Raw genomic sequence first — 107322 nt, forward strand, 5'->3', positions numbered from 1 at the left:
CCGGTTGGGTGGTGGTGGGAGACGGGCGGGCGCAGGCATGGTGGCCTTCACTGCGGTCAGCGGGGAGGTGCCTGGAGGCGGACGAGCATCTTGCCCGTGTTGGCCCCGGCGAGCAGGTCGAGGAACGCCTGCGGGGCGTTGCGGATGCCGTCCACGACGGTCTCGGAGTACTTGAGCCTGCCGTCCGTGACCATCGGGGCGACCTCGGCGAGGAACTCCGGACGCAGGTGCTGGTGATCGCCCACCAGCATGCCGCGCATGGTGAACCGCTTCGCGATGATCTGGGAAAGGTTGCGCGGCGCCGGGGTCGGCTCGGTGGCGTTGTACTGCGAGATCATGCCGCACACCACGATCCGGCCGTGCAGGTTCAGCGAGTCGATCGCGGCTTCCAGGTGCTCGCCGCCGACGTTGTCGAAGTACACGTCGATGCCGTCGGGAGCCGCCTTGGCGAGCTGGTCCGTCACCGGCGCGTCCTTGTAGTTGAACGCCGCGTCGAAGCCCAGCTCCTCGGTCAGCCAGCGCACCTTCTCCGCCGAGCCCGCGCTGCCGATCACGCGCTTCGCGCCCCTGGCCCTCGCGAGCTGTCCCGCCACGGAACCCACCGCGCCGGCGGCACCGGACACGAACACGGTGTCGCCCTCGCGCAGCCCAGCCACGTCGAACAGGCCCGCGTAGGCCGTGAGCCCGGTCAGCCCGAGCACGCCGAGGTACGCCGTGACGGGTGCGGCGTCCGGGTCGACCTTGGCCGCGTGCTTCGGCTCGAGCACGGCGTGGGTGCGCCAACCGAGGCCGTGCAGCACCGTGTCGCCGGGCGCGAACCCGTCCACATCGGACTCCACGACCTCGCCGAGCGCGCCGCCGTGCATGACCTTGCCGACCTCGTACGGCGGCGCGTAGGACTTGGCCGAGCTCATCCGCCCGCGCATGTACGGGTCGACCGACAGCCACGTGTTACGCACCAGCAGCTGCCCCGGTCCCGGCGCGGGCACGTCGACCTCGGCGAGGTCGAAGTTCTCGAGCGTCGGCGCGCCGTGCGGGCGCGACGCCAGCCGGATCTCGATCGCACTCATGAGCTCTGCCGCACCTCCCGGTCGAGGTTGGCGAGCACCGAGTCGTAGATGCGCTTGAGGCCGCCGGGCGCGAAGGTCTTCTCGAAGAAGCCACCGATCCCGCCCGCGCCCTCCCACGTGGTCTCGATGCGCACGAGACTGCGCGGGCCCGCCTCCCGCACCGTCCACGTCGTGACCATGCTCGAGTTGGCGTCGGTCTCGACGAGCGTGCCCGGCTCCGGCTCGCTGACGGTGGCCGCGACGTCGCGCACCCTCTTGGACGTGGCCTGCAGCTTCCACTTCGCGGTGGTGCCCTCGCCCGTGCCGCCCTCGGTGACCTCGTAGTCGCGGTACTGCTCGGGGAGGATCTTCGGCCTGGTGTCGGAGTAGTCGGCGACGAGCTGGCGCACCTTGTCGGCGGGCGCGTCGATCGTGCGCTCAGCGGTGGCCGTGACCTTGCCCATGGGAATCCCTTCTCGGATCAGTTGGCGAGTCCCTCGATCACCTCGGCGCCGGGCAGCGAGGCCAGCAGCGTGCCGGTGACCAGGAGCTTGCTTCCTCGGATGCCGCTGCCGATCACCAGCTCCGGTGAGTCGGCAACGGCCTTGTCCACCAGGATCGGCCAGCCCTCGGGCAGCCCGATCGGGGTGATGCCGCCGTACTCCATCCCGGTGAGCTCGGTGGCCTCGGCCATCGGCGCGAACGAGGCCTTGCGGACGTCGAGCCTGCGCCGGATGACGTTGTTGACGTCGGCGCGGGTGGTGGCCAGCACCATGGCGGCGGCGTAGCGGGCCTCCCCGCCCCGCTTGCCCGCCACGACGACGCAGTTGGCCGAGGCCGACAGCGGGGAGGAGTAGGCGGCGCAGAACTCGGCGGTGTCGGCGAGGCCGGGGTCGATCTCGGCGAGCCCCACCGGCTCGGAGATCGCGGTGAGTGCCTTGGCGACCGGCTCCGCGACGAGGTCGGTGCGCTGCGCGGCAGGCACCACGGTCAGTGTTCCAGCGATGCTCCAGTTGCTCACGAGAGCAACGGTACTCAGCGTCCCGGCGTCACCAGCTCTGGCCGCCCCGCTGCACCTCGATCAGCTTGGGGCGGACGTCGACGAGGTAGACGAGCGAGGCGACGATTCCCGCCAGCCAGAAGATCATGCCGGCACCGTAGAAGCCGAACAGCAGCATGGCGGCGGTCGACCCGCCGGTGATGGCGAGCCAGACAGGCTTGGTCATGCGGTCGGCCGCGGTGTAGGCGTCCGATCTCTGCAGGAGGGCGTGGGCGAACGCGACCAGGCCAGCCAAGGTCCCGGCCCAGTCGATGACCCAGACGATCCATAGCGCGAGGAGCGGCACCCCACCAGACTACGTCAGCGGCTCAACCCGGCCAGGGCGTGTCCGGTGACCCACGCCTCTCGAGCGGGGACCGGCGTGGTGCCCGGCGAGGCGGAGGGCAGGCGGCACCGGGCGTCCCCGGCCTGCCCGGCAACGCGGCCGGCCCCCACGTCGGGCCTCGCGCGCCAGGCAACGGGCGTTGCCGGAAACGCCAGTGCCCCGGCACCCGCCTGGCGGGTACCGGGGCCCTGCGACGTGCGGTTACTTGGTGTTGTTCTTCGGCGCGGTGCTGCCGCCCGCCGGCTTCTTCGCGGCCGTGCTGGTGGTGCGCCGGGTGGTCGCGGTGCGCGGCGTCGCCTTGGTGGTGGTCTTCGGCGACGCGGGCGAGGCCTCCTCGATCTTGTCGGCCACGTCACTGCTCACCTGCTCGACCTTGGCGGCGGCGTCCTCGACCTTGATCGCGGCCTCCTCACCGGCTTCGCGAGTGCGGCCGGTCACGCGGGAGAGGACCTCGTCGACGCGCTCCCGCACGTCGTGGGAGAGCTCGTCGACCCGGCCCTGCGCGGTCTGCAGAGCCTCCTCCAGCTGCTCCACGTTCTTCTTGACCTGCGGCTGGGCGAGGAACTTCTCCCACGTCTGCTCACCGGACTCGGCGAGCTTGTGGTACAGCTTCAGCGCGGCCTCGGTGTACTCGTCGAGCAGCTTGCGCAGCTCGGCCGGGTCGAGGCGCTCGCGCAGCGTGTCCACGTCGGAGGGCAGCTCCTCGATGTTGCGACGGGCGACCTCGCTGCTCTCGTTCACGCGCTCCTTGGCCTTGCCCACCGCGTCGGTGACGGCCTGGCTGGCGAGCTGGCCCGCGCCCAGCGCGGCCAGCAGGGAGGTCTTGACCTGCTCGAAAGCGGTGTTGAGGATCTTGCGGACGTCCTCGGAACTGGCATTCGCCATCGTGCTCACTCCTTGAGTTCGGGTTCGTTCTCGGTCTCGGCTTGCTCGGCTGCGCTCTGGCTGTTCTGGCTGTTCTGCCTTCGGAACGACTCGTACACGTCCAGCAGCACCTGCTTCTGGCGCTCGGACAGCTCGGCGTCGGCGCGGATCGCGTCCGGCACCGGCCCCCCTGCCGGCAGGTCGAGAATCCCCGCCTGCACGTAGAGCGCCTCCGCCGAGATTCGCAACCCCTTGGCGATCTGCTGCAGGATCTCCGCACTCGGTTTGCGGACCCCGCGTTCGATCTGGCTCAGGTACGGGTTGGAAACGCCCGCCAGCTTCGACAGCTGTCGCAGGGAGATCTTGGCGGTGTTGCGCTGCTGGCGGATGTAGGCGCCGATGTCGCGGCCCAGGTCGGCCACCTTGTCGATCGGCCCTGTCGCACCGTTGCCATCCACCGGTGGTTCTTCGGTCAAGCTCCGTGCCACCTCCTTGCGACACCACCAACGGTACGCGCGAGTGCTAGCTATTGCAAGCACTCTGCTTGCAGCCACTCGATCGTCGCAAGCACTACTCTTACGAGATGAGCTCCGCGGCTCGAGAGCGAAGACGCCTCGCGGAACGGCTCCGCCGCGATGGCGCACTGACCGATCCCTGGTGGATCGACGCTTTCCGCCGGGTGCCCCGGCACGTCTTCCTCCCCCGGTACTTCGTCCCGAAGGGGCCGCTCTGGGCCGCGCTCGACCGCGACGACCCCGGCTGGCTCACCACCGTCTACTCCGACAGCGTGCTCGTGACCCAGCTCGACGACGACCCCGAGCGCTGGACTGTCGCCCGCCGCGAGGGCCCGGTGACCGGCACGCCGACGTCGTCGTCGAGCATGCCCGCGATCATGGCCGTGATGCTGGAGGAGCTGCGGGTACGCGACGGCGACCGCGTGCTCGAGATCGGCACCGGCACCGGGTACAACGCCGCACTGCTGTGCCACCGCCTCGGAGACGCGAATGTGTCCACAGTGGACATCGACCCGGCACTGTCGCTCGCCGCGAAGGCCGCGCTCGCCGCGATCGGCTACGCACCGGAGTGCGAGGTCGCCGACGGTGAGAAGGGGTTCGAACCGGGCGCGCCCTACGACCGCGTGCTCTGCACGTGCTCGGTCTCGCACATCCCGCCCGCGTGGCTTGAGCAGACGCGACCGGGCGGGCTGGTGCTGACCACGCTCAACCGCCCGATCGGCGCGGGGCTGATCCGCCTCGTCGCCGGCGAGGGCGCGACGGGCGAGGGCGAGGTGCTCGCCCGCGACGGCCGCTTCATGCCCATGCGCGCGCACCGGCTCGCCGACAGCACCGCGGTACTGCGCCATCGCGGGCCGCCCTCCGCGAAGGGTGTGACCACGCTGTCGCTGGACACGGTCCTGGACCCGGCGAGCCCGTTCGAGTTCTTCGTGAGCCTCGAACTGCCCGGCGTCACGGCGGCGTTCGACCCGGACGGCGGGGCCACGTGCTTCCTCGTGCACCCCGACGGCTCGTGGGCAGGCCACCGCACGGTCAACGACGAGTTCCTGGTGGAGCAGGGCGGCAGGCGCAGGCTGTGGGACCTCGTCGAGCACGCCTACGAGCGCTGGCGGTCGCTCGGCCGCCCGGCGCGCGAGGAGTTCCGGGTCAGCGTTTCAGGGCAGCGCCAGGAGATCCGCTTCGGCGAGCAGCGCTGGCCACTCGCCTGACCCACGCGGCGACGTGGTCCACGGCGGCTTCCAGCGGGGCGTCGGTGGTGTCGAAGAGTGCCACCGGAGGGGACATCGTCGCCGCCTCGGCGCGCAGCCAGTCGTTGAACTCCAGCATCTCGGCGATGCGCGGCTCGTCCCATTCGCGCCACGCCGGCCTCGCCCGCAGCCGCGCGGTGAGCACCTCGGGCTCGGCCACGAGCGCGAGGTAGTGGATGCCGGAGAAGAACACCCGCTCCGGCAACGGTTCGAACTCGGGCGGCACCACCGTGCCGCACAGCACGACGGGCCGCCCGTTCTGGTGGATCATCGCGGCCATCCGCAGCCACGTGGAGCGGAACAGGGGATGCCCGTCAACGTCGTCGCGGAGGCCGCCGGTCCACAGCACGTCCTGCTCCAGCACAACGGCCTCGCCCGCGAGGCGCCGCGCGAGCGCGGGCCCCACGGTCGACTTGCCGCCGCCACTCGGGCCGGTCAGCGCGAAGAGGGGCAGCCGATGGAACGCCCAGCGGTGCTCGCACCGCAGGCACACCAGCCGCCCCTGCTCCACGGTCGGAACGTCGGCACGGTCGCCGCACCCCGGGCAGATCTTCAGGTCGAGCAAGGTCGTTCGATCAGCCGAAGAGGTTCTCGATGAAGCTGCGCTTGCGGTGGCCCTTCCCGTGGCCGTAACCGTGCCCGCCGTAGGGACGCGGCGAGTCGCGGTAGCCGCCGTGCCCGCCATGACCCCCGTACGGGCGCGGGGAGTCCCGGTAGTGGCCACCGCCGTGGCCGCGGTAACCACGGGGCGAGTCGGCGTAGTGCTTCGTCGGCCCGTGGCCGCCGGAGCCCTGGTACGGCGGCGGCGCACCAGCGGGACCTCCGTAGTAGGCGTTCTCCGCGCTGACGATCTGCTCCAGCTCACCGCGATCGAGGAAGATGCCGCGGCAGCCGTTGCACTGCTCGATGTGGATGCCGCTCTTGTCGACCGTCGTCATGTGGTTCTGGCACTTGGGACAAATCACGGATGACAGATTACGCATATCCGCCTGCCTCGGCGGCGATCCGGCGCAACGCCGCGAGCACGGCCGCGACGGGCGGTTGTCGCGCGCTGCCCGCCCTGACCGCCACGGACACCGTCCGCTCCACGCTCGGCTCGCTGACCTCGCGCAACACGACGTCGGCCGACAGCGACTCGAAGGCCAGCCTCGGCACGAGCGACACCCCGAGCCCGGCCTCCACGAGCGCGAAGATCACGGTGTAGTCGGAGCTGGTGAAGTCGAGCCTCGGCACGAACCCCGCCACGCCGCACGCCCGGCGCAACAGCTCGTGCAGGTCGTCGTCCCGGTCGGCTGCGATCCACGGCTCGTCGGCGAGCCGGGCCAGCGGGAGCGGGCCCTCGCCGTCGTCAAGGCCCGCGGGCAGCGCCGCGAGCAGCGGCTCCCGCAGCAGCGGCACCGTCTCAACGCCCGGGTCGCGCAGCTTCGGCAGGAGGCTGTAGCCGTAGACGAGCGCGAGGTCGACGTGGCCCGCCTTGACGGCGGCGACGGCCTCCGGCATCGGCAGCTCGGTGAGCCGGACCCGGAGGTCGGGGTGCTCGGCGCGGCAGCGCGCGATCGCTCCGGGCACGAGCGCCCTGGCCGCGGTGGGAAACGCCGCCAGCCGCAGCACCCCGCTGACGCTGGAGGCCAGTTCGGCGACGCCAGCCCTCGCCGCCTCCAGCCCGGCGAGGATGCCCTCGGTGTGCTCGACGAGCACGCGCGCGGCCTCGGTGAGCACGAGCGTCCGCCCGTCGCGGACGAGCAGCCTGCTGCCGACCTCGCGTTCCAGCAGGGAGAGCTGCTGGGACACCGCCGACGGCGTCAGCGAGCAGGCGCGGGCGGTCGCGGCGATCGTGCCGTGCTGTGAGAGCTCCCTCAGCAGCCGGAGCCTGCGCACGTCGTACAACTCGGCGGGCATGTAGAAAAACTAACTCCGACCCTGAGGAATCGTCACTGGTTCTTACGCCGCGGCGCTCGCATCCTGACGTCGTGATCCCCGAATCCCGAGTCGCCTCACTGCGGGCGCGGATGGCGGAGCACGGCCTCGACGCCGTCGCGCTCGCCAGCCCCGAGCTGATCTACTACCTGACCGGCCTCGACCACCACGGCTACTTCGCGTTCACGCTGCTTGTGGTGCCGAGGGACGGCGATCTCGCGCTCGTGACGCGCGAGATGGAGCGGCCGACCGTGCGCGCCCAGGTGCCGCAGTGCCGCCACGTGACCTTCGGCGACGGCACCGACCCCGCGACCGCGGTGGCGGGCGCGCTCGCGGACGTGCCTGCGGGTGGCCGCATCGCCACCGAGGACGCGGCGATCTTCTTCCCGCCCGCCATCCACGCTCGCGCCCGGCTCGCGCTGCCGGGACGGCGGTGGACCGACGCCACGCCGCTGCTCACGGGCACGATGGCGGTGAAGACGGCCGACGAGGTGGAGCTGGTGCGCGCGGCCGCCGCGATCTCCGACGCCGCGATGGCGGCCGGGACGGCGCGCGCCCGCGAGGGCACCGCCGAGCACGACGTGGCCGCGGCCGTGCACCACGCGCTCTACTCCACCGGAGGGCAGCAGCCTGGCTTCGTCCCCATGATCCGTCCACTGTGGATGCTGGAGCAGGAGCACGTGTCGTGGGGGCCGCGCACGCTCACCCGCGGGACGGGCCTGTTCCTCGAACTGTCGGGGTGCGTCCGGCGTTACCACGCGCCGCTGAGCCGCACGGTCTACGTCGGCGACCCACCCGAGGGCGCGGCCGAGGCGCACGCGGCCGCGCTCGCGGGACTGGAGGCCGCGCGCGCGACGCTCCGGCCGGGAGTGCGCACGGGCGACGTGTACGCGGCCTGGCACGCGGCGGCGGGGGTGACCGTGCCCCGGCACCACTGCGGCTACCTCGTCGGCATCGGGTTCCCGCCGAGCTGGGTCGGTGGTGGCGAGGTGCTCGGCATCCGACCCGGCGGCGACACCCGTGTGCGGGCGGGCATGACGTTCCACCTCATGTCGTGGGTGCCTGGCCATGTCGTCTCCGACACCGCGCTCGTCACGAGCGAGCGCACCGAGTTCCTGACCCGTACCTCCCGCGACCTCACGGTGGTGAGCTGACGATGCGTATCACGGCGATCCGCGCGACCCCGGTGGCCGTGCCGTACCGCGCCGAGGAGATCTGGGCGTTCGGCAGGCGGCGTGGCCAGGTGAGCGTGCTCGTCGAGGTGGAAACCGACGAGGGCGTCACGGGGCTCGGCGAGGCGGCCGCGTACCCGTCGGCGGACATCGTGCTCGCGGTGCTGCGCGGCATCGAGCCGCTCGTGCTCGGCGAGGACCCGTTCGCGGTGGAACGGCTGGTGCGCCGGATCGAACTGGTGGGCACGTGGCACCACGTGAAGGCGACGAGTCCGGCGATCGCGGCGGTGGAGATGGCGTGCTGGGACCTCGCGGGCAAGGTGTGCGGGCAGCCGCTGGTGAACCTGCTGGGCGGACGGTTCCGCGACCGCGTCGAGTGCTTCTACTACGTCGCGCGCCGGGAACCGGAGCAGGTGGCCGCCGAGGCGCGGCTCGCGGTGAAGTCCGGTTTCTCCACCTGCTACCTGAAGGTGGGCTCCGACGACCCGCATGCCGATGTCGAGCGCGTGGAAGCGTTGCGCGACGGCGCGGGACCCGAGGCACGGCTGCGCGTGGACGCCAACGAGGCGTGGGCGCCGGGCACGGCGGTGCGCGTGATCGGCGAGCTGGCGCGGTTCGGGCTCGAGCTCGTGGAGCAGCCCGTGTCGGGACGGAACCTGGCGGAAATGGCCTACGTGCGTAGCCGGATCGACGTGCCGCTGCTCGCGAACGAGGCGAGCTGGACGCGTTTCGACCAGCTCGCGGTGATCAGAGCGGGGGCGGCCGACGCGCTGTCCGTGGACAACCAGCTGGACGGCGGGCTGCTGAACCTCAAACGATCGGCCGGTATCGCGGAGGCCGCCGGGCTGCCGGTGGTCAAGCACAGCCTCGGCGAGCTGGGCGTGGCGCTGGCGGCGGCCGTTCACGCGATCGCGGCGACGCCGAACTTCACCTACGCCAACCAGGCGTACGGGGCGCTGCTGGCCGACGACGTGACGGTGGGCTTCGGCGGCGGGATCGACGGATACGAAGGGGGCCGCGTCCCGGTGCCGACGGCGCCCGGCCTGGGCGTGACCCTCGACGCGGATCGGGTCGCCCGCTACGCGGAGCTGTACCGCGCGGAAGGCGCGAGCTTCGCCTTCACCGACCCCTTGGCGCTGACGCGCTCGCACGCCCTCCCCAAGTTCTGAGAACGCTCCCCAAGGCCACCTTTGTTGCGCCCGCCCGTCTCCCCCCACCGCCCAGACGGAGACGCTGACGCGCCACTGTGTCGATTCCACGCACCAAAGGTGGCCTTGGGCGCAGTGAGGGTCAGCAGGCGCAGAGGCAGAAGGGGTGGCCTGCCGGGTCGGCGTAGACGCGGAACGTCTTCGGCTCGTCGTCGAGCAGCCGGGCGCCGAGGTCCAGCACGCGCTGGTGCTCGGCGTCGATGTCGGGCACGTCGAAGTCGAGGTGCAGCATCTGCGCGCGCTCATTGGACGGCCACGTCGGCGGCCGGTACGCGGGGTCCTCCTGGAAACAGATGTCAGCGCCGCCGTCGGGGTTGACGAGCGTGACCCATCGGTCGCCCGGTTTGTTCTCGTCGTGGATCTTCCAGCCGAGCAGCTCACCGTAGAACCCCGCCAGCCCGTAAGGGTCCGGGCAGTCGAGTGCCACGCAACCGAACTTGACACCTGCACTCATCACTACCTCCTCATAACTTGTCAACGCAGTATGGTGGTTACTTCCCGTCCTGGGCAACCACCGTCGGCAATACACTGGTGACGTGTCCCCTGATGTTTCCCTCGTTCTCGGCTTCCTGAACACCGTTGACGTCGAGCAGGACACCGACGTGCTGCGGACGGAGCCGGACTGGCACGCGTGGGCACGTGAACGGGACCTCCGCCCCGACGCGCTCGCCGACGCGGTGCGTGCCCGGGGCGCCCTCCGCGCCGCGCTCGGCGACCCGGACGCCATGCCCGCGGAGGTCGGCGCACCGGTCGAGGTCACGCTGTCGGCGGCGGGGCCGGAACTGGCAGCCGCCTCGGCCGTGGGCGCGGTGTTCGCCGCCGCGGCGCGCCTTGCCGTTCGAGGCGAGTGGGACCGCCTGAAGATCTGCCCCGCCGATGATTGCCGGTGGGCGTTCTACGACCAGTCGCGCAACCGCTCACGCACGTGGTGCTCGATGAAGGTGTGCGGCAACCGGCAGAAGGCGCGGGCCTTCCGCGAACGCTCCACAGAGCGAGGACCCTGTGGATAACTCGGTGGATAACTTCCCCAACTGTGGATAACCTCCCCCAGCCGGGTGTCCTCGGCCGGGGGATCCCTCTACGGTCGGCGGGCCGCCAGCGCGGGAATCTCCGCGATCTTCTCCTCGGGCAGGTGATCCCACAGGATCCCCGTGCTCCGCTTCCTGCGCGGCGCCCGGATCACCTCGTCCGGCGTCACCACCACGTCCACGCGGAAATCGTGGTCGGTCTCCGGCAGCGGCTCGTCGAGCACCTGCCGCGAGTGCACCGTCGTGGCGATCACCGTGTCGTCGCCGACCAGCCCGGCCTCGACGAGCAGACCGAACTCGATGTCGGAGAACCCGCCGCCCTTGCCGACGCGCACACCCTCGCGGTTCACGGCGACCGTCCCGCACACCACGAGATCCACCCGCCGCATCTCGGGCACCGACACCGGGGAGCCCATCCGCAGCGCACGGTCCTTCGCCGCCGCCCTTCGGGACGACTCGCTCACCTTCGCCGGGTCCAGCAGCACGAACGGGCGCGCGTCCGTCAGCTTCGGCACCGCCATGTAGAGCAGCTTGCCTGCCGCGAGCGCCCGTGAGCGCACCGGCAGCTGCGGGCTGTCCGGGTTGGCCTTCACGACCGAGGCCGTCGCCCACTCGCGCAGCCCCGCCAGCGCGGCGGCCGCCTCGTCGGCGCCCACGAAGTTCGGGATCCGGCCCCGCGCGCCGGGGAACCGCGCGAGCTTCTCGCGTTCCAGCAGCTCCCACACCCGCTGCCGGACCTCCTGCTTCGCGGACTCGACGTCGCCCATGGCGTCAGAACAACATCTGGGCGACCGTGTAGATCAGCAGCCCGGCCAGCGCGCCGACCACCGTGCCGTTGATGCGGATGAACTGCAGGTCGCGCCCCACCTGGAGCTCGACCTTGCGCGACGTCTCGTCGGCGTCCCAGCGCTCGACGGTGTCGGTGATGATCGTGGTGATCTCCTTGGAGTAGTGGGTCACCACGTAAGCCGCGGCGCTCTCCACCCAGCCGTCGACCTTGCCCGCGAGCGCGGGGTCGGACTGCAGCCGCGTACCCAGCGTGAGCAGCCCTTCCCGTACGCGCCTTCGCAGCTCGCTCGACGGGTCCTCGGCCGCGGTGAGCAGCATGTCCTTGGCCGTCGACCACGCGGAGCCGATCAGCTTCTGCACCTCGGGGTGCTGGATCAGCTGCTGCTTCACCTGCTCGGCACGCGCCATCGTCTCGGCGTCCTTCTGCAGGTCCTGCGCGAACTCGCCGAGGAACTTGTCGAGCGCCAGCCGCATCGGGTGGTTGACGTCGGTCTTGACGGCCCACGCGAACGCCAGCACCTCGCCGTAGACCTTGTCGGCGAGCATCTCGTCGACGAACCTCGGCGACCACGACGGCGCGCGGTCGGACACCACGCGCAGCACCGTGGTGTGGTTGGTGCGCACCCACTCGTACGCGCGGTCGCACATGAGGTCGACGAGCCGGTAGTGGGCGCCATCGGTGAGCACCTGCTCCAGCAGCTTGCCCAGCGGCGGGCCCCAGTCACGCTCGACCACCCTGCGCACCACCGCCTGCTCCAGCACGGCCTGCACGTCGTCGTCGCGCAGGATCGTCACCGCGCCGCGCACGATGTTGGACAGCTCGGCGGTGGCGCGCTCGGCGTTCTCCGGCTTGGCGAGCCACTCTCCCGTCCTGCTCGCGATCTCGACCCGGCGCAGCTTGTCGCGAACCACGGTCTCGGAGAGGAAGTTCGAGCCGACGAAATCGCCGAGGCTGTCGCCGAGCACGTCCTTCTTGTTCGGGATGATCGCCGTGTGCGGGATCTTGATCCCCAGCGGATGCCGGAACAGCGCCGTGACGGCGAACCAGTCGGCCAGCGCACCCACCATGCCGGCCTCGGCGGCCGCCCGCACGTAGCCGACCCACGGACCCCAGCCCGCCGACTGCGCCCAGCTCGTGAGCAGGAAGATCACCGTCGCGCCGAGCAGGAACGACAGTGCGACCAGCTTCATCCTGCGCAGACCGCGCCGCTTGCTCTCCTCGCGCGCGAGCCCACCTGGCGGTTGGGCCGGCGCGGTGACGGACCTCGGTTGCTCCACACCCTCATTGTCCGTGAGGATGGGCGATCGTGCGTGAACCGATACTCGTCCCCCGCCTGCAGCCCTTCACCTCGACCATCTTCGCCGAGATGACGGCGCTGGCCGTGCGGACGGGAGCCGTCAACCTCGGCCAGGGCTTCCCCGACACCGACGGCCCCTCGGGCATGCTCGACGCGGCGAGGGACGCGCTGTTCGGCGGCGCCAACCAGTACCCGCCCGGCCCGGGCAGGCCGGAGCTGCGCGCGGCCATCGCGGCGCACCGGACCCGCTACGGCACCCACTACGACCCGGACACCGAGATCCTCGTCACGGCTGGCGCGACCGAGGCCATCGCGGCGAGCCTGCTCGCGCTGACCGAGCCGGGTGACGAGGTGATCGTCATCGAGCCGTACTACGACTCCTACGCCGCCTCGGTCGCCATGGCGGGCGCCACCAGGCGCGTCGTCTCGCTGGTGTCGGCGCAAGGCCGGTTCGCACTCGACACCGACGCGCTGCGCGCCGCCGTCACGCCCGCGACCCGCGCGATACTGGTCAACTCGCCGCACAACCCCACCGGCACCGTGTTCACGCGCGCGGAGCTGTCCGCCATCGCCGAGGTGTGCGTCGAGCACGACCTCGTGGCCATCACCGACGAGGTCTACGAACACCTCGTCTTCGACGACAACGAGCACGTGCCGCTGGCGACCCTGCCGGGCATGCGCGAGCGCACGGTGTCGATCTCCAGCGCGGGCAAGACCTTCAACTGCACGGGCTGGAAGATCGGCTGGGTGTGCGCGACCCCGGAGCTGGTCGCCGCGGTGAAGGCCACCAAGCAGTTCCTCACGTTCGTCTCCGGCGGCCCGCTGCAGCCCGCCGTCGCGTACGCGCTCGAACACGAGCTGGACTGGGTCGAGCAGCTGCGCACGGCACTCGCCGCGAAGCGCGACCGGCTCACGAAGGGCCTGGCCGAGGCCGGTTTCGCGGTGTGGCCGAGCGCGGGCACATACTTCGTGTGCGCCGACGTCCGGCCGCTCGGGTTCACCGACGCCGCCGAGCTGGCCTGGCAACTCCCGGAGCGAGTCGGGGTCGCCGCGGTGCCCGTCAAGGTTTTCACCGACCACCCGGAAGGGTGGAATCACGTGCTCCGCTTCGCGTTCTGTAAGCGCGACGAGGTGCTCGACGAAGCGATCGAACGACTCCATGGGCTCGCGACGATTGGGCCGTCCGGGGTGGATCGAACGCGCACGAGGTGAAACACTCCCCACCGGTGCTAGAAATAGCAGTCCCGGCCTAGGCACGGCCTGGTCAGAGGGGCGCAGGAAGATCAACTGGCAGACGGCGGTGGTTCCGGTGAGGAGATTGGGTGGCGTGCGCGCATCCGAACTCCTTTCGGCTGCCCTGCCGCGCTTCCTGATCGTCGTGGGCGTCGCCGCGGGAGGCTGGCTGCTGACGGCCTTGCTTTCCTCCGCCGCGCTGGCGAGCACCGACGAGCCCTGTGCCCACGGCACCGGCGTGACCAGCGCGGTTTCCGAGGACGAGCCTGCGGAGCCCCGCGAGGAAGCCGAACCGGTGCTGCCGGAGGAGGCGGCCGAGCACGCCGCCACCGCGGACGGGCCGGTGGAACAGGCTCCCGTGCCTGGGCCCGTCGATGGCCCTCCGCCCGCACCGGAGCCTGAGCCCGAGCAGACTTCGCCCCTGGACGCTCAAGTCGAGCCTCCCGCTTCGGTGGCTCCCGAGCCGCGGCAGACCTACACCCCGCAGAACCCGGTCGGCGGGCTACTCGGCACGGTCAACAAGACCGTCAACAACCTCGTCGGCACCGTCACCACCACGGTGCACAACACGGTCGGCACCGTGCCCCAGACGGTGCAGACCACCGTCAACGGCGTCACCGGCGCCCTCAACGGCACGATCGAGGGCATCGCCCCGATCGTCGACGTGCCCGGCACGCTGCCCGAGCTGGGCATCACGCTGCCCGAGGTCGACCTCACGCTGCCCTCGGTGCCCGAGGCCGGCAGCGGCGACGGCGCGGTCATCGCGGTGCCCGCCGATCCGGTTCCCGCGACCGTGCCCGACAGGCCTACCCCGGTGCGTGCGCCCGCGCAGGACCGGCCAGCGACCGCGGCCCCGCAGGCGACCGCGCAGTCCGACGCCACGCTTCTGGCGACCACGCCGGTGCCGTCGTCGGCCGAGTCGAACGCCACCGACGCCCCCGAGGCCGGTGGCGGCGGGGCGCCCGGCGGAGGCGGTCCCCTGAACCCGCTGCCCGCGGGCCCTGTCAGCTTCGCCACCGGCTCCTGCAGCATCGCCGCCCCTCAGGACAACGCCGCGGGCCGGTCGGTCCACGGCATCCTGAGCTGGGCGCCCACCCTGACCCAGCTCCGGCTCATCGGAGCCAGCCGCGATCACGACGCCGACGGCGCTGGCAGGGAAGCCGCCCTGCCCACCACCACCCCGGACTGACCCGGCCCGGTAAACCGGGAGCAGTGCGTCCAAACCAAGATCAACTTCTGGTTGTTCGCCGTTCACCGGTCATGACGACGTTCAGGTAGCAGTCGTTTGCCTAGGGGTTCTTCCGTGCATTCAAGTCTTCCCGCTCGACCGACCGCGCCCGGTCGTGACGGGGCCTGGTCCCGGCGTCGCCCTGCCCCTGCGGCGTCGGGACCCGATCGGGAGCAGCGTCGGGTGTTCCTGTTCACCGCGCCGAACAGGAACAGCCACCCGATGCGCTCCTGAGCCGAGCGGCCCACCCGGCATGGCGAGGGGCGATGCCGGGCAGGGCCCTCGGCACCCGTGCCCGAACAGGGCACGGCCGGAGCCGGTGCGCTGGATGATCGACCGTCCCGTATCCCTGGAGTGACGGCACCCCCGCATCCAGCGCACCGGCTCTCTCTATGTCACCCCGACACTGCAGTGAAGGCCACCTTGACTGCGTTGAACGCAGTGAAGGTGGCCTTCACTGCAGTTGGTGCCACCGCGGCAGGCACCACCGGGGTCAGGTCACCGCACCGGCCGAAGTCTCGATCGCCGGCGCCGCCGAGAGCACCGAGGCCGCCGCGACGCCGAGCCTGCGCACCGCCTCGCGCAGTCGTCCAGGCGGCAGCGAGAACGGCAGCCGCAGCCAGCGTTCGAGTCCGCCGTGCACACCGAATCGGGCGCCCTCCGCAACGAGCACCCCGTGGTTGGCGGCAGCCACGCTCAGCCGCGTGCTCATCGGCTCCGGCAGCCTGCACCACAGCGACAGCCCACCGTCCGGCACGCGGAACGTCCATTCCGGACAGTGCTCCCGCATCGCCGCCACGAGGGCGTCGCGCATCCCGCGGATCTCGGTCCGGCGCGCACGGAGCGCGGGTTCCGGATCGGCGAGCAGCTCCGCGAGCGCCAGCTGTTCCAGCACCGGCGAACCGAGGTCGAGCGTGCACCTGGCGGCGGCCAGGCGGTCGATCAGGTCCTCCTGCGCCCTGATCCAGCCCAGCCGCAGCCCGCCCCAGTACGACTTCGCCGCCGACCCGACGGTGATCGCCCAGTCGCGCGCGAACGCGGCGAGCGGCGGCACCGGTTCCGCGCCGTCGCGCAGGTCGAGTTCGGCCAGGGTCTCGTCGACGACGGCGGGCGTCCTCGCCCTGGCCAGAGCGGCGCCGAGGCGTTCGCGATCCTCGGCGCCGAGCAGGTGACCCGTGGGGTTCTGGAAGTCGACGGCGAGGCAGGCGAGCCGGGGCGCGGCCTGGCGCAGGGCGGCGTCGATGCCGGGCACGTCCCAGCCGTCATGCGGGTCGACGGCCACGGGAACCGACAGCGCGTGCGCGGCGCGGATGGCCCCCGCCGTGTTCGGGTAGCAGGGCTGCTCGAGGAGCACGCGGTCGCCGGGGCCGACCAGCGCGCGCAGCACGAGCGCGAGCGCGTGCTGGGCGCCGTTGGTGATCAGCACCTGCTCCGGGCTCGTCGGCAGGCCGCGCGCGGTGTAACGGTCCGCGATCCGCTCGCGCAGCACCGGCAGGCCACGCACGTGGTAACCGTGGTCGAGCAGCTCCGCCGCGAATACCCCGCGCACGGCGTCGAAGGCCGGCAGAAGCGCGGGCACCGCGGGCGGCGAGGCGTGCGAGAGATCGATGAGGTCGAGCCGGTCGGTGGGGGCGAGCCGCAGGCCACGGCCACCCTGCGGGAACGTGATCCACGAGCCCGCGCCCTGTCTGCTCGCGACGAGCCCGTGCTCGCGGAGCCGATCGAGCGCGGCGCCGACGAGGGTCCTGCTGACGCCGAGCGCGTCGGCCAGCTCCCGCTCCGCGGGCAGCCGGGTGCCCACCGGGAGCCGGCCGTCGAGGACCTGCAGCTCGATCGCGGAGGCCAGGTCGGCGGCGCCGCGCCGGGAGCCGCTCTGCCGCCAATCGCCGAGCGTCGTGGCCAACCGGCCGCCCGATATCCGTCCACCTAGTGGGAACTGACCGTTCATCAGTCCAATTGTTGCCGATTGGCTATGGTCATACCAGCCATTGGTCACAGATATTGGATTGTGTGGCTCAGCTAGAACAGATCGACCTCCGTCCCGTCCCCGTCACCGCCAGCCCCACCCGCAGGCTCACGCAGCTGCTGCTCGGCCTCGCGCTGTACGGCACGAGCATGGCGCTGATGACCAGGGCCGGACTCGGCCTGAACCCTTGGGACGTGCTGCACGAGGGCGTGGTGAACCGGACCGGCCTGACGTTCGGCACGGTCACCGCGCTCGCCTCGGGGGTCGTGCTGCTGCTGTGGATCCCGCTGAAGCAGCGGCCCGGAATCGGCACCGTCGCGAACGTGGTCGTCATCGCCATCACGGTCGACCTGGCCCGGCTGGTGCTGCCCGACCAGCACGCGCTGGGCTGGCAGGTCACGTTCCTGCTGAGCGGCATCGTCCTCAACGGACTCGCGACGGCGGTCTACGTCGGCGCCCGGCTCGGCCCCGGGCCGCGCGACGGGCTCATGACCGGCCTCGCGGCGCGAACGGGCCGCTCGGTGCGCCTCGTCCGCACCCTGATCGAGCTCACGGTTCTCGGCGTCGGCTGGCTGCTCGGCGGCACGGTCGGCCTCGGCACGGTGCTCTATGCGCTGGCCATCGGCCCGCTGGCGCAGCTGTTCCTGCCCTACGTCGTGTGGCGACAGCGCTCAGCGCGGTCATGAGGCCGCGCGCAGCGCGTTCCTGATCGCCTCCGGCGAGAGTCCCTGCCCGGCGAGCACGTCCGCCGCCGGGCCGGGCACCGCGGCCAGCGCCAGCAGGATGTGCTCGCCGCCGATCGCGTTGCCCCGCAACATGATCACCTCACGCAGGGTCCGTTCGAGGACCCGCTTGCCGCTGTCGGAGAACGGGATGTGCCCGCCCGCGCGCCGCCAGCCGCCCGCGAGCGCACCGGGGCCGTGCTCCTGCTCCACTCGCGACACGATCGCGTCGATGTCGATGCCGAGCCCGCCGAGTGCGGCGGCGTCGGACTCGGTCACCCCGCCCCGGCGGCGGACCTCCTGCGCCTGGGCGGCCAGGTCGTCGAGCGCGACGCCGAGCGTGGCGAGCAGCCGGCCGGCCCCGCCGTCGGGGAACCGGGTGAGCGCCACGAGCACGTGCAGCGGGTCGAGCTCCGGCGAACGCAGCGTCTGCGCCTCGCACACGGCCATCTTGACCGCGGCGCGGGCGTCTTTCGTGAACCGCTCGAACATCAGCGTCTCCCGTACTTCTTGTGAACGGCCTGCCTGCTGACCCCCAGCTCGTCGGCGATGTCCTGCCACGACCAGCCGTGCACGCGCGCGCTGCGCACCTGCACGGCCTCGAGCTGCTCCAGCAGCCTTCGCAGCGCGGCCACGGCACGCAGGCCGACCCTGGGGTCGCGGTCACCCGCTCTCGCGGCCAGATCGGTTGCTTCGGTCATATCGTCAATCTAGGTTGACATGCTCGCCGATGTCAACTCTAGTTGACGATTGGCTAGTGTCGATCCCGTGCCCGAGATCGATATCGCCGAGCGGCCGGGCGTCGGCCTCGACGGCAGGCCGAGACCGACCGAGGACCACGTGGTGACCACCGCCAACGCGGTGGTGCTGCTGGACGGCGCCACCGAGTTCCGCGTCGAGCTGCCCAGCGGTGGCTGGTACGCGTCCCGGCTCGCCGAACACCTCCACGCCGGCCTGACGGACGCGCCCGAGGCCGACCTCGGTGACCTGCTCGCCGCCGCGATCTCCGGCGTCGCGAGCGAACACGGGCTGCGGCCGGGTCACTCACCCTCGAGCACGGTCGCCATGCTGCGCTGGACCGCCGAGCGTGTGGACGCGCTCGTGCTCGCCGACAGCCCGATCGTCGCGTTCGGACGGACGGGCACCAGTGTGCTCGCCGACCAGCGCCTCAGCCGCCTGCGCGACGGCGGGCAACTGCGCACCCGCGCCGACGTCAACCGGCTGCGCAACGCGGAGAACGGCTTCTGGGTCGCCGAAGCGGACCCGGCCGCCGCCGAGCACGCGCTCCGCGCGAGCTGGGCGCTCGCCGATGTCGAGACGGTACTGCTCGCCACGGACGGCGTCTCGGTGGGAATCGACGACTACGGTCTCTTCGACTGGCCCGCAGTGCTCCACCTCGCCCGCGAACACGGCGCGCAGGCGGTGCTCGACGCCGTACGCGAGGCCGAGGAGGCTGACCCCGACGGCACCCGCTGGCCGCGCACGAAACGCCACGACGACCAGGCGTTCGCCGTGATCGACTTCACCCCCGATTAGGGGGTGACTCAGGGTCTTCCCCGGATCCGAAGTCGACCAAGTAGGGCCAAGCTTTAGTCATGGCCAACCTGGGGACCAAAACAGCCACCAATGCGGTCGCTCGCACTCGTGTGTGGGCGATCGCGGCCTGGGCGTCCCTCGGCTGGGCGCTGTTCACGCTGACGATCCTGCACCTGGTCAGCTCTTTCGACCCGCTCGCCGACCCGCTGAGCCGCTACGCCTTCAGCGACCACGGCGGCGGCATGCTCGAGGCGAGCCTGCTGTCGTTCGCGGTCGGGGTGATCGCCGTGCGCGGGGCCCTGCTCGCCTCGGGCATCACGTTCCCCCGCACGACGTCTGTGCTCATCTACGCCACGGCGACCGGCCTCGTCGGCGCCGCGCTCTTCCCGGCCACGTTCACGCCCGAGATCGATCCGGTCAGCGGCCGGATTCACCAGTACGCGAGCCTCATCGCGTTCCTGTGCCTGCCCGCGATCGCCTTCTCGCTGCTCGACCGGTTCAAGGAGGTGCCCGGGCTCACCCCCAGCCGAGTGATGCTGGTGCGGTTGCTCTGGATCGGCCTCGCGAGCCTCGGGCTGTTCGGCGTCAGCTACGTCGCGGACGCACTGCCGACCACTCCGGCGATCACCACGATCATGACCCTCCTGCCGGTGGGATTCACCCAGCGGATCGTGTTCGTCGTGGACTTCCTACTGCTCGCGGCCCTGCTCGTGACCGCCATCCGCACCGCGCGACTACAGCAGACGGACGGTCGGTGATATCCTCGTTCGTTCGAACGAACAACGTGGAGCCGCCATGCGACACACCGAGCAGGACATCGCATTCGCGGGCCTCACCGGGCAGGCCACGCTGCTGGCCGAAGGCCGCGTCAGCGCGGTAGAGCTCACCTCGGCGGTGCTCGGTCGCATCGCCGAGACGCAGCCGACGCTCAACGCCTTCCGCCACGTCCGCGCGGCCGAGGCGGGCCGGGAGGCCGAGGCCGCCGACCGCCGCCTCGCCGATGGCGAGCGGGCCCCGCTGCTCGGCGTCCCCGTGGCGATCAAGGACGACACCGACATCGCGGGCCTCCCCACGGCCTTCGGCTGCCGCGGCGACTTCCCCGTTCGCGACGCCGACGCGGAGATCGTCACGCGCCTGCGCCGGGCGGGCGCCGTGATCGTGGGCAAGACCAACACGCCGGAGATCGGCCAGTGGCCGTTCACCGAGGGCGCGGGGTTCGGCGTGACACGCAACCCCTGGGACACCGCCCACACGCCCGGCGGGTCCTCCGGCGGCTCGGCCTCGGCCGTCGCCGCGGGGATCGTCGCGGGTGCGGTCGGCTCGGACGGCGCCGGATCGATCCGCATCCCGGCGGCGTGGACCAACCTCGTCGGCATCAAGGCCACCCGCGGTCTGGTGCCCACCGCACCCGAACCGGAGCTGTTCCACGGCCTGACCGGGCACGGCCCACTGGCGAGGACCGTGGGCGACGCGGCGCTGTTGCTCGATGTCCTCGCCGGCACAGCGAACCGGTTCCGCACCGCGGCGGCGCGCGAACCACGCCCGCTGCGCATCGGTCTCGCGTTGAACGTTCCGTTCACGGCGCTCTACACGCGGCTCGACGAACGCGTCCGCGCCGCGGTCGTCCGGCTCGCGGGCGTGCTCACCGACCTCGGCCACGAGGTGGTCGAAACCGAACCGCGCTACGGGCTGATCGGGCTGGACTTCCTCCCGCGCTCACTCGCGGGCGTCGCCGACTGGGCCGACCGCGTGCCGGATCCCGCACTGCTCGACCCGCGCACGCTCGCCAACCGGCGCACGGGCACCCGTCTGCGGCCGCTGCTCGCCCTCTCGCGGCGGCTGGAACCGCTGTGGAGCAGGCGGGTCGGCAAGGTGTTCTCCGACAGCGAAGGCGTCGACGTGCTGCTCACGCCCACCACCGCCACCCCACCGCCCCGGGCCGACGTGTTCGCCGACCTGCCGAACTGGCGCACCGACCGCGCGATCGTCGCCGCCTGCCCGTTCGCGTGGCCGTGGAACGTGCTCGGCTGGCCCTCTGTGAACGTCCCCGCCGGTCTCACGGCCGGTGGGCTGCCGATGGGCGCCCAGCTCGCCGGGCCTGCCGGCTCGGAGGACCTGCTGATCTCACTGGCCGCGCAGCTGGAAGGCGTCGAGCGCTGGCACGATCGGACACCGTGAACACCAGGGACGCGATCCTGCGCGCCGCACTGCGCGTGATCGGCGAGCAGGGCGTGGCCGGGCTGACCAACCGCCGGATCGTCGCGGAGGCCGGGGTCTCGCTCGGCTCGCTGACCTACCACTTCCCCAGCCAGACCGAACTGCTGCGCGAGGCACTGCTGCTCTTCGTCGAGGACGAGACGGGCAGGCTCGCCGGGCTGGCCGAGGCGCAGCGCGCCGAGGACCTGAGCCTCGCCGACGCCGCCGCGACGGTCGAGCGGGTGCTCGAGGCGATGCCGATGAGCATCGACGAGATCGCGTCGCTGGAGCTGTACCTGCAGGCGGGACGGGATCCGGAGTTGCGCGACGCGACCCGGCGCTGTTTCGCCGCCTACGACGACCTCGCTGTGACGATCCTGCGAGCACTCGGGGTGCCCGGCCCGGAGCGCCTCGCCGGGCCGGTGGTCGCGCTGATCGCAGGCCTGCAGCTGCGCAGGCTCGCCACGGGTGCTCCTCCGGCGACGCCGGCGGGCGATGCGCTGCTGATGCTCATCGGCGGCGATCAGCGCTGACGCCTGGCGTAGTGCGCGCGGGCCTTCGCGCGGTTGCCACAGCGGGCCATCGAGCACCACTGCCGGTTGCGCTTCGGCGACGAGTCGGCGAACCGGCGCCCGCAGTCGGCAGCCGCGCAGACGCGCACGCACGGCGAGCTCGTGACCAGTTCGATCGCGTCGACGGCGAGCGCGGCGAGCGACGCCGCGACCCGCCCGGCGCCGCCCTGAGCGGTGCGGTGAGGCGTTCCGTCGGCGTCGACGCGCAGCGCCGGCGCGGGCGCCGAGGCGGCCACGGAGTTGAGCACGGCCACGTCCGCCCGACCGGGCCGCTCTCCCGCCGATACCGCGCGGGTGACGCGATCGACGGCCTCGCGCAGCTGTCGCGCGGTCGCCAGGTCCGCCGCCGTGGCCCTGCCGCCGTAACCGGCTAGGCCCAGCCATTCGGTGAGCGCGGAGGGCGTGGTGAGCAGTTCCCTGCCGCCCCTGTGCCGATCGCGCAGCGTGTTGACCAGGTGGAGGCAGGGCCTGCCGCCGTCGAACACCCATTCGGCCGTGGTCATCTAACCACCTTAACTGGTTAGAATCAGGCATGGACACCGGGATGGAGCAGGTCAACGGCATCCGAATGCACTACCGACGTGCGGGCTCCGGCCCGCCCGTCGTGCTGCTGCACGGCTGGCCGCAGACGGGTCACTGCTGGCGCAAGGTGGTCGAGCCGCTGGCGCGGGAGCACACGGTGCTGGTGCCGGACCTGCGCGGCTACGGGCTCACCGACAAGCCGCGCGAGGGCTACGACAAACGCACGATGGCCGCCGACGTCGCGGCGCTCATCGATGCGCTGGGCTTCGACCGGGTGAGCGTCGTCGGGCACGACCGGGGCGGCCGGGTCGGTCATCGCTGGGCGCTCGACCGGCCGGAGCAGGTCGAGCGGCTCGCGGTGCTGGACATCATCCCCACCAGGGAGATGTGGCGACGGCTGGACGGCGGAGTCGCGCGCGGTTACTGGCACTGGTTGTTCCACCTGCAACCGGATCTCCCGGAGCGGCTGGCGGGCCAGGACGTCGCCGGGTACCTCGGCTACTTCTTCGAGCGCTGGACCCACCGGCGGGACCGGCTGGAACCGGAGGCGATCGCCGAGTACGTCCGCGCTTTCTCGGCACCGGGCGCGCTGCGGGCGGGTTTCGACGACTACCGGGCCTCGTTTCCCACCGACGCCGAGCACGACGACGCCGACGCGGACGCGGGACGCAGGCTCAGGCTGCCGGTGCTCGCACTGTGGGGAGAGAAGGGCCTGCTCGGCACGTTGCCGAGCGCGGAGATCTGGCGGGAGTACGCCGACAACGTGACCGCCGCGGCCATCGCCGACTGCGGGCACTTCCTGCCCGAGGAGCAGCCCGAGGCGGTGGTGGACCACCTGCGGAAGTTCCTCGCGGCTGAGTGACCCCGATCGTTGTCACCCACTGGCAGGTACCAGTAGCGATCAATCGCTCGCTGTGTGCATCATCAGGTGTGGGCTGGTTGGACTCGGCGACGGACCGTTCTGCGCGCCGCTGGCTGGGCCGGATGGGCGAGGAACTCCAGTCCGGCTGGCAGGCGCTCGCGCAGCCGGCCCTGCGGCGACTGTTCGACCAGCATCTCGACGCGGTCGCCGACACGCTGCGTGATGAGGAGCAGCTGATCGAGCGCGCCGTCCCCACCACGCAGCTGGTGCTGATCGCCGGCCACGCCTACGACATCCGCAGACAGGCCCTTCGTGAAGGTTGGCAGCCCCCGAGTACGGAGGCCGACTGGACCAGCGACGAATGGTACGGCCTGCGCCTGCTCGCCTGCTACGAACTCGCGTCACGCGAGCCGCGCGGGCCGAGACCGGCTCGCCGTCACAGCGACTGGTTCTCGATCGTCGGGCTCATCCGTGGGTCGCGTCCCGGCTGACCCGGCACGGGAGCCACCACCGGGCCGCGTTGGAGCTCGCCGTTCGTGGTCCGTGCTGTCGGTACGCCGGACGCCGGAGCGGACTTGTTGATGCTCTCCTCGACCATCTTGCTGTCGTGCATGTTCGACAACACGGCCATGGTGACCGCGTGCACGAGCCCGAGAACGAGCAGCAGTACACCGAGGTTGCCGACGACCGCACGGATCGTCCCGCCGCCGAAGTCGAAGTTGAACACCGACAGCAGCATCATGAAGCCCAGCATCACGATGTGGAAGAGCACCGCGATGAGCCGGGTCTGAGAGCCCGCCGTCGACATGTCGGTGTCCACATCGGACAAATACCGCTTACCGCTGTGGTAGAGGATCTGCCCATCGGCGACGATCATGACGAGGCCCAGGCCGAGGAACGCGAGATAAGCGTCGGTTGGCACCTCAGACTCCTTTCTGCGTGACACGGTTCGCTGCGTGACACGGGGCCACGTCCGGTGGGATACCCGAGCGCCGATCACCGGAAACCGAACGTGTAAGGGCCGTGCCTATGGGGTAACTGCGGGATCCAAGTGATCTCGACCTCGGGAGTAGCCGTGAACGCATACAGCCCGACCGCTCCGAGTCAGAACCCACAACCCGCTCTGCCTCGGACGGAGGAACCGACAGCGGAGCAGCGCCGCAGGGCGGTCCGCGCCATCGCCTCCGCCGCCTCCGACGCCACCGAGTGCGCCGAACTGCTGGAGGCGCTCGGGTTGAGCCCGGAAGAGGGCAGGCGGATCCCCACTCAGCGCGACCGATGACGCGGCAGGCCACCATTCCCGACACCGCCAGGGTGGCGGGTGGGGTAGTGCTGCCCACGCTCGCGGGTGGCGTCCTCAAGCGCCGCCCGCGAGTCATGGCGCTCGCGGAGCTGCTTCAGCTCGACCGCCCCGCCGTCGGCCTGCTGCGCAGGCTCCACGCGCGTCACGGGCCTGGCCCGCTGCTGCTGCGCGTGCCGGGCAGGTCCATCGCGCTCGTGCTCGACGCCGAGGACGTCGAGCGGGTACTGGCCAACACTCCGTCCCCCTTCCATCCAGCGAGCCTCGAGAAGCGGGCCGCGCTCAACCACTTCCAGCCCCACGCCGTGCTCGCCACGAAGAGCACGGAGCGTGAGCCGAGGCGTCGGTACAACGAGGCCGTGCTCGAGACCGGTCACGAGCTGCACTCGCTGGCCGGGCAGACCCGCACAGTGGTCCGCGAGGAGACCGAGCGGCTCCTGGCGAACACGACCGAGCTGGACTGGGCCACCTTCAACACCGCGTGGTGGCGGATCGTCCGGCGCATCGTCTTCGGCGACGGCGCACGCGACGAGCACGCCGTCACCGACGAGCTCGCCCGCCTCCGCCTGCGCGCCAACTGGGCCTACCTGTTGCCGAAGTCCAAGCGCGCGCGGCAGTCACTGCACCAACGGATCGGCGACCTGCTCGCCCGCGCCGAGAGCGGCAGCCTCGCGGCGAAGATCGCCGAGTTGCCCACCGAGAGCGGGATCGACCCGGCAGGCCAGGTGCCGCACTGGCTGTTCGCCTTCGACGCCGCTGGCATGGCCACCCTCCGCACGCTCGCGCTGCTGGCCACCCATCCGCGCCAGAACACCGACGCACACGCGGACCTCGACGACCCGGCGCTCTCCTACCTGCGCGGCTGCGTGCTGGACACCGTGCGCCTGTGGCCCACCACTCCGGTGCTGCTCAGGGAGAGCACCACGGCGACGTCCTGGCACGGCACCCAGCTACCGCCCGGCACGACCTTCTTCGTCTTCACGCCGTACTTCCACCGCGATCCCGAGGCGATCCCCTTCGCCGACGAGTTCGAGCCTCAGGCGTGGCTCGACGGGCGCGCCGAGCAGCATCCCGCCCTCGTGCCGTTCAGCGACGGCCCGGGCAGATGCCCAGGGGAAAACCTGGTGCTGTTCGTGACCAGCACGATGCTCGCAGAACTGTTGCGCCGTGGCGACTACCGCCTGCTGTCGCCGAGGACATTGAGCCCGCAGCGCCCGCTGCCCGCGACGCTCGACAACTTCGGCCTTCGTTTCGCCGTGGACCCGAAGGTCATAGCCCCGAAATAGGCGCGGCATGCCCGCCTAGGCGCGGCGTGCCCTCCGAGGAGTGACCGGGCTCCTACGAGGCCCGGAGCAGCTCCTCGTAGTACACGGGCTCGGTGCACGCACAGCCGCCGTCGACCGACTCGCACTCGATGACCAGGGTGTGGCGCACCAGCTCGAAGTCGGTGCAGCCCTGGTCGGTGCACTCAGCACCACCGGCAACGTGCTGCACCAGCGTGCCGTGGCAGTGGTCGAGTCCGCTCTGGCAGTGTGTGCACGTCATAGCCTGTTGGTACCACCACGCCCCGACAATGCCGGGAGCGACACGCCCTCAGGCTTCCTTGGCCGGCTTCCTCGGCGCCCGCTTGGCTGCGGGCGTCTTGCGTGACTTGGCCGTCTTGGCTGGTTGCCGCGACTTCTTGGCCGCGCTGACGCTTGCCTGCAACGCCGCCATGAGGTCAGTCACCTCGGCCTCAGCCGTCGCCGCCTTCGGTTTGGTGGTCTCCTCGCCCGCGATCTTCGACTCGATCAGCGCCAGCAACGCCTCCCGGTAGCTGTCCTCGTACTTCGACGGCTCGAAGACGCTGTCGGACAACGAGTCGATGAGCGAGGCCGCCATCGTCATCTCCTGCGAGCGGACCTGAGGGGCGTCCTCCTTGAGGAACGGGAAGTCCGGCTCCCGCACCTCGTCCGGCCACAGCATCGTGGTGAGCACCATGACGTCGGAGAGCACACGCAGCACCGCGAGCGCCTCGCGCTGGCGGATCGCGACCTTGGCGATGGCGACCTGCCCGGACTTCTGCAACGCGTCCCGAAGCAGCACGTACGGCTTGAGCGCGGCCTTCTGCGGCTCGAGGTAGTAGCTCTTGTCGTAGTAGATCGGGTCGATGGCTTCGAGCGGCACGAACTCCTGCACGTCGATGGTGCGCGACGTCGACAGCGGAAGTTCGGCCAACTCCTTGTCGGTGAGCACGACCATGCCACCGTCCGAGAGCTCGTAGCCCTTCGCGATATCGGCGTACGGCACCTCCTGGCCGTCGACCGTGCAGAACCGCTTGTACTGGATCCGCCCGCCATCGGCCTCGTGGACCTGACGCATCGAGACGTTCTTGCTCTCGGTGGCCGCGTAGAGGTGGATCGGGATCGTGACGAGCCCGAACGACACCGCACCCTTCCACATAACCCGCATGAGAGTGAAGGTACGCGTTTGCGCAGCTCATCGACAGTTACCGTTTTCCCTCTCTGCGGCCGACCGTCTCCCTGCGCACCTGCTCGGAACGCGCGGTGATGTCGTCGACCTGCTGGGCGAGCGCCGGATGGGTGTCCCTCAGATGCGGACTCACCCCCGCGAGCGGCTGTAGCAGGATCACCGGTTCGCTCTCCCCGAGCGCCTTCTCCACGCGATCGACGTACCCCCGCGCGGGTGCCCCGAGCCCTTCCGCCGCGCTGACCATGGCCGCGAGCCTGCGCAGCGTCGCCGAGTTGTCCCTCGCCCATTCGGCCACCGCCCGATCGCCCGCGCGCCGGTCGCGTTCCGCACGCACGCGCCCGTCGGCGGTCGGCTCCCCCGAGTCGGACTGCCGCAGCCGCAGGTACCGGCGTTCGGCGGCCTGCCTGCTCGCGACCCCGAGGGCGGGCGCGAGTTCCGCCCAGCTGGTGCCCAGCTCTCTCGCGGCGGCGATGAGCTGCGGCTCCCAGTCCGCGAGGTCGTCCCTCAGCTCCCGCAGGAGCACGAGGGCGGCCAGCACCTGGTTGCCGTCGAGCTCGTCGCCGTTGGCCGCTCCCTCGACGGCCGCCCGCAGTCGTTCGTATCTGTTCACGCTTGTCATCTTGCCGACGACACCACCTCTTGTCAACGGAACGACGACGCGCTATAAATGAAGTGCGCGTCGGCATGAGGACCGCAACGACAAGCAGGAGGTGGAAGAACGATGTTGATGCGCACCGACCCCTTCCGAGAGCTGGACCGGCTCACCCAGCAGATGTTCGGCCACACCCAGGGCACGTGGTCCCGCCCGACCCCGATGCCCATGGACGCGTACCGCTCAGGCGACGAGTTCGTCGTGTGCTTCGACCTGCCCGGCGTCTCCGCCGACGCGATCGAGCTCGACGTGGAGCGCAACGTGCTCACGGTAAAGGCCGAACGGCGCCCGCTGCCCCACGACGAGGATGTCGAGATGCAGGTGTCCGAGCGCCCGCTCGGCGCCTTCTCCCGGCAGTTGTTCCTCGGTGACACCCTCGACGCCGACAACATCAAGGCGTCGTACGACTCGGGCGTGCTGACCCTGCGCATCCCGGTCGCCGAGAAGGCGAAGCCGCGCAAGATCGCCATCGAGAGTGGCGACAGCGGGCACAAGGAGATCAGCGCCTGAGCCAGCGCGCAAGCGGTTCGCGTTCGGTTCCTCGCCCGAAGGTGGCTCCGGCCCGGGCGCCCGACCGGAGCCATCACCTGACCGGCGGGACAGGGAAGGGTTGCCTTGGTCCCGCAGGACAGTTGTACCGTTTTCCTCGAGACGGTATTCGGATTCCGTAAAGCGAAAAGGTGGGCAAGGATGCTCAACGCGGCCGTGCGTGATGTGCTGGCCAGCGCGGTCGGAGCGCGCAACGTGCTCTCCGATCCCGTCCAGCTCCGCAGTTACGAGTGTGACGGACTGACCGGTTTCCGGCAGATACCCGCGCTCGTCGTGCTGCCGCTGGACACCGAGAGCGTGGCCGCTGCGGTGCGGGTCTGCCACGAGCACGGCGTCCCCTTCGTCGCGCGCGGAGCGGGCACCGGGCTCTCCGGTGGGGCCATGCCGGTCGCGGACGGCGTGGTGATCTCACTGCAGCGGCTGCGGCAGGTGCTGGAGGTGGATCCCGTCGACAGGCGCGCGGTGGTGCAGCCTGGCGTCACTAACCTCGACATCACGAAGGCGGCAGCGCCGCAGGGCCTCTACTACGCGCCGGATCCCTCGAGTCAGCAGGTCTGCACGATCGGAGGGAACGTCGCCGAGAACTCCGGTGGCGCGCACTGTCTCAAGTACGGCTTCACGACCAACCACGTGCTGTCGATGACCGTCGTGCTCCCCGACGGCGAGGTGGTGACGCTCGGCGGCGACACCGGCGACCAGCTCGGGCCCGACCTACGCGGGGTGTTCATCGGCTCCGAGGGCACGCTCGGCATCGTCTGCGAGATCACCGTGCGGCTGCTGCGGGTGCCCGAGACCGTGCGGACGCTGCTCGCCGACTTCCCGTCGGTGCGCGCGGCGGGCGAGGTGGTCAGCGACATCGTCGCCGCGGGGATCGTCCCGGCCGCGGTGGAGATGATGGACAACCTCGCCATCCAGGCCGCGGAGAAGGCGGTCGGCGCCGGTTACACGCTCGACACCCCCGCGGCGCTCGTCGTCGAGCTGGACGGGCCCGCCGCCGAGTGCGGCAGCCAGTTCGAACAGGTCAAGGCCATCTGCGACCGGCACGGCTGCACGCGGCTGCACATCGCGGGCGACGCGGGCGAACGGGCCAAGATCTGGATGGGGCGCAAGGCCGCTTTCGCGGCCGTCGGCCGGATCAGCCCCGACTACATCGTGCAGGACGGCGTGGTGCCGAGGACCCGGCTCGCGGAGGTGCTCGGGCGCATCGAGGAGATGGGACAGGCGGCCGGGCTGCGGGTCGCGAACGTCTTCCACGCGGGCGACGGCAACCTGCATCCCCTGGTGCTCTTCGACGAGGACGCCGGCGAGCTGGAGCGAGCCGAGGAACTGTCGAAGGACATCGCCGAGCTGTGCGTAGAGCTGGGCGGTTCGCTGTCGGGCGAGCACGGGATCGGTACCGACAAGGCGTGCTCGATGCCGCGCATGTTCGGCGTCGACGACCTCGCCACGATGGACCGGGTGCGCTCGGCCTTCGACCCGGGCAAGCTGTGCAACCCCGGCAAGCTGCTGCCCACCCCACGCCTGTGCGGTGAGCGTCCCGGCCGGTACCGGCCGCATCCGCTGGAGGAGGCGGGAGTGATCGAACGGCTATGACCGCCACCATGCTGGCGCCCACGAATCTGCGGGGCGCGCACGAAGCACTCGCCGACACCGAGGGCACCGTCCAGCTCCAGGGCGCCGGGACAGCGGCCGGGTGGGCGGGCGCAGCGCTCCCCACCGACACGGTGCTCGACACCACGCGGATGACCGGCGTACTCGCCTACAACCCCTCCGACATGACGGTCGCCGTGCGGGCCGGTACCCCACTCTCGGAGTTGCAGGCCGAGCTCGCCGCCAACGGCCAGCGTGTCGCGTTCGACGCCGCTCGCGTCGCCCGGGGTGCGACGGTCGGCGGGCTCGTCGCCACGGCCGACTCGGGCCCGCTCGCGCTCGCGTACGGATCGTTGCGAGACCTGGTGATCGGCGCGACCGTGGTGCTCGCCGACGGCACGGTCGCCCGCACAGGCGGGCACGTGATCAAGAACGTCGCGGGCTACGACCTCGCGAAGCTGCTGCACGGCTCCTACGGCGGGTTCGCGCTGCTGGCCGAGGTCGTGCTGCGGCTGCACCCCGTTCCCGCGTCCGCGCGCACGGTGTCGCTCGAGTGCCCGCTGGACGTCGGCGCGGAACGGGCCGCACTGGTGCTCGGCAGCGCGCTCGAACCGGTGTGCCTGGAGTGGGCCGAGGGCACGTTGCTCGCGCGGCTCGAAGGGACACCCGATGGCACCGAGGCCAGGGCGAGGGAGCTCGCCGGACTGATCGGTGGCTCGGTGCTCACCGAGGACGACGCCGACGCCGCGTGGGCCAGGCACGCGGAGCTGACCGGCGCGGCAGTGGTCCGTGTCGGCTGCAGGCCCAGCAGGCTCGCGGGGTTGATCGGCGCACCCGGTGGGCCCGCGGTGGCAGGGCTGGGCACGGGCATCGGCACGGTGGGGCTGCCGTTCGCGGAGGTCAACGGGATGCACGACGCCGTGACGGCGATCGGCGGGACGTCGGTGACGCACCAGCGACCGCCGAGCGGGGTGCGCGCGTGGGGCCGGATGCCCTCGGCGATTCGGGTGCTGCGAGCGCTGAAGAACGAGCTGGATCCGCACGGGCGGCTGAGCCCGGGCCGGTTCGAGTCGTGGTTCGGGGAGTTCGGCAACAGGGAGGAGAACCCGTGACGGAGCGGACGGAGCCGGGGTTCGACGCACTGCACCCACCATCGCGGGAGCTGCTCGACGACTGCGTGCACTGCGGGTTCTGCCTGCCCACGTGCCCGACCTACCAGCTGTGGGGCGAGGAAATGGACTCCCCGCGTGGCCGGATCTACCTGATGGACCTGGCCGAGCGTGGCGAGATCGAGCTCCAGGGCGCCTTCACGGAGCACATCGACGCGTGCCTTGGCTGCATGGCGTGCGTGACGGCGTGCCCGTCCGGGGTGCAGTACAACCGTCTGCTGGAGGCCACGCGCCCGCAGATCGAGCGCAACGTCGAGCGATCGCGCTCCGACCGGCTCTTCCGGGGCGGCATCTTCGCGTTGTTCCCCTACCGGCGGCGGTTGCGGGCGGCGGCGATCTTCGGGCTCGTCTACCAGAAACTGCGGCTGGACCGCGTGGCCGAGCGGGTGCTACCGCCCCGGCTGCGCGCGACACAGGCGCTCATGCCGCCGGTGAAGCTGCGGGACGCGTTCGCGTCGCTGCCTCGGCGAGTGAAGCCGGACGGTCCCGTTCGCCGACGGGTCGCGATGCTCTCGGGCTGTGTGCAGGACGTGTTCTTCCACGAGGTCAACGTCGCGACCCAGCGGGTGCTCGCGGCCGAGGGCTGCGAGGTGCTGACGCCGAGAGACCAGGGCTGCTGCGGCGCGCTCGGGCTGCACGCTGGGCGAGAGGACCACGCCACCAAGCACGCGAAGCGCACCATCGAGACGTTCGAGAAGCTGCCGGTGGACAACATCGTAGTGAACGTCGCAGGCTGCGGCTCGTCGATGAAGGAGTACGCCGACCTCCTGGCCGACGATCCGGAGTGGGCGGAGCGGGCGAAATCGTTCAGCGCCAAGGTGCGGGACGTCACCGAGCTGCTGGCTGAGCTGGAGCCCCGGGCGAAGCGGCATCCGATGAAGGCGAAGGTCGCCTACCACGATGCCTGCCACCTCGGGCATGCCCAGGGTGTGCGGGCCCAGCCGAGGGCCGTGCTGCGGACGATCCCCGGGCTCGACGTCGTCGACCTGCCGGAAGCGGAATTGTGCTGCGGCTCGGCCGGCATCTACAACATGGTGCAGCCGGAACCCGCGGCGGAGCTGGGCGAGCGCAAGGCGGGCAACATCCGCGCCGTGAACCCGGACCTGCTCGTGACCGCGAACCCTGGCTGCCTGTTGCAGATCGGCCGGTACCTGGACGGCGACGTCCCCATGTTCCACCCGGTGCAGGTGCTCGACGCCTCGTTGCGGGGTCGCCCTTTGCCCTGAGGGACCGGCGCCCTCAGGGCGCCCGGGGTCACCGGGCGAGATCGACCGGGTCCTCGCAGGCGGGCGCGCCCACTCCGGACTCGGGTCGGAGGTAGTGGGCCGAGACGAACCCGGTGCGGCCGTCGACGGTGCCGCTGACCCACATCGTGTTGCTGGCAACCGCCGTGCCCGGCTCCCAGCAGGTGCCGACGAAGGGCGCGCCCTCGTCGAGCCAGCCGACTTTGACGCAGTCGGCGTCCGGACATGCCCGCACGTTCAGGCCTGCCCCATCGGTTCCGGAAACGCGGTAGCGAGTCTCCGCCGCCTCGCTCGCCTGGATCTGCTCGGTCCCGGCTCGGCGGTCACCGCCCTGCGGGGCACCCTGCTCCGCTCGGGAACTGAGGACGAGCATCAGCCCCGCGGCCACCATCGCTGCCACCACAAGGACACGGACGAACAAGCCCACTCGCAACGACACGAACATTGTCGACCTCCCTCTGCTCGACGGGTTTGCCGCGTCCCCTCCTCGATCGCTCCGACGTTCGTGCTGACGGTCTCCTTCCTGTGCGACGTGGTGGGATCTTCTGGGAACTACGTGTTGAGTGTCCCGTGATGGGCAACCGTGATGCAATTCCCATTTTTGCGATCCCACCCAGTCCACTCTTGTGGCCTAGTGAACCGCGGCGCGGCAGCCCTCCGAAGCCGCTCCAGGGGGCCTCGCTATCACCCGTTCAGCGCAATACGCCTGCATGGTTGAAGCCGCTCCGAGAAGGACTTGCGGCCATGGCCTACAATCTGCGGTCTGGGATTCCCACGAAGACATCCCGTACTGGAACACCCGTGGTTCTAAGCACCCGGATCGAGGTCCGATGGCTGATCCAGGCCCCGTGGTACCGCGGCGCCGCATCGCCGAGGAGCTGCGCAGGCTCCGCGGCGAGGCAGGCCGTACCCTCGAAGAGGTCGCCGAAGCTCTCCTGATCTCCACCTCGAAGCTGTCCCGCCTCGAGAACGCGCAGGGCCGTCCCCAGCTTCGCGACATCCGGGACCTCGTCCGCTTCTACGGGATCGAGGGCACGCAGGTCGCCAGCCGCCTCGAACGCTGGACGAAGGCGTCCCAGTCACAGGGCTGGTGGACCGACTACAGCGGGCAGATCTCGGACGAGCTCGGCGCGCACGTCGCCTACGAGACCGAGGCGTCGGTCGCCAGGGTCTACACCATCCCCGCGATCCCGGTCCTGTTGCAGACGGCCGACTACGCGCGCGCCTACTACCGCAGTACCGAGCCGTGGCGCACGTCCGACGACATCGAGCAGCTCGTCGAGCTGCGCATGAAACGCCAGCGAGCCCTGCGCCAGCGTGAGGGGCAACCCCCGCTCACGCTGGTCGCCGTGACCCACGAGTCCAGCATCCGCCAACTGGTCGGCAGCCCCGAGATCATGCGCGCCCAGCTGGACCACCTCATCGAGAGCTCGACCGCCCCCAACATCGAGCTGCGCGTATTCCCCTTCGCCACGCAGCCGCTGTTCACGAGCACGTGCATGTACGCCTACTTCGAGTTCAGCGAGGACATCGATCGCGACGTCGTGCACATCGAGACCCACGCCGGCATCCGGCACATCGAGCGGACGAAGGCAGTCGAGAAGTACCGCGAGTACCACGACGCCCTCTACCGCAGTTCCCTGACACCCGAGGAGACGAGGGCGCTCATCCGGACTGTCAGGAACGAGCAGTTCTCCTAGCCATTTCCCAAACCCCGCATTGGACTCTTTGAATGGCATCCGAAGCTGTGAAGTTGAGTCACAAGAAACTCAGCACCGACGGCTATGTCGTCCTCAGCGAATCCGAGTTCGGCTTCTCCGCCGAAGATCGCGCACACCTTCACCGTGCGTTCTTCCACAGTGGAGTGCTGCGCCGATACGAGAAGGACCTCCCCGTGGACAGGGAGCGGGCGCGTGACGTCGTCCGCTTCGAGTGGGAAGGAACCGAGCTCCGACTGTCCGAACACGACACCATCACCATCGAGAATCGCGGTGAGCGGCCGGAAGCCCGCGAGTACGGGCGCGTCGAGGTACTCGCCGACGGGTTGTTCGAAACGTGGATCCGCAAGGCGCTGGCACTGCTGCCGGAGCACTGGCGGGACCCTAGGGGCACGTTCGGCGTGAACCTCTTCCGCACGTTCACCAACGTCGTCACCAAGCCGCACCAGGATGGTGAGCGGTTCATCTTCATCTACGTCGTCGACAAGGTCGGGCACGGCGCCGAGACCTGGCTCTACGGACCCGGCGAGGACGATCACGAACCGATCTTCCGGGGCACGCTCAGCCCCGGTGACCTGATGGTGTTCGAGGACGCCCGGTTCCGGCACACCGTGACACCGCTGGAGAACCCTCCGGGCGGCGCGGCGCGACGCGACGCGCTCGTGTGCACGGTCAACTACGCCCACACCTACGCGCTCGACTGGTGACCGCCGTGCCCGGGGCTCACCGAGCCCCGGGCACGCTCGGTTAAATTGGTGCCATGCTCCGGCGGGAGATGGGACCGTTGCCGAGGTGGGCGCTGCTGTGCGCGCTCGCGCTCGCCGTGGTCGCCATGCACCACGTGGGTTCCGCCCCGCCCGCGCACGGGCCGGAGAGCATGCCGGCCGTGGCCGCTGCCACCGTCGCAGACGGCCATCCGGCACCGGACCACGGCTCCCACGACCTCTTCCACCTTTGCCTCGCCGTACTGGCCGCGGTGGGCGGGTTGCTGCTCGCGGCGTGGTTCCTCGGCCGCGTGGCCCGCTCCGTGCCGCCCGTCCGCCGCGCGATCCCGCTGCGGGCCGGGGCCCGTGCCCCGCCGCGCGGCGGGCGCGACATCCTGCACCTCGCCTGCGTGATCCGGGTGTGATGAGGCGCTTTCTCCCGAGCGTCCACCCATCCGATTTCTCAGGCCAGGAAAGACGAACCATGTTCAAGAACGTGAGGCGATTCGTGCTGCCCGCGATCGCCGCCATCGTGCTGCTCGCGGGCTGCGGCACCGCAACCGAGCAAGCGGACCACAACGACGCGGACGTGACGTTCGCGAGCGAGATGATTCCCCACCACCGCCAGGCGATCGAGATGGCGGGGCTGGTGACCGAACGCACCGGGAACCAACGGCTGCGCGGGCTGGCCGACGACATCCGCCAGGCGCAGCAGCCGGAGATCGAACAGCTCTCCGAGTGGCTACAGCAGTGGGGCGAGGCGGTTCCCGGTGAGCACGAGGGACACGGCGGCGGCCACGCCATGCCGGGCATGATGACCGAGGAGCACCTGGCCGAGCTGGGCAGGATGAGCGGCGCCACGTTCGACCGGCGCTGGCTCGAGCTGATGATCGAGCATCACGCGGGCGCGATCGAGATGGCCCGCGCACAGCTGGCACATGGCGTGCACTCCGAGCTCAAGCGGCTCGCACAGCAGGTCATCAACACCCAGCAGGCCGAGATCGACACCATGCAGGGCCTGCTCGGCAACGGCTGATCAGCGGCCCGTTCCACAAGACCCGCGTGCGGCCCGCACCAGCGCGCGAGCCCTGACGAACTCCGCCAGGGAGAACGCGAACGTCGGCCGCTCCACCACGAGCGACCGGCCACCGGCATCGGCGAGGGCATCGTGCGACCCACGATGCCCTCGCCGTCCGAGCCGTCCGAACCGTCCGAGCTGTCGGCCAGTTCCCGGCTCGCGGACCTCCGCTGAGGGTCTGTCGCTCTCCACAACGTCCTCAGCTGCTGGCCGGAACGAGGTCGGCGTTGCGCATGACGTGCTGGATGAGGGTCACCAGCACCTGCTTGGTCGACTCCCGGTCGCGAGCGTCGCACAGCAGCAGCGGAACAGTCGGGTCCACGTCCAGCGCGGCGCGCACCTCCTCGGTGCCGTAGCGGTGGGCTCCGTCGAAGCAGTTGACCCCCACGACGAACGGAAGCCCGCGTCGCTCGAAGAAGTCCACCGCGGGGAAACAACTCTCGAGCCTGCGGGTGTCGGCCAGCACAACGGCGCCGAGCGCGCCCGTCGCCAGCTCGTCCCACATGAACCAGAACCGGTCCTGGCCGGGAGTGCCGAACAGGTACAGGATCAGGTCCTGGTTGATCGTGATGCGCCCGAAGTCCAGCGCCACGGTGGTTGTGGTCTTGCGCTCGACGCCGGCGAGGTCGTCGACGCCTTCCGACGCGGACGTCAGCACTTCCTCCGTGCGCAGCGGCGGGACCTCGCTGACCGAGCCGACCATCGTGGTCTTGCCGACCCCGAAGCCACCGGCGATCAACAGCTTCACCGCCGTCGCGGTGAGCCGACGCCGCGGGTCAGAGTTTCCGGATGCCATCGAGAACCGCCTGCAGTACGTGTTGGTTTGGGGCTTCACTCATGGGCGCAGCTCTACGGAAGATCACGTAGTTCTGCTCGATCAAATCACTGAGCAGTACCTTGATCACCGGCAGGGGTAGGTCGATCAGCGCGGCGACCTCCGCCACGGACATCGGCCGCTGGCACAACCGCACGATCTTCGCGTACTCAGGCGGGAGCGAGGCCGCCTCGGCGACCGAGGGAAGCGCCACGACGAGTGTGATCAGTTCGAGGCCGAACTGGTCCGAGCGCGTGCGGCCGCCCGTGACGGCGTAGGGACGGACCAGAGGCCCCGCCGCCTCGTCGAACCACGCCTCGTCCTGGCCGCTCATGGCGCACTGTGCTGCTCAACCCTGGGAGCCGCGCTGAGTACCGCGCCGACCCGCTTCACCATCATGTTCATCGCGTACGCGACGAGGCCCATGTCCGCGTCCTCCGACGTGAGCAGGGCGAGGCACGCTCCCCTGCCCGCAGCCGTGACGAACAGGAACGCGTGGTCCATCTCGACGACGGTCTGGCGCACCTGGCCCCCGCCGAAGTGCCGTCCGGTTCCTCGCGCGAGGCTCTGGAACGCCGACGCCACCGCGGAAAGGTGCTCACCGTCCTCTTCGGACAGGTTGCTCGACCTGCCGATGAGCAGGCCGTCCGCGGACAGCACGACGGCGCGATCGGCTCCGGCCACCTGCTGCACCAAGTCGTCCAGCAGCCAGTCCAGTTCGTTGACTCCCGTGTTCACCATGGCGTCTCAGTCTCCAGAATGCTCGTCGAGGCTCGGGTCGTGCGCGCGTGCCTGCCGGGTCCCGCGCTGGAAGGCGGAAAGCCGGCTCCTGGCCTGCTCCGGCTCGGTGACCACCTCCGTCTGCTCGGTGGATGGACCCGTTTCCATCAACTGCGGCACCAGGTTCTGCTGCCTGCGGCGCCGCGGCAGCGGCGGCCTTCCCGGTGACATCGTCCCGCCGGGCTGCTGCGGGCGGGCGTCCTGCGCGGGGCGTTGCCGCTGCGGCAGTTCCCGCGGTGCGGACTCCCGTGGAGCGTTCTCCCTCACGCCGTTCTCCAGAACCCCGTTCTCGCGGAACACACTCTCCCGTTGTGGCAGCTCCCGCGGCGGCGCCGCCTCGGCCGGGGGCGTCTCGCGCCTGCGCTTGGGCAGTTCCCTCGGGCCCGAACCGTTCTGCGCGGGTGGCTCGGTCTTCGGCGTGGCCCTCGGCCTGCGCCGCAGCACCGGCGTCTGCTGGGCGGGCACGGCCTCCTCGACGGCGGTCCGCGTGCCGTCCTCGGGCTCCGGCACGGGACCGAGGAGGTCCGAGAGCACCAGCACGATCGCACGCGTGCCGCCGTAGGCCGACTCGCGCAGGGTCACCACGATGCCGTGCTTGGCCGCAAGCCGCGCCACCACGAACAGGCCGAGCCGCGGCTCCTCCGACAGCGCCATGAAGCTGAAGTCGGGCGGGTTGCGCAGCATTTCGTTGAGCTCGTCGCAGCGTTCCGGCTCGATGCCGAGGCCCTGGTCCTCCACCTCGATCACCACACCGCGGCCGACGATCTCGCCCCGTATCTCCACCCGCGACGACGGCGGCGAGAACGACGTGGCGTTGTCGATGAGCTCGGCGAGCAGGTGCACGAGGTCACCGACCACCGGGCCCGCGACGGCGATCGCCGGTAGCTTGCCCACCTTGACGCGCTTGTAGTCCTCGGTCTCGGCCGTGGAGCCGCGCACGAGGTCGGCGAGCGCGACCGGGTTCCGCCACTGCCTGCCGGGCTGCTCGCCGCCGAGGATGATCAGGTTCTCGGCGTTTCGCCGCGCGCGGGTGGACAGGTGGTCGAGCCGGAACAGCATGTCGAGCTGGTCCGGGTCCTCCTGCTTGCGCTCCGCGGCGTCGAGCGCCTGTAGCTGCCTGTGCACGATCACCTGGCTGCGGTGGGCGATGTTGAGGAACACCTTCTTGGTGCCCTCACGGGTCTTGGCCTCCTCGACGGCGGCGGCGACGGCGGTCTGCTGCGCCTTGTTGAACGCGTCGGCCACCTGGCCGATCTCGTCCTGGCCGTGGTCGAGGAACGCCATCTCGGCGTCGAGGTCCACCGCCTCGCCCGCCCTGACCCGAGCGACCAGCTCGGGCATCTGGTTGTCGGCGATGTCGAGCGTGTCCTCCCTCAGCCTGGCGAGCCGCTGCACGAGGCGGTTGGACAGCCGCCACGCGATGAGGAACAGCGCGATGGCGACGACGAGCACGGCGATACCGGCGATGATCGACGTGATCAGCGTCCGGTCGGCGTCGTCGAGCGCGATGTTCGTGGCGTTGGAGCTCTGTGCGATGTAGATGCCCATGAGCGCCGCGCCGACGTCCCGCGCCGCGGCGCGCCACTCGGCCTCCGGCACCGGCAGCTGGGTCTGGTTGCCACGCAGGAAGGCGTTCTCGACGGTGGTGAGCCGCTGCCAGGCCTCGCTCTGCACGAGCTGCTCGTACTGTGCCCTGACCTCGGGGATCATCTCGGGCACCGCCGACTGGAGGCCTGCGTGGTAGGCGCCGATCTGGCCGATGTAGGTGCGGAACTCCTCTTCGGTGAGGCCGCCACCGACGAAGCCGGCCGCCGCGAGCGCGTCACCACGCGACATGCCGTCCGCGCTGGTGAACAGCGGCATCGCGGTGACGCGCAGGTACGCGGTCTCGGCGTCGGGCGCCTGCTGGGCGACGCCGTTCAGGCCGATCGCGAACTCGTCGATCAGCCGGTTGTAGAAGTCGTAGGCCTGCTGCAGCGAGGGGCCGCCCGCGTCGATCTGCTGGCGGAACTGCGGCAGCTGCGCGAACTGCTGCGCGGTGATGGCGATGCTGCGCTGCACGTTCTGCGGCGCGTCGCCAACCATGGCCTGCAGCTCGGCGTTGATGGCCGCGGCCGAGGCGTCGGTCTCGGCGCGCACCTGCTGGAGCTCGGCCCTGTTGGCGCCGTTGCTGGCGAGGTCCTGGAGGGTCAGCCTTCGTTCCTCGCGCACGGCGGCGAAGAACCGGGCGCCGGGTTCGGCCGCGTCGTGGACCTTGGTGGCGAAGTCGCGGACCTGGATGGCGTCGTACACGAGATAGCCGGCGAGCGCCACACCCGCCAGCAGCAGGGCGACGCTGGGGACGAACGCGATGGCCAGAACCCTGGACCGGATCGACGAACGTCGGGTACGTGCCCCGAACTTCTTCTTAACCAACGCGCTCAAAGGCCCTTTCAGCGGCTTTTCCAGATCGTTTGGGCCCCCGCACCCCTGGGCTGCCGGCCTCGCGCTCCCCGCGGGTAAGCCAGCGCTCAGCGGAGATTATGCAGCCGGACAAACGTGAGTCAACTTCACTACTCCGTCCGGCCGAACAGCGTCTTTGCTCGGCGCTACCACGCCGAGCAGTGGGTTTGCGGCCGTTTCGGCCAACGGTGACATAGCGCACGGTGAGGAACCTCTCCCGCCCGCACGTCTCGTCATGCGAACACCCCGAACGGAACCGGTAACTCCGCGACCTTGTACGGCGATACCAGTGCAAACCCCCGCACCAGGACACCAAGGAGGCCGGTGTCGATGCTGAAGCGCGCCGGCAGGTACCCGTTCTCGCAACGCCTGCTGCTGATCGTCCTCGCGCTCGCGTTCGCCGCGACCGCGGTGCTGCAGGCGTTCCTCGCCAGCTCGATGTCCGAATGGTGGCCTGCCGTGCTCGCGGCCGCGCTCGCGCTGGCAGCGCTGTGGTGCCTGATCGCCGCCGCCCGCGCCTGGGACGGAACGGAGAAGCGGCGCCTGTGAAACGCGTCGCTCATTGTCATTCTGCGTAGCTGTCCGTCACGGAAAGAAATGTCCTCATCGATGTCGATCCAGCCGCGAGGCGTTCGACGCCTTTGCAGAGCCGGATCACAGACCGATGGAGGGACACCCCATGACGAACGCCACGCTCGACCGCCCGACCACCACCGACCGCACGGACGAGAACCCGCGCCGTACGCCCCGCAGGCTGCACGGCCCGGTGCTCGCCGCCACCAGGATCGTGGTGGCCTTCCTCTTCCTCTGCCACGGCCTGCAGGGATTCGGCGCACTTGGGGGCATCGACGGCGCCGGCACGGCGCTGCCCGTGGGCTCGTGGCCCGCGTACTACGCCAGCGTGCTCGAAGTGGTCACCGCCGTACTGGTCGGTCTCGGCCTCTTCACGCGGCCGGCCGCGGTGCTGGCGTCGGGCGCGATGGCCTACGCGTACTTCACCGTGCACCAGCCGATGGCGCTGTTGCCGCTGCACAACATGGGCGAGCAGGCCGCGCTGTTCAGCTGGATCTTCCTGCTGATCGCGGTGCTCGGTCCCGGCTCGCTCGCGCTGGACAACCTGCGGCGGGCACGCGCCAAGAGCCTCGAAAACCACTGAGCCATCTCGTTTTCCCAGGAACCCCCGGCATCGCCCGGCCGTCCTATTCGGTCGAGGGGTGCCGGGGGTTCGTCACAACTGGACATGGAGGAGGTCCGCCGTGCGCGGATCGGTTCGCGCGTTCTTCGCGGTGCTGTTGTTGGCCCTGTTCCCGTTCTTCGTCCTCGCACTCGGCGTCGGCGGGGTGGTCGCGGGCCTGACGATCGGGCACCGCGCGGGCATGTACGTCGCGATTCTCGCCGCGGGCATGATGCTTGCGCTCGGCCTCGCGCTCGCGCAGGCGCTGCGCACTCGGCTGGAGCCGCCGAGCGGCCCGGTGCTGACGCGGCAGGAGCAGCCAGGGCTATGGCGGCTCGTCGACGAGCACGCCGCACAGGCACAGACCAGGTCGCCGGACGAGATCGTGCTCGTGGGCGAGATCAACGCGGCGGTGCGCGAGGACGCGCGGGCGCTCGGCCTCAAGGAAGGCAAGCGGTACATGATGATCGGCCTGCCGTTGCTGGCCGGACTCAACGTCACGGAGCTGCGCTCCGTGCTCGCACACGAGCTGGGCCACTACGGCGGCGGCCACACGCGACTGCTCGCCGTGAGCTACCGCGGTGCCGAGACACTCGGGCTCACAGTGTCCCGTTTGGACTCGGGACCGGCCCGCTGGATCCTTGGCGCATACGCCTGGCTCTACGCCGTCGTATCCCGTTCCGCGAACCGGGCACAGGAGTTGCAGGCCGCCGCCTACTCCGTCGCGGCGGCGGGCAGTGAGGCCGCGGCGAGCGCGTTGCGCAAGATCGCGACGATGGACCTGCTGTGGGAGGCCTACGGAGAACGGTTCCTCGGCCTGCCGAGCCTGGCCGGGCGCACGCCGGACATCCTGCTCGGCTTCCGCAACTTCCTCGACCACCCGCAGCAGCGCCGGATCGTCGCCGAGATCGAGCCGAAGGTGCTCGACAACCAGCCCAGTTCGCTGTTCGACAGCCATCCGACGATCCGCCGCCGCATCGAGAAGATCGGCGCCATGCCGGCGCCACCCGCGCGCCCCGACCAACGTCCAGCGTGGACAGTGCTCGCCGACCCCGCGCGCGTCGTTCCGGCCGCCGAGGCTCGGCTCTACATCAAGGGCGAGCTGGGACCGCGCGCGAGCTGGAGCGAGATCGTCCGGATCGCGGGGGCCGCGAGCGCCGCGAGGGGCGCCGAACTGCTGGCGGGCGCTGGCCGCGAGTCCCGCGCGGCTCCCGGCGGAACGCTCGGCGAGCTGCTCGCCGCCATCCAGCACGGCCGGATCGACCAGCTCATGAGCCCGTTGCTCGAGGACGGCGGCAACCCTGAGCAGGCCCGCGAGGGACTTGTAGAGCTGCTCGGCGACGTGATCGTGTGCGCGCTGATCGCGCAGCGGCGCGCGCACCACGAGCTGAGCTGGGGCGGCGGCCGGCTGATCACCGGGCCGCAGGGCGAGCTGAAGGTCACCGAGCTCGTGGCTCCGGCCGTGCGGAACCCCGCGCTGGTGCCCCAGTTCGCGCAGCGGCTCACGGCGCTCGGCGTGCGGATGGACTTCGTCCGCAGGCCCACCGCCGCGCCACCGAGGCCCGCGCATCCGGCAGGCGGCGCGGAGCCGCAGCTGGTGGGTGTGGCCCCCGAGGTCATGGCGTTCAAGAAGAACTGGGACGTGCTCGTGTTCGACGCAGGGCTGCTGCTGGTGCCGCTCAAGGCGGGCAAGCTGGCCGGGCAGAGCCTCGCCGGGGCCGTGGGCCAGGGCGGGCACGCCCAGCGCAAGCGCGTCACCGGGCTGCTGGAGCTGGGGCAGGCCGAGCTGTTCGGTCAGCCGGGGGTGCGCTGGCTGCCCACGGGCACCGTCCTCGGCGGCGACCGCAAGAAGTTCCTCACCGGCGGCGGCAAGATCGCGCTGCGCTTCGCGGGCGGGGAGACGGCGACGCTGCGCACCCAGCACGACGGCGGGTACGAGTCGCTGACCCGGTTCCTCGACACCGTGCCCCGGGGGCAGCCCGTCGGTTCGCGGTGACGGGCCGTCAGCAGAGACAGAACTCGTTGCCCTCCGGGTCGCGCATCACCGCGAAGTAGTCCTGCGCGTCCTCGACCGTGCGCACGTGGGTGGCGCCGAGGGAGACCAGCCGCACGGCCTCGGTGTCGACGTGCTGCCTGCCGATCTTCACGTCGAGGTGCAGGCGGTTCTTGCCCGCCTTGGGCTCGGGCACGCTGTGGAACAGCACGCGTGGCCCGGTGCCGTGCGGGTCGACCACGGCGCACCACGCCTCCCCCGGCCCGCCCTCGGCGCGCGAGAACTCCGCCCAGCTCGCGTGGCCGTCGGGAGGGTCCTGCACGACGTAGCCCAGCACCTCGGCCCAGAAGCGGGCGAGCCGGTGCGGGTCGGCACAGTCCACGGCGACCTGCATGCGTCTCTCCATGGGGCCATCATGCCCGGCCGCGGACCTGGGAAGGCCCGCCGCCGACCCACCGGGGCAGCGGTGCCGGCGTCGCGGGGTCTACGACGGCCAGCCGAGCTCGGGCGGATCGGCGACGGACGGGTGCGGCGCTACCTGTGGTACGGCAGCGAGATCTTCTCGATCGTGCCCGCGCCTGCGCAGACACTGCAGTTGGACACGTACGCCGAGCCGTGCTTGAGCGCGAGGCCGCCCGGCATCGTCAGTCCCTGGCTGTACACGATCTTCGACTTGCCATGGCTCACCCGCAGCAGCGCACCGGTCGGGTCACCGGAGAGCAGGCCGTTGTGGGCGATCTCGAGCACGTACAGCTTGCCGTGGCGGTCGAACCCGATGTCGATGATGTTGGTGAAGCCCGTGGCCACCACCTGCGGCGCCTTGCCCGGCACGATCCGGTGCACCCTGGCGGAGCCCACCTGGAACGGGAATCCGGTCAGCTCACCGACGTACAGCGCGCCGTCGGGACCCTGCACGACCGAGGTCGGCACGGACTGCATCGGGATCTTCGTTCCCGGGGGCAGGCCGAGTTGCGGTGGCGCGGGGACCATCCGGTCGGGGAAGACCGCGACCGTCGACACGTTGCCGTTGGGCGCGACGAACATCAGCGAGTTGCCGCCGGCGTCCACGACGTACTGTCCGCGTTTGGTCGCGAGCACCGAGTTCGGGTTGCTGTCGGGAAGGCCGCCATCGGGGTTGGCCGCCGCCTCGAAGCCCGCGATGTCGGCGATCTGCCGCCACTTGTTCCAGCCCTTGGCGCGCAACAGCCAGCCCATCGCCCGCTGGCCGAGCTCGGGCAGGTCCGCCCGCACCGCGGGGTCGGCGCCGAGCCCGACGGTGAAGTACAGCTGCCCGTGCCTGTTGAACGACACGTCTGAGGGGCCGATCGCGGAACCACCCTCGGGTTCCGCGAGTGAGGGAAGCCCGGAGATGACCGGGTGCTGCTTTCCCTTGTGGATCTTGGTGATCGCACCGCTGGCGCCGAAGCAGACTTCGCCGCCTTCCGGGCCGGTCATGCATGGACCCGCGCCACCACGTCCGGCCTCGGCCACGTAGAGGTGGCCGTCGGGTCCGAACGTGAGCCCACGGGGATTGTCGAGGCCACTGGCGATCGTCGTCGCTGTCGCGCCGCCCTGCGAATGGGCCAGCCCGATCCCGGGTACGACGGCGGTCACGGCCAGTGCGGTTCCCATGGCCACACCGGCCATGAGTAATCGGGAACGCCTCACACGCATGTTGTCCCTCCTCCACTCCAGTCCCCTGATGCGGCAGATGCTCCCCCCGCGCGAACCGCAGTTTCAAAGACGGGGAAGGGGGTGGAGTCGTTACAACCGTCCCAAGTGGATCAAGCGGCGCCGGTTCGCCCTGCCAGCCATGGATAACGTGTCGTGTCTTTACCCGCATAGTCGGGATCCAGGTAAATGAACACCCGTTGGATCAACCAGTCCCGGATCTCGAAGACGTCGCACCACCGTCCCGCGCCCCAGTCCGGAACCCCTGCGCGCCAGGGCCCGTCCCGGTGCTCGCCGTAGCTCGTCCCCTCGGCGACGATCGTGTCACCGCCGGAGAAGACCCAGTTGAACGTGGCGTAGTCGTGCCGGATCGACTTGATGGTGCCCCCGACGTCGGTGAACAGCCTGCCGATCTGGTCCCGGCCGGTGGCCAGGCCCCACTTCGGGAAGTAGACCTGCGCGTCCTCGGCGAACAGGTCGAGGATGCTCGCCCCCGTGCTGGTGGTCCCGCCGTTGTCGAACGCCTTGAGGTACTCCAGCGCCACGGACTTGCGCTGCTCGTCGGTCATCACCTGCGTGGTCAGTGCCATGGTCGCTGCTCCTTTGCAGCTACTCCGCACCGCGCGCCTGCTCGCGCAGCACGTACTTCTGGATCTTGCCGGTGGAGGTCTTTGGCAGTTCGGTGAACGTCACCGACTTCGGCGCCTTGAACCGGGCGAGTCGCGCCCGCACGTGTTCGATGATCTCCGCCTCGGTCGCCGAAGCACCGTCGTGCAGGGTCACGTAGGCGGCCGGCACCTCGCCCCAGTGCTCGTCGGGCACCGCGATGACGGCGGCCTCCAGCACGGCGGGATGCTCGGCGATGGCCTGCTCCACCTCCACCGAGGCGATGTTCTCGCCGCCCGAGATGATCACGTCCTTGCTGCGGTCCCGCAGCTCCACGTACCCGTCGGGGTGCAGGACGCCCAGGTCGCCGGTGCGGAACCAGCCGTCGGGGGCCGCGCGCTCGGTCGCCTCGGCGTCCTTGAAATAGCCGAGCATGACGTTGTTGCCGCGCAGCGCGATCTCCCCGACGGACGCGCCGTCGGCGGGCACGTCGGCGCCGTCGGCGTCGACCACCCGCACCCGGCAGGAGATCATGTTGCCGACGCCCTGCCGCGCCTTGAGCCTGGCCTGCTCCTCGACCGCGAGCCCGTTCCACTCCGGCCGCCAGTCGCAGATCATCGCGGGCCCGAACGTCTCGGTGAGCCCGTAGAGGTGGGTGACCTCGAAGCCCAGCTCACCCATGCGCCGCAGGATCGCGGGGGACGGCGGAGCGCCACCCGTCGCCACGTGCACCGTCCGCTCCAGCGGAGCCGCGTCCGCGGCGTACGCCAGCATCGACAGCACGGTCGGCGCGCCGTTGAGGTGTGTCACGCCCTCGTCGCGCAGCAGCCGCCAGACGAGCACTGGGTCCACCTTCTCCAGGCACACATGCGTGGCCGCGGCGGCCGTCACCGCCCACGGGAAGCACCAGCCGTTGCAGTGGAACATCGGCAGCGTCCACAGATGCACGGCCGACGGCGACAGACCCGTGTGGCCGACCATCGCGAGTGCCTGCAGGTAGGCGCCCCGATGGTGGTACATGACGCCCTTCGGCCTGCCCGTGGTGCCCGACGTGTAGTTGATCGAAAGCAGCGCCCGCTCGTCACCGGGCACCTCCGCACGCGGGGTGGCCGAGGCCAGCAGCCGCTCGTACTGCTCGCCCGCCCTGACCACTGCCGGCGGCGCGGTGAGACGGCCCAGCGCGTCGGCGACGAGACCGTCGAAAGCGGGATCGTGCACCAGCACCCCGGCCTCGGAGTGCTCCAGTATGTAGGCGACCTCGGCGGGAGCGAGCCGGGTGTTGATCGCGACCAGCGGGGCCCCTGCCCACGGGACACCGAAGTTGGCCTCGAGCAGGACGTGGGTGTTGGGGGCCAGCACAGCGACGGGCCTGCCGTTCGCGAGCCCGGCGAGGGCGCCCGCGAGGCGGCGGCAACGGTCGTGCAGCTCGGCGTAGGTCCAGCGAGAGGCGCCGTCGACCACCGCGACGCGGTCGCCGTGCGCCGAGGCCGCCCGATCGAGAAACGACACCGGTGTCAGCGGCTCGAACGAGAGATCACGCACCATCCTCCGAGCTTCGACCACCGGCCACGCCCTGGTCAACGGCCCTCGCGGAACGCCCCCGAGGACCGCCAGAGGCCGCGAGTGGAAAGTCGCGCCCGAACCAACCGGGTTCAGGCGTTTACCTCGCGCACTCGGGGCAATGCTCGGCGTTCCGAATCTCCCAACCTGTGCAGGAGGGCGAATGTTTCACCACACGAAGAAGCTGCAGTTCGAGGCGAGGCCCGAGCAGCCGGACCCGGTCTACGCCCGCAAACTCCAGGAGCTCGTCGGCGGCGCGTACGGCGAGATGACCGTGACGATGCAGTACCTCTTTCAGGGCTGGAACTGCCGCATGGAGGGGAAGTACAAGGACCTCATCATGGACATCGCGACCGAGGAGATCGGTCACGTCGAGATGATCGCGACCATGGTGGCGAGACTGCTCGAGGGAGCGCCCGCGACCGAGACGGCCCGCGCCGTGCAGGACCCGGTGATGGGCGCGGTGATCGGCGGGATGGATCCGCAGCAGGCGATCATCGCGGGCGGCGGTGCGCTGCCGCACAACAGCCAGGGCGTGCCGTGGAACGGCGGCTACATCGTGGCCAGCGGCAACCTGCTGGCCGACTTCCGCGCGAACGTGGCCGCCGAGGCGCAGGGCAGGCTGCAGACGGCGCGGCTGTACAACATGACCGACGACCCGGGCGTCAAGGAGATGCTGAAGTTCAACCTCGCGCGCGACACCTACCACCAGAACATGTGGCTGGCCGCGATCGAGCAGCTCAAGGAGGACGGGCTCGAAGACACCGTCGCCCCGAGCGCGCTGTTCGACGAGGAGTTCTCCGAGCACGCCACGAGCCTGTGGAACCTGTCGGAGGGCAACGACTCCGCACAGGGAGCGTGGGCGCGGGGCACCGCGCCCGACGGGCGCCACGAGATGGGCATCGTGGAGCAGCCCGAACCGCTCGGCGGGCCCGGCACCACGCCGCCGCCCGACCCCGAGCTGTTCGCCACCTACGACGGCACCGACCGGCCCGCCGACCCCAAGCTGAGCGGCGTCAAGGGCATGGTCGGCAGGCTCAAGGAGAAGGCGACGTAGACCACGTGGGGATCACCCCTCGGCGACGAGGGGCTCCAGCGTCAGCTCCGGGTTCTGCCGCACCAGGATGCGCATCGCGATCTCGTCCTCGAACAGGGCGAGGGCGACGCCGTCGGCGCGGGTGAGCACCTCGCTGCGCCTGCCCGAGTCCACCAGCGCGCGCTGGGCGGGGTCGGGCAGGCGCCGCACCGCGCTGTAGGGCAGCCGGTCGAGCCGCACCGGTGAGGAGAACTCGTGCTCCATGCGGTGTGCGGCCACCTCGAACTGCATGGGGCCCACCGCGGCGAACACCGGGGACGCGTCGCCCCGCAGGTCCGATTTGAGCAGCTGCACCACGCCCTCGGCGGCCAGTTGGTCGACACCCCTGCGGAACTGTTTCGCCCGGCTCAGGTCGGCGGGCCGCGCCACGGCGAAGTGCGCGGGCGCGAAGCTGGGCAGCCCGGGGAAGCGCACGGGCGGCTTGCCCGCGAAGAGCGTGTCCCCCACGCGCAGGGCCGACGCGTTGACCAGCCCGATCACGTCACCGGGGTACGCCTTGTCCACAGTGGAGCGTTGCTGGCCGAAGACCTGCTGCACGTACTTGGTGGCGAACGGCCGCTTCGTGGTGGCGTTGGTGACCACCATGCCCCGCTCGAACTCGCCCGAGCACACTCGCGCGAACGCCACCTGGTCGCGGTGGGCGGGGTCCATGCCGGTCTGCACCTTGAACACGAACGCGGAGAACTCGGCGTCGAGCGGCCTCGGCTCGCCGTCGGCGTCGATGCGGGGCGCCGGCTTCGGCGCGAGGTCCACCAGCAGGTCGAGCAGGTGCCGGACGCCGAAGTTGAGCACGGCGGCGCCGAAGAGCACCGGTGTCGCGGACGCGTCGAAGAACCGCTCCGGCTCGAACTCGCCGCCCGAGGCGGCGAGCAGCTCCCACTCCTCCGTCGCGCGCACCCAGTCCTCGCCCTGTTCGGCCTCGGCGGTCGCCGGGTCGAGCCGGGTCTCCGGCGCGGCCGTGGCGCCGCCGTCGGTGCGCTGGTAGCGGATGAAGTCGCCTTCGGGGACGTCGAGCACGCCCCGGAAGTGGCCTGCCGCGCCGACCGGCCAGGTGAGCGGCATGGGCTGCAGCCCGATGCGCTCCACCAGCTCGTCGCAGAGCTCCAGCGCCTCACGGCCGGGGCGGTCCCACTTGTTGATGAAGGTGATCACCGGGATGCCGCGGTGGCGGCAGACGTCGAAGAGCTTCAGCGTCTGTGGTTCGAGGCCCTTGGCCGCGTCCAGCAGCATCACCGCGGAGTCGACCGCGGAGAGCACGCGGTAGGTGTCCTCGGAGAAGTCGGCGTGGCCCGGGGTGTCGAGCAGGTTGATCACGCAGTCGCGGTAGGAGAACTGCAGCGCTGCGGAGGTGATCGAGATGCCGCGGGCCTTCTCCATCTCCATCCAGTCCGACACCACGCCCTGGCGCCCGCCCTTGCCGTGGACGGCGCCGGCCTCGTTGATCACCTTGGCGTGCAGGGCCAGCGCTTCGGTGAGGGTGGACTTGCCGGCGTCGGGGTGGCTGATCACGGCGAACGAGCGCCTGCGGTCGGCCTCTGTGAGAATGGACATCGTTTGGCGAGTTTACGCTCACGTCACGGTAGAGCCCGCTCCGAGTCGTTCCCGCAGGGTCGCGGCCAGCGCCTCCGCCGTCGCGAGGTCGGCCTTGAGCTCCCGGCAGCGCCGCTCGGCCGCCTCGCTGAACGCGACCAGGCGCCCGCGTTGCACCTCGCTCAGGGGCACCGCGCTCTCGGCCTCCGGATGGAGTAGTTCCAGCAGCTCGCGCATCTCCTCGAGTGGGAAGCCGAGCGGTTTCATGCGCTTGATCAGCTCCAGCCGCGCAAGGTCGGCCTCGGTGTAGAGCCGGAAGCCGCCCTGGCTGCGCGCGGTGGGCTTCACCAGACCGACTTCCTCGTAGTAGCGGATCGTGCGCAACGACAGACCCGTGCGGGCGGCAGCCTCGCCGATCTGCATGTGCTCGCCCACGTGACGACCTCACTTCCGCCTGCCACCGATTCCTCAAACGGTACAGGCTCGGGTGCGCAGCGTGCACAGCAAATCCACCGTCCACTATGGACACGGTCTCACGTCGCGAGATGCGGCGAGGGCGGCCACCTTTCGTTAACGTTAAGGTAAGATTCCCTCCCGTGACTCCTGAACGCTTCGCGTCGGTGCAGGCGTACAACGACGCGTACCCCGGCTGCCCGATTCCCACCGAACCAGGCGTGCGGCACAGCCTCCGCGGCTACCACGCCGCGATGCGCGGCGTCGCCGACGATGTGGCGGGCACGGAAACCACGTTGACGATCGACTTTCTGCCCGGTGGCGCGCCGGCGCCCGAGCAGCAGGACCGCATCGGCAACGTGGTCGCGAGCCGCTGGGGCGAGGGTCCGGTGCTGGTCCTCGCCGAGCAGGTGTCGCTCAGAACGGCGTGGAAGGCGATCACGGACCGGTGGCCGACCCGCCTCTCGGACGTCCAGGCCGCCCTCTCCGACACCCCTGCCGACGTTCCCCCAAGGCCACCTTTGTTGCGTTGAATGCGCCCACCCGTCTCCCACCGCCCAGCTGGAGACGCTCCGCGTCGCCTTGGGGGCGGGGAGCAGCTGTCAGGACTCCGTTGACACCGGGAGAACGGCGGGACCGCGGAGGTTGATGCGGCCGTTCCACTCCACGTCGCCGTCGAGGCGCAGGTCCGGGAAACGCGTCACCAGCCGCTCGAAGACGACCTCGCCCTCCAGCCGCGCCAGCGACGCGCCCAGGCAGTGGTGCACACCCGCGCCGAACGACACGTGGTGACGCGCGCCCTCGCGGTCGACCCGCAGCCGGTCCGCGTCCGGACCCCAGTGCCGCTCGTCCCGGTTCGCCGAGGCCAGCACCGCCAGCACGAAGGCGCCCTTGGGAATCTCGACCCCCTCGATCGTCATCGGCTCCAGCGTGATGCGCCTGCTCTCCTGCACCGGACTGTCGTAGCGCAGCAGCTCCTCCACCGCGCCCGGCACCAGCGCCGGGTCCCGCACCAGCGCCGCGTACTGCGACGGCTCGCGCAGCAACGCGAGCGTTCCACCGCCGAGCAGGTTGACGGTCGTTTCGTGGCCCGCGATGTAGAGCAGCAGCACCTGCGCGATCAGCTCGTCGTCGTCGAGGACGTCACCGTCCTCCTCGGCGTTGATCAGCGCGGTGAGCAGGTCGTCGGCGGGGTTGCGCCGCTTCCACGCGATCATGTCCGCCGCGATCTCGCCGAGCTCGGTGTTGGCGTTCTCGATCGCGCGCAGCATCTCCGGGTCCACGACCGGTTCGAGCGAGCGGACGAGCAGCCCGCTCAGCTCCCGCACCCGCAGGTGGTCGGTGGGCGGCGTGCCGAGCATCTCCGCGATCACCGCGAACGGCAGCGGGAAGGCCAGCGCGGGCACGAGATCGACCCGCCCCCGCTCGGCGATGTCGTCGAGCATCCCGTCGACGAGCTCGGCGATCCTCGGCCGCAGCGCCCGCACCGCGCGCGGGGTGAACGCCTTCGAGACGAGCTTGCGCAGCCGGGTGTGGTCCGGCGGGTCACGGTCCAACATGGACAGTCCACCGACGCGCGGTGAGCGGTCGCCGTAGACCTCCTCGCGCAGGTGGCTGAGCGGGCCCGGCGCGACGTTGCGCTCCTCGACCGACGCGCCGGAGCGCAGCAGCGCCGAGACGTCGGCGTAGCGCGTGACGGTCCAGAAGCCGAGCGGGTGCTCGTACACCGGCGCCTCGTCGCGCAGCAGCGCGTACTGCGGGTACGGGTTCTCGGCGAAGCCTTCGGCGAACGGGTTGAACAGCGGAACGTCCTGGCCGGGCAGCGTGCTCTCTGACATGCGGACTCCTTTTCGGACACCTCACACGGGCTGGGCTCGGCGAGGCGGAGCCGGATCGACCCCGGTCGCCGCGAACACGGATCGGCGGAGCCGGGCCTCGCCCGCCGCGAGGGCCGGATGACCGGCACACGCGCGCAGCACACCCCAGAGCGCCCGGTGGGCGCGGCCTGCCTCGGCGAGTGTGCGCCGGACGTCCCGCTCCGGGCTCGCCGAAGGGTCCTCCAGCACGAGGTCGAGCCGGGCGTAGACGGCCTCGTGGCAGCGGCGCTGCACGTCGAGCAGGAACGCCGCGAGCTCGCCGTACTCGGCGACGATCTCGCTCTCCCAGCCGGTCAGCGCCTCGTTTCCCAGCCGTTCCACGTCAGCGGCGACGGCGTGGACGAGGCGGTGTCTCCGGTGGACCTGCTCCCATCCGCCCATGACCTTCTCCCTGTCGGTCACATACACCGTGTATGTCGATAGACTCAGCGTATGCCCCCTGTCAAGAGTCGCCGGGAGATGTACTCGGACGCCACGCGCGCCGCGCTGCTGGAGCAGGCGACCGCGTTGTTCGCCGAGCGCGGTTTCGCCGCGACCTCCCTGGAGGACGTCGCCGCCGCCACGCAGGTCACCCGCGGAGCCGTCTACCACCACTTCGCGAACAAAATGGCTCTCTTCGAGGCGGTGCTCGACGAGCAGGAGACGCGCGCGATGGGCGAGATCGCCTCGGCCGCCGCGGGAATCAGCGACCCACTGGAGGCCGCGACGAAGGCGCTCGGCGTGTTCCTCGACCAGTGCTGCGAGCCTGTCTACGGCAGGCTGTGCTGGCAGGAGGCGCCGACCGCGCTCGGCTTCGCACGCTGGCACGAGTACGAGCAGAAGTACGCGTTCGGCCTGGTCGAGGGCTTCGTCGAGGCCCTGATGTCGGCGGGCTACCTACCGCGCCAGGCCCAGGAGACCACCACGCAGTTCTTCTTCTGGATGCTCGGTGGCGCGGGGATGGCGCTCTCCCGCACCGAGCCGGAGGACAGGCGAAGGGTGCGCGACGAGTGGTACGAACTCATGATCCGCTCGCTCAGCGGGCTGCGGCCCTGACGCGCCTGCGCTTCACGACGAGCACTGCCACGGCGGTCACCACGATCAGGCCGAGCAGCACCCAGCTGCCCGCGCCGACGAGGCTCTCGAGCCGCCTGGCCGCCTCGCCCGCCGCGGTGCCGATTCCGATGTGGAGCGCACACCACGCGGCGGCCCCCACGGCGACCGCGGGCAGGAAGCGGCGCAGCGGCAGCCCGGACGCACCGGCCGCGGCGGGCAGGAGGGTGCGCAGCACCGGCAGGAAGATCGCCACGAGCACGGCGGCCGAACCCCGTCGACGCAGCAGGTCCGTCGCCCGGTCCCAGGCCTCGGCGCCGTGCTTCTCCACCACCTTCGTCTGCCGCAGCCGCGGGCCGAACCGCCTGCCCAGCAGATAACCCACGGTGTCGCCCGCGATCGCGCAGACCGTGGTGACCAGCCACATGATCAGGAACTTGCCCGTGCTGTTGGCCGTGGTGCCGAGGATCAACAACCCCGTCTCGCCGGGAGTGATGAACCCGAGACCGAGGGTGGTCTCCCCGAAGACGAGCAGGCCCGCACCCGCCGTCACGCCTGCCGGAGGCAGGCTCTGCAGCCAGTCGAGGAGATCCGTCACCAGTGCCATGTCCGCCAGCGTGCCGTCACGCGCCGATCTCGACAGTTGCTGATCGGCAACAAACGACCATGCCGAAAGTCAAAGTTGGCTAGGGTCGCCCGGTGGACCGGAGTGAGCTCGCGGCGATCGCCGAGCAGACCGACCGGATCGTGGCCTCGGGCCGCTACACCAGTGCCTCGGGCTCGACCGTGGACATCGCACCCGCCGTGTTCGAATCCGTGCGGGGCACCCGCCTCTACCTGCCGGAACAGACCACCTCGCCGCCTGATCCGCAACCGGGTGCCACAACGCGGATCGAGGTCGCCGGGTGTTCCACGCTCGCGGCCGCGCGGCGGCTCACGCACGAGGGCCCCGACGAGCCCGCGTGCCTGAACTTCGCCTCGGCCCGCAAGCCGGGCGGTGGCTACCGCACGGGCGCGCGGGCGCAGGAGGAGAGCCTGGCCAGGGCCTCCGGCCTCGTGCGGTGCCTCGAGTCGGCGCCCGCCTACTACGAGCACCACCGCGAGCATCGCGACCCGCTCTACACCGACCGGATCGTCTACTCGCCCGGCGTTCCGGTGTTCCGCGACGACGAGCACGCCCTGCTCGACGAGCCGTACCAGGTGGCGTTCCTCACCGCGGCGGCGCCGAACGCCACGGCGGCCAGCGACGAGCAGCGCGCCCGGATCCCGCCCGTCCTGCGCGAGCGCGCGGCGAAGGTGCTCACGGTCGCCCATCACAACGGCCACTCCCGCCTGGTGCTGGGCGCGTGGGGCTGCGGCGTCTTCGGCAACGATCCGCGTCTCGTGGCCGGGACGTTCGCCGACCTGCTGGCCAAGCCGTTCGCGGGCTGCTTCACACACGTGGTGTTCGCGGTGCTCGACCGGCCGCCGCACGAGACGCTGAGCGCGTTCCGGGAGGCGTTCCAAGGCTGATCACTCGCGCCGACGTACTAGAACGTGTTCTAATGCGCTTGGCGAGAGGAGTCAGCGTGCGATACGGCGTCGTGTTGTTCACCAGCGATCGCGGCATCACCCCGGCCGCCGCGGCGCAGGCGGCTGAGGCCGCCGGGTTCGACTCGTTCTACGTGCCCGAGCACACGCACATCCCGGTGAAACGGGAGGCAGCGCACCCCGGCACCGGTGAAGCGAGCCTGCCCGACGACCGGTACCTGCGCACGCTCGACCCGTGGATCGCGCTGGCGACGGCGGCGTCGGTGACCACCCGCATCACGCTCGCGACCGCCGTCGCGCTGCCGGTGGAACACGATCCCATCACGCTCGCCAAGACCATCGCCTCGCTCGACCACCTCTCCGGCGGCCGCGTGGTGCTCGGCGCCGGGTTCGGGTGGAACGTCGACGAGCTGACCGATCACGGCGTGCCGCGAGGAAAACGGCGCATGATGCTGCGCGAGTACGTCGAGGCGATGCGCTCGCTGTGGGAGCACGACGAGGCGAGCTACTCCGGCGAGTTCGTGACGTTCGGGCCGAGCTGGGCGTGGCCGAAACCCGTGCGGGGTCCCAACGTTCCACTGCTGATCGGGGCTGGCGGCACCGAACGCACGTTCCGCTGGATCGCCCGCACCGCCGACGGCTGGATCACCACGCCGCTGGAGCACGACCTCGCGGACAAGGTCGCCCTGCTGCGCCACGAGTGGCAGGAGGCGGACCGGCCCGGCGCCCCGGAGGTGGTGGCGCTGGCGGGCAAACCCGATGCCGCGCGGCTCGACACGTGGCGTGCCCTCGGGGTCACGGAGGTCGTGTTCGGGCTGCCGGACCGGTCCGAGCCCGAGGTCGCCGGCTACATCGCCAAGCTCGGCGGCAAGCTGGGTCTCGGTCAGCCCCAGCCCGCGTAGTCGAGCGCCACCTTCAGCCTGCCCGGCGCGGGCCTGCCCGCGAGCGTGAACGCCTTCACCACGTCGGCGACGTCGAGAACGTGGGTCACCAGGCGTTCGGCGAGCGACGGCTCGCGGGCGAGGTCCGCCAGCGCATGCGCGAGCATCCGCCGCCGGTCCAGCGTCAGCCCGCCGATCAGCCGCAGATTGCGTCGCACCACGGCGGTCAGGTCCACCGGATACGTTCCCGCGCACGGAATCCCGAAGCAGTACACCGTGCCCTCGTCGGCGACGGCGGTGATCGCGTCGGCGAGCGTCGCCGTCTGGTGCCCGACCGCCTCGATCACCACGTCGGGCCGCGGCGTGACCATGGCCGCCCAGTTGGTGCTGTCGGCGACCACCACTTCGTCGAGTCCGTAGGCGCCGGCCAGCGGGGTGCGGTCGACGGGGTCGACGCCGGTGACGTGCGCGGCGCCGCGCTGCCGCAGCAGCCACGTGAACAGCAGGCCGATGGGGCCGAGACCGAGCACGGCGACCCGCTTGCCGCGAACGTCGCCGAGCTGGCCGACGGCGTAGTGCGCGCACGCGAGCGGTTGCGCGACCACCGTGGCCGCCGTGAACGGTAGTTCGGGCGGGAGCACGCAGAGCCCCGCACCGTCGCTGACCACCAGCTCGGCCAGCCCGGTGGACGCCGAGGCCCAGCCCACCACGCGGTCGCCTTCGGCGAGGCCGGGATCACGCGACGCCCTGACCTCGCCGGTGATCTCGTGCAGCGGGAACCCCGTCGGCGGCACGCCCGCCCCCGGCCTGCCGCCCGCGCGGAAGTACGGCAGGTCGCTGCCGCAGACGCCGCCGTGGCGCACGGCCACGAGCACCTCGCCCTCGCGCAGGTCCCGCGGCGCCGCGACCTCCGCGTGCTCCAGCGTCGAGGGACCCGTCAGCCGCACCGCCCGCATGCCGGCGTCAGCCCTTGACCGAGCCCGAGGCCATTCCCTTGACGAGGAAGGGCTCCAGGAACACGAACAGGATCAGCATCGGCACCATCGACATGATCCCGGCCGCCATGAGCCCGCTCCAGTCCACGCTGAACTCGCCGATGAACGAGGCGATGCCGACGGTGATCGTCCAGTCGCTGGGGTTGGGCATCAGCGTGCGCGCGAAGAGGAAGTCGCCCCACGCGAGGATGCAGGCGTAGGTGAACGTGGTCGCCAGCCCGGGCCGCAGCAGCGGCACGATCACCTGCCACAGCGTGCGGAGCCTGCCGCAGCCGTCGATCATCGCCGCCTCCTCGATCTCGGCGGGGATCGCGTCGACGAAGCCCTTCATCAGCCACGTCGTGAACGGCACGGTCGCGGCGACGTTCACGAGGATCACCGCCCACAGGTTGTTGATCATCCCCGCGGAGGCGAAGATGACGAACACCGGGATGATCAGCAGCGTCCCCGGCAGCATCCGGCTGAACAGCAACGTGAAGCCCATCGCCTGCTGTGCCTTCGTGCGGAACCGCGAGAGGCTGTAACCGCCGAGCGTGCTGATCACGATCGAGATCAGCGCGGTGCCGAACGTGACCAGCGTCGAGTTCCACAGCCACAGCCCGATCGGCCTGCTCTCCAGCACCTCGCCGTAGGCGTCGAGGCTCGCCGAGTCGGCGGGCGGCACGAGCGGCGGCGAGGACGTCAGCAGCTCCTTCGACGGCACCACCGACGTCATGATCATCCAGTAGACCGGGAAGAGCAGCACCACCAGCACGGCGAGGCTGATCGCCAGCAGACCCCACTGCTGGGGCGTGCGCCTGCGCGAGAGCACCTTGCTCATCAGTTCATCCCCTCTCGCACCGAGCGGCCCGCCATGAGCAGCAGCGCACCGGCGATGACCATCGTGACGACGCCGATCGCGGCCGAGGCGCCGAACGTGAAGTACTCGAACGCCTCGTTGTAGATCCGCACAGCCAGCGTCGTGGTCGCGTCGTCCGGACCACCGCCCGTGAGCGGGAAGATGAAGTCGAACTCACGGAACACGCCGACACCGGTGATCACGATCGCGAGCGCGGCCGGTGCCCGCAGCGCGGGCCACGTGACGTAGCGGAACTGCTGCCATGCGCTCGCCCCGTCGAGCCGTGCGGCCTCGTAGAGGTCACCCGGGACCGCCTGCAGCGCCGCGACGAGCACGAGCGTGAAGAACGGGTAGAACTTCCACACGGTCGGGATGATCACCGCGGTCATCGCCGTGTCGGAGCTGGCGAGCCATGCGACGTTCTGCTCGATGAGGCCGACCGAGCGCAGCAGGTAGTTGATCACACCGAACGAGCCGTCGAGCATCCAGCTGAACGCCGCGCTCACCGCGACACCCGGCACCGCCCACGGCAGCAACGCCAGCGGGCGGACGATCCGCTTGCCGGGGAACGTCTTGTTCAGCAGCAGCGCGAGCCCGAGCCCGATCGCGAACGCCGGAACCACGACGCCGACGGTGTAGACGATCGAGCGCCAGATGTCGCCGAGCAGCTGCGGGTCGGTGATCACGTCGGCGTAGTTGCCGAGCGTCAGCGGGTACTGGCCGAGGTTCTGCAGGTCGGCGATCTCGCCGCCGCGGAAGCTCAGGTTGATCGCGATGTAGATCGGGTAGGCCATGAGCAGCCCGACCGCCGCGATCGTCGGCGTGAGCATGCCCCACGCGAAGATCCGGTCGCGCTGTGCGCGCGAGCGCCGCCGCTTCGGCGGGCTCGGCCGGGTCGTCCGCGCGGGGGCCAGCACGTCAGTCATCACCGACTCCTTCGAGGTCACGCTGCAGCGACTGCGCCACCCGGGCGACCGGGAGGTCCGTGGCGATGAGGCGGATGGCCGCCGCGGCGACGGCGTCGCCGACCCGGCCGTAGTTGCGCCGCAGCTGCGGCGACTCGGGGAAGATGTCCACCGCCTCGTCGGCGAGCCGGGCGAACAGCTCCAGCTCGGGCGTCTCGGCCAGCGCCTGCTCGGTGACCGAGCCCTCCCTCGGCGCCGGCACACCGGTGAGCTGCGTGTACCGCTCCTGCCAGCGCGGTTGCGAGGCCAGCTCGACGAAGTCCCACACCGCGTCGGCCACCTCGGGCTCGGCACCGGCGGGGATGTGCAGGCTGTTGCTGACCCCGCCGGGCACGACGTCGAACGGCGGCGCGGTGACCTTCAGGTGCTCGCGCACCTCGGCCGAGGCACCCTCCACTTCGGACAGCAGGAACGGGCCGTCGACGAGCATCGCGATCTGTCCGTTGAGGAACAGCTCGTTGCGCTGCTGCGACTGGATGCCGGGTGGCGCGGTGGCGAGCACCTCGCGGTACTGCTCCAGCGCCGTGCGCGCCCGTTCGGTGTCGGCGGTGATCTTGCCGTCCGGCTCCGACCACGACGCGTGGTTGCCGACGAGGAACGACGTCAACTCGGTGTAGTTGTCCGGGTTCTGCACCGTGGTGGCGCCGAAGCCGAACGAGTCGCCCTGCTTCGCCGACACCGCACGCGCGGCCGTGAGCAGCTGTTCCGGCGTCTTCGGTACCTGAACTCCGGCCTGCTGTAGCAGCTGCTCGTTGTAGAACAGCGCGTAGCCGTAGCCCAGCAGGAGCAGGCCGTAGTAGTGGCCGTCCCACTTCATCTGCTCCTGCAACGGCGTCCACGTGCGCAGCACGTCGGTGCCCGCGAGCCGCTCGTCCAGGGGCGCGAGCCAGCCGCGCGCGGCGAACTCGACCGCGTTGCTGGAGGGCAGGTGCACGATGTCCGGCGGGTCGCCCGCCGCGAACCGGGTGGTCTGCTGTGCGACGAAACTGTCGAAGGGCACTTGGTAGAAGTCGATGTCGACGTCCGGATGCGCGTCCTCGTAGGCGGCGATCAGCTCGTGCCAGAACGGCGAGAAGGACTCGTCGTCTGCCTGCCAGGACGGGAACTCCAGTACGAGCTTGCCGTCCTCCGTGGACGGTCCACACCCGCCTGCGGCGGCGAGCAGCACGGCGGCGGCCGCCACTGCCAGCCCGCGCCTGAGCTTGCGGTGCAACGCGATCATGTTCACTCCGTTGTGGACTGTGCTGGGCCGGATCAGCGCGGCCAGGCGCGCGCGAACCGTTCGGCTCGCGCGGTGAGCTCCACCCAGTCGCCCTCGGCGACGAGGTGGGCGGAAACGAGTGCGGACCCGGCGGCCACCGCGCAGGCGCCTGCCGAGGCCCACGCGGCCACGTGGTCGGCACGGACGCCGCCGGTCGGGATGATCTTCAGGTCGGGCATCGGCGCGAGCAACTCGCGCACGTAGCCAGGTCCGACGGACGAGGCGGGGAAGAGCTTGAGGTAGTCGGCGCCCGCCTGTGCCGCGGAGTCGAGTTCGGTGGGCGTGAGACCGCCGCACATCACGGGTACGCCCTCGGCGCGGGCGGTGTCGAGCACGGCGGGCTGGAACGTGGGCGTGACGAGGAAACGTGCCCCGGCTGCGATGGCGTGGCGCGCGTCGGCGGCGGTGCGCACCGAGCCAGCGCCCACCACGCCGGAGCCCTGCTCGCGGTCGCGCAGCGCGCGAATGGCGTCGGCGGCGCCCTCGGTGGTGAGCGTGACCTCGACGGCGTGCACGCCGCCACGCCACAGCGCCTCGGCGGCCTCGACCGCTCCGGTCGCGTCGGGCAGCCGGATGATGCCGATCACCGGTGTGGCGGCGAGCGCGGCGGCGACGGCGCCGGTCATCGGCCCGTACCCACGCCCACCGGGTGGCTCGGCCCGATGTAGCCGAGTCCGATGCTGATCGAGTCGGCGACCTCGATCGCCTTGCGCCCGAGCTCGACCTCGCGGTTCGGCAGATCGATCGCCGACAGCGGTCCGGAGATCGAGATCGCGGCCGTCACCGTGCCCGAGCCGTCGAGCACCGGCGCGGCGACACACGCCCGCCCGAGCGCCAACTCCTCGCGCTCGATGGCGTAACCGCGCTCGGCGACCGTCGCCAGGTCCGCGTCGAGCGCGTCGTGGGTGGTGAGCGTGTGCTGGGTGTAGCGGGGCAGCTCGGGCAGCAGCTCGCGGCGCCGGTCCGGCGTGAGCCCGAGCAGCAGGCACTTGCCGATCCCCGTGGCGTGCAGCGGGTTGCGCTGGCCGAGCAGCGTGTAGGACTTCGGCGCGAGCGTGCCCTCGAAGTTGCACAGGTAGAACAGCGACGCCCCGCGCCGGACCGCGACGTTGGCGCCGAGGCCCAGCGAGCACGCGAGGGCCTGCGCGTGCTGGCGTGCCTCGCGGTGCACGGAGTGCTGGTTCACTGCGGCGCCCGCCAGCGAGATCACGGCGGGGCCGAGCCGGTAGAGCGAACTGACCTCGTCTCGCTCGACGTATTCGAGTTGTTCGAGCGTGGCGAGCAGGCGGGAGGCGGTGGACTGCCCGACGCCCGCGCGCTGCGCGACGTCGGAAACGCGCAGGTCACCGCGCCCGTCGAGGAACGTGGCCAGCACGGCCGCCGCCTTCTCGACGCTCTGGTTCATCCCCTGATCGGTCGCCATGCCGCCCTTTCTCGCTGGTTTGCATCACTCATGCAATATGTGGAAGTCTTACGCACATGCTGCATGGAGTCATCCAGATGGCGCATCTCGCATGAGAATCACGGCGGTAGAGACGTTCGTTCTGAAGCTTCCGGCCGAGGAGGCGTACCTCGGCCGCCTCACCGACGGCAGCGCGCCCTCGGCCGGCTACCAGGTCCGCGAGCCGTGGCGGAGCCTCTACTCCGACCGCTACGAGACGCTGCTGGTGCGGCTCACCGCGGAGGACGGCACCACCGGCTGGGGCGAGGCGCTCGCGCCCGTCGCCCCCGAGGTGCCTGCCGCGATCGTGGACCTGCTGCTCGCGCCCGTACTGAGGGGCGCGGACGCACGCGCACCGCGTCCGGCGTGGTCTCGGCTGCGCGACCTCATGCGCGAGCGCGGCCACCTCGTCGGTCACCAGGCCGACGCGCTGGCCGCCGTCGACATCGCGCTGTGGGACCTCGCGGGCAAGCTCACGGGGCGGACCGTCGCGGAGCTGCTCGGCGGCGCCTTCCGCACCCGGGTGCCCACCTACGTCTCCGGCCTCCCGAAGCCCGATGACGAGGGCAGGGCCGAGCTGGCGCGCGAATGGGCCGCTCGCGGCGCCACGTCGGTGAAGCTGCACCTCGGCCACGGTGTCGCCGCGGACCTCGCCACGGTCGACGCCATCCTCGCGGCCGCGCCGGAGCTGCGGATCGCCGTCGACGCGCACTGGGCGTACTCGATCGACGAGGCGCTTCGGCTCGCCGACGGCCTCGACGAGCGCGACTGCTGGTTCCTGGAGGCACCGCTCGCGCCGGAGGACGTCACCGCGCACGCCGAACTGGTCGCCCGTGCGTCGATTCCCGTCGCCGTGGGCGAGGCCCTGCGCAACCGTTTCGAGTTCGCCCAGTGGGTGACGGCCCGTGCCCTGCGCATCGCGCAGCCCGACGTCGCCCGCACCGGCATCACCGAGGCGATGGCCATCGCCGAGGTGTGCGCCGCCCACCACGTGCCCGTCGCGCCGCACCACTCGGTGGGGCTCGGCGTGGCTGTCGCGGCGGGACTCCACGTCAGTGCGGCCGTGGAGGACCTGCCCGCCTTCGAGTACCAGCCCACGTCCGTGCGGGTTGGCGAGCGCATCCTCGCCCGTCAGCTCGCGGTGGAACCGTCCGCCATGTCCCTGTCCACCGGTCCCGGGCTCGGCGTCGAGGTCGACGCCGAGGCCGTGGCAGCTCTCGCCAAGGAGTCCTGACCCGATGCCGCACGCCGTACACGGTCTCGTGCCCATCCTCGCCACCCCGTTCGACCAGGACGGATCGCTCGACCTCGCCGGGCTCGCCCGGCTCACCGAGTTCCAGCTCGCCTCCGGGGTCGACGGCGTCGCGACGTTCGGCATGGCCAGCGAGGGCTTCGCGCTCACCGCCGAGGAGCGGGAGCGGATCCTCACCACGATCACGGACGTCGTGGCGGGCGCTGTGCCCGTCGTGGCCGGCGTGAACGGAACCTCCACGGTCACCGCCCTGGAGCAGGCCCGCGCCGCCGAGGACCTCGGCGCGCAGGCGCTGATGGTGCTCCCGCCGTTCCTGGTCAAGCCCAGCGCCACCCAGCTCGCCGACTTCTACGGCGACGTCGCGGCGGGCACGTCGGTGGAGATCATGGTGCAGGACGCGCCGGGGGCAACCGGTGTCGCGATGCCGCCGCCGCTGATCGCCCAGCTGTGCGAGCTGGACCGGATCACGTCGGTGAAGGTCGAGGCGCCACCGACCGCACCGAAGGTCGGCGCCGTCGTGGAGCGCGTGCCCGACACCGTCGCCGTGCTCGGCGGCCAGAACGCCCAGTTCGTGCTGGAGGAGTACGCCCGCGGTGCCATCGGCACCATGCCCGCGTGCGAGTTCCCCGACCTGCTCGCCCCGGTGCTGGCCGACTTCACCGAGGGCAGGCGCGCCGAGGCCCGCGCGGCGTTCGCGAAGCTGCTCCCGCTGGTCCTCTTCGGACTCCAGTCCGGCATCGCGTGGGCCGTGCACAAGGAGGTACTGGTGCGGCGCGGGCTAATCGAGCACGCGACGGTGCGACTGCCCGCGGCGCCGCTGGACAAGGCGAGCAGGCAGAGCCTGCACGCGATCCTGGACGAGCTGCCGCTGAAGGCGGGCTGAGTTGGGCGTAGACGTGGTCGGCATCGGCGAGCCGATGGTCCTCGTGCAGCCCCCGGCTGGCGGGACGCTCACGACCTCGCCGACGTTCGAGGTCCACGTGGCGGGCGCCGAGCTGAACACGTGCGCCGCGCTGTCCCTGCTGGGCAGGCGGGCCGTGCTGTGCACGCGGCTCGGCGACGACGCGTTCGCGGACCGCGTCGAGCACGCCGCCGCCGCGCTCGGCGTCACCCTCGACGCCGAGCGGGACCGGACGAGACAAACCGGGCTGTTCGCCAAGGACGCGCTGCCGGACGGCGCGCGCCGCGTGCGGTACTACCGCGCAGGCTCGGCGGCGTCGGCCCTCGATGTCGCCGACGCCGTGCGGGCCCTGCGGCACCGGCCGCGCGCGGTGCTGGTGTCCGGGCTGACGGCCGCACTGGGCCCCGGCCCGGAACGCCTCGTCCGGCACGTCGCGGAGCACGCGGCCGCACACGGCAGCCGCCTCGTCGTGGACGTGAACCTGCGCCCGGCACTCGACCCGGAGGGCCGCGCCGTCCGCACTCTGTCGGCGATCCTCCCCCACACCGACCTGCTGCTCGTGGGCACCGACGAGGCGGAACCCCTGTTCGGCACGGCGGATCCGGCCGAGATGGTGCGCAGGGCAGGGGTGGGCGAGGTGGTGGTCAAGGGCGGGCCCGACGGCTGCTGGTGGACCGCCGGCGACGGCACGCTCCACCACCAGCCGAGCCTCGCGACCGAGGTGGTCGACCCGGTCGGCGCGGGCGACGCGTTCGCGGGCGGGTACCTCGCGACGCGACTCGCCGGCGGCGCTCCCGGTGCCGCCGCGTGGCTCGGTTCCCGCCTCGCGGCAGACGTCCTCGCTCACACGGGGGACACGGCGGGCCTGCCGGACCGCGCCTCGGCCGCGAAGCTGCTGGCCGAGGCGTTACGGCGGGATGCTGTGCGATAACTCGCAACGGACGTTTCGCATGACGTCGCCGGCTCCCGGGTAGCCGCGCCGACAGGCCTGTGTCGACGTGGAAGGGAGCATGGTGGCGAACTGGTTCAACGAGAACTCCAGCGCGCTGATCTCCGGCGCGATCAACATCGCGATCGTGATCGTGGTGGCCGTGATCCTGCGGGCGCTCGTCGGCCGGGTGATCGACCAGCTGGCCCGGCGGATGGTCAGCTCGCGGGAACGGCTGCACCGCACCAAGATGGCGACGCGGATCGTCAAGAGTGCCGACCAGGCGCGCAGAGAACGGCAGCGGCAGCGGGCGGAGACGATCGCCTCGGTGCTCAAGAGCGTGGCGACGTTCGTGATCTTCGGGATCGCCTTCGTGACCATTCTCGGCCAGGTGGGCATCAACATCGGACCGATCATCGCCAGCGCCGGCGTGGTGGGCCTCGCCATCGGCTTCGGCGCGCAGAGCCTGGTGCAGGACTTCCTGTCGGGGATGTTCATGATGATGGAGGACCAGTACGGCGTCGGCGACGTGATCGACGCCGGCGACGCCGTGGGCACCGTCGAGGCGGTGACCCTGCGCATCACCAAGATCCGTGACCTCAACGGCGGGCTGTGGCACGTGCGCAACGGCGAGATCATGCGCGTCTGCAACATGAACCAGGACTGGGCCAACGCCGTGGTGGAGCTGCCCCTGGACTACACGGTGGACATCGACCACGCGAAGGACGTCATCCAGCGCAGCATCGACGAGTTCGCCGAGCACCCGGCGTACGCGCCGAAGATCCTGGAACGCCCCGACATCAACGGGGTCGTCGGCATCGGCAACGGCGCGGTGACGGTCCGGGTGCTGGTGACCACCCAGCCCGGCGAGCAGTGGTCGCTGGGCAGGGCGCTGCGCGAGCACCTCAAGTCCGGAATGGACGAGGCGGGCGTGAAGGTGGCGTACCCGGTGCTGCCGCTCACCGGCGCCGGAGCGACCCAGTCGGGCTGAGGTCGTCCCGGCGCCGGAGCGGATCAGACGAGGTTGGCGTAGACGATGACGTTGTCCTCGTAGCTGTGTTCCTCGCCGTCGAACACGCCACCACACGTGATCAGGCGCAACTGCGCCTTGTCGGTGTTGCCGTACACCGCCTCGGTCGGAAACTCTTCCTTCGGCACCTGGATCGAGCGCTCGACGGCGAAAGTCAGCTCCTCGCCGTCGCTGCGGCGCACCTTGATCTCGTCGCCGGGCACCAGCTCGTGCAGCCGGGCGAAGATGCCGGCCTGCTTGTTGCCGTCGACGTGCCCGAGCACGATCGCGGGCCCGATCTCGCCCGGCACGGGCGAAAGCCGGTACCAGGCCGCCTGCATCGGTTCCTTCACCGACGGCACGGCCATCGCCCCGTCCTTGGTGACGGCCACCGAGATCAGCGACGAGTCGGCGCCGATCTTCGGGATCGTCACCTGCGTCGGCCGGAGCTTGTCGTAGGGCTTCGTCACCGGCACCGACGTGGTCGGCTGGGGCGCCGACTCGGGTGCGCCCGACGAACCACAGCCGGCGAGTGCGAGTGAGGCGAGCAGGGCGGCCGCGAGCACGCGGCCGCCCCGGAACTGCGAACGCATCAACGGTCAGTCCCGCGCGATGCCGCCGGCACCGGTCTCGACGCCGCCCTTCGGCGCGAAGCCGACCTGCGCGTCGCCACCGTTCTCGCGCTGCCAGTCGCCCGCGTCCTCCGAGCCGGGCACCGGAGCGACCGGCGTGCTGCCGCCACCGCCGCTGCCCGACCCGCCGCCGGGCTCCCCGCCGCAGACCCAGTCGGCCACCACGTTGCCGTCGGCGAAGGTCAGACCCGGCTGCAGCTGCACGAGGTACGCCCAGTAGCGGCCGTCGGTCTCGTCCTGCCACGGGCCGTCGAGGATCTCGAAGTCCGGCGACGTGACGCCGGTCGGCTCACCTGCCGCGCACGCGATCAGCAGCAGGCCGAGTCCCTGCTCGGGGTCGAGGTCGATGCCGTACCCCGTGTCGTCCACATAGGGCGGTTCCTCGGGCCCCGTGGTCTCCGACGATGTCGTGGTAGTGGTGGTGGACGACTCGTCGGGCTCCGAGGTCGTCGTCGCCGTCGACTCGGAGGTTGTCGTGGTGGTGGCCGAACCGGTCTCCGAGGTGGTCGTCTCGGGCGCGGCCTCCGAGGTGGAGGTCTCCGGCGCGGACTCCGACGTCGTCGTCTCGGGCGGTGCGGTGGTGGTGGTGACGGCGACGTCGGTGGACGTGCCCGCCCCCTCGTCCTGAGCCAGCGCGGGAGCCGCGAACACGGTCAGGATCAGCGTTGTCGACAGCGCGGCACCAGCGATGCCGCGCAAGGGCTTTCTCAAGATTGCTCCCAGGCAGGAATTCGAAAAAGCAGTTCAGGTACCGCAAGATCCTGCCCGACAAATCACCCGAACGGGTAACGCGAAAACATGAGAAAGATCATGCGCGAAAACCGTAACGCGCCGAACTACTTGCCGACGTGACGGTCGGAAATTGACGAGCTTCGCCGAGGTCAGGTCGGAAAGTTGTCGCACGCCTCCGACGAGGGGAGTTCCTCTGCCAGGAAGACAGTCTGCGCCATCATCCGGTAACCCGACATCTTCTCCCGGAACGTTTCGATGGATTCCTCGGGGTGCACGGAATCGATCACCGCGTGCTCGCCGATCGCGTTGAACTGGTGACTCACCCCTCGCGGAATCTGCATGTCCACGAACGAACACGGCGGAACAACGAGATTGTAACGAGTTCGCCGCACTCCTTCCGGCGCGTCCGGCAGTTCGTCCTCGAACTCCCGCGGCACGAAGGGAGTCACGCCGGGAACGTTCGTCACCTCGAACGGCGACAGGCTGCTCACCCTGATCCGGGTCTCCGGCCCGGTCATCATGCGCACGAACCGCAGCCCGGTGTGCAGGTGCATGCGCGAGCACACGCCGCGCTCCCTGACGTTGTAGAAGTCCATCACGTAGCGGTCGGCGAAGAAGCCGTCGAACGGCGTCTCCAGAAGGTACACGTCGCCCTCCTCGAAGACCTGCGAACGCACGATCCCGTCCCGGTCCTCCGTCGTCGCGATGCGGCTGCGTTTCGCCGCGCCCACGATCTCGGCGAATGCGGTGACCACGGCGAGCGCCGCTTCCTCCGGCAACCGCAGTACCGGAGTCACCACGTTCCGTGCCGGATCCACGAAGGACGCGACGTCGTGGACCTCGTTCTCCGCGTCCGCGTCGCGCTTCAGCCGTGGGTCGGACATGATGGCACCTCCCGGTCGGCGGCCGGCTTTTGTTGCGATTGCTTGTTTTCCGGCCGCGCTCCTTTATGATCTACCTCAGGTCGATGGGGGCGGAACAGTGGTTTTGACGAGGCGCGCAGGCGAGAGTGGCGGCTCGCGATGATCTGCCCCCACTGCCATCGAGACCTCAAGCGCAGCGAACGCTCCGACTACCGCTGCAAGTACTGCTCTCGGCTTTTCGCCCTGGAGCCAAAGGAAGGCGGCATCCGCATCCACGATCTGCGGGTGCACCGGCTCGCCGAAAAGCTCACCGATGACGGCAGAATTCACTACACGTTGCCGCAACTGTGGTACGCCGCCGCGCGCGGCCGCCTGCCCGATCCGTTCGACAAGATCTTCGGCATCGGCTGCTTCGTCTTCATCGCGGGCATCATCGCGGTGGTCGCGGCCATCTCGACCGACCTCAGCTGGGGAACCGCGCTGACCGCGGTGGGTGTGCTGGTGGTCGTTCTGCTGCTGCTCTTCTTCGTCGCCTGGCCGTGGTACGAGCGCAGGGCGAAGATCCGGATGCCCGAGAAACTCGGCGATTTCCGCGCCCGGCTGCTGCGCTGGGAAGCCACCTACGACGGCGACCTGCCGCCGGGCATGGTAGACGATTCGAAGGTCACCGTTCCCGTCGTGACCGAGCCGCGGGTCGCCGTGGTGTGCCCCGATCCCACCGTGCTCGCGTGCCTCGCGGCGAACGGCGTCGCCGCTGCCCACTCGGCCGCGCTCGTCGGTTCCCTCGACCGGGTTCCGCCGGATGTTCACGTCGTCGTGCTGCACGACGCGAGCCCCGAGGGCATCCGCCTGGCCGCCGACGCGCGGGCCGCGTTCGGCTCCCGGGTGGTGACGCCAGGGCTGCGCCCGAAGGCCGTGCTGGCTGAGGAGAAGGCCATCAAGCTGCGCGAGCGGCCGTTGCCGGAGGCCGAGGTGCGGGGGCTGCGCGCACTCGATCCCGCAATGACCCAGGAGGAGGCCGGCTGGCTCGGCGCGGGCTGGTGGTCGCCGCTGGCCGCGGTGCGCCCGCCCCGGCTGCTCAAGGTGCTCGACCGAGCGATCGCCAGGGCACACGGCGAACTCGACGCCGACCGGCGGGCCGCCCGGCAGGTCGGCTTCCTCACCTGGCCCGGCGCATGAACGTCCTGGATCGCGCCCTGCGCGTCGCCGCCGAGCGCGTCGCCGAGCCGGGCGGACTGCGCTTCACCGAACGGCAGCTGTACTACGAGTTATGCCGGGTGCTTCGGCCCGCGCACCGGGTGCCACGCCGGTGGGCGTTCACCGTCGCACCCGCGGTGCCCTATCCGCGTTTCCGCGCCGCGCTGAAGCGGATCGGACCCCTGCCCGGCCTGCTGCCCCCTGTGGAGCCCGCACGTCGCCAGGTGGGCCGCCACACGCGGGAACCGGACCTGTTCGACTACGGCCTGCCCCGGCTGCTGGTGTGCGAATCGGACTCGATCGCGAACATGTTGCGCGCCAACGGGGTCCCGATGGAATCGGCGTGCCCGGTGTTCGCTGCGGCCGAGCTGCCGCTGGCCGACGGGGTGGTGGCGATGCTCGGCAGGACCGAGCGGCCCACCGTCTACGCGCTGCACGACGCGAGCGTGCCCGGCCTGGCGTTCCCCGCCAGGCTGCGGCGGCTGGCCGCGATACCGCAGGACGTGCGCGTGACCGGCATCGGCCTGCGGCCCCGGCACGCCGGTGCGCTGCACCTGGCGCACGGGCGCGGCCCTGCGGTCCCGCCGCCGTCCGGGGTGAGCCCGTGGGAGCGGGACTGGCTCGCCCGCGGGCGGTTCACGGAGGTCGCCGCGGTCCGCCCGGCGTCGCTGCTGCGCACGGTGCACCGGCTGGTTCGCGACGTCCGGCCCACCCGCGCGCGGAGACCGGATCTGCGCGGGGCCAGGGAAACGGGCTTTCTGAGTTGGCCGAGCGCATGAGGGAGGCAACCGTGCGGCCGAGACGGGAAAACACCTACACCGACGAGCTGCTCGCCGACGGAACGGTGCACCGGCGCTACTCCGACGGGCGCTCCGAATGGCGCACGCGCGGCGAGGGCGGCGTGGTGACGTGGCGCGACAGCCACGGCGTGAGCGGCACCGACGAGCCGCTGGGCCGCAGGATCGTCAAGCGGACGTTCCACGACGGGCGTGTGCTCTACGGCCGGGAGGCGGGCTACGGGCGAACCCTGTGGGGCGACGGGGTGCTCACGGTGAACCGTTCGTCCTTCGGTGGACGCGTCGGCGCCGTGCTCGCCGGGGTGGCGGGCGGCGCGCTCGTCGCCGGGCTGGTGATGCCGCCGATGTCGATGACCGAGGCGGAGGAACAGGAGCTGCGGCAGCAGGCGCAGAGCACTGGCGGCGGGGACGCCGGGAGCACCGGTGAGGGCGACGACACGTACGACGACGACTGGTCCGACGGCGAGGGCGGTTTGGATGACGGCGGCGATTTCGGCTGAGACCGCGGTATGACACGCTGGTGTGCGTCCTCGGCGGACGGTGACCTCGTCGCGGTCGGCGGACGGGATGTGCTGACGGCGGGCAGGCACGCGTTCGGCCTGCTCGACGGGCCGGGCGCCGCCACCGCGCCGTGCCGAGCGGCCGGGTTGACAGCGGTCGGCGAGGTCACGTTGTTCAACGCCCCCGAGCTGCGCTCGCGGCTCGGCACCGACGCTCCGTCGCCCGCGTGTTCCGACACCGAGCTGCTGCTGCACAGCTACGCCCGCTTCGGACTCGCCGGGCTCGCCGCCGCCGACGGGATGTTCGCGCTGGCCATCGCGGACGGTCCCGAGCTGGTGCTGGTGCGCGACCACACCGGAGCACGCACGGCGTTCTACGCGCGGTCCGGCCGAAGCTGGCTCGCGTCGACGTCGCTGCGGGCGATACAGCGCTGGCCCGCGCTGGACACCGGGCTGAACCTCTCCGCGGTCAGGTCCTTCCTCACGTTCGCCTACCTGCCCGGCGCCGAGACGCTGCTACGCGGCGTCCACGAGGTGCTGCCGGGCCGGTGCCTGCGGCTGCGTGCGGACACCACCACCGCGGAGGAGGTCTTCTGGGAGCCGCAGGAGCTGACCGACGAGCGCCCGGCCGCCGAGCACGCGCACGCGCTCCGCGCACTGCTGGAGGAGGCCACCGCGCGGCGGCTGCCCAGCGGCGAGGCGGCCGCCGTCCTGCTCTCCGGCGGCGTCGACAGCAGCCTCGTGACGGCGCTCGCCACGAAGCTGCACGACAACCCCGTGCGCACCTACTCGATCAGCTTCGGCGACGAGCTACCCAACGAGCTCGGCTACTCGGGGCTCGTGGCGGCGCACTGCCACACCGAACACCGCGTGCTGACCGTCGCGGGCGAGACCGTCGCCGCGCGGCTGCCGGACACGGTCGCGCTGCTGGACTGCCCCGTCGGCGACCCGCTGACCGTGCCGAACCGGTTGCTCGCCGAGGCCGTCGCGGGCGACGGGATGAGCGTGGTACTCAACGGCGAGGGCGGCGACCCGGTGTTCGGCGGGCCCAAGAACCTGCCGATGCTGATCTCCGAGCTGCATCGCGACGATCCCGATCCGCGCGCGAGAGCGTTGGCCTACCTGGACTCCTACCGCAAGTGCTACGCCGACCTCCCCGTCCTGCTCACCGGCGACGTGCTCGCGGAGCTGACCGACGCGCCGCACCCGGCCGAGCTGGTCTCGCCCTACCTGCGGCAGGGCCGGATGCACAGCCTGCTCAACCAGTTGCTGCACGCGAACCTCCGCACGAAGGGCGCACACCACATCCTGAGCAAGGTGGAGCGGATCACCGCGGCGAGCGGGCTGGAGGGCAGGTCACCACTGTTCGCGCGTCCCGTGATCGACCACGCGTTCCGGGTGCCGCCCCGCTGGAAACTGGCGGGTACCACGGAAAAATGGGTCCTCAAGGAAGCGGTCAGGGACCTGCTTCCCGCGACGGTGGTGGACCGTCCGAAGAGCGGCATGCGGGTGCCCGTGCAGCAATGGCTGGCGGGTCCGCTGCGGGAACTCGGCAACGACCTGCTGCTGAGCCGCACGACCCGGCAACGCGGCCTGGTCCGCCCCGACACGCTCCGGACCTGGCTGCGCAGGGAAGGCACGCTGCTGCCGAGGCACGGCGGGAAGCTGTGGCTGGTGCTGACTTTGGAGCTGTGGCTGCGCTCGTTCGAGGTCGGCGGCTGACGCGCGTACCGTGGTGGCATGGACGAGGTGCGGTTCGAGGACATCACGCCGATCGTCCCGGTGCGGGATCTGGCGGCGGCGCTGGAGCGCTACCGGCTGCTCGGGTTCACGGTCGAGCAAGCGGATACCGACGCGGACTACGGCTTCGCCAACCGCGGCGAGGTCTGGCTGCACCTGACCGAATGGGCCGAGCACGACCCGAAGCGCACCGGCGCCGCGGTGTACGTCTACGTCTCGGACGCCGACGCGGTGCACACCGAATGGTCGGCGTCCGGTGTCGGGGGCCGCTTCACCGCTCCACAGGACACACCGTACGGACTGCGCGAGTTCGCCTACGTGGACCCGGAGGGCACGCTGCACCGCATCGGCTCGCCGCTCGCGGGCTAGGAGCGTCAGACGCTGCGCAGCACCGAGACCACGACGCCGAGCACCACGGCCTCGTCACCGTCGATCACCTCGTAGGCGGGATTGCGCGGTTCGAGGTAGACGTGGCCACCCCTGCGACGGAACACCTTCACCGTGGCCTCGCCGTCGATCATCGCGGCGACGATCTGGCCCGAGTGGGCTTCCGACTGCTGCTTCACCACCACGATGTCGCCGTCGCAGATCGCGGCGTCGATCATCGAGTCACCACGCACGCGCAGGCCGAACACGTTGCCGCGCCCGATCAGCTCGCGGGGCAGCGTCAGCGTGTCGTCGACGTGCTCCACCGCGGAGATGGGCGTACCCGCCGCGATGTCACCGACAACGGGAACGGGCACTGAGTCCTCTGTGGACTGACCACCGGACGGCTCGCGCAGGAACGCGCGTACGTCGATCGGCCGGGACACGGAGCTGCTGCGCCGCAGGAAGCCCTTTTCCTCCAGGCTCGCCAGGTGTTTCGACACCGAGGACGTCGAGCGCAGGCCGACAGCGTCACCGATCTCACGCGTGCTCGGCGAGTACCCGTACCTGACCACCCAGTCCCGGATGGCGACCAGGATTCGCTGCTGCCGGTGAGGAAGTGCCGAGGCGTCCAGGTCGCCGAACGCGTCGAACTCGTCGTAGGTGGTCACCTGCGGCATCGTAGTCACCAGCCCAGCCGTGCCAGCACACCGTCCGCCGTCCTCGCCACCGCGTCGCAGTAGCTCTCGTCGCTCGTCAGGCCACCGGAACCGCGGGCCTGCAACTGCACGAACGCCGGGTGGGCCTCGACGTCGAGGTGGCAGCTGGAGGCGGTCTCCGAGGTGATGTAACCGATGGTGTCACCGACCTTGACGGTGTCGCTGGTGTCGGTGATCACGTCGGGCATCGGCGGCTCCCAGAGCATGAGCGTCACCTCCCCCGTACCGGTTCCCTTCCAGTCGCAGCGCGGCCGGTCCTGCTCGTCCGTCCGCTTCGGAGTGATGGCCGAGGCGTCCTCACCGAGGTAGGTCTCGGCCTCCTCTTCGGTCAGCAGCGAGCACGGGTCCTCCTGCTGCCAGTCCGAGGCCGAGTCGGTCTCCTCGCTGTCCTCGCTGCACGCGGTGAGCCCCAGCATCGCCACGGCCGCCACCGCGGCGACCACCTGTCGTCCTGTCCCGTGCTCCACTCGCGGCATCGTAAACGGCGTGTACTCACTCGAAGGTGGCCGGTAGCAGCGCGTGCACGAGCGTGTCGGTGAGCCAGTCCCGGTACTCGTCATGAGTCCATCCGCGACTGGTCACGAGCGCCTCGTAGTTGGCCTGCGCGCAGATGGTCCAGATGAGGTCCGCGGCGCGCTTGGCGGACAGTCCGGGTCGCAGGGCACCGCGATCGGCGAGCAGGGCAGCGAAGTCACGCAGGCCGTCGAGCCGTTGCCGCGCGTGTGCTTCCCGCAGCGCCTCCAGCTTCGGATCACCGGGCGCCGCGGCATCGAGCACCCGCAGCAGCGGCCCAACGCGGCTCCACACGCCGGGTTGCGTCCGCGCGTACAGCGCGAGCTGCCGCCGAGGCTCTCGCTCCTCGATCACGCGCCGAATTCCCGGCCGCTCCCGCACCGGAACCTCCGCCCGCTCGGGCCCCCCGGCCAGTGCCGCCTGCACCGCGGCCTCCAGCAACCCGGCCTTGCCCGCCGCCGAGCGGTACACGGTCTCCACCGCGACGCCCGCCTCCGCCGCGATCCGGGGGATGGTCGCGCGGGCGTAGCCGTACTCGAGGAAGACCCTGCGCGCGGCCTCGATGACCTGCGCCCTGGTGCGCGCGGCCTGCTCACGCCGTTTCGGCGCGTCGTAGCGTCGCCTGGGTCTTGCTTTCTCGCTCATTGGCGAGAATGATACTGTCACGAAATTGCTTCTCCCGCGACTGACACACAGCCACGGGCAACTCTTCGGGAGGAGTCATGAGCAACGACGTCAAAACCATCGCGCGGCGGGTCCTGGAAGAGGTCTTCCCTGCCGACGACGAGGCTGCGCTGGCCACGCTCGTCAGCGACGAATTCGTCAACCACGAGGCGCCGCCAGGCACCCCACCCGGCCTCGGCAGCGTCACGTACTACATGCACCTGCTCAATAAGGCCTTCAGCGACCAGCGCTGGGAGATCCACCGGGTGATCGCGGAAGGTGACACGGTGGCGATCCACTGCACCCACAGCGGCAGGCACACCGGCGAGTTCTTCGGCCTCGCTCCCACTGGCCGCCGCTTCGCCTACAAGCAGATGCACCTGGTCCGGGTGGCCGGCGGCAAGGGCGTCGAGCACTGGGCGGTGCGTGACGACGCCTCACTCTGGCGCCAGCTCCGAGGCGAGGGCGACGTCAGCTGAGCAGGCGTTTCCGTTCCTCTGTGTAGTTCCACCACGGGCGCGGCGGCGCGCCGTTGGCCTGGTCCACAACGGACATGAACGTGTCCAGCAGGCAGGGATCGTGCCGCTGCCCGTCGATCGCGCACAGGCGCTCGTACAGTTCGATGGGATCGCAGCCCCTGAGCTGCCCGCGCTCGGTGATCCCCGCGCGTTCGAGGTGCCGCGCCACCGCGGGTCCCACGTTGACCAGCTCCAACAGGCCGGAACCGTCGTGTCGTCGAGAACTCATGTCCGCCAGTTCAGCAGCCGGGCGGCGCGGCGTCTTGAACAGTTCGGACACCGGCTCAATGTCGTGCCTCCAGATCCCGGATCAGCGCGTGACACGAAGGATCGGCCGCCAGGTGGCGGTCGGCCACCACATTGAGCACGCCGCGCAGCAACGCCCACGGCTGCCAGGCCGCGGGTGCGACCACGCGGCCCGGCCTGTGCGCGATGGCCCGAGCGAGCACCTCGGCCGCCTGCTCCGCGGTGATCCGCTTGCGCAGTGGGCCTGGCAGACGGGCTTCGAGCGCTCGGCCGAGCGGGTCGTCGTCGAGTGTCGCGCGGGCGAGCGGGGTGTCGACGAAGCCGAAGTAGGCCACGCCGACGTCCGCGCCGTGCGGGGCGAGCTCCAGCCGCAGCGCGCGGCCCAGCTGCTCGACGCCCGCCTTGCTGATCATGTACGGCGACCCGCCGGGACCGGGCGTGAACGCCGCCGCCGACGACACCACGAGCACGTAGCCGCGCCGGGCGATCACGTCGTCGAGGGTTGGCCGGACGGTGTTGAACACCCCGGTGAGGTTCACGGACACGACCCGGTCGAACTCGTGCGGCGGCAGTTGCCGCAGCGTGCCGGGCGACGGCGTCACCCCCGCGTTGGCCACCACCGCGTCCCAGCCGCCCGTGTGCCGCGCGAGCCCGCCGATGGCGTCGGCGATGCCGGACCGGTCGGCGACGTCGGCCACCGCGGGATGCGCGCGGGTGCCGAGCTCGGCCGCCACGGCGGCGAGCGCGGTCTCGTCCCGGTCCACCAGGCCCAGCACGGCTCCCCTGGCGTGCAGCGTGTGGGCCAATGCCAGGCCGATGCCGCTCGCGGCCCCCGTGATCAGCACGGACTTGTCGCGCAGGTCCTGCGACGGCCCGGGCAGCGGAAGGCCAAGGTCGCGGACGACGCCGAGCAACGTCCGCAGGTGGCGGCTCACCGCACCTCCTCGACGCGCCGGGCCAGGCCCCGCGGCAGCCCGGCGGTCACGCGCCGCAGCAGTGCCGCGGCGGGCTTCGCCGCGGGGACGAGCGAGGACACGGGCTCGCTGGCGAACGTCCAGCGCAGGCGTGTCCCTCCGGGGACGGCGTCGAGTGCGAGGTCCTCCGCGAAGCGGCGGAGTCCGGGGCCGGTGGCCCGGTCGACCGTGAAAGTCATCCGGCGCTCTTCTTCCCAGCGGTAGAAGCGTTCCTCGAGCGTCAGCGCGCCGCCCAGCGTCACCAGCCGAGTGGCCCCGGGCCCGAGCGGCCTCGGCGACGTCCACTCCGCGCGGGTGACGAGGCGTGACCACGACGCCAGCGCGTCGTCGGCCGTGAGCACCCGCCAGACCACCGACGGCGGCGCGGGCAGGTCGACGACGTGCTCGAACCGCACCGGCGCGGTGCGCACGAACTCGTCGTCGGCCTCGGTCAACGGGAACCAGCGCGGCATGGTCGTTCTCCTCGTCGTCAGAGGTCCAGTACCAGCGAGCCGGAGGCGCGCGAAACGCACAGCAGCATCGCGTCCTGCCGCTCGCGTGCGGTGAGCGTACGGTCGCGGTGCTCCACCCGCCCGTCGAGCACTCGGGTCTTACACGTGCCGCAGAACCCCTGGCGGCAGGAGTACGCCACACCGGGCAGCGCACGGCGGACCGCGGCGAGGGCCGTCTCCTCCCCGGCGACGTCCACGGTGACCCCGCTGCGCGCGAGCCGGATGCGGAACGGCCTGCCTCCCACCACGGGCAGCGGGCTGAACCGTTCGGTGTGCAGGGACGCGGCCGGGTCGATGTCCCGCAACATCCGCCACGCCCCGTCAGTCAACGCCGGGGGACCGCACAGGTACACCGCGGCGCCCGGCTCGGCCAGCGGAAGGATCGTGGCGAGGTCGGGCCTTCCCGTCACGTCGTCGGTGCGCACGTCCACGGCGGCGGGGCCGTAGTGGGCCAGCTCGCGCAGGAACGGCATACTCGCGCGGAACCTGCCGAGGTAGACGAGCCGCCACGGCCTGCCCCGCCGCTCGGTCTCGCGCACCATCGGCAGGATCGGGGTGATGCCGATGCCGCCCGCGACGAACAGGTAGGAACCTGCGTCGACGAGGGAGAACGCGTTGCGGGGTCCGCGCACGCGCACGGGATCGCCCACGCGAAGCCCGTGCACCTCCGCCGAGCCACCCTCCCCGCCGGGGATGCGGCGCACCGCGACACGGTAGGCGCGCCGGTCGGCGGGGTCGCCGCACAGTGAGTACTGCCGCTGCCGCCCCGAGGGCAGGAACACGTCCACGTGGGCGCCGGGGACCCACGACGGCAGCGGGCGCCCGTCCACGTCGCCGAGGACAAAGCTCACCACGTCCTCGGCCTCCTCGCGACGGTCGAGAATGGACAGATCGAGGTCGAACCCGGTGCGGCGCACGGGCTGTGGCCGCGACAGCAGCGGCGCGAGCCGGCTCGCGGCGAACACCCCGCGGTACGCCCCGCCCGCGGCGGCCGCGATCCGCATGGCCGTGGTGGGCTGCCTGGTGGTGGTCATGCCGTGCTCACCGCGGGCGAGCGCGCGAGGTAGCGCAGCGCCGTGTCCATCGGCCCGAGCTGGGAGGGATGGAAGCTCGGGCGCAGGTACTTCGGGATCTCGGTGAGGAAGATCGTCGCCTTCGGGATCACGCCCCGGCGCGTGGCGCTGAGCAGTTCCGTCACCCACCACCGCCGTGCGCCCGGCGTGGGATCGGTGCGGTACAGGTAGCGCGCGGTGGTGAGGAACAGCGTCGCGAGTGTGAAGCTGGCGACGAGCGACGTCCGCACGCGGCGCGCGTAGCTCCCGTCCACGTGCAGAAACGCGTCGAACGCGACGTTGCGGTGCTCCACCTCTTCCGCGCCGTGCCACCGGACGAGGTCCAGCATCGTCGGGTGCATGCCTTTGCGCTCGAGGTGCTCGGCCTCCAGCAGCCACTCGCCCACCACCGCGGTGTAGTGCTCCATCGCGGCGAACAGGCCGAGCCGCTCGCACAGCCAGGCGTGCCGGGCCCTGCCGGTGAGGCCGTGCTCACCGAGCACCCGGTCGACGAGCCAGTCCATCTTGCGCGCGATCGGCTCCACGTCGAGGCCGAGCGTCGCCAGGTGCTCGCGCGCGCCCTCGTGCGACGACGCGTGGGTGGCCTCCTGGCCGATGAAGCCCACGACCTCCTCCCGCAGCCGCTCGTCGGTGATCAGCGGCAGCGCCTCGGCGAGCGCCTTCGACATCGCGCGCTCGCCCTCGGGCAGCACGAGGTGCATGACGTTGATGATGTGGGTCGCCATCGGTTCGCCAGGGATGTAGTGCATCGGCACGCCCTCCCACGAGAAGTGGACGTCACGCGCGGCGATGGCGTGGGACTGGTCGGTGTGGCGGCGCGCCCCGCGCGCGTCGACGACGGGGCGGCGGCCGATGCGGGGAAGACGGAACATCAGGCGCTCCTCAGGTGGTAGTCGGCAAGGTCCACCTGCCGGGTACGGGCCCGGAACCGCCGGTTGAACCCGGGAAAGAACGTGAAGTTGCGGCCGCTGTCGTCGAGGTAATAGCTGGCACAGCCGCCGGTGTTCCACACCGAGCCGCGCAGCCCGTTGTCGACCTCGCGCACGAACTCCTCCTGTGCGCGCTCGCGGACCTCCACCGCGGCCAGCCCTCGGCGTTCCATGGCGCGCAGGCAGCTCAGCACGTAGCGGACCTGGGCCTCGATGGTGACGACCTGCGATGTGTAGACCACCGAGTTGGGACCCAGCAGCAGGAAGAAGTTGGGGAACCCGGCGACGGTGGTGCCGAGGTAGGCCCGAGGCCCCCTGCGCCATGCCTCGGCCAGCGTGCGCCCGTCCCTGCCACGCAGGCGCGTGAACCCGGGGTGGTCGGCCATCCGGAAACCGGTGCCGAACACGAGCGTGTCGAGCCGGTGGGTGCGGCCGTCGGCGGTGACGATCCCCTCGGGTGTCACCTCGCGGATCCCTTCGGTCACCACCTCGACGTTCGGCTCGCACAGCGCCGGGTAGTAGGCGTTGGAGAACGTGGGCCGCTTGCAGCCGAAGGCGTACGACGGCGTCAGCTTCGCCCGCAGCCGCGGGTCGCGCACCTGCCTGCGCAGGTGCACGCGGCCCAGCAGTTCGAGTCCCTTCAGCAGCGCGGGCTGGTGCACCAGACCGGGTACGAGCGCCTCCTGCACGAGGTCGAGCCCGGTCCGCGCGAGCGACTGCACGGCGGGCACCCGCTCGAACACTCGCCTCGGCCAGCCGTCCATGGGCCGGTCAGGGTGCGGCATGATCCAGGTCGGCGTGCGCTGGAACAGGGTCAGCGCCCCTGCCACGGGCTGCACCCTCGGCACGATCTGCACCGCCGACGCTCCCGTGCCGATCACGCCGACGCGCCTGCCCGTCAGCTCGTGGTCGTGGTTCCACCGCGACGAGTGGAAAACAGTTCCGTCGAAGCGATCCAGGCCCGGCAGGTCCGGCACGGCGGGCTCGCTGAACGGCCCGAGCGCGCCCACGAGCACGCGCGCCTCCCACCTGCCCCGGTCGGTGCGCACCCGCCACAACCGGTCGTCCTCGTCCCACACCGCTTCGAGCACCTCGTGCCGCAGCCGGACGTGGGGCAGCACGCCGAAGTCGCGGGCACACCGGCGCAGATAGTCGTGGATCTCGCCCTGCAGCGGGTAGAGCCTGCTCCAGCGCGGGTTCGGCGCGAACGAGAACGAGTACAAAATGGACGGTATGTCGCACTGCGCGCCAGGGTAGGTGTTGGCCTGCCAGGTGCCGCCCACGTCGTCGGCACGCTCCAGCACCACGAAGTCGTCGATGCCGGCCCGTTTGAGGGCGATCGCGGCGCCCAGTCCGCCGAACCCGGCCCCGATGATCGCGACGCGGACGCGTGCTGCGCCTTTGCCCTGCATGCGGCCAAGGTAGAGCTGACATCGACCAATGTCAACATCAGGTGATGTCAACTTGCGGGTGGGACACCGGCGCGTCTCCGGCCAGGCGAACGCCACGACCACCGCCCCCGAACGCACCGCGGGCGATGTCATCTCCGGCGGACGTGGCGGGCAGCGGCGGCGTTGCGCGTCGTCGATCCTCCGTGGAGGTCAGCGCCGCGAACTGGCCTTGGCGAGCTGCTCGATCACCTGCACGACGTGCTCGATGAACCGGTCCTGACCAATCGGCACCCGCCCGGCCAGCCAGGCCTGGAAAAGGTACGCGAGCGCGCCGAACACCGCCTGCGCGTTGAGCTCCACGTCGCGGTCGTCCGCGGTCTCGCCGGCGAGCGATGGCGCGCGCAGCGCCTGCGCGATCGTCGCCGTGAACTCCTCGACGAGCTCGGCGCCGCGGCTTGTCAGCTCGGGCGCGGCGAGCGATTCCACGAACAGCACCCGGCCCCGGCGGGGGTCGGCGGTGACGAAACCGGTGAACGCCGCGACCGCGCGGTGTGTCAGATCGGCCGCGTCCTCGGGCGCCTCCCCCAGCGCGGCCTCCAGCACGGCCCTCGCCTGACGAGCCACCGACTCCAGCACGGCGACGAGCAGTTCCTCCCGGTTGCGGAAGCTCTCGTAGAAGTACCGCTCGGTGAGCTTCGCCTCCCGGCAGACGCCGCGCATGGTCACGGAGGCCGCGCCGTCGGTGCCCATGAGCGTGAAGCCGGCCTCGATCAGCTGCTCGCGGCGGCGCGCCTGCCGCTCGTCGGCGCCGACACCGCGCCAGGGACGGCTCGGGCCAGAGTCCGCGCGTACCGACATGCCGCCATCCTGTCACCCCCCGCGGTCAGTCCGCCGACGCGAGCACCGCCGACACGAGCCCGGGGAACCCGGTGTCGAGCTCCGCGAGGCGCAGGGTGTTGATGCGCTGCCTGCCCTCGTCGTACTGGCGGATGATCCCGCCCCTGCGCAGGGCGGCTCCGGCCGCGCGGCCTTCTACCGCGGCGGCGAGGGCGACGTGCTCGTGTACAACACCACCTACGACAACGGGCTCCGCGGTGTCCTCATGCACATCCCTGCCACCGGCGCGATCCTGGAGAACACGTTCGAGCAAGTCGTGGGCGACTACCGCGAGGACTACCGCTGGGGCCTCAACGAGATCGTGCCGCCCAACGACATCCCGCCACAGGACCGCGCCAGCACCAGCGAGTTCGCGGTGACCTTCGGTGGAGTGCACAAGGGCCGCAGCTACGTGCAGAGCCTCGCCCGGCCCGGCGCGGAAGTCAGCGCGGGCGTGTGGAGCGAGTACGTGATGGGGCAGGTGACCCTGAACGAGGGCACGACGATCAGACCGTGACCCCGGTCAGGAGCAGCAACCCTCCGGCTGCCCGAAGGACTGGGAGTCGGCCTTGACGGTGTAGACCTCCCAGGGCTCCTGGCCGGGGCCATGCACCCAGACCTTGTCCTGGAGTGCGTAGCAGCAGGTGGTGCCGCTCTCGGTCAGCGTGTCGAGGCCTTCGCCGGCAAGCCGTTCGCCTGCGGCGACGACCTCGCCGCTGGTGTCGACCTCGACGCCGAGGTGGTCCATGACGGTGGCCTGGCCGGGCTCACCCTCGAGCAGCACGAGCTTGAGCGGTGGCTCGGCGATGGCGAAGTTGGCGTAGCCGTCCCGAAGCTTGGCCGGGGCGGTGTTGAACAGCTTCGAGTAGAACTCGATCGATCCCTGCAGGTCACCCACCCGCAGCGCGAGTTGCATACGTGACATGAACTTAGATTGATACCTAATTAGAGGTCTGTCAATATAGACGCATGCCGAAGCAACTGCCGTTGACCGCCCTGGACGCGTGCTGCTCACCACTGGCGCGAGAGCCGCTGAGCGAAGAGCAGGCCGTGGAGCTGTCCCGGCTTTTCAAGGCCATGTCCGACCCGGTCCGGCTGCGGTTGCTCTCGCTGATCGCCTCACACGCGGGCGGTGAGGCGTGCGTGTGCGACCTGACCGGCGCGTTCGACCTGACCGCGCCGACGATCTCCCACCACCTGAAGGTGCTGCGCGAATCCGGCCTGATCACCGGCGAGCGGCGCGGCACGTGGGTGTACTACCGCGTGCATCCGGAGATGCTGGCCCGGCTGTCGGCCGTACTCGTGCCCGGCGAGGAGACGGTGCCGGCGTGACCACGACCGACAGCGCCTCTGCCGGACTGGTGGGCAAGCTCTCGACGCTCGACCGGTTCCTGCCGGTGTGGATCGGCGCGGCGATGGCGGTCGGCCTGGTGGCCGGCCGCCTCGTCCCCGGGCTCGGCACCGCGCTGAACACGGTGACGGTGGACGGAATCTCGCTGCCGATCGCCGTGGGACTGCTGGTGATGATGTACCCAGTGCTGGCCAAGGTCCGCTACGACGAACTCGGCTCGGTGACGCGCGACCGGCGGCTGCTGTGGTCGTCGCTGCTGCTGAACTGGATCATCGGCCCGGCCCTGATGTTCGCGCTCGCTTGGCTACTGCTGCCCGACCTGCCCGAGTACCGCACCGGGCTGATCATCGTCGGGCTCGCCCGCTGCATCGCGATGGTGATCATCTGGAACGACCTCGCCAGCGGCGACCGGGAGGCCGCCGCGGTGCTGGTTGCGGTGAACTCGGTCTTCCAGGTGATCGCGTTCGGCCTGCTCGGCTGGTTCTACCTCGCACTGCTGCCCGGCTGGCTCGGTCTCGAGACCACCGACCTCGCCGTGTCCGGCTGGGAGATCGCCAAGAGTGTGCTGATCTTCCTCGGTGTCCCGCTGGTGGCCGGTTTCCTCACCCGCAGGTTCGGCGAACGAGCAAGGGGGCGTGAGTGGTACGAGACGCGGTTCCTGCCGAAGATCGGGCCGATCGCGCTCTACGGGTTGCTGTTCACCATCGTGATCCTGTTCGCGCTGCAGGGAGAGCAGATCGCCGCCCGGCCCCTGGACGTCGCCCGGATCGCCCTGCCGCTGCTGGTCTACTTCGCCGTGATGTGGGCGGGCTCCTACGCACTGGGCAAGGGCCTCGGGCTGACCTACGAGCGCACCACGACGCTGGCGTTCACCGCGGCGGGCAACAACTTCGAACTCGCCATCGCCGTGGCCATCGCCACCTTCGGCGCCACGAGCGGCCAGGCCCTCGCCGGTGTGGTCGGACCGCTGATCGAGGTCCCCGTGCTCGTCGGCCTCGTCTACGTATCTCTCGCACTCCGTCGCCGTTTCACCGTGGAGGCAAACCGATGACCACCCCGCCCGAGGTCCTGTTCGTGTGCGTGCACAACGCCGGCCGCTCACAGATGGCCGCCGCGCTGCTCGACCACCACGCCCAGGGACGGGTCACCGTCCGCTCCGCGGGCTCCGCGCCCGCCGAAAGCGTCAACCCCGCCGTGGTCGAGGTGATGAACGAGATCGGACTCGACCTGTCCAAGGAGTTCCCCAAACCCCTGACCACCGACGCGGTACAGGCCGCCGACGTCGTCATCACGATGGGCTGCGGCGACGCGTGCCCGGTGTTCCCCGGCAAGCGCTACCTGGACTGGCAACTGGACGACCCCGCGGGCCAGCCGGCCGACCGCATCCGCCCGATCCGCGACGACATCGACCGCCGGGTTCGAGCCCTGCTCGCGGAACTGACGACCTGATCAGCCCGAGCACGGCAGGATGCGGGCATGGCTGGAGGCGGCCCAGCTCGCCGGGTTGGTGCTCGACCCCGGCAGCGGCTCGCTCGACCGTGCCGACGTGCTCGTGCGCGACGAGCGGATCGTGCCGGTCGGGCCCGTGTGGAGCGCCGTGGCCAGGTGGACTGCCGTGGCAGTCTGCTTATCCCCGGTCCGGGTTGCCGTAGATCAGGACCAGGTGCTTCACGCTCGCTCCTCGCCGTTCACGCCAGGCCGGCGACGCCGACCAGCTTGCGTCTCACGGCGTCCGCTCCGGTCCATCCGGTGAAGCCCGCCGAACCGCCCGGCCTGCCGCGACGCCGACTCGATGGCGTCGCCCCCGACGTAGAGCAACACGCGCCGGGGGTACTCCTGCCCGCCGCCGATGCCGCCGTTGATGCCCGCATTCCCGGCGACGCCGGCTGCACTCGCGCAGCTGCCCCGGATCGGTGCCGATGATCTCGAAGTGCACTATTCGGGGTGGCTCAGCAACTCGCGGGCGAGTGCCAGGCCCCACCACTCCTCGATGCGGTCGGGTGACCACGACCGCTCGACGGTGAGCGTGGTGTAGACGTCGATGTTGCAGAGCGCGGCGTAGATGTCGACGGCGACCGGAACGTCCAGCCCGTGCCGGAGCGTGCCCCGCGGCCAGGACGAGAAGACCTGGACGCGGGTCTGGTCGGCTTCCCTACGGGCCTGCACGTACAGCTCGGCGAGTTCGGGCTCGGTGCGGCCCGCCTCCCGGATCAGGGCGATGAGGTCGCCCGCGCGCTCGTACACGCGCCGGTCGTAACCGGCCATCGCCGCCAGGTGTGCCCGGGGCTCACTGGTGCCCTCCAACTCGTCGATCATCTGGGGCAGCCCCGCCGAGAGGTCCGCGGCGTCGGCCAGTGCCCGCACCAGCCCCGGCTTGTTCTGGTACGCGGCGTAGACCGTCGGCACCGAAACCGCGGCCTCGCGCGCCACGTCCCGCACGGTGGTCGCCGCCCAGCCCTGGGCGATGAACAGCCTGCGTGCGGCGTCGGCGATCTCGGCCCTCGTCTGGTGCGCCTGCGCGACGCGGCGCAGGGAGTTGTACCGGCGGCGCCCTGATTCCTGCTCCATCATTGCCTCTCAGTCTAGCGCCTTCTACATTGAATATAAGCATCGTAAAACGAATGGGGGCACTGCAGTGATCATCACCAGCCTCGCGGGGGCGGGCGGCATCGGGTTCGTCGCGCTCGGCGTCCTCACCAACATCGGCTACCTACGCGGCGGCCTTCCGGCGCCGGGCTCGGGGAAACCCCTGAAGGAGGCGACCGACGCACTCGCCGCAATGGGCGATCGGCTGAAGCGGCCCTCGGTGCTCGTCCCGGCCACCTGGCTGTTCCTCACGTTCTTCGCCGCGGGGCTGCTGTCGGCGCTCTGGCGCGGGGAAGCGAGGACCGACGGCTGGGCGCTGGCCGGCTTCGCCGGGGTCCTCATGCAGAACGCCACCTTCATGGTGGTCGAGGCGCTTCGGTTCGGGGCGGCCTCGGCCGCCGTGCATCATCGCGGCTCGGTACCTGGTCTGTGGGCGGTGACCAATGTGCTTTTCGGCTTCAACCAGGCCTTTCTGGCGATCGCGCTGCTGGGCTTCACCGTCGCGGGCTCCAGCCTCGACTTCATCCCCACCTGGCACGCCTGGCTCGGGTATGCCAGCGCGGCACTGCTGTTCGTCTCCTCCGCCGCCGCTCCGTACAATGTGGACGGAACGAATCGGATCGCGATCACCGGCCTGATCGGCTGGCTAGGCTGGGCCACCTGGATAGTCGCCTACGGCGTCGCACTCCTGAACCTCTGACCAACTCACGAGCACCAGCCACGGAGACCAAGGGCAGGCCAGGCGCCCACGCCACTGTCGCCGATATCGCGGCGGCAGGAGATGACCAAAAGGACAAAAGCAAAACCCCAGCTAGACGGTGGTCTCGCTGGGGTGCTGGGTGGCGCACCCGAAGGGATTCGAACCCCTAACCTTCTGATGCCGTTTCCCTGATAATCAGAGTCTGTTGTCGCCTGCCGACGGCGCTTCTCACCTGCATCAATGCGGTCCGCCTACCCGCTGTGCTCGAGCATCGTCATGGGTTATCTGCCATCGATTATTGCCATTGGCCAGCAAACCCGGGCGACCCGCGGTACACGATCGTGTTCCTGCGGAGTGTCACACCGGCGGCATAGAATCGAACACATGTTCGAGCGCCTCCCGTACGCGGGCTACCGCGTCTGCCAACGTCTCGTGCTCCCAGATGCGGATCACGTGCCAGCCGGCTTCCGCCAGAGCGCTGTCTGCACGCCGATCCCGTTCGACGTTCCGCCGTAGCTTGGGGTTCCAGTACCACTCGTTGCGAGTGGGCTGCCGACCATGCTCTGGGCAGACGTGCCAAAAGCAGCCGTCAACGAATACCGCAACCTTGCGGCGCGTGAACACGATGTCGGGCCGCACACGGACGCCGGTCGGCAGATCTAGCCTGTGATCTTTGCGATAGCGGTAACCCAGGCGATGCAGCTCGCTACGCAATGCCACCTCGGGTTTCGTGTTCGACCGGCGGTTCGCTCGCATGTTCCGAGACCGGCCCGCATTCATCGCACCGGGGTAACGGCCCTGGTCACGAGCGACTTGCCGGGGCCGCCCTTCGCCATCGTGCGACACGGCTTCCACCAACCAACACCATCCCAACCTCTGCGACCGGCGTGAGGCAAGATACCGGCATGCTCCCGCGCGGCGCAGAAAGGAGAGAGCTTCGATGACCAAGTATGAAGTGGTCGAGATCTGCGCCGGCGCAGGCGGGCAGGCACTAGGCCTAGAGAAGGCAGCGTTCGAGCACGCTCTCGCGGTTGAACTCGACGAGAATGCGTGCAACACGCTGCGCGCTAACCGCTCCACGTGGAAGGTAGCCGAGGGCGACGTCGCGGACCCGTCCGTATGGGATCCGGCCGACTACAAGGGCGTTGCCTTGCTCGCCGGCGGTGTACCGTGCCCACCGTTCTCCATCGCAGGCAAGCAACTCGGCGCGAACGACGAGCGAGACCTCTTCGCCTGGGCGGTGGAGCAGGTCGCGGTGGTTCAACCGCGGGCGCTGCTGCTCGAGAACGTGCGCGGGCTGAGCATGCCGCGCTTTGTCGGCTACCGGCAGCACGTCCTCGACCGCCTGACTCAACTCGGTTACATCGCCGAGTGGCGACTTCTCCATGCCTCCGACTACGGGGTGCCCCAGCTCCGGCCTCGCTTTATCCTCGTCGCGCTTAGGCCCGAGGACGCGCCCTATTTCCATTGGCCTGAGCCTGTAGGCCCGCCACCAACTGTGGGAGAAACGCTCCTGGACTTGATGGCCGCCAATGGATGGCGCGGAGCAAGAGCATGGTCGAAGCGAGCAAACAAGATAGCTCCGACCATCGTCGGCGGCTCAAAGAAGCATGGCGGCGCCGACCTTGGCCCAACCCGCGCAAAACGGGCGTGGGCCGAGATGCGGGTCGACGGACTAGGCATTGCGGATGCTCCGCCTGCGGCGGACGCCCCGGCCAACTTCGTTCCGAAGCTCACCTGCGACATGGTCGCCCGGATTCAAGGCTGGTCCGACGACTATCCCTGGGAGTTCACTGGCCGGAAGACCTCCAGCTATCGCCAGATTGGCAACGCGTTCCCGCCCCCGGTCGCGCACGCAGTCGGCTCAGCGATCATGCGGGCGTTCCGTCACGAAGGTGAGCCCCGGACGTTGGAGACCTCCGAACACGACCCGCTCTACACCGCGCTGCGGTCGTCGGGAGAGTTCATAACCCCGGAACGCTTGATGAAGCTGGTAAAGGTGTCGGACCCGGCTGAACTAGAACGTCGAATTGGCTTGCTGAGTCGCGACTTCGAGATCGAAATCAAGACCTCCGGGACCAAGACCGCTTACAAGCTCGGCCGCTTCAAGGCGTTCGTCGGCCAGAAGGACCACACCCGGCACGATCTTTTCCTGATGCACCGAGCACAGATCAGTTGACCGCGGCTTGAGGTGCTGGCGCCGACCGACGGGGTTACCAACGAGCCAGGGTTTTCGCCAAGGCGCTGTACGGCAAGATCCTGCGTTGGCCCACGCACTCGTCCCAGGCCGCCCGTTGTTCGGCGTTGGCCACTTCCGCTACTGCGGCAGCCAAGTGTTCATAAGCAACGTGGTAGACAGCGTCTACCTCACCGGTTCCCCGGGCTATCGAGGCGAGGCGGCTTGGGAGCGGCTCGGCCGTGACTGTCACCAGGTGCGGCTGGCGTCCGCGTCGATGCCTCACCATCTGGCCACACTCATGCCGGATGTTCTGCACTCGATCAGACCGAATGGTCCATTTGCAAGACACTGCCGCATGCAGGAACGGCGGAGCGCCCAGCACATCAAGATCGAGTAGACCAACCGTCACATCAGGCCGGATCAGGTAATCTCGGCCCACGGTAATCCGGAGCTCCGGGTTCGCCTGTACCAGCACATCGACAGCCTTGAGGTGCGCATACTGCGCGAACTCGGTGATCAGGCCACCGTTTCGCACCTGCCACTGACGCTCCGCGTCAATACGCGGTAGCTCAGCCTCCAAGTGAGCCCGGACACACTGCTCGAGCGGTCCCCCTGGATTCGCAGGCACGTCCGAAACCGCGCCTGACCCAACACCAAGACCCTCGAGAACGGCGGCCGCCAGCCGGAGTGACTCGGCGTTGTCTACGTCAGCGCTGTTAGGCACAAGGCGCCAGCCGAGTTTGTTCTTCTTACTTGTTTTCCAGCCGAGAAGCTGCGTTGCGAACCTTGCCGTCACACCACGTACCTAATCAGAGCGACGCTCTATGATCAACATGACAAGACTGCAGCTCAGTGTCAGGTATTCACGAACTTTCCGCACAGTCCGAAGAAGATCCCCGAACGATCCCTGCAAAGTACTCGCCCTTGGGAGCAATCAAACTCCAACTAATGGCCCAGACGCTCAATCAACTCACGTCGCTCACTTGGCGATAGGTATCGCGCACGGTCGTACAACCTTTCTGGCTCGGTGCGTGTTTTTTGACCCACCAGAAGCCACTCCAATATTCGATCTTTCTCGCGCTTCGGCTGCCGTCGTATAGCCGGCCAAACTTCGTCCAATGTCACGGGGTCAGGGCGCTCGTCGCGTATAGCGTCATTGCATCGAGCACATTCGGTACGGAGGTTTTCTTCGGTTGGCTTTCCGCGCCGCGCACCGGGAATACGATGGCCCGCTCGAAGTTGCACCGGACTTCCGTCTTCGTAAGACTCCCCCGCCCCGTAGCCACACAGAATGCACCGGTTACCGTCACGTTCGAAAACTGCCTGCGCCACCCTTGGAGGAACACGAGGGTTCCTCGCCTCCCCCTGTCCTGGTATCCAGAGAGGCTGACCTATTCTAGTCAGACGGTACTGTCCGGGCTCAAGCGAACGGTCTTCTAAACTGTTCTTGATCTTCCATCCAAAATCGCGGAGCTGCCGGAACCTGCGCTGGTATTGCGTATCCAGGTTGGGTCGCGATTCACCAGTCATCAATCCTTCATTATCCGGCACATTTGAAATGAGTTCCTTTAATGTTATTATGTCGCCCTCGTCGAAGTGGGCAGCAATATATGCAGCCGTTCTAGGGAGTGCACCATACTTTGCTCGAGAGTTTGGCCTGGTAGGTCGCAGCCATAATGGCTCACTGGCTAGTGGGTCACACTTCTCCGCCCAAGGATCTACGCCACCCAAAAACAGATCCATTATCGGCATGTTTGTACTCCCTAAGAGGGCAACCCGTTGGGTTCATTCTATTTCTTACCGTAGTACTCGCGCGTCAAAAGCATCGCGGAGAGTCGATCTTCTGTTACGCCACACGCGGAGCTTGGTGGTCATCCCGTCGCCTGATGGCGTCTCGATCACGCCGTGTTGGGGCCGCAATCTCGGCTCGCCATCCGCCGGCCGAGCTTCCCAGGCTTTGCGGCCCCGGCGCGGTGTGATAGCCATCAGGTCAGGCGACGGGATGACCACCAAGCGCCCACCCTGCCAACCGGCGCCACGGCTGCTCTGCCCGGGCCATCCCGGAGCCTGCCCGTCCGGCGAGGACATCTCGTCTTCTTGTCAACGCGGCTTACGCTCGCGGCCTGCCTCGGCCCCGGCCGATGCGCGGGGACCGGCGTCAGCCGCACGCCCCGCGCAGGCTCGGCCGGGGCAGGAGGGCTGAGGCCGAGCGGCGCCGCAGGCGCCGCCTTGAAGAGGTCTTCGTCCCGAAGACGTGAAAACTGGCAATCAATTGGCAACCACCTGGCCGCTACAAAACCCCCAGACCGTTGACCTGGGGGTTTGGCGCGCCCGAAGGGATTCGAACCCCTAACCTTCTGATCCGGGCGGGTGCCGCCGGATGTTTCGCAATGTTGGACGAAAGCGATGGTGATCTGCGGGAACGTTCGACGCTGTGGATCATCAACTGTCGTCGTTTTACAGCCTTATGTGTGGGTAACGTGTGGTGATGATCTTGCCAGACTGTATCGGAACAGTCCCCTGCTGAAGTCCTACGTGTCGATCACTCCAACGGGTCCGGGAATAGCGCGGCAACGGCCTCATGCGAGCTTCCTATGACCATGCGGGCCAATGCCGGTGTCCATAGCTGCTGGCCGCCGCCGTGAACCGTCCGATTACGGAGCTTGCGCCCCGCATCAAGGCGATCGTCGTCCCAAGTGGGCCGTGGTAGCAGACCTCGCTGCTCCGCAGCCTTCACCAACCGGCCGAGCTGTTCTTTCTCGCTCGCACCAAGCGAGACACGCAACGCGGCCTCAACTGCGAAAACTGACCACGTTCCCCCAACTGAGAAGAGCGGATAGGCGTAGTAGCCCTGAGCATAGAGATCACGACTAGTGCTCAGTAGCTCCGCGGCACTGGCTGGGGTCGATGCGGTCTTCGGCCAGGCCGATGCCTGTCGGCGAAGTTCGTGGTACCCACTGTGCGCGCCGCCGTTTAATCCGGCGAAGTTGACCATACGCGGGTCAGGAACTGGCGGGCCGCTTGAGCCGAGGTCAGCTCCGGGTGGCGTCCAAAGATCCACCTCCGAATATTAGTAACCACGCCCGGCTGGTCGGTATCGAGGACCTTCCGTTAGACATCGTCAAAGCAGCCGCACGTCAAGTGATACTTCGACGATGTGCCGCGATGCCTTGCTCCAACTGGGTGCTCAGACCTAACAAGATCGACAACGTTGTTCACACCGCCGTCTTGCTGTGGTTGGGTGCCGCTTGTGACGGTCCTCTTTCCGGATATGCACGGCTCGGGGGTGCCCTACGGGCGCCTGCAACCAAACCTGTGCAAAGAGCAGATCAGCATCGCTTATACCCACGCGGTTGCGACTGCCGCCCGTTGCAAGCTACAGGATGTCGAGATTGACGACCATGGTATCGACGCGGTCCTTATGCAGACCCCAGAGGACGACCTACTCGGGGATGTCAAGGTCGACGTGCAGCTCAAGTGCACGTCGGGCGACCACCTCAAAGATGACCATCTCGCGTTCCCCCTGCCTCGCCACAACTACGACAAGCTCCGGGGCGAGAAGCGCATCACTCCGGCTATCTTGATCGTGATGGTAGTTCCAGCAGCCCTCGAGGAGTGGGTGGCTCAGAACGAAGAAGCACTGACCCTGGTGAAATGCGCCTACTGGATGTCGTTGCGCGGGATGCCGTCCATTGACCAAGATAACAAGACCGTTCACTTGCCTCGACGTAACATCTTCGATGTCAAGAGCCTGTTGGCCATCATGAAACGAGTAGCGGACGGGGGCCAGCCATGAGCAGCGTCCTGGACGAGCTGCCCAGTGACCTCGCCCTATCACCCAACGCGGTGGGCACATACCTCGGAGTGAGCGGCTGGGAACTCGAGTACGCATCCGAAGCCGCCGAGTCATGGCTGCTGACCGAAGGCGGTCGCCCAAGGGCTCGGGTCCAACTCCCACTTGACCCGACTTACATCGACTACTCAAAACGCTTTGACGAAGCTCTCAGACGGTTATGTCACGTATATGATTGGGACTCTTACCAACTAGCGAACAACATACTCAGCGCCCGTTCTGATCTGCTCTATATTCGAGCTGATCAATTGATCAGACACGACAGCATTCCACTAAGGCAAGCCGAACAACTCATAAGTGGAACGATAAAACTGCTGTCTGCGGCCGCCCTGTCAGCGATTGATCCCAGGGCTTCCTACGTCGGGCGTCGACCAGATTTGGTACGAAACTTCGTTGAGGATGACGTCCGAATGGGGCACACTCAACGGGGCAGTTTCGTCATTACTGTTATAACAAGCCTCGATGACGACGAAGTCGTTCCTGCGGAGGCTTTACGAACGCTTCCCTCTTCTTATCCTGGGCAGTCCGAAGAACTGGAACCTGCCGTGCCACACGACGATGCCGCCATCACTGCGCCTACGAGCGGAGAAGTCGCTGCGGTAGACGAGCAGCCACTAATCGTTCCACCGTTCCAGCGACGAGTAACGTCGACCTTAGCGAACGCCTTAAGCGAAACTGTGCGAATCGCAGAGTCCGCGAATCCAATCGCATCTACTGAAGCAATCAGGTCAGGTGTCAGCGCGGACTTATGCGACTCCCTACTTCAGATGACAAAATACCAAGGACTGCGTGCACTCGACCTTAGCTTTAGATGGGCCCCCGCTGAAACCATAAGGCCACCTGAGGTAGATCAAGTTGTCTTCACGCGCGATTACGTTGAGCCAATTGGCGCAGTAAGCAGACGATTAAGGGAACGCAGGGATCCCGAACGATTAACAATGATTGGGCGCGTGATCAAGCTCGAACTTTCAGAGCGTAGTGATGAGCCGGATGAAGCTACAGTCACGATCAAAGGTGTCGTCGAACGAAACAATGTTAGGCAAGTCCGAGTTACACTTTCCGGAGCTGACCATGACTTGGCTATCGCCGCCTATCGCGGTCGATTTCCAATTCAAGTCACCGGCGACCTGCGCCGAACCGGCGGCGTTCTGGTACTAGAGGGTGACGTGAGTGTTCAAGCTATCCGAGACTGACACGAAGGCCGAGCTTGGTGGTCATCCCGTCGCCTGATGGCGTCTCGATCACGCCGTGTCGGGGCCGCAATCCTTGCTCGCCATCCGCCGGCCGAATTTGCCAGGCTTGCGGTTCCGGCGCGGTGTGATAGCCATCAGTCAGGCGACGGGATGACCACCAAGCGCCCACCCTGCCAACCGCACCGCAGCTACGTTCCGGGCCATCCCGGAGCCTGCCCGTCCGGCGAGGACATGTTCTTCTCCTTGTTCGACGCTCTCTGCTCCCCCGGCCTGCCTCGGCTCCGGCCGATGCGCGGGGACCGGCGCCAGCCGCACGCCCCGCGCAGGCTCGGCCGGAGCAGAAGAGCAGCAGGCCAGCGGCCCCGCAGGGGCCGCCTTGAACAAGAGAAGAAACTCTGAACACACGCTCCGCGCCGTGGACGAACCGCGCTCCTACGTGCTGGTGGCCCGGGTGTGCAGAGCGCCGCGCAGCTCGTGCATGTCGGCGATGATGGCGGCCGGGCGATGGGCCTGGAAGGTCTCGCGCTTACCTGGCTTGTTGGCGTAGCCGATCGCCGCGACGCCTGCCGCTGTGGCTGCCTGGATGTCGGATACCGAGTCGCCGACCATGACACATTGGTCCGGTTCGGTCGACTGCTGTCGCATGGCCCGGTGCAGTAGGTAGGGCTGTGGCTTGAGGTGCTCGGGGTCGGCATCGTTGCGGGCGCTGACACCCTGCACCCGGTTCCTCAACTCGTGGAGTATCAGGAACCGGCGTACCGCCTCCGTGGAGTTGTTGCTGACGATGGTGACGACGTGGCCACCATCGGCGAGGCGGTGGATCGTCTCGAACGCTCCCGGTGTGGGTGCGGCCTCGTCGACGGCGGCGCACTCCTGGCGCTGAAACTCGGCTTCGACCTCGGCCGCCAGGTCGACGTCTAGACCGGCGGCGTAGCGGAGCACGTCGAACGGGTCATGTGCCTCGGCGACTTCCTCCGGGAGTTCACCAGGCAGCAGGCGACGTAGCCGATCGGCGACGACCCGATCGGTGATCGCGCTGAAGACGCCGCACACCGGCCCATCGAAATCGAGCAGCACATGCCGCCGCTCCGCGAGGACGGACGCCACGGCGGTCATGATCGGAGCTCGCGGGCCACGGTGTTCCAGATGCTGTCGAACCACATGCGGGACTGCTTCACGTACTGCGATGCCATCGTGTCTTCGTCGGCGTCGGCCGTGTGGTGGAAGAGAATGGCGTCCTTGCCCATGAGGTCCCAGATCGCCGTTGGCTCGCCTTCGAGAGAGACGGTGTGTTCCTGCACCGGGTAGTAGCCGAAGAAGACCTCTGCGTCGTTGATGATGTAGAGCTTGAACAAGGGCACGGCGGGATAGACCCGCACCTCGGCGGATGCCTTCTCGATCAACCCCATCTCGCGCAGCTCGGTGACGGCGTCCACGATCGCCAGCGTGTGCCGCTCCATGATCTTGGTGGCCCGCTTGCGGAACGCCGGGCTGTCCTGGAGGTCGTCGACCCGGGCTGGTAGCGACCACGGGATCGCGGTGTCGGGCACGAGCAGCCGGACGGAGACCGAGTTCGGGCGCAGGCGGCCAGCGCGGATGTTGTCCAACGGCTCTGCGATCACGCCGTGCAAGGTCTCACCGGAGAAGCCCGCGAAGTCGACGGACACGTCCGGTTCTTCGAATGCCCGTTCCAGGTGGGGACGCAGGCCGACAGGGCGCTCCGTGCGCTCGCGTACGAAGACACCGCTGCCCTGGCGTGACACGACAAGCCCTTCGTCGCGGAGGAGGCGAATGGCCTGTTGCACCGTCATGCGAGCGACGCCGTACCTGTCGGCGAGCTGCGGCCCTGAGGGCAGCTTGTCCCCGGGTCCCAACTTCCGCGTGAGGATCGCCGCGCGCAAAGCGTTCGCGACCTGCTGATACGGCGGCCGGGGGTCGTCGGGATCAAGGCCGTGCATGCGCTCGCTCATGCGGAAAGGGTAGAGGCAGCCACCGACACTTCGCTAGGCAGGCTAGGCAACCACTTGACATGGCTAGCCATGCTGGCTAACTTGGAACATGGCTAGGCAAGCTAGCAAGGACGACAAGCGATCACGGAGGACGACATGAAGGACATCCCGTTCGTGAGTTCCGGTTACCGGTTCATGGTCACGGAGGCTCCGACGATGAAGATGCGGGAGAAGGGCGGGGAGATGGTGCCTGCGGCTGACCGCGAGGGCCGGGTGCCGTTCGTGGTGATGTTGTTCGCCAAGCCTCGGCCGGTGGCGGGGCAGCGCCCGGGTAAGGGCGAGGAGATCAAGGTGACGGTGGCGAGCGAGCCGGGCGAGGAGATCGAGGAAGGCTCGTACGTGGAGCTGATCAACCCGGTGTTGAACACGTGGCAGACCACGAACGACGAGGGCCGGATCACGGGCTCGGGGCTGTGGTTCAAGGCGGAGGCGGTGAAGCTCGCCGGGCAGGGCGGTCTGTCGTCCGCCGCGTAGTCCGGCTGCGGGACCGGTGGGGTGACCGGTCGCGGGTTCCCCGCCCCCGCAGATCAACACCCTGGAGCGCTGCCTTTTCGCGATTCCCCCGTCGTAGGTGGGCCGCCCGTTCGAGTCGGGCCAGCGCGCTTTCGTGTTCTTTGACAATTCCAGAGTGGGCCGATCTATGCCAAAAATTCGCGCCTTTGTGGTGGCGCGCCTTGATTCCCGGATGTATTTCTCCGGGGGTCTTGGGGTTTTACCACAAACAGTTTCGAGTGAAGGGAGTTGGCGAATGGTGGGCGAGATGGTCGCGTGGGGCGGGTTGTCGTCGTACGACCCGACCGGGCCGAAGCGGGGTGCGTGATGGACGAGCGTGTGGTGCACCTTCTGGACTTCCGCTCGTGGTGGGACGGCAGGGCCGTGATGTTGTGCGGCGCGGTGTTCGAGGCCGGGAACCACGAGGGTGTGTGGATCACCTGGGGCGAGCGAATGTGCCAGCCCTGCGAACGCGCGGAGCGGGGTGCGTGATGGCTGGTCATGTGTGTTCGGCGAATTTCTGGCTGTCCCCGACCGGAATAGCGACGTGCAATGTGTGCGGCGCGCAATGGCGAATGTAGGAGAAAAAAAGTGATGACGTACGTGTTCTTATTGGTGCTGGTGGGTTGTTTGGCGGTGGCGATGCCCTGGGCCGGGCTGCTCGCGGTCGCGCTCGGGCTCGCCGGAATTACGTGGACGAACCGGAGGGCGGCGGCATGAGCAGGCGACCGGTGCAGGTGGCCCGGCTGGTCCGCCGGTGGGCCTCGCTGCTGGAACGCGACCGGCAGACCGCGCTGGCGGAACCCACGAGTGATCTGGCGTGGCAGGCGGGGTTCTGCGAGGGCCTGCGCCACGCCCAGCACGTGATCCGGAACGGAGGCTGAGTGATGCGGGAGATTCAGGCCATCATCACCGCCGCGAACACCGAGTATCGGCGGTTCATCGCCTCCAACCCGGACACCGAAACCCGGGTCGCGGTGAGCAACGCGGTGAAGTTCCTGACCGCCGACCTTCGCTCGGCCGCCGCGCTGGTGGCCGCAACCCAGGACAGGAGCTAGCGGGATGCAGATTCCGGCATTGAACCGGCGGGCGCAGCAGAACTACGCCTCCTTCGTGGCGGCGATGGATCTGGTGGCCCAGCAGTTCGACGAGATCGACAAGTTGATCGACGCCCTGGATGAGGACGCGATGCCGGGCGGGTTCACCGTGGCCACCCCGGACGAGCTGCGCGGGTTCCGGGCGAAGGCGTTCGACGAGCTGGACCGGATGCGGGCGGTGGCCCGCAAGTACGAGGGGGAGCTGATCTCCCGCGATTGGAGGCTCTGACATGGCTCACCAGGTAGACCGGGTGCTCGACGACCTGCACTCGGCGATGACCCAGCTCAAGCGCGCCATGCACGGCATCCCCGTGCGCAAGGAGGGGTTCAAAGCCCACCACGACCGGGCCGCCCGCGCCGTCGGCCGCCTCACCGCGGAGTTGCAGGACGCCAGCGCCGCCATCCAGGACTAACCACACAGACCACGACACACGACACACGCGAGACCGGCCCCGCACCCGCTGACCTGGGTGGTGGGGCCGGTCTCGTTTTACGGGAAGGACATCTCACGTCATGAACACCCCACAGTCGAAACGCGCGATGGGCCGCGAGATCAAGGCGGCGGTGTGGACCGCCCGCCACCCCGGCGCCATCCTCACCCCCGGTGCGGCGGTGACGGCCGGGCTGGAGTTGGGCTGGACCACCACCGGCGGCATCGTCGGCGGCACGGCGGCGGCGTTGTGTGGCTGGTACCGGGCGCATCCGGACACCTTCGACGCCTACGCCGCCCCTCGGATGCGGGCCTGGCGGCGCCGCTGGTCGGTCTATCTCGGCCCCCGCTGGCACGCCGCGCTGCGGGCCTGCGACCTGTACACGATCCACCGCAAGACCGGGGAGGAACGCTTTCCCCGCATCATCCGGGTGCGCTCCTACTCGCCCACGGTGGACACGCTGTGGTTGAAGATTCCGGCCGGGCAGCATGCCCGCCAGTTCGAGGCCCGCCTCCCGGAGCTGACGGAGGCGCTGCGGGTGGAGCGGATCGCGGTGGAGCGGGTCAAACCCGGCGTCATCGGCCTGGTGATCGAACGGGCGGAGCCGTTCACCGAGACCATCGACGCCCCCGAGATGCCCTACGAGGCCGACGCGGTGGACCTCAAGAGCGTCTACGTCGGGGAGACCGAGTACGGCCACGACTGGCGGCTGCCGGTGCTCGGGCAGCACACCTTCATCGCCGGGGCCACCGGCGCCGGGAAGAACTCGATCGTCATGTCGCAGCTCCGCGCGATCGCCCCGCTGATCCGGGACGGGCTGGTGCGGTTGTGGTTGTGCGACCCCAAGCAGATGGAGTTCGCCAAGCTCGCCTCCATCGCCTACCGCTACGCGGCCACCGAAGACGAGTGCTCCGGGCTGGTCGACGAGTTCGTCGACGACCTCCGCAGCGTGCAGCGGACCTTCGCCGACAACGGCAAGCGCAAGATCACCGTGTCCCGCGAGACCCCGTTGAACCTGCTGATCGTCGACGAGATCGGGGCGCTGCTGGCCTACGGCGACGGCAGTATTGCGCGGAACCTGCGTAAGCAGCTCGCCATCGTCGGCTCACAAGGCCGGGCCACCGGCCACACCATGACCGCGCTGGTGCAGGAGCCCACCAAGGACACCGTGCCGGTGCGGGAACTGTTCACCACCCGCATCTGCCTGCGGGTCACCGCCGCCGCCCACGTGGACATGGTCCTCGGCGAGAACGCCCGGCTCCGTGGGGCGATCGCGGACGAGATCCCCAACCACGAGGGCACCGCCGGAATCGGCTACGTCATCCGCGAACGCACCCGCGTCCCCCTGCGCGTGCGGGCCGCCTACGTCAACGACACCGAGATCGACCAACTCGTCACCTTCGTCCACACCGGACGGCAGGGCAGCGGCCATTTGACGGTGGTGGCCTGATGAGCCACCGCGAAGACGCCTACGCCGAAGTGGTGCGGCTACTGGAGGCCGCCTGCGACGAGGCTGCCGTGGACTGGTGCTTCCTGGTGCGCCAGGACGTTGAACGTCGCCTCGACTGGACCGGCGACATCGGCCCGGTCGACGACCCCGAGTACGGGGCCGTCCTCGACGCCTTCGGCGTGATCTCCGAGGCCCTGGACACCGTGCGCCGCGTCGGCGCCTAACCGGAATGGAGACCTGATGTTGACCCTGGCTTTCCTGTGGACCTGGACCAAAACGACCGTGGTCGCGCTGCTGGCGGTGGTGATCGAACGCGCCACCCTCACCAGCATGTGGGCGTTCGTCCCGGTCGCCACCATCACGGTCCTGATCTACGTGGTGATCTCGGTGGGCCTGTTCCGCGAATGGCGCTCGCAGGCCACCGGGCATCACCACCAGATCACCAGCATCCGGCGGGAGCGTGTGTGATGCCCCGCCGCGACCGTGACCAGCTCGACCTGTTCGGCGGGGCCTCGGCGGCACCGCTGCCCCAGCCTGCTCGGCAGTGCCCACCGGCACGCGGCCGGAGCACCCGCAAGCCCCCGGCCAACCCACTGGTGGCCAAGGACGTGCTGGCCGAGGTGCAGCTCGGCCGGTTCGGGCTGCTCGACGACACCGACCGCGTGATGGTCTTCGACGACGAGGGCCACGTCCGGGCCGCGCTCGACGAGGACATCGTGCACCACCTGCTCGGCGGCGGCTACGTCGAACGCTGCCCACCCCGCGACACCCTCACCCGGCTACACGGCGTGGTCCGCAAACCCGTCCTGCCGCTGCGCCTGACCAAGACCGGCCGGGCGATGCTGCAGCGCTGGGCCAACCTGCACCCCCTCGGCGGGAGCTGAGCCGTGGACGACGACCTCGACGAGCTGTACGACCGGCTCGATCAGCTCGTCACCGACCTGTCCGAGCTGGCGCACCGGCGGGCACCCTGCCCGGACCATCTGCCGGAGTCCTACTGGAGCGACTACACCGCCCGCATCCGCTCGGCCGCCCACGGCGCCTACGAGCTGGTCTGGCAAGCCCGCTGCGGGCTCGCCGAGTTCGAAACCGAACACGACATCTTCATGCAACAGCACGGCATCGACTGGAGGTGACCTTCCCATGTCCACCACGGACAGTCCCACCCGCACCGGCCGCCTGGTGGACACCATCCGCATCACCGTCGCGGTGATCCTCGGCGGCATCGGCGCCGCCGCCGGATTCACCCACACCCACGAATGGGCCACCCACCACGGCCAAACCGGCTGGCTCGCCTGGGCCACCGCCATCGTCATCGAAGGCATGGTCGTGGTCGCCGGATTCGAGGTCCAACGCGACCACCGCACCGGCCACACCTCCCGCCTCTCGTTCCCGATGGTGGTGCTGGTCGCCGGGTTCGGCGTCCAGATGACCGCCCAAGTCGCCCTCGCCGAACCCAGCCCCGCCGGATGGCTCGTCGCCGCCATGCCCGCCCTCGGCTTCCTCGTCGTGGTCAAACTCCTCATGCGCCGCACCCCCACCCCGGGCACGACGGAACAGCCGGCCGAACCCCAGACCGTGACACCGGAACCACCCGCACCCGCTGCGACCGTGCCGTCCGTGCAGGTCACGCCACCCGCGCCGGGCAAGTCCCCGCGGCTACGCCTCCCGGCGCCGATGGCCGCCCGCCTCGACTCGCTCGCCGCCGACGCCGCCGAAGAGGGGCGGGAGCTGACCACCGACGACATCCGCCGCGCCGTCAAGGTCCCCGAAGAGATGGCCGCCCGCCTGCTCGCCGAGCGCGCACCCCGCAACGGACACCCCCTCACCACCTAGCAGCACCACCGCACGACACCCGCCAGAACCAGCGGGGCACGGCCAACCACCCATGGCTGCGCCCCGCCTTTTTGCTGCACCACACAGAAAGGGCACTTGTTCATGCGCACGCTGGAACAACGCCTCACCCACCGACTCCGCGCGGCCGACTACGCCGACTGGCGCGCCAAAGTCCACGCCGTCAACGGCTGCGCCCGCCCCATCCGGCTGGCCGGAGCCCACCAGCTCCACGACGCCACCACCGGGCAGGTGCTGCACCACCACGGCGGGGACATCTTCGTCCCCTGCGGCAACCGCCGTAGCGCGGTGTGCCCCGCCTGCTCCGACCGCTACGCCGCCGACGCCTTCCACCTCATCCGCGCCGGACTCATCGGCGGCACCAAAGGCGTCCCGCAGACGGTCACCGACCGGCCCCGCACGTTCGTCACCCTCACCGCCCCCTCCTTCGGCCCCGTCCACCACGCCCGCACCAGCCCACGCGGCAAACGCATCCCCTGCCGCTGTGGGGAGTTCCACCACGAAGACGACCCCCGCGTCGGCACACCCCTCGACCCCGGCGGCTACGACTACACCGGGGCGGTGCTCTGGCAAGCCCACGCCGGAATCCTCTGGCAGCGCTTCACCATGCGGCTACGCCGGGAGATCGCCAAACGCGCCGGAATCCGCGCCCGCGACTTCGGCGAGCACGCCCGGCTGTCCTACGGCAAGGTCGCCGAATACCAGCGACGCGGCCTGGTGCACTTCCACGCCGTGATCCGCCTCGACGGCCCCGACGGCGCCACCTCACCGGCCCCGCCGTGGGCGCATCCCGACCTCCTCGACGACGCCATTCTGGCGGCCGCTGGGGCGGTGGTGCTGAGCGTGGCCCGCCCGGACGGCACCCGAGACACGCTGATGTGGGGTGCCCAAGTCGACGTGCGCGCGATCCAGCCCAGCGGGGCCGACGACTTCGAGGACGAGGCCGGGCAGATCAGCGAGGCTCGGTTGGCGGCCTACATCGCCAAGTACGCCACCAAAGGCACCGGCAAAACTGAGGCCGCTGACCGGCCGATCCGCTCGCAACGCGACATCGACCACCTCAAAGTCAGCGAGCATCACCGGCGGATCATCCAGACCGCCTGGGACCTCGGCGACCTCCCGGCCTACGAAGAGCTGAACCTGCGGCGCTGGGCGCACATGCTCGCCTTCCGGGGCCACTTCCTCACCAAATCCCGCGCCTACTCCACCACCTTCAAAACCATCCGGGGCGACCGCCGCGCCTACCGGCTCGCCGAAACCCTCCACCGCCTCGGCCTCGACGACCGCGCCGACACCGTGGCCGTGGTCAACGACTGGACCTTCCACGGCGCGGGCTACCGCGACGACGCCGAACGCGAACTCGCCGCCGCCATCGCCCAACGCATCCGCGACGACCGCAAATCCAAGTACGCAAAGGAATACCACCGTGAACAGCAAACTCCTGACCATCGATGACCTCGCCGACTACCTCGGCATCCCCAAAAACACCCTCTACCAATGGCGCAGCAAGGGCTACGGCCCCACCGGCCGCCGCATCGGCAAACACGTCCGCTACCGCCCGGCCGATGTCGACGCCTGGATCGAACAACAGGGGGCCGCCTGATGGGCCGACCACCGCTGCCCCTCGGCACCTGGGGCAAGATCCGTCGCTATCAGCTCGGACCGAAGACCTGGCGTGCAATGGCGAAGTATCGCGACTACGACGGCGTGACGCGCCCCGTAGAACGCTTCGGCGAGACCGGAGCGAAGGCCGAGCGCAGGCTCATCGAGGCTCTACGAGATCGGGCACGGATGAGCGGCCACGGCGAGATCACCGCCGACACGATGATCCGCGAAGTGTGCACACTCTGGTTCGATGAAGTGAAGCGTCAGGGCAAGGCCGCTTCCACCGTCGACGCGTACGACGACGCTCTACGGCTGCATGTGATCCCCTCGGTGGGCGGCCTGCGAGTCCGCGAATTGACCGTAGGTGTGGCTGATCGCTTTCTGTCGTCCGTACGGGACAAGACCGGGCCTTCGGCGGCAAAGCACGCCAAAACCGTGCTGAGCGGTGTTATGGGACTGGCGACTCGTCACGAGGCCATCGACCACAACCCGATGCGCGACGTCTCCCCGATCACCGTGGAACGCAAGGACGCGCGGTCGCTGAGCCTGGAGGAGGTCCGAGCACTTCGGGGTGGCCTGAGGCAGGACGAGAAGGCCGTGGACCGGGACGTGCCCGCACTGGTGGACTTCATGCTCGGCACGGGCATGCGGATCGGTGAAGTGCTCGCGGTGACATGGGATGCCCTCGACCTGGAGGCGGGCACCGTGGAAATCCGGGCGACAGTCGTGCGCAAGAAGGGCGTCGGCCTGATCCTGCAGCCGAAGCCGAAGAGCCAGTCCGGCTGGCGCAAGCTTCACCTGCCGCCGTGGCTGGTGGTTCTGCTCGCGGCTCGTGAGGTCGTGGAGAACGACTGGAACGTGGTGTTCCCCTCGCAGCTCGGCAAGCTCCGCGATCGCTCGAACACGAACGCAGATCTCCGCGACGCCATGAACCCGCTCGGCTTCGACTGGGTGACGAGTCACAACTTCCGCAAGACGGCCGCCACGTTGCTCGACGACGCGGGGCTGACCGTGCGGGAGATCGCCGACCAGCTCGGGCACAAGCGGGTGAGCATGACGCAGGACACCTACTTCGGGCGCAACCAGGCCAGCCCGAAGGTCGCCAAGTTGCTCAGCGTGATCGGAGAGGATGACTCATAAGATGTGGGAAAGGTGTGGGGATGATCTTCCGACCATCACTCCACACCTTCTCTACCAGCCAAGATGCGCGCCCGAAGGGATTCGAACCCCTAACCTTCTGATCCGTAGTCAGATGCTCTATCCGTTGAGCTACGGGCGCAGTGTTCAGTTGTTCCCGACCGGGGTCGGGGTGGTGCTCGGCTAGGCCGAGCCCCGGCGGAGGCTCCGGGATTTGAACCCGGGAGGGGGGGTTACCCCCAACCGCATTAGCAGTGCGGCGCCATAGACCAGACTAGGCGAAGCCTCCCAGGTCGCGACCACTGCTGTCATAGAGTACACACGCCATCGAACCCCCGGCAAAGCACCCCCGGCCAACGCGCTGACCTGCTCAATCGCCGCTCGCGAGCGCCACGAAGGGGGCCAGGGAGTTCGGGTTCGCGAGCGCGTCGCGGCTTACTGCTCGGTCCGGGGCGACGCCCTTGAGGATCTTCTTAACCGGGACCTCGCACTTCTTGCCGTTCAACGTGCGCGGGACCTCGTCGACCACCACGAACCGGTCCGGGACGTGCCGGGGCGAGAGCTCCTTTCGCAGCTCCTTGCGCAGTGACGGCTCCACTGCCTCCAGTGTCGCCCCTTCGGAGAGGACCAGGAAGCACAGCAGCTCGCCCTCCTCGTTGGCCGACGTGTCGATGACCAGCGAGTCCTGGACCTCCTCGAAGCCCTCCACAACGCGGTAGAACTCCGCCGTGCCCATGCGCACGCCGCCCCGGTTGAGGGTCGAGTCGCTGCGGCCGTAGATGATCGCTGAGCCGCGCGGTGTGATTTTGATCCAGTCTCCGTGCCGCCACCTGCCGGGGAACTCCTCGAAGTAGGCCTCCCGCAGCCGCGTGCCGTCCGGGTCGTTCCAGAAGAACACCGGCATCGAGGGCATCGGCTTGGTGATCATCAGCTCGCCGACCTGGTCGACCACGGGCTTGCCCGCCTCGTCGTACGCCTCAACCGCTGCGCCGAGGCACCGGCACGAGAGCTCGCCCAGCCACACCGGCAGATCCGGCGACGAGCCCACGAACGCGGTGCACAGATCGGTGCCGCCCGACACCGAGCAGATCTGCACGTGCGGACCGATCGCGTCGGCGATCCAGCGGAACCCCTCGACGCTCAGCGGCGCCCCCGTCGACCCCAGCGCCCGCATCGCCGACAGATCGAACTCCTCCGACGGCTTCAGATGCGCCTTCACACAGCTCTGCACGAACGGCGCCGACGTGCCGAAGTACGTCACTCCGTGGCGCTCGGCCAGCCGCCACAGCGTCCGCAGGTCGGGATGTCCGGGGCTGCCGTCGAACAGCACGATCGTCGAGCCGACGAGCAGGCCGGAGATGAGGAAGTTCCACATCATCCAGCCGGTGGTGGTGAACCAGAAGAACCGCTCCCCCGGCCCGAGATCGCACTGCAGCGCCAACGCCTTGAGGTGCTCGACCGTGATCCCGCCGTGGCCCTGCACGATCCCCTTGGGCAGGCCCGTCGTGCCCGACGAGTACAGGACCCACAGCGGATGGTCGAACTCCACGGGCTCGTACGCGAGCTCGGCGCCCGCGTGCTCGGCGAGCAGGGCGTCCCAGCCGAGCGCGTCCGGGATCGTGCCACCGCCCTCGTAGTCGATGAGCACCGTCGCCGCGAGCCCCGGCAGCCTCCCGCGCAGCTCCTCCACGGTCGGCCGGACGTCGAACGACCTGCCGTTGTAGACGTAGCCGTTGACGGCGACCAGCACTTTCGGCTCGATCTGGGTGAACCGGTCGGCGATCGCGCGCACCCCGAAGTCCGGTGAGCACGACGACCAGGTTGCCCCGAGGCTCGCCGCGGCGAGAAAGGCCACCAGCGTCTGCGGGGAGTTCGGCGCGAGCGCCACCACGCGGTCGCCCTTGCCGACGCCCAGCGCCACGAACGCCGCCCGCGCGGCGGCCACCCTGGCACGCAGCTCGCCGTAGGTGAGGCGCTCCTCCCTGCCGTCCTCTCGCTGGAAGATCACCGCGAGGTCGCTGTCGGCCTTCTCCGCTCCGGCGACGCCTCCGGACAACGCGTGCTCCGCGTAGTTCAGCGTCGCGCCCTCGAACCACCGGCTGCCCGGCATCTCCAGTCCCGACAGCACCGCGCCGGGCTGCTCGTGCCAGCGCACCCCGAGGTAGTCGGCCACGGCGGACCAGAAGTCACCGAGCGAGCCCGTCGAGAACTCCCAGAGCTCCTGGTAGTTTCTGGTGGTCACGCCGCGCTCGGTGCTCAGCCACCGGCGGAAGTCCTCGATCCTGGTTTCGGCGATGTGCTCGGGAGAGGGCCGCCACAACACCTCTCCGACCTCGGCGTCAGCACTCATACGCCGCACTTTAGGCCAGATCCGAGGCCATTTCCTGTGCCATCGTCAGCAACCGCGCTGGGTCGACCGGAGTCACCGTGACCCAGTCGCCGCGCCTGCGCAGCGCATACCGGCCCTGCTCCGTGTCGACCCAGTTGACCGTGCTCGGAGCCCGTCCCCGCGCCCGCGTGCTCGCGCCGAACCGCCCGGAACCGGACCGCCCCGTGACGGCCCGCAGGAGTGTGTTGGCCTCCACGGGGCGCACGCCCGCGTCGCGCAACACGTCCAGGAACCCGGCCGAGCCCTCGTGCTCGGCCACCCGGCAGGCCCTGCGGTAGTCGGCGAACCGGATGTTGCCGGGGCTGCCGGTGCCGGCCTGCAGCGGGGAGACCGCCGTCAGCATCGTCTCCACCAGCGCCGTCCTGCGCACCGGGCCGAGCCTCACCTCCGCGTCGGCGACTCCGGCGGTCACGTCGCCGTACGCGCCGGCGGCGCCCACCCCACGGAACACCGGCCCGTCACCGGTCAACTCCAGGTCGAGCGACAGCTCGGGCGCGGCCAGCGCACGCAGCAGGTCGGCCAGGTCAGGGGCGGGCCGGGCGACGGTGCCGAGCCCCCGCTCGGCCAGCGCCCGGTCGGCGATCGCGACCAGCTCGGCGCGGGCCGCCGCCGTGCGCCCCACGTGCGGGATCGCGAGCACGGCGGGCAGCTCACCGAGCCCCAGCTCGGTCCAGACCAGGTACAGCTCACCGGGGTGCAGGCTGATCCAGCCGGTGCTCTCGTCGCGCACTCACCAGCCTCCGCGCGGACCATCGCCGAGCACCGGCGGAACCACTGGCACCTGCGGCCCCCACAGGTCGTCCTCCTCCTGCAGGTACGAGGGCGACTTGCGCTCGACATCGTCGTCCCCGCCGGGGCGCGCACCGGCGGCGGCACCCATCGGCACCGCGCCGGGCGCCGCTCCGCCGCGTGGGGCCGCCGACGCCGCGGCTGGAGGCGCTGCCTGACCGCTGTGCGCCGCGGCTCCCGCGCGCGGTCCGGCTCCTTGCTGCTCGCCGCCGCCGCTCTGCTGCCCCGGCGCCATCGGCGTCGGCGGCGTCGTGGGGCCGCCACCCGGTGAACCCGGCGCGGCCGTGCCGCCCGCGCCGGACGCACCCGGGGTGGCGGAGCTCGCCGTCGTGCCCTCGTCCGGCGTCGGGTCCGGCGTCGGCTCCTGGTCCTGGTGAGGGGGCGGCGGGTCGGGTTCCCTCAGGATCGACGAACCCGGGTCCGGGCTCTGGAAAGCGGGCACGCGCCCGTACAGCTCGTTGGAGTCGCGCTGGTACTGCTCCATCACCTCGGCGGCCTGCTGGTGCAGCTGCCGCGACTCCTCACGATCCGGCGCCGGGTCGGCGACCAGGTCGGGCGCGGTGCGCCAGTATTCCTGCGGCACCTGCGGGGTGGGCAGGAGGATCTCGAACCGTGGCGGCTCCGGCATGTTGCGCTTGGCTGCCGCGGCCAGCGCGGCCTGCTCGCTCACGCAGCCGGAAACGACCGCGCTGCCCGCCGCCGACTCCTCCGTCCAGCCGGCGAGCTGCTCGACCTTGCCCCTCGCCTCCTCGGCCGCTGCCCCCTGCCAACCGTCGGCGGCCTCCCGCAGCGCCTTTCGCAGCTCCTGCCCGACCTCGTCCAGCTCCCCGCCGAGCCGCGACCACTGCGCCGCGACCTCGGTGGCCCCCTCCAGGTCGAGCCCCGTGGTGGCCATGTCGTACAGCTCGCGGTGTGAGTAGGTCCGCCAGTTCACGTGCTGGCCGAGGTCGCCGGGTTCGGGCTCGGGCTCCGGCCGCGGCCACGGGTAGGGCAGGCAATGCACCGGTCCACGCTCCATCAGTCCACCTCCCCGATGCGCGCGAGTTGCTCGCTCGCGTCGGTGTCGGCCTCGGCGATCAGGCCGGCCGCCCGCCGCACGATCTCGTCCAGCTTCTCCAGCTGGAGCGCGAACTCCTCGAGCACGGGGATCGCGGCGTCGGCCCCGCCGGACGCGGCGCCACGCAGCCGCTCGCCCATCGTGCGGCCGACGAAGTTGTCCCCGAACCGCAGCGGCTGGTCGATGCGGTCGCCGCAGTCGGCGATCAGCGTGTGCACCCTGGACTGCACGGCGTTGATCGAGGCCAGCAAGCGGTGCGCCGCGTCGGGATCGAGCTTGAGGTCACCGGTCCGCACCTGGTCGCGGACGGTCTCGAGGTCCTCGGCGACCGGGGCCAGCGCTGCGGCGGCGCCCGACGCGAACGCGGCGCCCGGCGCCAGCACGGGAACGGATTCGGCGGAAGGATCGGTCACGGCGGCACCCCCAGAGACTCGTGCACGCAGCACTCTACTTCGCAAAGACGGCGCCGACGACCGTTTCGTTCCCGCGCGTACCTGTTCAGCGCAGGTACGCGTCGAACCAGTCGAGCGTGCGGTGCCACGCCTCGGCCGCGGCGGCCGGGTCGGCGTCGAAGCGGTGGCTGGCACCCGGATAGCGGACGACGTTGGTGGCCACCTTCGAAGCGGACGCCGCCTCCTGCAGCCGCTCGACCGCGAGCTCGCCCGCCACATCGCCGTCGTCGCCGTACATGCCGAGCCACGGGCTGGTGAGCCTGCCCGCGATCTCCACCAGCTGGGGCAGCTCGTCGGATGCCGGAGCGTTGACGGCGTGCCCGCCGACGCTCACCGCGGCGCCCAGCTTGCGGCTGGCGGCCACCACCAGCGCGGCCGTGCCGCCCGTGTCGAACCCGACGACGCCGATCAGGTCGGCCCGCACGCCCCGCTCCACGAGCCACGCGAGCGTGACATCGGTGGCCGCGAGCACGTCCTGGCCGGTCAGCGGCGCGCCGTCGGCCACGATGTGGGGAGCGACGGCCAGCCAGCCTTCCCCGGCGAGCCCCGAGAGGAGAAGCCGCACCGTGTCGGTGACGCCCTCCGCCTCGTGCAGCACGACGAGACCACCTCGCAGGGCACCATCCGGTTCCGCGAAGGTGAGCCTCGCGGTGCGGCCGTCCTC

General features: G+C 70.0%; 131 protein-coding genes and 3 tRNA genes (1 of these 134 only partly in view). 65 read left to right on the plus strand and 69 right to left on the minus strand.

Translation table 11 applies throughout. From position 1 onward, the window contains the following. Positions 1-56: 56 nt before the first annotated feature. The 6 genes from DI005_RS15615 to DI005_RS15640 all read right to left on the minus strand — a co-directional run bounded on the left by DI005_RS15615 (position 57) and on the right by DI005_RS15640 (position 3774). Positions 57-1070: an NADP-dependent oxidoreductase gene (locus DI005_RS15615; protein WP_113642637.1), complete on the minus strand. Its 1014-nt coding sequence runs from the start codon at positions 1068-1070 to the stop codon at positions 57-59. Further along, positions 1067-1513 carry an SRPBCC family protein gene (locus DI005_RS15620; protein ID WP_112266393.1) on the minus strand — a complete coding sequence of 149 codons (447 nt, stop codon included), beginning with the start codon at positions 1511-1513 and terminating at the stop codon, positions 1067-1069. The genes DI005_RS15615 and DI005_RS15620 overlap by 4 nt, the downstream gene beginning before the upstream one ends. A gap of 17 nt (positions 1514-1530) precedes the next feature. Then, positions 1531-2070 (minus strand): YbaK/EbsC family protein, encoded by a 540-nt coding sequence (locus DI005_RS15625; RefSeq protein WP_112266391.1) that lies wholly within the window; start codon positions 2068-2070, stop codon positions 1531-1533. A 28-nt stretch (positions 2071-2098) separates the two neighbouring features. After that, a complete protein-coding gene (locus DI005_RS15630) occupies positions 2099-2395 on the minus strand; it encodes a DUF2516 family protein (RefSeq protein WP_112266389.1) in 297 nt (98 codons plus the stop codon). Positions 2396-2635: 240 nt separating this feature from the next. Next, positions 2636-3319 carry a hypothetical protein gene (locus DI005_RS15635; RefSeq protein WP_112266387.1) on the minus strand — a complete coding sequence of 228 codons (684 nt, stop codon included), beginning with the start codon at positions 3317-3319 and terminating at the stop codon, positions 2636-2638. 5 nt (positions 3320-3324) lie between these two features. Next, a complete protein-coding gene (locus DI005_RS15640) occupies positions 3325-3774 on the minus strand; it encodes a helix-turn-helix domain-containing protein (protein ID WP_112266385.1) in 450 nt (149 codons plus the stop codon). Positions 3775-3881: 107 nt separating this feature from the next. On the opposite strand from DI005_RS15640, the gene tgmC reads away from it, so the two are divergent. Next, positions 3882-5021 carry an ATP-grasp peptide maturase system methyltransferase gene (gene tgmC / locus DI005_RS15645; RefSeq protein WP_113642638.1) on the plus strand — a complete coding sequence of 380 codons (1140 nt, stop codon included), beginning with the start codon at positions 3882-3884 and terminating at the stop codon, positions 5019-5021. Here tgmC and DI005_RS15650 read toward each other — a convergent pair. The 3 genes from DI005_RS15650 to DI005_RS15660 are packed head-to-tail and all read right to left on the minus strand — an operon-like array spanning position 4960 to position 6959. Then, the gene (locus tag DI005_RS15650; protein WP_199542827.1) at positions 4960-5625 is read right to left on the minus strand and encodes an AAA family ATPase; all 666 of its coding nucleotides are present in this window, start codon (positions 5623-5625) and stop codon (positions 4960-4962) included. The genes tgmC and DI005_RS15650 overlap by 62 nt on opposite strands. A gap of 10 nt (positions 5626-5635) precedes the next feature. Next, positions 5636-6043 carry a zf-TFIIB domain-containing protein gene (locus DI005_RS15655; RefSeq protein WP_112266379.1) on the minus strand — a complete coding sequence of 136 codons (408 nt, stop codon included), beginning with the start codon at positions 6041-6043 and terminating at the stop codon, positions 5636-5638. Then, positions 6036-6959, minus strand: coding sequence for a LysR substrate-binding domain-containing protein (locus DI005_RS15660; protein ID WP_233520155.1), 924 nt, complete (start codon positions 6957-6959; stop codon positions 6036-6038). Before DI005_RS15660 ends, DI005_RS15655 begins: the two co-directional genes overlap by 8 nt. A 71-nt stretch (positions 6960-7030) precedes the next feature. Between DI005_RS15660 and DI005_RS15665 the strand changes: the two genes are divergently transcribed. Both DI005_RS15665 and DI005_RS15670 read left to right on the plus strand, forming a co-directional pair. Next, complete coding sequence (locus DI005_RS15665; RefSeq protein WP_147263849.1) at positions 7031-8131, plus strand: Xaa-Pro peptidase family protein; 1101 nt, start codon at positions 7031-7033, stop codon at positions 8129-8131. Between the two features lie 2 nt (positions 8132-8133). After that, the gene (locus DI005_RS15670; RefSeq protein WP_113642641.1) at positions 8134-9318 is read left to right on the plus strand and encodes a mandelate racemase/muconate lactonizing enzyme family protein; all 1185 of its coding nucleotides are present in this window, start codon (positions 8134-8136) and stop codon (positions 9316-9318) included. Between the two features lie 121 nt (positions 9319-9439). Here DI005_RS15670 and DI005_RS15675 read toward each other — a convergent pair whose 3' ends face one another. Further along, positions 9440-9811 (minus strand): VOC family protein, encoded by a 372-nt coding sequence (locus tag DI005_RS15675; protein WP_112266373.1) that lies wholly within the window; start codon positions 9809-9811, stop codon positions 9440-9442. A gap of 82 nt (positions 9812-9893) precedes the next feature. Here DI005_RS15675 and DI005_RS15680 point away from each other — a divergent pair, with 82 nt between their 5' ends. Then, positions 9894-10367, plus strand: coding sequence for a CGNR zinc finger domain-containing protein (locus tag DI005_RS15680; protein ID WP_112266371.1), 474 nt, complete (start codon positions 9894-9896; stop codon positions 10365-10367). A 68-nt stretch (positions 10368-10435) separates the two neighbouring features. On the opposite strand, the gene DI005_RS15685 is transcribed toward DI005_RS15680, so the two are convergent. Together DI005_RS15685 and DI005_RS15690 are read right to left on the minus strand one after the other, a co-directional pair. Beyond that, a complete protein-coding gene (locus DI005_RS15685; RefSeq protein WP_113642642.1) occupies positions 10436-11152 on the minus strand; it encodes a 5-formyltetrahydrofolate cyclo-ligase in 717 nt (238 codons plus the stop codon). A gap of 4 nt (positions 11153-11156) precedes the next feature. Beyond that, the gene (locus DI005_RS15690; protein ID WP_112266367.1) at positions 11157-12452 is read right to left on the minus strand and encodes a DUF445 domain-containing protein; all 1296 of its coding nucleotides are present in this window, start codon (positions 12450-12452) and stop codon (positions 11157-11159) included. 29 nt (positions 12453-12481) lie between these two features. On the opposite strand from DI005_RS15690, the gene DI005_RS15695 reads away from it, so the two are divergent. Continuing rightward, positions 12482-13684, plus strand: a complete 1203-nt coding sequence (locus DI005_RS15695; protein ID WP_113642643.1) for a pyridoxal phosphate-dependent aminotransferase — start codon at positions 12482-12484, stop codon at positions 13682-13684. A 115-nt stretch (positions 13685-13799) separates the two neighbouring features. Continuing rightward, entirely contained in the window at positions 13800-14894 is a 1095-nt protein-coding gene (locus DI005_RS15700; RefSeq protein WP_113642644.1) for a hypothetical protein, read from the plus strand. 532 nt (positions 14895-15426) lie between these two features. Here DI005_RS15700 and DI005_RS15705 read toward each other — a convergent pair. Next, positions 15427-16881, minus strand: a complete 1455-nt coding sequence (locus tag DI005_RS15705) for a PLP-dependent aminotransferase family protein (protein WP_199542830.1) — start codon at positions 16879-16881, stop codon at positions 15427-15429. Positions 16882-16943: 62 nt separating this feature from the next. Here DI005_RS15705 and DI005_RS15710 point away from each other — a divergent pair, with 62 nt between their 5' ends. Continuing rightward, positions 16944-17585 carry a YitT family protein gene (locus tag DI005_RS15710; RefSeq protein WP_112266359.1) on the plus strand — a complete coding sequence of 214 codons (642 nt, stop codon included), beginning with the start codon at positions 16944-16946 and terminating at the stop codon, positions 17583-17585. On the opposite strand, the gene DI005_RS15715 is transcribed toward DI005_RS15710, so the two are convergent. Both DI005_RS15715 and DI005_RS15720 read right to left on the minus strand, forming a co-directional pair. Next, positions 17580-18113, minus strand: coding sequence for a Clp protease N-terminal domain-containing protein (locus tag DI005_RS15715; RefSeq protein ID WP_113642645.1), 534 nt, complete (start codon positions 18111-18113; stop codon positions 17580-17582). The genes DI005_RS15710 and DI005_RS15715 overlap by 6 nt on opposite strands. Continuing rightward, positions 18113-18322, minus strand: coding sequence for an HTH domain-containing protein (locus tag DI005_RS15720; RefSeq protein WP_110334589.1), 210 nt, complete (start codon positions 18320-18322; stop codon positions 18113-18115). Before DI005_RS15720 ends, DI005_RS15715 begins: the two co-directional genes overlap by 1 nt. Before the next feature lie 67 nt (positions 18323-18389). On the opposite strand from DI005_RS15720, the gene DI005_RS15725 reads away from it, so the two are divergent. Genes DI005_RS15725 through DI005_RS15740 form a run of 4 tightly spaced genes read left to right on the plus strand, consistent with a single transcriptional unit; the run spans position 18390 to position 21886 of the window. Continuing rightward, entirely contained in the window at positions 18390-19157 is a 768-nt protein-coding gene (locus tag DI005_RS15725; RefSeq protein ID WP_113642646.1) for a hypothetical protein, read from the plus strand. A gap of 59 nt (positions 19158-19216) precedes the next feature. Next, positions 19217-19915 (plus strand): DUF998 domain-containing protein, encoded by a 699-nt coding sequence (locus DI005_RS15730; protein WP_112266353.1) that lies wholly within the window; start codon positions 19217-19219, stop codon positions 19913-19915. A 37-nt stretch (positions 19916-19952) separates the two neighbouring features. Beyond that, a complete protein-coding gene (locus DI005_RS15735) occupies positions 19953-21335 on the plus strand; it encodes an amidase (protein WP_112266351.1) in 1383 nt (460 codons plus the stop codon). Further along, a complete protein-coding gene (locus DI005_RS15740) occupies positions 21332-21886 on the plus strand; it encodes a TetR/AcrR family transcriptional regulator (RefSeq protein WP_112266349.1) in 555 nt (184 codons plus the stop codon). Before DI005_RS15735 ends, DI005_RS15740 begins: the two co-directional genes overlap by 4 nt. On the opposite strand, the gene DI005_RS15745 is transcribed toward DI005_RS15740, so the two are convergent. Then, entirely contained in the window at positions 21877-22428 is a 552-nt protein-coding gene (locus tag DI005_RS15745) for an ABATE domain-containing protein (RefSeq protein ID WP_113642647.1), read from the minus strand. The two genes, DI005_RS15740 and DI005_RS15745, sit on opposite strands and share 10 nt — an antisense overlap. 29 nt (positions 22429-22457) lie before the next feature. Between DI005_RS15745 and DI005_RS15750 the strand changes: the two genes are divergently transcribed. Both DI005_RS15750 and DI005_RS15755 read left to right on the plus strand, forming a co-directional pair. Next, on the plus strand, positions 22458-23309 hold the full coding sequence (locus DI005_RS15750; protein ID WP_113642648.1) for an alpha/beta fold hydrolase: 852 nt from the start codon (positions 22458-22460) through the stop codon (positions 23307-23309). A 77-nt stretch (positions 23310-23386) separates the two neighbouring features. Next, on the plus strand, positions 23387-23800 hold the full coding sequence (locus tag DI005_RS15755) for a DUF6401 family natural product biosynthesis protein (protein WP_112266343.1): 414 nt from the start codon (positions 23387-23389) through the stop codon (positions 23798-23800). Here DI005_RS15755 and DI005_RS15760 read toward each other — a convergent pair. Further along, complete coding sequence (locus tag DI005_RS15760) at positions 23746-24231, minus strand: hypothetical protein (RefSeq protein ID WP_112266341.1); 486 nt, start codon at positions 24229-24231, stop codon at positions 23746-23748. The two genes, DI005_RS15755 and DI005_RS15760, sit on opposite strands and share 55 nt — an antisense overlap. 153 nt (positions 24232-24384) lie before the next feature. Between DI005_RS15760 and DI005_RS15765 the strand changes: the two genes are divergently transcribed. Further along, entirely contained in the window at positions 24385-24591 is a 207-nt protein-coding gene (locus DI005_RS15765) for a hypothetical protein (RefSeq protein WP_112266339.1), read from the plus strand. Further along, positions 24588-25895: a cytochrome P450 gene (locus DI005_RS15770; protein WP_112266337.1), complete on the plus strand. Its 1308-nt coding sequence runs from the start codon at positions 24588-24590 to the stop codon at positions 25893-25895. The genes DI005_RS15765 and DI005_RS15770 overlap by 4 nt, the downstream gene beginning before the upstream one ends. Before the next feature lie 52 nt (positions 25896-25947). Here DI005_RS15770 and DI005_RS15775 read toward each other — a convergent pair whose 3' ends face one another. The 3 genes from DI005_RS15775 to DI005_RS15785 are packed head-to-tail and all read right to left on the minus strand — an operon-like array spanning position 25948 to position 27700. After that, entirely contained in the window at positions 25948-26154 is a 207-nt protein-coding gene (locus tag DI005_RS15775; RefSeq protein ID WP_110334578.1) for a hypothetical protein, read from the minus strand. Between the two features lie 48 nt (positions 26155-26202). Further along, positions 26203-27060, minus strand: coding sequence for a Ku protein (locus DI005_RS15780; protein ID WP_112266335.1), 858 nt, complete (start codon positions 27058-27060; stop codon positions 26203-26205). Between the two features lie 37 nt (positions 27061-27097). Further along, positions 27098-27700, minus strand: coding sequence for an HSP18 transcriptional regulator (locus tag DI005_RS15785; RefSeq protein WP_137093147.1), 603 nt, complete (start codon positions 27698-27700; stop codon positions 27098-27100). 102 nt (positions 27701-27802) lie between these two features. On the opposite strand from DI005_RS15785, the gene DI005_RS15790 reads away from it, so the two are divergent. The 4 genes from DI005_RS15790 (at position 27803) to DI005_RS15805 (ending at position 32267) form a co-directional block, all read left to right on the plus strand. Then, complete coding sequence (locus DI005_RS15790) at positions 27803-28243, plus strand: Hsp20/alpha crystallin family protein (RefSeq protein WP_112266331.1); 441 nt, start codon at positions 27803-27805, stop codon at positions 28241-28243. A 180-nt stretch (positions 28244-28423) separates the two neighbouring features. After that, complete coding sequence (locus DI005_RS15795; RefSeq protein ID WP_113642649.1) at positions 28424-29875, plus strand: FAD-linked oxidase C-terminal domain-containing protein; 1452 nt, start codon at positions 28424-28426, stop codon at positions 29873-29875. Beyond that, entirely contained in the window at positions 29872-30984 is a 1113-nt protein-coding gene (locus DI005_RS15800; RefSeq protein WP_113642650.1) for an FAD-binding oxidoreductase, read from the plus strand. Before DI005_RS15795 ends, DI005_RS15800 begins: the two co-directional genes overlap by 4 nt. After that, on the plus strand, positions 30981-32267 hold the full coding sequence (locus DI005_RS15805; RefSeq protein WP_112266325.1) for a (Fe-S)-binding protein: 1287 nt from the start codon (positions 30981-30983) through the stop codon (positions 32265-32267). The genes DI005_RS15800 and DI005_RS15805 overlap by 4 nt, the downstream gene beginning before the upstream one ends. Before the next feature lie 28 nt (positions 32268-32295). Here the strand turns inward: DI005_RS15805 and DI005_RS15810 are convergent, their stop codons facing one another. Then, positions 32296-32730 (minus strand): SH3 domain-containing protein, encoded by a 435-nt coding sequence (locus DI005_RS15810; protein WP_112266323.1) that lies wholly within the window; start codon positions 32728-32730, stop codon positions 32296-32298. A 385-nt stretch (positions 32731-33115) separates the two neighbouring features. On the opposite strand from DI005_RS15810, the gene DI005_RS15815 reads away from it, so the two are divergent. Genes DI005_RS15815 through DI005_RS15830 form a run of 4 tightly spaced genes read left to right on the plus strand, consistent with a single transcriptional unit; the run spans position 33116 to position 35743 of the window. Beyond that, positions 33116-33985, plus strand: a complete 870-nt coding sequence (locus tag DI005_RS15815) for a helix-turn-helix transcriptional regulator (RefSeq protein ID WP_112266321.1) — start codon at positions 33116-33118, stop codon at positions 33983-33985. Positions 33986-34032: 47 nt separating this feature from the next. Beyond that, the gene (locus DI005_RS15820) at positions 34033-34710 is read left to right on the plus strand and encodes a 2OG-Fe dioxygenase family protein (protein ID WP_228713631.1); all 678 of its coding nucleotides are present in this window, start codon (positions 34033-34035) and stop codon (positions 34708-34710) included. A 53-nt stretch (positions 34711-34763) separates the two neighbouring features. Next, positions 34764-35132 (plus strand): hypothetical protein, encoded by a 369-nt coding sequence (locus DI005_RS15825; RefSeq protein ID WP_113642652.1) that lies wholly within the window; start codon positions 34764-34766, stop codon positions 35130-35132. A 59-nt stretch (positions 35133-35191) separates the two neighbouring features. Continuing rightward, positions 35192-35743 (plus strand): DUF305 domain-containing protein, encoded by a 552-nt coding sequence (locus tag DI005_RS15830; protein WP_112266315.1) that lies wholly within the window; start codon positions 35192-35194, stop codon positions 35741-35743. A gap of 241 nt (positions 35744-35984) precedes the next feature. Here the strand turns inward: DI005_RS15830 and DI005_RS15835 are convergent, their stop codons facing one another. From DI005_RS15835 to DI005_RS15850, 4 genes are read right to left on the minus strand one after another with little or no spacing between them, the layout of a single operon-like run. Continuing rightward, positions 35985-36581 carry an ATP/GTP-binding protein gene (locus DI005_RS15835; RefSeq protein ID WP_112266313.1) on the minus strand — a complete coding sequence of 199 codons (597 nt, stop codon included), beginning with the start codon at positions 36579-36581 and terminating at the stop codon, positions 35985-35987. Next, complete coding sequence (locus DI005_RS15840) at positions 36562-36933, minus strand: DUF742 domain-containing protein (RefSeq protein ID WP_112266311.1); 372 nt, start codon at positions 36931-36933, stop codon at positions 36562-36564. Before DI005_RS15840 ends, DI005_RS15835 begins: the two co-directional genes overlap by 20 nt. Beyond that, the gene (locus tag DI005_RS15845) at positions 36930-37340 is read right to left on the minus strand and encodes a roadblock/LC7 domain-containing protein (RefSeq protein ID WP_110334565.1); all 411 of its coding nucleotides are present in this window, start codon (positions 37338-37340) and stop codon (positions 36930-36932) included. The genes DI005_RS15840 and DI005_RS15845 overlap by 4 nt, the downstream gene beginning before the upstream one ends. Positions 37341-37346: 6 nt before the next feature. Beyond that, the gene (locus tag DI005_RS15850) at positions 37347-39803 is read right to left on the minus strand and encodes a nitrate- and nitrite sensing domain-containing protein (RefSeq protein ID WP_112266309.1); all 2457 of its coding nucleotides are present in this window, start codon (positions 39801-39803) and stop codon (positions 37347-37349) included. Between the two features lie 348 nt (positions 39804-40151). Between DI005_RS15850 and DI005_RS15855 the strand changes: the two genes are divergently transcribed. The 3 genes from DI005_RS15855 (at position 40152) to DI005_RS15865 (ending at position 42991) form a co-directional block, all read left to right on the plus strand. Next, entirely contained in the window at positions 40152-40370 is a 219-nt protein-coding gene (locus tag DI005_RS15855; RefSeq protein ID WP_112266804.1) for a hypothetical protein, read from the plus strand. 130 nt (positions 40371-40500) lie between these two features. Then, positions 40501-40977, plus strand: coding sequence for a DoxX family protein (locus DI005_RS15860; RefSeq protein WP_113642653.1), 477 nt, complete (start codon positions 40501-40503; stop codon positions 40975-40977). A gap of 100 nt (positions 40978-41077) precedes the next feature. Then, on the plus strand, positions 41078-42991 hold the full coding sequence (locus DI005_RS15865) for a M48 family metallopeptidase (protein ID WP_113642654.1): 1914 nt from the start codon (positions 41078-41080) through the stop codon (positions 42989-42991). Between the two features lie 7 nt (positions 42992-42998). Here DI005_RS15865 and DI005_RS15870 read toward each other — a convergent pair whose 3' ends face one another. The 4 genes from DI005_RS15870 to DI005_RS15885 all read right to left on the minus strand — a co-directional run bounded on the left by DI005_RS15870 (position 42999) and on the right by DI005_RS15885 (position 46810). Then, the gene (locus tag DI005_RS15870) at positions 42999-43394 is read right to left on the minus strand and encodes a VOC family protein (RefSeq protein ID WP_112266303.1); all 396 of its coding nucleotides are present in this window, start codon (positions 43392-43394) and stop codon (positions 42999-43001) included. A 128-nt stretch (positions 43395-43522) separates the two neighbouring features. Further along, on the minus strand, positions 43523-44620 hold the full coding sequence (locus tag DI005_RS15875; protein ID WP_233520156.1) for a ScyD/ScyE family protein: 1098 nt from the start codon (positions 44618-44620) through the stop codon (positions 43523-43525). Between the two features lie 152 nt (positions 44621-44772). After that, the gene (locus DI005_RS15880) at positions 44773-45249 is read right to left on the minus strand and encodes a nuclear transport factor 2 family protein (RefSeq protein WP_112266301.1); all 477 of its coding nucleotides are present in this window, start codon (positions 45247-45249) and stop codon (positions 44773-44775) included. Between the two features lie 19 nt (positions 45250-45268). Next, positions 45269-46810: an acyl--CoA ligase family protein gene (locus DI005_RS15885; RefSeq protein WP_233520157.1), complete on the minus strand. Its 1542-nt coding sequence runs from the start codon at positions 46808-46810 to the stop codon at positions 45269-45271. Positions 46811-46988: 178 nt separating this feature from the next. Here DI005_RS15885 and DI005_RS15890 point away from each other — a divergent pair, with 178 nt between their 5' ends. Then, positions 46989-47882: a manganese catalase family protein gene (locus tag DI005_RS15890; protein WP_112266299.1), complete on the plus strand. Its 894-nt coding sequence runs from the start codon at positions 46989-46991 to the stop codon at positions 47880-47882. A 12-nt stretch (positions 47883-47894) separates the two neighbouring features. Here the strand turns inward: DI005_RS15890 and DI005_RS15895 are convergent, their stop codons facing one another. Together DI005_RS15895 and DI005_RS15900 are read right to left on the minus strand one after the other, a co-directional pair. After that, positions 47895-49472 carry a peptide chain release factor 3 gene (locus DI005_RS15895; protein WP_113642655.1) on the minus strand — a complete coding sequence of 526 codons (1578 nt, stop codon included), beginning with the start codon at positions 49470-49472 and terminating at the stop codon, positions 47895-47897. 18 nt (positions 49473-49490) lie between these two features. Beyond that, positions 49491-49874, minus strand: coding sequence for a MerR family transcriptional regulator (locus DI005_RS15900; protein ID WP_112266798.1), 384 nt, complete (start codon positions 49872-49874; stop codon positions 49491-49493). A 173-nt stretch (positions 49875-50047) separates the two neighbouring features. Here DI005_RS15900 and DI005_RS15905 point away from each other — a divergent pair, with 173 nt between their 5' ends. Next, positions 50048-50437 carry a hypothetical protein gene (locus DI005_RS15905; RefSeq protein ID WP_112266295.1) on the plus strand — a complete coding sequence of 130 codons (390 nt, stop codon included), beginning with the start codon at positions 50048-50050 and terminating at the stop codon, positions 50435-50437. Positions 50438-50506: 69 nt separating this feature from the next. On the opposite strand, the gene DI005_RS15910 is transcribed toward DI005_RS15905, so the two are convergent. Together DI005_RS15910 and DI005_RS15915 are read right to left on the minus strand one after the other, a co-directional pair. Further along, positions 50507-51742, minus strand: coding sequence for a cytochrome P450 (locus tag DI005_RS15910; RefSeq protein ID WP_112266293.1), 1236 nt, complete (start codon positions 51740-51742; stop codon positions 50507-50509). 21 nt (positions 51743-51763) lie between these two features. Next, positions 51764-52183 (minus strand): hypothetical protein, encoded by a 420-nt coding sequence (locus DI005_RS15915; protein WP_113642656.1) that lies wholly within the window; start codon positions 52181-52183, stop codon positions 51764-51766. 30 nt (positions 52184-52213) lie between these two features. Here DI005_RS15915 and DI005_RS15920 point away from each other — a divergent pair, with 30 nt between their 5' ends. Further along, a complete protein-coding gene (locus tag DI005_RS15920; protein WP_112266289.1) occupies positions 52214-52816 on the plus strand; it encodes a TetR/AcrR family transcriptional regulator in 603 nt (200 codons plus the stop codon). Here the strand turns inward: DI005_RS15920 and DI005_RS15925 are convergent. Further along, positions 52797-53420, minus strand: coding sequence for a DedA family protein (locus tag DI005_RS15925; RefSeq protein ID WP_113642657.1), 624 nt, complete (start codon positions 53418-53420; stop codon positions 52797-52799). The genes DI005_RS15920 and DI005_RS15925 overlap by 20 nt on opposite strands. 92 nt (positions 53421-53512) lie before the next feature. On the opposite strand from DI005_RS15925, the gene DI005_RS15930 reads away from it, so the two are divergent. Beyond that, positions 53513-54325, plus strand: coding sequence for a TIGR02452 family protein (locus tag DI005_RS15930; protein ID WP_199542836.1), 813 nt, complete (start codon positions 53513-53515; stop codon positions 54323-54325). Positions 54326-54381: 56 nt separating this feature from the next. Continuing rightward, a complete protein-coding gene (locus tag DI005_RS15935; RefSeq protein ID WP_113642658.1) occupies positions 54382-55245 on the plus strand; it encodes an LLM class F420-dependent oxidoreductase in 864 nt (287 codons plus the stop codon). Here the strand turns inward: DI005_RS15935 and DI005_RS15940 are convergent. Genes DI005_RS15940 through DI005_RS15965 form a run of 6 tightly spaced genes read right to left on the minus strand, consistent with a single transcriptional unit; the run spans position 55227 to position 60706 of the window. Continuing rightward, a complete protein-coding gene (locus DI005_RS15940) occupies positions 55227-56180 on the minus strand; it encodes a zinc-binding dehydrogenase (RefSeq protein ID WP_113642659.1) in 954 nt (317 codons plus the stop codon). The genes DI005_RS15935 and DI005_RS15940 overlap by 19 nt on opposite strands. A gap of 7 nt (positions 56181-56187) precedes the next feature. Further along, positions 56188-57039 carry a carbohydrate ABC transporter permease gene (locus tag DI005_RS15945; RefSeq protein WP_112266282.1) on the minus strand — a complete coding sequence of 284 codons (852 nt, stop codon included), beginning with the start codon at positions 57037-57039 and terminating at the stop codon, positions 56188-56190. Then, entirely contained in the window at positions 57039-57983 is a 945-nt protein-coding gene (locus DI005_RS15950; RefSeq protein ID WP_113642660.1) for a carbohydrate ABC transporter permease, read from the minus strand. Before DI005_RS15950 ends, DI005_RS15945 begins: the two co-directional genes overlap by 1 nt. Then, a complete protein-coding gene (locus tag DI005_RS15955) occupies positions 57976-59244 on the minus strand; it encodes an ABC transporter substrate-binding protein (protein ID WP_113642661.1) in 1269 nt (422 codons plus the stop codon). The genes DI005_RS15950 and DI005_RS15955 overlap by 8 nt, the downstream gene beginning before the upstream one ends. A gap of 32 nt (positions 59245-59276) precedes the next feature. Further along, positions 59277-59909, minus strand: a complete 633-nt coding sequence (locus DI005_RS15960; RefSeq protein ID WP_112266276.1) for a bifunctional 4-hydroxy-2-oxoglutarate aldolase/2-dehydro-3-deoxy-phosphogluconate aldolase — start codon at positions 59907-59909, stop codon at positions 59277-59279. Next, positions 59906-60706, minus strand: a complete 801-nt coding sequence (locus DI005_RS15965) for an IclR family transcriptional regulator (RefSeq protein WP_113642662.1) — start codon at positions 60704-60706, stop codon at positions 59906-59908. The genes DI005_RS15960 and DI005_RS15965 overlap by 4 nt, the downstream gene beginning before the upstream one ends. A 91-nt stretch (positions 60707-60797) precedes the next feature. On the opposite strand from DI005_RS15965, the gene DI005_RS15970 reads away from it, so the two are divergent. The 4 genes from DI005_RS15970 to DI005_RS15985 all read left to right on the plus strand — a co-directional run bounded on the left by DI005_RS15970 (position 60798) and on the right by DI005_RS15985 (position 64796). After that, positions 60798-61958: a mandelate racemase/muconate lactonizing enzyme family protein gene (locus tag DI005_RS15970; protein WP_113642663.1), complete on the plus strand. Its 1161-nt coding sequence runs from the start codon at positions 60798-60800 to the stop codon at positions 61956-61958. Positions 61959-61962: 4 nt separating this feature from the next. Next, the gene (locus tag DI005_RS15975; RefSeq protein ID WP_112266270.1) at positions 61963-62859 is read left to right on the plus strand and encodes a dihydrodipicolinate synthase family protein; all 897 of its coding nucleotides are present in this window, start codon (positions 61963-61965) and stop codon (positions 62857-62859) included. Between the two features lies 1 nt (position 62860). Next, positions 62861-63808, plus strand: a complete 948-nt coding sequence (locus DI005_RS15980) for a sugar kinase (RefSeq protein ID WP_147263850.1) — start codon at positions 62861-62863, stop codon at positions 63806-63808. A 79-nt stretch (positions 63809-63887) separates the two neighbouring features. Then, positions 63888-64796 (plus strand): mechanosensitive ion channel family protein, encoded by a 909-nt coding sequence (locus DI005_RS15985; protein WP_113642665.1) that lies wholly within the window; start codon positions 63888-63890, stop codon positions 64794-64796. A gap of 23 nt (positions 64797-64819) precedes the next feature. Here the strand turns inward: DI005_RS15985 and DI005_RS15990 are convergent, their stop codons facing one another. From DI005_RS15990 to DI005_RS16000, 3 genes are all read right to left on the minus strand, one after another. Beyond that, a complete protein-coding gene (locus DI005_RS15990; RefSeq protein WP_113642666.1) occupies positions 64820-65407 on the minus strand; it encodes a class F sortase in 588 nt (195 codons plus the stop codon). A 6-nt stretch (positions 65408-65413) separates the two neighbouring features. Further along, the gene (locus DI005_RS15995; RefSeq protein ID WP_228713598.1) at positions 65414-66157 is read right to left on the minus strand and encodes a hypothetical protein; all 744 of its coding nucleotides are present in this window, start codon (positions 66155-66157) and stop codon (positions 65414-65416) included. 170 nt (positions 66158-66327) lie between these two features. Continuing rightward, on the minus strand, positions 66328-67062 hold the full coding sequence (locus DI005_RS16000) for a hypothetical protein (protein ID WP_113642667.1): 735 nt from the start codon (positions 67060-67062) through the stop codon (positions 66328-66330). Positions 67063-67200: 138 nt separating this feature from the next. Between DI005_RS16000 and DI005_RS16005 the strand changes: the two genes are divergently transcribed. From DI005_RS16005 to DI005_RS16025, 5 genes are read left to right on the plus strand one after another with little or no spacing between them, the layout of a single operon-like run. Continuing rightward, on the plus strand, positions 67201-68220 hold the full coding sequence (locus DI005_RS16005; protein WP_113642668.1) for a hypothetical protein: 1020 nt from the start codon (positions 67201-67203) through the stop codon (positions 68218-68220). Continuing rightward, positions 68217-69017, plus strand: a complete 801-nt coding sequence (locus tag DI005_RS16010) for a hypothetical protein (protein ID WP_113642669.1) — start codon at positions 68217-68219, stop codon at positions 69015-69017. The genes DI005_RS16005 and DI005_RS16010 overlap by 4 nt, the downstream gene beginning before the upstream one ends. An 11-nt stretch (positions 69018-69028) precedes the next feature. After that, positions 69029-69535: a hypothetical protein gene (locus DI005_RS16015; protein WP_199542839.1), complete on the plus strand. Its 507-nt coding sequence runs from the start codon at positions 69029-69031 to the stop codon at positions 69533-69535. A gap of 9 nt (positions 69536-69544) precedes the next feature. Further along, positions 69545-71257, plus strand: coding sequence for an asparagine synthetase B (locus DI005_RS16020; RefSeq protein ID WP_113642670.1), 1713 nt, complete (start codon positions 69545-69547; stop codon positions 71255-71257). 18 nt (positions 71258-71275) lie between these two features. Continuing rightward, positions 71276-71644 carry a VOC family protein gene (locus DI005_RS16025; RefSeq protein WP_113642671.1) on the plus strand — a complete coding sequence of 123 codons (369 nt, stop codon included), beginning with the start codon at positions 71276-71278 and terminating at the stop codon, positions 71642-71644. Between the two features lie 5 nt (positions 71645-71649). Here the strand turns inward: DI005_RS16025 and lexA are convergent, their stop codons facing one another. From lexA to DI005_RS16040, 3 genes are read right to left on the minus strand one after another with little or no spacing between them, the layout of a single operon-like run. Next, positions 71650-72312 (minus strand): transcriptional repressor LexA, encoded by a 663-nt coding sequence (gene lexA, locus DI005_RS16030; RefSeq protein ID WP_112266792.1) that lies wholly within the window; start codon positions 72310-72312, stop codon positions 71650-71652. A gap of 14 nt (positions 72313-72326) precedes the next feature. Continuing rightward, on the minus strand, positions 72327-72827 hold the full coding sequence (locus tag DI005_RS16035; RefSeq protein WP_158303026.1) for a hypothetical protein: 501 nt from the start codon (positions 72825-72827) through the stop codon (positions 72327-72329). A 25-nt stretch (positions 72828-72852) separates the two neighbouring features. Then, on the minus strand, positions 72853-73518 hold the full coding sequence (locus DI005_RS16040; RefSeq protein WP_113642673.1) for a TetR/AcrR family transcriptional regulator: 666 nt from the start codon (positions 73516-73518) through the stop codon (positions 72853-72855). Between the two features lie 77 nt (positions 73519-73595). Between DI005_RS16040 and DI005_RS16045 the strand changes: the two genes are divergently transcribed. Continuing rightward, the gene (locus DI005_RS16045; protein ID WP_113642674.1) at positions 73596-74015 is read left to right on the plus strand and encodes an ester cyclase; all 420 of its coding nucleotides are present in this window, start codon (positions 73596-73598) and stop codon (positions 74013-74015) included. On the opposite strand, the gene DI005_RS16050 is transcribed toward DI005_RS16045, so the two are convergent. The 8 genes from DI005_RS16050 to DI005_RS38580 form a co-directional block, all read right to left on the minus strand. Next, on the minus strand, positions 74008-74334 hold the full coding sequence (locus DI005_RS16050) for a helix-hairpin-helix domain-containing protein (protein WP_199542841.1): 327 nt from the start codon (positions 74332-74334) through the stop codon (positions 74008-74010). The genes DI005_RS16045 and DI005_RS16050 overlap by 8 nt on opposite strands. 4 nt (positions 74335-74338) lie before the next feature. After that, entirely contained in the window at positions 74339-75235 is an 897-nt protein-coding gene (locus tag DI005_RS16055; RefSeq protein WP_113642675.1) for an SDR family oxidoreductase, read from the minus strand. Beyond that, positions 75232-75726 (minus strand): SRPBCC family protein, encoded by a 495-nt coding sequence (locus DI005_RS16060; RefSeq protein ID WP_112266248.1) that lies wholly within the window; start codon positions 75724-75726, stop codon positions 75232-75234. Before DI005_RS16060 ends, DI005_RS16055 begins: the two co-directional genes overlap by 4 nt. 17 nt (positions 75727-75743) lie before the next feature. Beyond that, a complete protein-coding gene (locus DI005_RS16065) occupies positions 75744-76799 on the minus strand; it encodes a PDR/VanB family oxidoreductase (protein ID WP_233520158.1) in 1056 nt (351 codons plus the stop codon). After that, entirely contained in the window at positions 76796-77710 is a 915-nt protein-coding gene (locus DI005_RS16070) for a metal-dependent hydrolase (RefSeq protein ID WP_113642676.1), read from the minus strand. The genes DI005_RS16065 and DI005_RS16070 overlap by 4 nt, the downstream gene beginning before the upstream one ends. Beyond that, positions 77710-79179, minus strand: a complete 1470-nt coding sequence (locus DI005_RS16075; RefSeq protein WP_113642677.1) for an NAD(P)/FAD-dependent oxidoreductase — start codon at positions 79177-79179, stop codon at positions 77710-77712. The genes DI005_RS16070 and DI005_RS16075 overlap by 1 nt, the downstream gene beginning before the upstream one ends. Positions 79180-79368: 189 nt before the next feature. Then, positions 79369-80016: a TetR/AcrR family transcriptional regulator gene (locus DI005_RS16080; protein WP_112266243.1), complete on the minus strand. Its 648-nt coding sequence runs from the start codon at positions 80014-80016 to the stop codon at positions 79369-79371. Between the two features lie 25 nt (positions 80017-80041). Next, entirely contained in the window at positions 80042-80266 is a 225-nt protein-coding gene (locus tag DI005_RS38580) for a hypothetical protein (protein ID WP_199542882.1), read from the minus strand. Here DI005_RS38580 and DI005_RS16090 point away from each other — a divergent pair. After that, the gene (locus DI005_RS16090; protein WP_233520159.1) at positions 80261-80551 is read left to right on the plus strand and encodes a hypothetical protein; all 291 of its coding nucleotides are present in this window, start codon (positions 80261-80263) and stop codon (positions 80549-80551) included. The two genes, DI005_RS38580 and DI005_RS16090, sit on opposite strands and share 6 nt — an antisense overlap. 6 nt (positions 80552-80557) lie before the next feature. Here the strand turns inward: DI005_RS16090 and DI005_RS16095 are convergent, their stop codons facing one another. Next, positions 80558-80959 (minus strand): ArsI/CadI family heavy metal resistance metalloenzyme, encoded by a 402-nt coding sequence (locus tag DI005_RS16095; RefSeq protein WP_113642678.1) that lies wholly within the window; start codon positions 80957-80959, stop codon positions 80558-80560. A 44-nt stretch (positions 80960-81003) separates the two neighbouring features. Between DI005_RS16095 and DI005_RS16100 the strand changes: the two genes are divergently transcribed. Genes DI005_RS16100 through DI005_RS16110 form a run of 3 tightly spaced genes read left to right on the plus strand, consistent with a single transcriptional unit; the run spans position 81004 to position 82834 of the window. Then, entirely contained in the window at positions 81004-81366 is a 363-nt protein-coding gene (locus tag DI005_RS16100) for a helix-turn-helix transcriptional regulator (protein ID WP_112266239.1), read from the plus strand. Continuing rightward, complete coding sequence (gene arsB / locus DI005_RS16105) at positions 81363-82436, plus strand: ACR3 family arsenite efflux transporter (RefSeq protein ID WP_113642679.1); 1074 nt, start codon at positions 81363-81365, stop codon at positions 82434-82436. Before DI005_RS16100 ends, arsB begins: the two co-directional genes overlap by 4 nt. Next, the gene (locus tag DI005_RS16110; RefSeq protein ID WP_112266235.1) at positions 82433-82834 is read left to right on the plus strand and encodes an arsenate reductase ArsC; all 402 of its coding nucleotides are present in this window, start codon (positions 82433-82435) and stop codon (positions 82832-82834) included. The genes arsB and DI005_RS16110 overlap by 4 nt, the downstream gene beginning before the upstream one ends. Before the next feature lie 486 nt (positions 82835-83320). Here DI005_RS16110 and DI005_RS16115 read toward each other — a convergent pair whose 3' ends face one another. Then, complete coding sequence (locus tag DI005_RS16115; protein ID WP_199542844.1) at positions 83321-83956, minus strand: TetR/AcrR family transcriptional regulator; 636 nt, start codon at positions 83954-83956, stop codon at positions 83321-83323. Positions 83957-84020: 64 nt separating this feature from the next. Between DI005_RS16115 and DI005_RS16120 the strand changes: the two genes are divergently transcribed. Then, entirely contained in the window at positions 84021-84671 is a 651-nt protein-coding gene (locus DI005_RS16120; protein ID WP_113642680.1) for a hypothetical protein, read from the plus strand. Positions 84672-84811: 140 nt separating this feature from the next. On the opposite strand, the gene DI005_RS38200 is transcribed toward DI005_RS16120, so the two are convergent. After that, positions 84812-84896, minus strand: a tRNA-Ser gene (locus DI005_RS38200). A 132-nt stretch (positions 84897-85028) separates the two neighbouring features. Continuing rightward, the gene (locus DI005_RS16125; RefSeq protein ID WP_369973587.1) at positions 85029-85526 is read right to left on the minus strand and encodes a very short patch repair endonuclease; all 498 of its coding nucleotides are present in this window, start codon (positions 85524-85526) and stop codon (positions 85029-85031) included. 85 nt (positions 85527-85611) lie between these two features. Between DI005_RS16125 and DI005_RS16130 the strand changes: the two genes are divergently transcribed. Beyond that, positions 85612-86850, plus strand: coding sequence for a DNA cytosine methyltransferase (locus DI005_RS16130; protein ID WP_113642681.1), 1239 nt, complete (start codon positions 85612-85614; stop codon positions 86848-86850). 34 nt (positions 86851-86884) lie between these two features. Here DI005_RS16130 and DI005_RS16135 read toward each other — a convergent pair whose 3' ends face one another. Further along, the gene (locus DI005_RS16135) at positions 86885-87646 is read right to left on the minus strand and encodes an NgoMIV family type II restriction endonuclease (protein ID WP_113642682.1); all 762 of its coding nucleotides are present in this window, start codon (positions 87644-87646) and stop codon (positions 86885-86887) included. Positions 87647-87795: 149 nt separating this feature from the next. Further along, on the minus strand, positions 87796-88602 hold the full coding sequence (locus tag DI005_RS39705) for an HNH endonuclease (protein WP_369973588.1): 807 nt from the start codon (positions 88600-88602) through the stop codon (positions 87796-87798). A 1489-nt stretch (positions 88603-90091) separates the two neighbouring features. Here DI005_RS39705 and DI005_RS16140 point away from each other — a divergent pair. Continuing rightward, positions 90092-90646, plus strand: coding sequence for a DUF4365 domain-containing protein (locus DI005_RS16140; protein WP_147263851.1), 555 nt, complete (start codon positions 90092-90094; stop codon positions 90644-90646). Beyond that, the gene (locus tag DI005_RS37955; protein ID WP_147263852.1) at positions 90643-91896 is read left to right on the plus strand and encodes a hypothetical protein; all 1254 of its coding nucleotides are present in this window, start codon (positions 90643-90645) and stop codon (positions 91894-91896) included. Before DI005_RS16140 ends, DI005_RS37955 begins: the two co-directional genes overlap by 4 nt. A gap of 432 nt (positions 91897-92328) precedes the next feature. Here the strand turns inward: DI005_RS37955 and DI005_RS16145 are convergent, their stop codons facing one another. After that, positions 92329-93012: an HAD family hydrolase gene (locus DI005_RS16145; protein ID WP_113642684.1), complete on the minus strand. Its 684-nt coding sequence runs from the start codon at positions 93010-93012 to the stop codon at positions 92329-92331. Continuing rightward, positions 93009-93866: a GntR family transcriptional regulator gene (locus tag DI005_RS16150; protein WP_233520160.1), complete on the minus strand. Its 858-nt coding sequence runs from the start codon at positions 93864-93866 to the stop codon at positions 93009-93011. The genes DI005_RS16145 and DI005_RS16150 overlap by 4 nt, the downstream gene beginning before the upstream one ends. Positions 93867-94001: 135 nt before the next feature. Here DI005_RS16150 and DI005_RS16155 point away from each other — a divergent pair, with 135 nt between their 5' ends. The 16 genes from DI005_RS16155 (at position 94002) to xerC (ending at position 101974) form a co-directional block, all read left to right on the plus strand. Beyond that, a complete protein-coding gene (locus tag DI005_RS16155; protein ID WP_113642685.1) occupies positions 94002-94379 on the plus strand; it encodes a hypothetical protein in 378 nt (125 codons plus the stop codon). A 345-nt stretch (positions 94380-94724) separates the two neighbouring features. Beyond that, positions 94725-94889, plus strand: coding sequence for a hypothetical protein (locus DI005_RS38205; RefSeq protein ID WP_158559816.1), 165 nt, complete (start codon positions 94725-94727; stop codon positions 94887-94889). A 102-nt stretch (positions 94890-94991) separates the two neighbouring features. Beyond that, entirely contained in the window at positions 94992-95117 is a 126-nt protein-coding gene (locus DI005_RS39465; RefSeq protein WP_255565707.1) for a hypothetical protein, read from the plus strand. Further along, the gene (locus DI005_RS38210) at positions 95114-95281 is read left to right on the plus strand and encodes a hypothetical protein (protein WP_158303284.1); all 168 of its coding nucleotides are present in this window, start codon (positions 95114-95116) and stop codon (positions 95279-95281) included. Before DI005_RS39465 ends, DI005_RS38210 begins: the two co-directional genes overlap by 4 nt. A 3-nt stretch (positions 95282-95284) precedes the next feature. Next, complete coding sequence (locus DI005_RS38215) at positions 95285-95455, plus strand: hypothetical protein (protein WP_158559817.1); 171 nt, start codon at positions 95285-95287, stop codon at positions 95453-95455. 4 nt (positions 95456-95459) lie between these two features. Beyond that, entirely contained in the window at positions 95460-95723 is a 264-nt protein-coding gene (locus DI005_RS16160) for a hypothetical protein (protein ID WP_113642686.1), read from the plus strand. Between the two features lies 1 nt (position 95724). Then, complete coding sequence (locus DI005_RS16165; RefSeq protein WP_113642687.1) at positions 95725-95907, plus strand: hypothetical protein; 183 nt, start codon at positions 95725-95727, stop codon at positions 95905-95907. Positions 95908-96007: 100 nt separating this feature from the next. Further along, positions 96008-97375, plus strand: coding sequence for an FtsK/SpoIIIE domain-containing protein (locus DI005_RS16170; protein WP_113642688.1), 1368 nt, complete (start codon positions 96008-96010; stop codon positions 97373-97375). Next, on the plus strand, positions 97375-97599 hold the full coding sequence (locus tag DI005_RS16175; protein WP_113642689.1) for a hypothetical protein: 225 nt from the start codon (positions 97375-97377) through the stop codon (positions 97597-97599). The genes DI005_RS16170 and DI005_RS16175 overlap by 1 nt, the downstream gene beginning before the upstream one ends. Positions 97600-97615: 16 nt before the next feature. Then, positions 97616-97843: a hypothetical protein gene (locus tag DI005_RS16180; protein ID WP_113642690.1), complete on the plus strand. Its 228-nt coding sequence runs from the start codon at positions 97616-97618 to the stop codon at positions 97841-97843. After that, positions 97843-98259 (plus strand): hypothetical protein, encoded by a 417-nt coding sequence (locus tag DI005_RS16185; protein ID WP_113642691.1) that lies wholly within the window; start codon positions 97843-97845, stop codon positions 98257-98259. The genes DI005_RS16180 and DI005_RS16185 overlap by 1 nt, the downstream gene beginning before the upstream one ends. A gap of 3 nt (positions 98260-98262) precedes the next feature. Continuing rightward, on the plus strand, positions 98263-98511 hold the full coding sequence (locus tag DI005_RS16190; protein ID WP_113642692.1) for a hypothetical protein: 249 nt from the start codon (positions 98263-98265) through the stop codon (positions 98509-98511). Positions 98512-98518: 7 nt separating this feature from the next. Continuing rightward, entirely contained in the window at positions 98519-99211 is a 693-nt protein-coding gene (locus DI005_RS16195; protein ID WP_113642693.1) for a DUF2637 domain-containing protein, read from the plus strand. Between the two features lie 102 nt (positions 99212-99313). Next, positions 99314-100684: a replication initiator gene (locus DI005_RS16200; protein WP_113642781.1), complete on the plus strand. Its 1371-nt coding sequence runs from the start codon at positions 99314-99316 to the stop codon at positions 100682-100684. Continuing rightward, a complete protein-coding gene (locus DI005_RS16205) occupies positions 100656-100832 on the plus strand; it encodes an AlpA family transcriptional regulator (protein WP_113642694.1) in 177 nt (58 codons plus the stop codon). The genes DI005_RS16200 and DI005_RS16205 overlap by 29 nt, the downstream gene beginning before the upstream one ends. Continuing rightward, a complete protein-coding gene (gene xerC, locus DI005_RS16210) occupies positions 100832-101974 on the plus strand; it encodes a tyrosine recombinase XerC (RefSeq protein ID WP_113642695.1) in 1143 nt (380 codons plus the stop codon). Before DI005_RS16205 ends, xerC begins: the two co-directional genes overlap by 1 nt. Before the next feature lie 66 nt (positions 101975-102040). Here xerC and DI005_RS16215 read toward each other — a convergent pair. From DI005_RS16215 to DI005_RS16245, 7 genes are all read right to left on the minus strand, one after another. After that, positions 102041-102113, minus strand: a tRNA-Arg gene (locus DI005_RS16215). A 57-nt stretch (positions 102114-102170) separates the two neighbouring features. Beyond that, positions 102171-102260: transfer RNA gene (locus tag DI005_RS16220), tRNA-Ser, on the minus strand. A gap of 81 nt (positions 102261-102341) precedes the next feature. Further along, positions 102342-104321 (minus strand): acetoacetate--CoA ligase, encoded by a 1980-nt coding sequence (locus tag DI005_RS16225; protein WP_113642696.1) that lies wholly within the window; start codon positions 104319-104321, stop codon positions 102342-102344. 10 nt (positions 104322-104331) lie between these two features. Further along, positions 104332-105090 carry an ESX secretion-associated protein EspG gene (locus DI005_RS16230; protein ID WP_112266223.1) on the minus strand — a complete coding sequence of 253 codons (759 nt, stop codon included), beginning with the start codon at positions 105088-105090 and terminating at the stop codon, positions 104332-104334. Next, positions 105091-106167 carry a PPE domain-containing protein gene (locus tag DI005_RS16235; protein WP_113642697.1) on the minus strand — a complete coding sequence of 359 codons (1077 nt, stop codon included), beginning with the start codon at positions 106165-106167 and terminating at the stop codon, positions 105091-105093. Further along, entirely contained in the window at positions 106167-106619 is a 453-nt protein-coding gene (locus DI005_RS16240) for a hypothetical protein (RefSeq protein WP_113642698.1), read from the minus strand. The genes DI005_RS16235 and DI005_RS16240 overlap by 1 nt, the downstream gene beginning before the upstream one ends. Before the next feature lie 85 nt (positions 106620-106704). Next, positions 106705-107322: the 3' portion of a dienelactone hydrolase family protein gene (locus tag DI005_RS16245; protein ID WP_112266217.1), read on the minus strand. The gene runs 33 nt beyond the window's last position; only the last 618 of its 651 coding nucleotides appear in the window; the start codon falls outside the window, past its right edge; it ends in the stop codon at positions 106705-106707.

Origin of the sequence: Prauserella sp. PE36 (assembly GCF_003311655.1) — a bacterium.
GTDB classification, from domain to species: domain Bacteria; phylum Actinomycetota; class Actinomycetes; order Mycobacteriales; family Pseudonocardiaceae; genus Prauserella_A; species Prauserella_A endophytica.

Bases quoted from the DNA above. Each gene is read 5' to 3' on its own strand.
- DI005_RS16010 (WP_113642669.1), top strand. From the start codon at position 68,217: ATGAACGTCCTGGATCGCGCCCTGCGCGTCGCCGCCGAGCGCGTCGCC.
- DI005_RS16225 (WP_113642696.1), bottom strand. From the start codon at position 104,321: ATGAGTGCTGACGCCGAGGTCGGAGAGGTGTTGTGGCGGCCCTCTCCC.
- DI005_RS15985 (WP_113642665.1), top strand. From the start codon at position 63,888: ATGGTGGCGAACTGGTTCAACGAGAACTCCAGCGCGCTGATCTCCGGC.
- DI005_RS39705 (WP_369973588.1), bottom strand. From the start codon at position 88,602: ATGCCGATAATGGATCTGTTTTTGGGTGGCGTAGATCCTTGGGCGGAG.
- DI005_RS15890 (WP_112266299.1), top strand. From the start codon at position 46,989: ATGTTTCACCACACGAAGAAGCTGCAGTTCGAGGCGAGGCCCGAGCAG.
- DI005_RS15675 (WP_112266373.1), bottom strand. From the start codon at position 9,811: ATGAGTGCAGGTGTCAAGTTCGGTTGCGTGGCACTCGACTGCCCGGAC.
- DI005_RS15775 (WP_110334578.1), bottom strand. From the start codon at position 26,154: ATGACGTGCACACACTGCCAGAGCGGACTCGACCACTGCCACGGCACG.
- DI005_RS38210 (WP_158303284.1), top strand. From the start codon at position 95,114: ATGAGCAGGCGACCGGTGCAGGTGGCCCGGCTGGTCCGCCGGTGGGCC.
- DI005_RS15900 (WP_112266798.1), bottom strand. From the start codon at position 49,874: ATGCAGATCGGCGAGGCTGCCGCCCGCACGGGTCTGTCGTTGCGCACG.
- DI005_RS15965 (WP_113642662.1), bottom strand. From the start codon at position 60,706: ATGGCGACCGATCAGGGGATGAACCAGAGCGTCGAGAAGGCGGCGGCC.
- DI005_RS16115 (WP_199542844.1), bottom strand. From the start codon at position 83,956: ATGATGGAGCAGGAATCAGGGCGCCGCCGGTACAACTCCCTGCGCCGC.
- DI005_RS39465 (WP_255565707.1), top strand. From the start codon at position 94,992: ATGACGTACGTGTTCTTATTGGTGCTGGTGGGTTGTTTGGCGGTGGCG.
- DI005_RS15660 (WP_233520155.1), bottom strand. From the start codon at position 6,959: ATGCCCGCCGAGTTGTACGACGTGCGCAGGCTCCGGCTGCTGAGGGAG.
- DI005_RS15855 (WP_112266804.1), top strand. From the start codon at position 40,152: ATGCTGAAGCGCGCCGGCAGGTACCCGTTCTCGCAACGCCTGCTGCTG.
- DI005_RS15960 (WP_112266276.1), bottom strand. From the start codon at position 59,909: ATGACCGGCGCCGTCGCCGCCGCGCTCGCCGCCACACCGGTGATCGGC.
- DI005_RS15975 (WP_112266270.1), top strand. From the start codon at position 61,963: ATGCCGCACGCCGTACACGGTCTCGTGCCCATCCTCGCCACCCCGTTC.
- DI005_RS37955 (WP_147263852.1), top strand. From the start codon at position 90,643: ATGAGCAGCGTCCTGGACGAGCTGCCCAGTGACCTCGCCCTATCACCC.
- DI005_RS15940 (WP_113642659.1), bottom strand. From the start codon at position 56,180: ATGCGGGCGGTGCGGCTGACGGGTCCCTCGACGCTGGAGCACGCGGAG.
- DI005_RS16235 (WP_113642697.1), bottom strand. From the start codon at position 106,167: ATGGAGCGTGGACCGGTGCATTGCCTGCCCTACCCGTGGCCGCGGCCG.
- DI005_RS16150 (WP_233520160.1), bottom strand. From the start codon at position 93,866: ATGAGCGAGCGCATGCACGGCCTTGATCCCGACGACCCCCGGCCGCCG.
- DI005_RS15685 (WP_113642642.1), bottom strand. From the start codon at position 11,152: ATGGGCGACGTCGAGTCCGCGAAGCAGGAGGTCCGGCAGCGGGTGTGG.
- DI005_RS15670 (WP_113642641.1), top strand. From the start codon at position 8,134: ATGCGTATCACGGCGATCCGCGCGACCCCGGTGGCCGTGCCGTACCGC.
- DI005_RS16020 (WP_113642670.1), top strand. From the start codon at position 69,545: ATGACACGCTGGTGTGCGTCCTCGGCGGACGGTGACCTCGTCGCGGTC.
- DI005_RS16170 (WP_113642688.1), top strand. From the start codon at position 96,008: ATGAACACCCCACAGTCGAAACGCGCGATGGGCCGCGAGATCAAGGCG.
- DI005_RS15925 (WP_113642657.1), bottom strand. From the start codon at position 53,420: ATGGCACTGGTGACGGATCTCCTCGACTGGCTGCAGAGCCTGCCTCCG.
- DI005_RS15615 (WP_113642637.1), bottom strand. From the start codon at position 1,070: ATGAGTGCGATCGAGATCCGGCTGGCGTCGCGCCCGCACGGCGCGCCG.
- DI005_RS16185 (WP_113642691.1), top strand. From the start codon at position 97,843: ATGCCCCGCCGCGACCGTGACCAGCTCGACCTGTTCGGCGGGGCCTCG.
- DI005_RS15815 (WP_112266321.1), top strand. From the start codon at position 33,116: ATGGCTGATCCAGGCCCCGTGGTACCGCGGCGCCGCATCGCCGAGGAG.
- DI005_RS15825 (WP_113642652.1), top strand. From the start codon at position 34,764: ATGCTCCGGCGGGAGATGGGACCGTTGCCGAGGTGGGCGCTGCTGTGC.
- xerC (WP_113642695.1), top strand. From the start codon at position 100,832: ATGGGCCGACCACCGCTGCCCCTCGGCACCTGGGGCAAGATCCGTCGC.
- DI005_RS38215 (WP_158559817.1), top strand. From the start codon at position 95,285: ATGCGGGAGATTCAGGCCATCATCACCGCCGCGAACACCGAGTATCGG.
- DI005_RS15970 (WP_113642663.1), top strand. From the start codon at position 60,798: ATGAGAATCACGGCGGTAGAGACGTTCGTTCTGAAGCTTCCGGCCGAG.
- DI005_RS16155 (WP_113642685.1), top strand. From the start codon at position 94,002: ATGAAGGACATCCCGTTCGTGAGTTCCGGTTACCGGTTCATGGTCACG.
- DI005_RS16045 (WP_113642674.1), top strand. From the start codon at position 73,596: ATGAGCAACGACGTCAAAACCATCGCGCGGCGGGTCCTGGAAGAGGTC.
- DI005_RS15785 (WP_137093147.1), bottom strand. From the start codon at position 27,700: ATGACAAGCGTGAACAGATACGAACGACTGCGGGCGGCCGTCGAGGGA.
- DI005_RS15720 (WP_110334589.1), bottom strand. From the start codon at position 18,322: ATGACCGAAGCAACCGATCTGGCCGCGAGAGCGGGTGACCGCGACCCC.
- DI005_RS15830 (WP_112266315.1), top strand. From the start codon at position 35,192: ATGTTCAAGAACGTGAGGCGATTCGTGCTGCCCGCGATCGCCGCCATC.
- DI005_RS16075 (WP_113642677.1), bottom strand. From the start codon at position 79,179: ATGCAGGGCAAAGGCGCAGCACGCGTCCGCGTCGCGATCATCGGGGCC.
- DI005_RS15840 (WP_112266311.1), bottom strand. From the start codon at position 36,933: ATGAGCGGCCAGGACGAGGCGTGGTTCGACGAGGCGGCGGGGCCTCTG.
- DI005_RS15950 (WP_113642660.1), bottom strand. From the start codon at position 57,983: ATGACTGACGTGCTGGCCCCCGCGCGGACGACCCGGCCGAGCCCGCCG.
- DI005_RS15910 (WP_112266293.1), bottom strand. From the start codon at position 51,742: ATGTCAGAGAGCACGCTGCCCGGCCAGGACGTTCCGCTGTTCAACCCG.
- tgmC (WP_113642638.1), top strand. From the start codon at position 3,882: ATGAGCTCCGCGGCTCGAGAGCGAAGACGCCTCGCGGAACGGCTCCGC.
- DI005_RS16080 (WP_112266243.1), bottom strand. From the start codon at position 80,016: ATGTCGGTACGCGCGGACTCTGGCCCGAGCCGTCCCTGGCGCGGTGTC.
- DI005_RS15715 (WP_113642645.1), bottom strand. From the start codon at position 18,113: ATGTTCGAGCGGTTCACGAAAGACGCCCGCGCCGCGGTCAAGATGGCC.
- DI005_RS16175 (WP_113642689.1), top strand. From the start codon at position 97,375: ATGAGCCACCGCGAAGACGCCTACGCCGAAGTGGTGCGGCTACTGGAG.
- DI005_RS15895 (WP_113642655.1), bottom strand. From the start codon at position 49,472: ATGTCCATTCTCACAGAGGCCGACCGCAGGCGCTCGTTCGCCGTGATC.
- DI005_RS15655 (WP_112266379.1), bottom strand. From the start codon at position 6,043: ATGCGTAATCTGTCATCCGTGATTTGTCCCAAGTGCCAGAACCACATG.
- DI005_RS15745 (WP_113642647.1), bottom strand. From the start codon at position 22,428: ATGACCACGGCCGAATGGGTGTTCGACGGCGGCAGGCCCTGCCTCCAC.
- DI005_RS15795 (WP_113642649.1), top strand. From the start codon at position 28,424: ATGCTCAACGCGGCCGTGCGTGATGTGCTGGCCAGCGCGGTCGGAGCG.
- DI005_RS15955 (WP_113642661.1), bottom strand. From the start codon at position 59,244: ATGATCGCGTTGCACCGCAAGCTCAGGCGCGGGCTGGCAGTGGCGGCC.
- DI005_RS16130 (WP_113642681.1), top strand. From the start codon at position 85,612: ATGACCAAGTATGAAGTGGTCGAGATCTGCGCCGGCGCAGGCGGGCAG.
- DI005_RS15770 (WP_112266337.1), top strand. From the start codon at position 24,588: ATGACGCGGCAGGCCACCATTCCCGACACCGCCAGGGTGGCGGGTGGG.
- DI005_RS16065 (WP_233520158.1), bottom strand. From the start codon at position 76,799: ATGACCACCACCAGGCAGCCCACCACGGCCATGCGGATCGCGGCCGCC.
- DI005_RS16165 (WP_113642687.1), top strand. From the start codon at position 95,725: ATGGCTCACCAGGTAGACCGGGTGCTCGACGACCTGCACTCGGCGATG.
- DI005_RS15880 (WP_112266301.1), bottom strand. From the start codon at position 45,249: ATGGCACTGACCACGCAGGTGATGACCGACGAGCAGCGCAAGTCCGTG.
- DI005_RS15860 (WP_113642653.1), top strand. From the start codon at position 40,501: ATGACGAACGCCACGCTCGACCGCCCGACCACCACCGACCGCACGGAC.
- DI005_RS15835 (WP_112266313.1), bottom strand. From the start codon at position 36,581: ATGGCATCCGGAAACTCTGACCCGCGGCGTCGGCTCACCGCGACGGCG.
- DI005_RS15735 (WP_112266351.1), top strand. From the start codon at position 19,953: ATGCGACACACCGAGCAGGACATCGCATTCGCGGGCCTCACCGGGCAG.
- DI005_RS15945 (WP_112266282.1), bottom strand. From the start codon at position 57,039: ATGAGCAAGGTGCTCTCGCGCAGGCGCACGCCCCAGCAGTGGGGTCTG.
- DI005_RS15875 (WP_233520156.1), bottom strand. From the start codon at position 44,620: ATGGGAACCGCACTGGCCGTGACCGCCGTCGTACCCGGGATCGGGCTG.
- DI005_RS16025 (WP_113642671.1), top strand. From the start codon at position 71,276: ATGGACGAGGTGCGGTTCGAGGACATCACGCCGATCGTCCCGGTGCGG.
- DI005_RS15920 (WP_112266289.1), top strand. From the start codon at position 52,214: ATGCCCCCTGTCAAGAGTCGCCGGGAGATGTACTCGGACGCCACGCGC.
- DI005_RS15845 (WP_110334565.1), bottom strand. From the start codon at position 37,340: ATGGTGAACACGGGAGTCAACGAACTGGACTGGCTGCTGGACGACTTG.
- DI005_RS16090 (WP_233520159.1), top strand. From the start codon at position 80,261: ATGCACATCCCTGCCACCGGCGCGATCCTGGAGAACACGTTCGAGCAA.
- DI005_RS16110 (WP_112266235.1), top strand. From the start codon at position 82,433: ATGACCACCCCGCCCGAGGTCCTGTTCGTGTGCGTGCACAACGCCGGC.
- DI005_RS15780 (WP_112266335.1), bottom strand. From the start codon at position 27,060: ATGCGGGTTATGTGGAAGGGTGCGGTGTCGTTCGGGCTCGTCACGATC.
- DI005_RS15885 (WP_233520157.1), bottom strand. From the start codon at position 46,810: ATGGTGCGTGATCTCTCGTTCGAGCCGCTGACACCGGTGTCGTTTCTC.
- DI005_RS16200 (WP_113642781.1), top strand. From the start codon at position 99,314: ATGCGCACGCTGGAACAACGCCTCACCCACCGACTCCGCGCGGCCGAC.
- DI005_RS16195 (WP_113642693.1), top strand. From the start codon at position 98,519: ATGTCCACCACGGACAGTCCCACCCGCACCGGCCGCCTGGTGGACACC.
- DI005_RS15705 (WP_199542830.1), bottom strand. From the start codon at position 16,881: ATGAACGGTCAGTTCCCACTAGGTGGACGGATATCGGGCGGCCGGTTG.
- DI005_RS16145 (WP_113642684.1), bottom strand. From the start codon at position 93,012: ATGACCGCCGTGGCGTCCGTCCTCGCGGAGCGGCGGCATGTGCTGCTC.
- DI005_RS15810 (WP_112266323.1), bottom strand. From the start codon at position 32,730: ATGTTCGTGTCGTTGCGAGTGGGCTTGTTCGTCCGTGTCCTTGTGGTG.
- DI005_RS15750 (WP_113642648.1), top strand. From the start codon at position 22,458: ATGGACACCGGGATGGAGCAGGTCAACGGCATCCGAATGCACTACCGA.
- DI005_RS16100 (WP_112266239.1), top strand. From the start codon at position 81,004: ATGCCGAAGCAACTGCCGTTGACCGCCCTGGACGCGTGCTGCTCACCA.
- DI005_RS15635 (WP_112266387.1), bottom strand. From the start codon at position 3,319: ATGGCGAATGCCAGTTCCGAGGACGTCCGCAAGATCCTCAACACCGCT.
- DI005_RS38205 (WP_158559816.1), top strand. From the start codon at position 94,725: ATGGACGAGCGTGTGGTGCACCTTCTGGACTTCCGCTCGTGGTGGGAC.
- DI005_RS16070 (WP_113642676.1), bottom strand. From the start codon at position 77,710: ATGTTCCGTCTTCCCCGCATCGGCCGCCGCCCCGTCGTCGACGCGCGC.
- DI005_RS15800 (WP_113642650.1), top strand. From the start codon at position 29,872: ATGACCGCCACCATGCTGGCGCCCACGAATCTGCGGGGCGCGCACGAA.
- DI005_RS16005 (WP_113642668.1), top strand. From the start codon at position 67,201: ATGATCTGCCCCCACTGCCATCGAGACCTCAAGCGCAGCGAACGCTCC.
- DI005_RS15790 (WP_112266331.1), top strand. From the start codon at position 27,803: ATGTTGATGCGCACCGACCCCTTCCGAGAGCTGGACCGGCTCACCCAG.
- DI005_RS16000 (WP_113642667.1), bottom strand. From the start codon at position 67,062: ATGTCCGACCCACGGCTGAAGCGCGACGCGGACGCGGAGAACGAGGTC.
- DI005_RS15870 (WP_112266303.1), bottom strand. From the start codon at position 43,394: ATGGAGAGACGCATGCAGGTCGCCGTGGACTGTGCCGACCCGCACCGG.
- DI005_RS16040 (WP_113642673.1), bottom strand. From the start codon at position 73,518: ATGAGCGAGAAAGCAAGACCCAGGCGACGCTACGACGCGCCGAAACGG.
- DI005_RS15620 (WP_112266393.1), bottom strand. From the start codon at position 1,513: ATGGGCAAGGTCACGGCCACCGCTGAGCGCACGATCGACGCGCCCGCC.
- DI005_RS15990 (WP_113642666.1), bottom strand. From the start codon at position 65,407: ATGCGTTCGCAGTTCCGGGGCGGCCGCGTGCTCGCGGCCGCCCTGCTC.
- DI005_RS15730 (WP_112266353.1), top strand. From the start codon at position 19,217: ATGGCCAACCTGGGGACCAAAACAGCCACCAATGCGGTCGCTCGCACT.
- DI005_RS16095 (WP_113642678.1), bottom strand. From the start codon at position 80,959: ATGTCACGTATGCAACTCGCGCTGCGGGTGGGTGACCTGCAGGGATCG.
- DI005_RS16180 (WP_113642690.1), top strand. From the start codon at position 97,616: ATGTTGACCCTGGCTTTCCTGTGGACCTGGACCAAAACGACCGTGGTC.
- DI005_RS16060 (WP_112266248.1), bottom strand. From the start codon at position 75,726: ATGCCGCGCTGGTTCCCGTTGACCGAGGCCGACGACGAGTTCGTGCGC.
- DI005_RS16160 (WP_113642686.1), top strand. From the start codon at position 95,460: ATGCAGATTCCGGCATTGAACCGGCGGGCGCAGCAGAACTACGCCTCC.